At 43.1% G+C, this 115,343-nt stretch carries 76 protein-coding genes, 1 tRNA gene, 1 pseudogene and 1 other annotated feature (1 of these 79 running past the window's edge); of the genes and pseudogenes, 32 read left to right on the forward strand and 46 right to left on the reverse strand.

All coding sequences use genetic code 11. From position 1 onward, the window contains the following. From Xenpb_RS12335 to Xenpb_RS12355, 5 genes are all read right to left on the reverse strand, one after another. On the reverse strand, nucleotides 1–4,231 hold a 4,231-nt coding region (locus Xenpb_RS12335), incomplete at its 3' end, for an RHS repeat-associated core domain-containing protein (RefSeq protein WP_187654601.1). A 10-nt stretch (nucleotides 4,232–4,241) separates the two neighbouring features. Further along, nucleotides 4,242–4,598: a DUF4150 domain-containing protein gene (locus Xenpb_RS12340; RefSeq protein WP_187654602.1), complete on the reverse strand. Its 357-nt coding sequence runs from the start codon at nucleotides 4,596–4,598 to the stop codon at nucleotides 4,242–4,244. After that, the gene (locus tag Xenpb_RS12345; protein ID WP_187654603.1) at nucleotides 4,588–5,808 is read right to left on the reverse strand and encodes a DUF2169 domain-containing protein; all 1,221 of its coding nucleotides are present in this window, start codon (nucleotides 5,806–5,808) and stop codon (nucleotides 4,588–4,590) included. The genes Xenpb_RS12340 and Xenpb_RS12345 overlap by 11 nt, the downstream gene beginning before the upstream one ends. A gap of 12 nt (nucleotides 5,809–5,820) precedes the next feature. Next, nucleotides 5,821–7,710 (reverse strand): type VI secretion system tip protein TssI/VgrG, encoded by a 1,890-nt coding sequence (tssI, locus tag Xenpb_RS12350; RefSeq protein ID WP_187654604.1) that lies wholly within the window; start codon nucleotides 7,708–7,710, stop codon nucleotides 5,821–5,823. Nucleotides 7,711–7,720: 10 nt separating this feature from the next. Then, on the reverse strand, nucleotides 7,721–9,457 hold the full coding sequence (locus Xenpb_RS12355) for a type VI secretion system baseplate subunit TssF (RefSeq protein WP_187654605.1): 1,737 nt from the start codon (nucleotides 9,455–9,457) through the stop codon (nucleotides 7,721–7,723). Between the two features lie 822 nt (nucleotides 9,458–10,279). On the opposite strand from Xenpb_RS12355, the gene Xenpb_RS12360 reads away from it, so the two are divergent. After that, nucleotides 10,280–12,220, forward strand: coding sequence for an exoribonuclease II (locus Xenpb_RS12360; protein WP_187654606.1), 1,941 nt, complete (start codon nucleotides 10,280–10,282; stop codon nucleotides 12,218–12,220). Nucleotides 12,221–12,487: 267 nt separating this feature from the next. Here Xenpb_RS12360 and yciH read toward each other — a convergent pair whose 3' ends face one another. The 4 genes from yciH to Xenpb_RS12380 form a co-directional block, all read right to left on the reverse strand. Further along, on the reverse strand, nucleotides 12,488–12,811 hold the full coding sequence (gene yciH, locus Xenpb_RS12365; RefSeq protein WP_187654607.1) for a stress response translation initiation inhibitor YciH: 324 nt from the start codon (nucleotides 12,809–12,811) through the stop codon (nucleotides 12,488–12,490). Then, nucleotides 12,804–13,544, reverse strand: coding sequence for an orotidine-5'-phosphate decarboxylase (gene pyrF / locus Xenpb_RS12370; RefSeq protein WP_187654608.1), 741 nt, complete (start codon nucleotides 13,542–13,544; stop codon nucleotides 12,804–12,806). The genes yciH and pyrF overlap by 8 nt, the downstream gene beginning before the upstream one ends. Before the next feature lie 80 nt (nucleotides 13,545–13,624). Beyond that, on the reverse strand, nucleotides 13,625–14,794 hold the full coding sequence (lapB, locus tag Xenpb_RS12375) for a lipopolysaccharide assembly protein LapB (RefSeq protein WP_187654609.1): 1,170 nt from the start codon (nucleotides 14,792–14,794) through the stop codon (nucleotides 13,625–13,627). A gap of 6 nt (nucleotides 14,795–14,800) precedes the next feature. Then, the gene (locus Xenpb_RS12380; protein WP_187654610.1) at nucleotides 14,801–15,115 is read right to left on the reverse strand and encodes a LapA family protein; all 315 of its coding nucleotides are present in this window, start codon (nucleotides 15,113–15,115) and stop codon (nucleotides 14,801–14,803) included. A gap of 408 nt (nucleotides 15,116–15,523) precedes the next feature. Between Xenpb_RS12380 and ribA the strand changes: the two genes are divergently transcribed. Next, complete coding sequence (gene ribA, locus Xenpb_RS12385) at nucleotides 15,524–16,126, forward strand: GTP cyclohydrolase II (protein WP_187654665.1); 603 nt, start codon at nucleotides 15,524–15,526, stop codon at nucleotides 16,124–16,126. Between the two features lie 144 nt (nucleotides 16,127–16,270). Here the strand turns inward: ribA and Xenpb_RS12390 are convergent, their stop codons facing one another. From Xenpb_RS12390 to acnA, 3 genes are all read right to left on the reverse strand, one after another. Beyond that, nucleotides 16,271–18,820 carry an Ig-like domain-containing protein gene (locus tag Xenpb_RS12390; RefSeq protein WP_187654611.1) on the reverse strand — a complete coding sequence of 850 codons (2,550 nt, stop codon included), beginning with the start codon at nucleotides 18,818–18,820 and terminating at the stop codon, nucleotides 16,271–16,273. 224 nt (nucleotides 18,821–19,044) lie between these two features. Next, a complete protein-coding gene (locus tag Xenpb_RS12395) occupies nucleotides 19,045–21,564 on the reverse strand; it encodes an Ig-like domain-containing protein (RefSeq protein ID WP_187654612.1) in 2,520 nt (839 codons plus the stop codon). Nucleotides 21,565–21,978: 414 nt separating this feature from the next. After that, on the reverse strand, nucleotides 21,979–24,684 hold the full coding sequence (acnA, locus tag Xenpb_RS12400; protein WP_255523131.1) for an aconitate hydratase AcnA: 2,706 nt from the start codon (nucleotides 24,682–24,684) through the stop codon (nucleotides 21,979–21,981). Nucleotides 24,685–24,976: 292 nt separating this feature from the next. On the opposite strand from acnA, the gene Xenpb_RS12405 reads away from it, so the two are divergent. Continuing rightward, nucleotides 24,977–25,798 (forward strand): hypothetical protein, encoded by an 822-nt coding sequence (locus Xenpb_RS12405; protein ID WP_187654613.1) that lies wholly within the window; start codon nucleotides 24,977–24,979, stop codon nucleotides 25,796–25,798. A 1,167-nt stretch (nucleotides 25,799–26,965) separates the two neighbouring features. On the opposite strand, the gene cysB is transcribed toward Xenpb_RS12405, so the two are convergent. Together cysB and topA are read right to left on the reverse strand one after the other, a co-directional pair. Next, on the reverse strand, nucleotides 26,966–27,940 hold the full coding sequence (gene cysB, locus Xenpb_RS12410; protein ID WP_187654614.1) for an HTH-type transcriptional regulator CysB: 975 nt from the start codon (nucleotides 27,938–27,940) through the stop codon (nucleotides 26,966–26,968). Between the two features lie 360 nt (nucleotides 27,941–28,300). Further along, nucleotides 28,301–30,898: a type I DNA topoisomerase gene (gene topA / locus Xenpb_RS12415; RefSeq protein ID WP_187654615.1), complete on the reverse strand. Its 2,598-nt coding sequence runs from the start codon at nucleotides 30,896–30,898 to the stop codon at nucleotides 28,301–28,303. Nucleotides 30,899–31,205: 307 nt separating this feature from the next. On the opposite strand from topA, the gene Xenpb_RS12420 reads away from it, so the two are divergent. After that, nucleotides 31,206–31,457 carry a YciN family protein gene (locus tag Xenpb_RS12420; RefSeq protein WP_187654616.1) on the forward strand — a complete coding sequence of 84 codons (252 nt, stop codon included), beginning with the start codon at nucleotides 31,206–31,208 and terminating at the stop codon, nucleotides 31,455–31,457. Nucleotides 31,458–31,606: 149 nt separating this feature from the next. Here the strand turns inward: Xenpb_RS12420 and sohB are convergent, their stop codons facing one another. Next, complete coding sequence (gene sohB, locus Xenpb_RS12425; protein ID WP_187654617.1) at nucleotides 31,607–32,653, reverse strand: protease SohB; 1,047 nt, start codon at nucleotides 32,651–32,653, stop codon at nucleotides 31,607–31,609. Nucleotides 32,654–32,891: 238 nt separating this feature from the next. Here sohB and Xenpb_RS12430 point away from each other — a divergent pair, with 238 nt between their 5' ends. Next, nucleotides 32,892–33,656, forward strand: coding sequence for a YciK family oxidoreductase (locus Xenpb_RS12430; RefSeq protein ID WP_187654618.1), 765 nt, complete (start codon nucleotides 32,892–32,894; stop codon nucleotides 33,654–33,656). Further along, nucleotides 33,656–34,252 carry a cob(I)yrinic acid a,c-diamide adenosyltransferase gene (gene cobO / locus Xenpb_RS12435; protein ID WP_187654619.1) on the forward strand — a complete coding sequence of 199 codons (597 nt, stop codon included), beginning with the start codon at nucleotides 33,656–33,658 and terminating at the stop codon, nucleotides 34,250–34,252. Before Xenpb_RS12430 ends, cobO begins: the two co-directional genes overlap by 1 nt. A gap of 68 nt (nucleotides 34,253–34,320) precedes the next feature. Here cobO and rluB read toward each other — a convergent pair whose 3' ends face one another. From rluB to Xenpb_RS12450, 3 genes are read right to left on the reverse strand one after another with little or no spacing between them, the layout of a single operon-like run. After that, nucleotides 34,321–35,244: a 23S rRNA pseudouridine(2605) synthase RluB gene (gene rluB, locus Xenpb_RS12440; protein WP_187654620.1), complete on the reverse strand. Its 924-nt coding sequence runs from the start codon at nucleotides 35,242–35,244 to the stop codon at nucleotides 34,321–34,323. Between the two features lie 56 nt (nucleotides 35,245–35,300). Beyond that, nucleotides 35,301–35,921, reverse strand: coding sequence for an L-threonylcarbamoyladenylate synthase (locus tag Xenpb_RS12445; RefSeq protein WP_187654621.1), 621 nt, complete (start codon nucleotides 35,919–35,921; stop codon nucleotides 35,301–35,303). A 17-nt stretch (nucleotides 35,922–35,938) separates the two neighbouring features. Continuing rightward, nucleotides 35,939–36,811 carry a PHP domain-containing protein gene (locus tag Xenpb_RS12450; protein WP_187654622.1) on the reverse strand — a complete coding sequence of 291 codons (873 nt, stop codon included), beginning with the start codon at nucleotides 36,809–36,811 and terminating at the stop codon, nucleotides 35,939–35,941. Nucleotides 36,812–37,118: 307 nt separating this feature from the next. After that, nucleotides 37,119–37,218: a sequence feature (Trp leader region), on the forward strand. 43 nt (nucleotides 37,219–37,261) lie between these two features. Here Xenpb_RS12450 and Xenpb_RS12455 point away from each other — a divergent pair. From Xenpb_RS12455 to trpA, 6 genes are read left to right on the forward strand one after another with little or no spacing between them, the layout of a single operon-like run. Beyond that, nucleotides 37,262–38,821 (forward strand): anthranilate synthase component 1, encoded by a 1,560-nt coding sequence (locus Xenpb_RS12455; protein ID WP_187654623.1) that lies wholly within the window; start codon nucleotides 37,262–37,264, stop codon nucleotides 38,819–38,821. Beyond that, nucleotides 38,821–39,399, forward strand: a complete 579-nt coding sequence (locus tag Xenpb_RS12460; protein ID WP_187654624.1) for a gamma-glutamyl-gamma-aminobutyrate hydrolase family protein — start codon at nucleotides 38,821–38,823, stop codon at nucleotides 39,397–39,399. Before Xenpb_RS12455 ends, Xenpb_RS12460 begins: the two co-directional genes overlap by 1 nt. 56 nt (nucleotides 39,400–39,455) lie before the next feature. Then, complete coding sequence (gene trpD / locus Xenpb_RS12465; protein WP_187654625.1) at nucleotides 39,456–40,454, forward strand: anthranilate phosphoribosyltransferase; 999 nt, start codon at nucleotides 39,456–39,458, stop codon at nucleotides 40,452–40,454. 2 nt (nucleotides 40,455–40,456) lie between these two features. Then, on the forward strand, nucleotides 40,457–41,821 hold the full coding sequence (gene trpCF, locus Xenpb_RS12470; RefSeq protein ID WP_187654626.1) for a bifunctional indole-3-glycerol-phosphate synthase TrpC/phosphoribosylanthranilate isomerase TrpF: 1,365 nt from the start codon (nucleotides 40,457–40,459) through the stop codon (nucleotides 41,819–41,821). Nucleotides 41,822–41,851: 30 nt separating this feature from the next. After that, a complete protein-coding gene (trpB, locus tag Xenpb_RS12475) occupies nucleotides 41,852–43,042 on the forward strand; it encodes a tryptophan synthase subunit beta (protein ID WP_187654627.1) in 1,191 nt (396 codons plus the stop codon). Next, nucleotides 43,042–43,848, forward strand: coding sequence for a tryptophan synthase subunit alpha (trpA, locus tag Xenpb_RS12480; RefSeq protein ID WP_187654628.1), 807 nt, complete (start codon nucleotides 43,042–43,044; stop codon nucleotides 43,846–43,848). Before trpB ends, trpA begins: the two co-directional genes overlap by 1 nt. A gap of 164 nt (nucleotides 43,849–44,012) precedes the next feature. Here trpA and hrpA read toward each other — a convergent pair whose 3' ends face one another. Further along, nucleotides 44,013–47,918, reverse strand: coding sequence for an ATP-dependent RNA helicase HrpA (hrpA, locus tag Xenpb_RS12485; protein WP_368666824.1), 3,906 nt, complete (start codon nucleotides 47,916–47,918; stop codon nucleotides 44,013–44,015). Nucleotides 47,919–48,308: 390 nt separating this feature from the next. Here hrpA and Xenpb_RS12490 point away from each other — a divergent pair, with 390 nt between their 5' ends. After that, the gene (locus Xenpb_RS12490; RefSeq protein WP_187654629.1) at nucleotides 48,309–48,947 is read left to right on the forward strand and encodes an FMN-dependent NADH-azoreductase; all 639 of its coding nucleotides are present in this window, start codon (nucleotides 48,309–48,311) and stop codon (nucleotides 48,945–48,947) included. 43 nt (nucleotides 48,948–48,990) lie between these two features. Here Xenpb_RS12490 and Xenpb_RS12495 read toward each other — a convergent pair whose 3' ends face one another. From Xenpb_RS12495 to Xenpb_RS12505, 3 genes are all read right to left on the reverse strand, one after another. Next, a complete protein-coding gene (locus Xenpb_RS12495; RefSeq protein ID WP_187654630.1) occupies nucleotides 48,991–49,311 on the reverse strand; it encodes a YdbL family protein in 321 nt (106 codons plus the stop codon). 10 nt (nucleotides 49,312–49,321) lie between these two features. Next, nucleotides 49,322–49,507: a YnbE family lipoprotein gene (locus Xenpb_RS12500; protein WP_255523132.1), complete on the reverse strand. Its 186-nt coding sequence runs from the start codon at nucleotides 49,505–49,507 to the stop codon at nucleotides 49,322–49,324. A gap of 146 nt (nucleotides 49,508–49,653) precedes the next feature. Next, a complete protein-coding gene (locus Xenpb_RS12505; protein WP_187654632.1) occupies nucleotides 49,654–52,263 on the reverse strand; it encodes a YdbH family protein in 2,610 nt (869 codons plus the stop codon). A gap of 259 nt (nucleotides 52,264–52,522) precedes the next feature. On the opposite strand from Xenpb_RS12505, the gene cls reads away from it, so the two are divergent. Then, nucleotides 52,523–53,983, forward strand: a complete 1,461-nt coding sequence (cls, locus tag Xenpb_RS12510) for a cardiolipin synthase (protein WP_187654633.1) — start codon at nucleotides 52,523–52,525, stop codon at nucleotides 53,981–53,983. Nucleotides 53,984–54,085: 102 nt separating this feature from the next. Beyond that, on the forward strand, nucleotides 54,086–54,415 hold the full coding sequence (locus Xenpb_RS12515) for an HI1450 family dsDNA-mimic protein (RefSeq protein WP_187654668.1): 330 nt from the start codon (nucleotides 54,086–54,088) through the stop codon (nucleotides 54,413–54,415). A gap of 120 nt (nucleotides 54,416–54,535) precedes the next feature. Here Xenpb_RS12515 and oppF read toward each other — a convergent pair whose 3' ends face one another. From oppF to Xenpb_RS12550, 7 genes are all read right to left on the reverse strand, one after another. Beyond that, the gene (oppF, locus tag Xenpb_RS12520) at nucleotides 54,536–55,537 is read right to left on the reverse strand and encodes a murein tripeptide/oligopeptide ABC transporter ATP binding protein OppF (RefSeq protein WP_099114818.1); all 1,002 of its coding nucleotides are present in this window, start codon (nucleotides 55,535–55,537) and stop codon (nucleotides 54,536–54,538) included. Beyond that, complete coding sequence (locus Xenpb_RS12525) at nucleotides 55,534–56,532, reverse strand: ABC transporter ATP-binding protein (RefSeq protein ID WP_187654634.1); 999 nt, start codon at nucleotides 56,530–56,532, stop codon at nucleotides 55,534–55,536. The genes oppF and Xenpb_RS12525 overlap by 4 nt, the downstream gene beginning before the upstream one ends. 9 nt (nucleotides 56,533–56,541) lie before the next feature. Further along, a complete protein-coding gene (oppC, locus tag Xenpb_RS12530; RefSeq protein ID WP_187654635.1) occupies nucleotides 56,542–57,450 on the reverse strand; it encodes an oligopeptide ABC transporter permease OppC in 909 nt (302 codons plus the stop codon). Nucleotides 57,451–57,464: 14 nt separating this feature from the next. Continuing rightward, entirely contained in the window at nucleotides 57,465–58,385 is a 921-nt protein-coding gene (gene oppB, locus Xenpb_RS12535; RefSeq protein WP_187654636.1) for an oligopeptide ABC transporter permease OppB, read from the reverse strand. Nucleotides 58,386–58,470: 85 nt separating this feature from the next. Further along, nucleotides 58,471–60,117: an oligopeptide ABC transporter substrate-binding protein OppA gene (gene oppA / locus Xenpb_RS12540; protein ID WP_187654637.1), complete on the reverse strand. Its 1,647-nt coding sequence runs from the start codon at nucleotides 60,115–60,117 to the stop codon at nucleotides 58,471–58,473. Nucleotides 60,118–60,241: 124 nt separating this feature from the next. After that, nucleotides 60,242–61,882, reverse strand: a complete 1,641-nt coding sequence (locus Xenpb_RS12545; RefSeq protein ID WP_187654638.1) for an ABC transporter substrate-binding protein — start codon at nucleotides 61,880–61,882, stop codon at nucleotides 60,242–60,244. Between the two features lie 603 nt (nucleotides 61,883–62,485). After that, on the reverse strand, nucleotides 62,486–63,130 hold the full coding sequence (locus Xenpb_RS12550) for a YchE family NAAT transporter (protein ID WP_187654639.1): 645 nt from the start codon (nucleotides 63,128–63,130) through the stop codon (nucleotides 62,486–62,488). Between the two features lie 489 nt (nucleotides 63,131–63,619). On the opposite strand from Xenpb_RS12550, the gene adhE reads away from it, so the two are divergent. After that, a complete protein-coding gene (gene adhE / locus Xenpb_RS12555; protein ID WP_187654640.1) occupies nucleotides 63,620–66,283 on the forward strand; it encodes a bifunctional acetaldehyde-CoA/alcohol dehydrogenase in 2,664 nt (887 codons plus the stop codon). A gap of 119 nt (nucleotides 66,284–66,402) precedes the next feature. Here the strand turns inward: adhE and Xenpb_RS12560 are convergent, their stop codons facing one another. Continuing rightward, the gene (locus Xenpb_RS12560; RefSeq protein WP_099114826.1) at nucleotides 66,403–66,999 is read right to left on the reverse strand and encodes a thymidine kinase; all 597 of its coding nucleotides are present in this window, start codon (nucleotides 66,997–66,999) and stop codon (nucleotides 66,403–66,405) included. Between the two features lie 647 nt (nucleotides 67,000–67,646). Between Xenpb_RS12560 and hns the strand changes: the two genes are divergently transcribed. After that, on the forward strand, nucleotides 67,647–68,048 hold the full coding sequence (gene hns, locus Xenpb_RS12565; protein WP_187654641.1) for a histone-like nucleoid-structuring protein H-NS: 402 nt from the start codon (nucleotides 67,647–67,649) through the stop codon (nucleotides 68,046–68,048). A gap of 235 nt (nucleotides 68,049–68,283) precedes the next feature. Here the strand turns inward: hns and Xenpb_RS12570 are convergent, their stop codons facing one another. The 3 genes from Xenpb_RS12570 to galU are packed head-to-tail and all read right to left on the reverse strand — an operon-like array spanning nucleotide 68,284 to nucleotide 71,588. Further along, nucleotides 68,284–69,294, reverse strand: coding sequence for an NAD-dependent epimerase (locus Xenpb_RS12570; protein WP_187654642.1), 1,011 nt, complete (start codon nucleotides 69,292–69,294; stop codon nucleotides 68,284–68,286). 8 nt (nucleotides 69,295–69,302) lie between these two features. Further along, nucleotides 69,303–70,646, reverse strand: coding sequence for a UDP-glucose/GDP-mannose dehydrogenase family protein (locus Xenpb_RS12575; RefSeq protein ID WP_187654643.1), 1,344 nt, complete (start codon nucleotides 70,644–70,646; stop codon nucleotides 69,303–69,305). A 24-nt stretch (nucleotides 70,647–70,670) separates the two neighbouring features. Further along, nucleotides 70,671–71,588 carry a UTP--glucose-1-phosphate uridylyltransferase GalU gene (gene galU / locus Xenpb_RS12580; protein ID WP_187654644.1) on the reverse strand — a complete coding sequence of 306 codons (918 nt, stop codon included), beginning with the start codon at nucleotides 71,586–71,588 and terminating at the stop codon, nucleotides 70,671–70,673. A 589-nt stretch (nucleotides 71,589–72,177) separates the two neighbouring features. On the opposite strand from galU, the gene Xenpb_RS12585 reads away from it, so the two are divergent. The 3 genes from Xenpb_RS12585 to Xenpb_RS12595 all read left to right on the forward strand — a co-directional run bounded on the left by Xenpb_RS12585 (nucleotide 72,178) and on the right by Xenpb_RS12595 (nucleotide 73,782). After that, complete coding sequence (locus Xenpb_RS12585) at nucleotides 72,178–72,630, forward strand: YchJ family protein (RefSeq protein ID WP_187654669.1); 453 nt, start codon at nucleotides 72,178–72,180, stop codon at nucleotides 72,628–72,630. Between the two features lie 65 nt (nucleotides 72,631–72,695). After that, nucleotides 72,696–73,544: a formyltetrahydrofolate deformylase gene (gene purU / locus Xenpb_RS12590; RefSeq protein WP_187654645.1), complete on the forward strand. Its 849-nt coding sequence runs from the start codon at nucleotides 72,696–72,698 to the stop codon at nucleotides 73,542–73,544. Between the two features lie 153 nt (nucleotides 73,545–73,697). Next, a tRNA-Tyr gene (locus Xenpb_RS12595) sits at nucleotides 73,698–73,782 on the forward strand. 324 nt (nucleotides 73,783–74,106) lie between these two features. On the opposite strand, the gene Xenpb_RS12600 is transcribed toward Xenpb_RS12595, so the two are convergent. After that, on the reverse strand, nucleotides 74,107–74,970 hold the full coding sequence (locus Xenpb_RS12600; RefSeq protein WP_099114832.1) for a LysR family transcriptional regulator: 864 nt from the start codon (nucleotides 74,968–74,970) through the stop codon (nucleotides 74,107–74,109). 650 nt (nucleotides 74,971–75,620) lie between these two features. On the opposite strand from Xenpb_RS12600, the gene xthA reads away from it, so the two are divergent. Then, on the forward strand, nucleotides 75,621–76,427 hold the full coding sequence (xthA, locus tag Xenpb_RS12605) for an exodeoxyribonuclease III (RefSeq protein WP_187654646.1): 807 nt from the start codon (nucleotides 75,621–75,623) through the stop codon (nucleotides 76,425–76,427). 55 nt (nucleotides 76,428–76,482) lie between these two features. On the opposite strand, the gene Xenpb_RS12610 is transcribed toward xthA, so the two are convergent. The 3 genes from Xenpb_RS12610 to Xenpb_RS12620 form a co-directional block, all read right to left on the reverse strand. Further along, entirely contained in the window at nucleotides 76,483–78,423 is a 1,941-nt protein-coding gene (locus tag Xenpb_RS12610) for a DNA topoisomerase III (protein WP_187654647.1), read from the reverse strand. 118 nt (nucleotides 78,424–78,541) lie between these two features. Beyond that, nucleotides 78,542–79,585, reverse strand: coding sequence for a selenide, water dikinase SelD (gene selD / locus Xenpb_RS12615; RefSeq protein ID WP_187654648.1), 1,044 nt, complete (start codon nucleotides 79,583–79,585; stop codon nucleotides 78,542–78,544). A 14-nt stretch (nucleotides 79,586–79,599) separates the two neighbouring features. Then, on the reverse strand, nucleotides 79,600–80,151 hold the full coding sequence (locus Xenpb_RS12620; RefSeq protein ID WP_187654649.1) for an NAD(P)H nitroreductase: 552 nt from the start codon (nucleotides 80,149–80,151) through the stop codon (nucleotides 79,600–79,602). A 167-nt stretch (nucleotides 80,152–80,318) separates the two neighbouring features. On the opposite strand from Xenpb_RS12620, the gene sppA reads away from it, so the two are divergent. The 3 genes from sppA (at nucleotide 80,319) to pncA (ending at nucleotide 84,049) form a co-directional block, all read left to right on the forward strand. Next, nucleotides 80,319–82,211, forward strand: coding sequence for a signal peptide peptidase SppA (sppA, locus tag Xenpb_RS12625; RefSeq protein WP_187654650.1), 1,893 nt, complete (start codon nucleotides 80,319–80,321; stop codon nucleotides 82,209–82,211). A 143-nt stretch (nucleotides 82,212–82,354) separates the two neighbouring features. Beyond that, on the forward strand, nucleotides 82,355–83,374 hold the full coding sequence (gene ansA, locus Xenpb_RS12630; protein ID WP_187654651.1) for an asparaginase: 1,020 nt from the start codon (nucleotides 82,355–82,357) through the stop codon (nucleotides 83,372–83,374). A gap of 24 nt (nucleotides 83,375–83,398) precedes the next feature. After that, nucleotides 83,399–84,049 (forward strand): bifunctional nicotinamidase/pyrazinamidase, encoded by a 651-nt coding sequence (gene pncA / locus Xenpb_RS12635; RefSeq protein WP_187654670.1) that lies wholly within the window; start codon nucleotides 83,399–83,401, stop codon nucleotides 84,047–84,049. 76 nt (nucleotides 84,050–84,125) lie between these two features. Here the strand turns inward: pncA and Xenpb_RS12640 are convergent, their stop codons facing one another. After that, a complete protein-coding gene (locus Xenpb_RS12640; protein WP_187654652.1) occupies nucleotides 84,126–84,407 on the reverse strand; it encodes a YeaC family protein in 282 nt (93 codons plus the stop codon). Between the two features lie 194 nt (nucleotides 84,408–84,601). Beyond that, nucleotides 84,602–85,015 (reverse strand): peptide-methionine (R)-S-oxide reductase MsrB, encoded by a 414-nt coding sequence (gene msrB / locus Xenpb_RS12645; protein ID WP_187654653.1) that lies wholly within the window; start codon nucleotides 85,013–85,015, stop codon nucleotides 84,602–84,604. Between the two features lie 342 nt (nucleotides 85,016–85,357). On the opposite strand from msrB, the gene gapA reads away from it, so the two are divergent. Then, nucleotides 85,358–86,353 carry a glyceraldehyde-3-phosphate dehydrogenase gene (gene gapA / locus Xenpb_RS12650; RefSeq protein ID WP_099114842.1) on the forward strand — a complete coding sequence of 332 codons (996 nt, stop codon included), beginning with the start codon at nucleotides 85,358–85,360 and terminating at the stop codon, nucleotides 86,351–86,353. A 152-nt stretch (nucleotides 86,354–86,505) separates the two neighbouring features. After that, nucleotides 86,506–87,387: a D-hexose-6-phosphate mutarotase gene (locus Xenpb_RS12655; protein ID WP_187654654.1), complete on the forward strand. Its 882-nt coding sequence runs from the start codon at nucleotides 86,506–86,508 to the stop codon at nucleotides 87,385–87,387. Between the two features lie 76 nt (nucleotides 87,388–87,463). Here the strand turns inward: Xenpb_RS12655 and Xenpb_RS12660 are convergent, their stop codons facing one another. The 3 genes from Xenpb_RS12660 to Xenpb_RS12670 all read right to left on the reverse strand — a co-directional run bounded on the left by Xenpb_RS12660 (nucleotide 87,464) and on the right by Xenpb_RS12670 (nucleotide 91,011). Then, a complete protein-coding gene (locus Xenpb_RS12660) occupies nucleotides 87,464–88,213 on the reverse strand; it encodes a MipA/OmpV family protein (RefSeq protein WP_187654655.1) in 750 nt (249 codons plus the stop codon). 408 nt (nucleotides 88,214–88,621) lie between these two features. Then, nucleotides 88,622–89,689 (reverse strand): catabolic alanine racemase DadX, encoded by a 1,068-nt coding sequence (dadX, locus tag Xenpb_RS12665; protein ID WP_187654656.1) that lies wholly within the window; start codon nucleotides 89,687–89,689, stop codon nucleotides 88,622–88,624. A gap of 20 nt (nucleotides 89,690–89,709) precedes the next feature. After that, nucleotides 89,710–91,011, reverse strand: coding sequence for a D-amino acid dehydrogenase (locus tag Xenpb_RS12670; RefSeq protein ID WP_187654657.1), 1,302 nt, complete (start codon nucleotides 91,009–91,011; stop codon nucleotides 89,710–89,712). Between the two features lie 940 nt (nucleotides 91,012–91,951). Between Xenpb_RS12670 and Xenpb_RS12675 the strand changes: the two genes are divergently transcribed. From Xenpb_RS12675 to Xenpb_RS12685, 3 genes and pseudogenes are all read left to right on the forward strand, one after another. Next, nucleotides 91,952–92,323 (forward strand): hypothetical protein, encoded by a 372-nt coding sequence (locus tag Xenpb_RS12675; protein ID WP_222942963.1) that lies wholly within the window; start codon nucleotides 91,952–91,954, stop codon nucleotides 92,321–92,323. A gap of 189 nt (nucleotides 92,324–92,512) precedes the next feature. Continuing rightward, nucleotides 92,513–93,466, forward strand: a complete 954-nt coding sequence (locus Xenpb_RS12680) for an Rpn family recombination-promoting nuclease/putative transposase (protein WP_187654671.1) — start codon at nucleotides 92,513–92,515, stop codon at nucleotides 93,464–93,466. Nucleotides 93,467–93,678: 212 nt separating this feature from the next. After that, nucleotides 93,679–94,597: pseudogene (locus Xenpb_RS12685) on the forward strand (Rpn family recombination-promoting nuclease/putative transposase). Between the two features lie 128 nt (nucleotides 94,598–94,725). On the opposite strand, the gene fadR reads toward Xenpb_RS12685, so the two are convergent. Continuing rightward, the gene (gene fadR / locus Xenpb_RS12690) at nucleotides 94,726–95,448 is read right to left on the reverse strand and encodes a fatty acid metabolism transcriptional regulator FadR (protein ID WP_099114850.1); all 723 of its coding nucleotides are present in this window, start codon (nucleotides 95,446–95,448) and stop codon (nucleotides 94,726–94,728) included. A gap of 264 nt (nucleotides 95,449–95,712) precedes the next feature. Between fadR and nhaB the strand changes: the two genes are divergently transcribed. Both nhaB and dsbB read left to right on the forward strand, forming a co-directional pair. Next, complete coding sequence (nhaB, locus tag Xenpb_RS12695; RefSeq protein WP_187654659.1) at nucleotides 95,713–97,257, forward strand: sodium/proton antiporter NhaB; 1,545 nt, start codon at nucleotides 95,713–95,715, stop codon at nucleotides 97,255–97,257. A 178-nt stretch (nucleotides 97,258–97,435) separates the two neighbouring features. After that, nucleotides 97,436–97,954, forward strand: coding sequence for a disulfide bond formation protein DsbB (gene dsbB, locus Xenpb_RS12700; protein WP_187654660.1), 519 nt, complete (start codon nucleotides 97,436–97,438; stop codon nucleotides 97,952–97,954). Between the two features lie 151 nt (nucleotides 97,955–98,105). Here the strand turns inward: dsbB and Xenpb_RS12705 are convergent, their stop codons facing one another. The 3 genes from Xenpb_RS12705 to Xenpb_RS12715 all read right to left on the reverse strand — a co-directional run bounded on the left by Xenpb_RS12705 (nucleotide 98,106) and on the right by Xenpb_RS12715 (nucleotide 105,327). After that, nucleotides 98,106–103,679 carry an inverse autotransporter beta domain-containing protein gene (locus tag Xenpb_RS12705; RefSeq protein WP_187654661.1) on the reverse strand — a complete coding sequence of 1,858 codons (5,574 nt, stop codon included), beginning with the start codon at nucleotides 103,677–103,679 and terminating at the stop codon, nucleotides 98,106–98,108. 302 nt (nucleotides 103,680–103,981) lie between these two features. Further along, on the reverse strand, nucleotides 103,982–104,701 hold the full coding sequence (locus Xenpb_RS12710) for a tyrosine-type DNA invertase (RefSeq protein WP_187654662.1): 720 nt from the start codon (nucleotides 104,699–104,701) through the stop codon (nucleotides 103,982–103,984). Nucleotides 104,702–105,036: 335 nt separating this feature from the next. After that, complete coding sequence (locus Xenpb_RS12715; RefSeq protein WP_187654663.1) at nucleotides 105,037–105,327, reverse strand: DUF333 domain-containing protein; 291 nt, start codon at nucleotides 105,325–105,327, stop codon at nucleotides 105,037–105,039. A 986-nt stretch (nucleotides 105,328–106,313) separates the two neighbouring features. On the opposite strand from Xenpb_RS12715, the gene Xenpb_RS12720 reads away from it, so the two are divergent. After that, on the forward strand, nucleotides 106,314–115,343 hold part of the coding region annotated (locus tag Xenpb_RS12720) for a non-ribosomal peptide synthetase (RefSeq protein ID WP_187654664.1) (this coding region is incomplete at its 3' end). Its footprint extends 5,537 nt past the window's final position; 9,030 of 14,567 annotated nt are visible.

Here is a 115,343-nt window from a genome sequence, read left to right on the forward strand (position 1 = left end):
CTGTGACGGTATCCCCATTATCTCCTTTATTGCCAAATCCACCTGCCAACCCATAGGGGTCGATCCAATTAGAGGGGTTATGCACATAGCCATAAGGATTAAGGCCGCCTTTCAGCCCGATGGGGTCCGACGACAAATACTGCGACGTATCACAATCATAATACCGAAACCGATTATAATATAAACCGCTTTCCTCATCTTCATACTGTCCGGCAAAGCGTAAATTACAGCTAATATAATAATCTTCATCATTCGCTGCCAACAGTGGCATTCGTTCCGCTTTACCCCAAGTTGTTAGCCGACTTGCCCATACCAACTTACCAGATTCGCTCAGTATTTCCCGCGGTGTTCTCTGATGGTCGCTGACAATATAATGTAGCTTGCCTTTTTCATAACGGGCGGAAGGGGTTAATGCTCTGGGCTTATATAACCAACAAATACTGCGATCGTAAGCAGGTGTACCATCTGCATAGATCGGAGTTTCTTCAACTAACTGGTCGCCGCTCCACAGGTAGTCATACCCCATAATAGTATCGGGTTTTGCCGTTAAATCCGGTTTTCCATCCAGCCATCGTTGCAAGTTAGCCGCAGCCAGTTTGCCATCATGCACCTTCAGTTTGCGGATACGCCGTCCAAAGGGATCATAACGATAGTGCCAACGTGAACCATCCGGTGTTTCACAGTGGGTTAACTGGTTCTGCGTATCCCAACGATAACGCCATACCTGTGGCCGAAAGCCATCACGATGCTCGGTTTTTTCTATTTGCCGACCGTTATCATCGTAACGGTAAGTGACATTGCCACGCTTAACGGCCCGTCCTGCCTGCTGATGCTGTTCAAATTGCTTAATTGCTCCTTGTGCATCCACCAGCACATGTTGATTCAGATTACCATTGGCATCATAACGAAACTGTTCTTCATAGGGTAACCGGCCATTAAATGTAGCACTAATAATTTGGTCATTCTGGTTATAACTGTAACGAGTCTGTCCCCAAATATCATCATCAATCCTTCTGACGCTGTACGCACGATCATATTGCCAGCTACGGTTAACCGCGGTGGCCTGTGGTGGGAAATGGGGATCATTTTGTGCCAAAGTTTCACGAAACAGCGCTGTGGCTCGCCCGGCGGATTGATGCGCCAGCAACCCTGTCGAGGTATATCGGCTGGCAAGAATAAAACCTTCTGCACTTTCCCGAACAATTTCCCGCCCCAAGGCATCATGGCTCAAAGTCAGCGGCGTATGTTGGTTAAACTGAAAATGGTTAACAGAACCCATCATGTTATAACCAAAGCGCAGGGTATGCTCACCGATAGTTTCCGCGGTTATTTGTTCAAAATCGTTCCACTCACGCGTAACTTCCCGTCCATTGATGCGTTCACATATAGGCAAGCCAAACTCATTATATTCATATTCCACCACCGCATCGTCATTCGCTGCCCTGATAATCTGGCGACAGGCGTTATATTCATAAGTGGTAACCGATTTCAGTTCTTCCTTATCTCCCGCCTGATACCAAGTTTCCTGTCGGGTCAATAAACCTGCCGAAGAGTAATGCCAGCGCAGTGAGTGATTATCAGGGTAACTGGCCTGAATGCGACGCCCCAACGCATCATACTGATAATCAATGGTACGGCCGGTAAAATCGACTTCACGGATAATCTGACCGGCAGCATCCCGCTCATAGCGATAGGTTTCCCCTGTTGATGCCGTAACAGAGCAAAAACGGGTGAGTCGGTCATAACTAAAGTGTAATGTCGTACCATCCGGGCGAGTAATATGAGTCAGCAGGTCAAAAGCACCATAACCATATCGAGTAGTGCGGCCTTCTCCATCAGTAACCGCAATAACACGCCGCTCACTGTCATATTCCATATGCTGGGTAACGCCATCCGGCAATTCAATTTCTGTCAGGCTGCCATTATCGAGGCTGGCATGAACAGGGCTATAGCGGTAACGGGTTTCGTGCTTAAGTGCATCGGTAGTACGGCGCAATCGTCCCAGTTCATCCAGTTCCAATCCGGTTGTTTGGCCATCTGGCGTCATAATTGCAGCAAGCCGTTGGTGTTCGTCATAGGCATAGTGCCATTGCCGACCATCCGGTAACAGATGCTGCCGTAATTCGCCGTGAAGACCGTATTGATATTCTTCTTTATGTCCTTGTGGATTGGTGACAGTGGTTAGATTGCCCTGCTTATCATGATGAAATTGCCAGATATCGCCTGTGGGTAAAGTAGCCTCAATAAGCTGGCCGTGTTCATCATAGTCATAGTAAAGAGCTTCACCAGTTGGCAGAATAATTTCGGTTAATGCACCGTCATTGTTATAGTCAAAAGTGGTGTAGCCTCCCAGTGGATCAATTTCCCAAACCTTCTGGTTGTAACGCCACTGCGTGCGTGTTTCACGCCCTAACGGATCAATCTCACGGATTACCTGATTATTCTGGTTGTAATAGGAAAGGGTTTTTCCCCCTTCTGCATCAAGATAAGTGGTAACACGAGCCTCATCATCATAGATAAAACGATCGTCCCAATAACCCACGGAAGAATGGGTAGAAATAACTCGCCCGCGCTCATCGTAATGAATATAAAAATCTGTTTTATCTGTATCATGCCAGCGGGTCATATAGCCCTGTGCGGTGTATTCATGCCACAGATGGTTTTGCTGAAAGGCATCACATTCTGCCAGATAGCCGTGTTGGTCATAATGGCAAGTGACCAGACGCTGCTGTATCTGTTGAAAGTGGTAATCCACCGTTCGCAGTTGATGATTCTGGTAGTGAAGTGTTAATCGGAAACCGTCATTGCGTATAACTTCAATCAACTGATGCTGGTCGTTATAGATAAACTGAATATGATTCTGATGGCGATCTGTGATAGCAGACAGCCGACGCCGATTGCCGTCAATATGGTTAAAATGGAAAGTTTGCTGGTTCTGTTTGTTGAGCAAACAGAGTTCACCATCAAGCTCTCCGGTCAACAAACAATGCAAAAGATGGCGGTTGCGAACCAAAACTTGATTTTCCGGCACAGAAAAATCATAAATCTGCCCGTCGGCATCGGTAAAATGGACTGTTTCGCCGTTTACCACTAATTGACGTGACCAGTCATCGGCCCATTTTCGCCCGAATAATCCGCTCAGACAGGCGGTAGAACGATAGGTCCGGGTTAAGGTAATCGGCAACAGGCCGGGAATTGCAATGACTGAAAACGTTTGTAAATAATCGCCAGAGGTGATATCGACAGGTTCGCCTTTTCCACAACTACCACCTTCACATTTAGAAGGATGATTTTGATCAAATGGGTTGTCTGGATCTTTTTCACTTTTTTTGTTTTTTTTGGACTTAGTCGATTCACTTTTCTCATCCTTTCCCTTAACTTGAACTCCTTTTCGCCCTTCGCTTGTCACTTCAGTTTCGGTTGATAATTTTTCCGCATCAGTTAGCGGCTTGGCTTCATTCAATACTTTCTCTGTTGCAAGAACTTCAGTTATCGCCTTTTCTCCTTTAACTGCTTTTGACAAAAAAGTAACTGACTCCGCACCTACTTTAATTACTGTCTTTACTTCACCCGGGCCAATAAAAAAAGAGGTAACCTCACCTATCAAAGCTCCGCCTTTCTGAGCAGGGTTACTTAATTCCATATGTAAAGACTTTAAAAAACCTTGGGTTGTATCACCATACCACTGACCCATTTTAAAAATTGCTGAACCTGCTCCTTCTAATCCAGCAAATGAGAGCCCCTTCCCTAGTGCTTTCATTTCCATTTCAGGAATTTTCTCTATAATTTGCGAGAGATCGACTACAGTATTAAAAAGTTCCTTTCCAAATCCTTTTATTGCTTCTCCAGGGTGCTTTACTGCCTCAGCAAGGTTATGTCCTTGTTCCTGCCCCCATTTAATAATTTCAGGAAATTGTTCCTTACCCCATTGCATATATTGGGGAAATCTATCCCTAATAATATCAATAGGACTTTTCCCTTCAAGCAATTGAGGAGCTACATTAGTAAAAAAATCGTTACCAATTTTATAACTAGGCGTTACCTGAATAAGACCCCAAAGATCTCTTTTACTCCTTATATGATTTTCGGCTTGTAATTCTTGGGGTTTTTCCAGCTTAACAGGAGGATTCGCTTCCCTCGGATTCTTTTTTACCCCCTTTGGCTGACCAACAATAGTCCCCAGCGTATTTCCCGTACCGGTCGGAGTATCATCTTTTTCGCCTTTTGCCATATTTCCTTCCTTATGCCCCATTCATCCAGAATTTATCCCCGTGGCGTAACGTCAGTTTGCCACCAGCCCGCACAGTTTGAGTATGCTCTTCCGGGTGACATTTCCCCCCCACCGTGCCACTTTTCACTCCCATCGCCGTACCCGCTTCATCCCCCAATGTCTGCGGCACAAAACTTTGTCCGAATACCACCACTGGCTGCCCATTCGCCCGTACCGATGTGACCGGCGCAGAGGAATCCTCCAGTTTCGCGATAACCGGATAAGGAATCGGTGGTGTAGCGGGCCCCATCGGGGTTTTACATACATCGGGAACCAGACTGATAATCAGCCATTGGGTATCTTTACGGGCAATATAGTTATCCGCCATGATTCTGCTCCTGTTCAGGTGCAAATGTGATTAAGGGAGATTTGGGATTTATTTCAAACCGTGCTTCGGTCACTCTGACAGGTAGATCAATGCTGAAATGCAGACGAAAAGTCAGCTCCAGTGTCATCGCATCGGTATCAATGATTAGCGTGTCAAGGTTCATCAATATGGGGAAAAGAGCGCCGTCTTCCATGCGGAACAGGATAAAAGGACGATGCCCCGGCAGTTGGGTTTGTAAGGAACCATCAGGCGTCAGGTTAGTCAATTGCAGTGAAATATCGGTCGAGGGCCAGTCAACTTGCTGATCCTGCGAGGCACCATTCCAGTAACCGAAATCAAAATCTTGTGGCAGATAGGGATGGCGTTGTTCCAGCCATGTTTGATCATACGTTCCGGCCAGTGTTCGCCGTGGTAACCACGCCCGCCCAATAACGCCCATACCCTGCGGTTGACAGGCTGGCTCGGTGGCTGAGAAACGGCCTGCCAGCATATCAGTAAAATGGTGTGCGGTTATCGGTGCATTCGGATGGATAATGCGCGGTGCCGGATAACGAGGCAGATCTTTCGCCTTCGCATACCACGGCAAAACAAACCCTGTACCAATGGGATTGTATTCATAAACTGCATGAGCTATGGGAGCCTTTTCGCCATCGGGGTGTTGACTGCGTTGTTCAGGAGAGAGCTTATCTTCCTCTGTTAATTCTTTCGCCGCTTTATCATCCTCGGCTTCAATCCGGCATTCCCCGCCAAAGGCATAACGATAATCAAGCGGTAAACGGTTAAATGGTTTAGGATCAGAAAGCTGCCATTGTCCGTTATCGGGGCGGAAAAATTCCCGTTCACCTGTAATATTCAGTGTCTTATCCAGTAAAATGTCGCCATTAGCATCCATGACTGACAAACGAACAGGGAAAGATGAGCAGGGCTTACCTTCCGGCGCATAGGCGGTGCCATTGACAATTACGTCACACTTGGGCTTAAACGGTGCCAGATCATTTTCCTGCAATACCTGCGAGATGTTCAGCCCTCCCCGATATTGATCCTGCACACACAAATCCATCACCGGCAGCAGTTCAGCCAGATATTCACCCTTCCCTGCGGGCAATAGCTGATAACCCACTTTCATGGCAATAACATCGTATTCCTGATCTTCTGTATCCAACATCCGGTAGTTCATCACCGAAAAAGGGGTGAGATTTTTGAATTCCACCGTCCTATCTCCTTAGTTCAAATCAATGTCTTTGCCGTGGATTTGCACAGGGCCGCTGGCATCAAACAGAAACGTTTTCCCTTTGATGGTAATTTTACCGCTGCTGTCCATGCTCAATGTGCTGTTACCGCATTTCAGTTCGATCACCTTACCGGCCGAGATAGTCAGTTTTTGCCCCACGGAAATACTTTTTTGCATACCGACCGTTTCGTTTTGGCTCATGGAGACAGAGGTCTTCATATTGGCACCTACGGTAATGGTATAAGCCATACCCACCGTCAGGGTTTTGGCCTGCCCAACGGTTTCAGTGCTGCTCAGTTGCACCATTTCCTGTTTGTTCTTTTTCACAACGACGGTTTTATTGCCGTCAATCGTTTCAGTATGATTACCCTGCACCTGCGTGGTACGGTTATTTAACACTTTGGTATTCATATCCTTCTGGGCATGAATAAACACTTCTTCACTGCCTTTCGCATCTTCAAACCGCAGTTCGTTAAATCCTTCACCTTTATGGGTATGGGTTTTAAAGGTGGTACGGGTTTTCTCGGCAGGTAAATTAAGGGGCGGTCGGTTGCGGCCATTGTAGTTACAGCCTGTCACGATTGGGCGATCGATATCCCCATTAAGGTAAGAGACAATCACTTCCTGACCGATACGGGGAATGGCCATAAAGCCAAAACCATTACCGTTCCAGCCTTGTGCGACACGTACCCAACAAGAAGATCCATCCCCCGCTTCATCATGGCGATTCCAGTGGAAATGCACCTTAATGGCGCCATGCTCATTAACAAAAATTTCTTCCCCCGGCGGCCCGACAACCGTCGCCAATTCATCACCATCAGCCAAGGGTTTATAACGATACGGTGGCCGCCAATCCTCTTTCCCCGGAATAAAAGTGACACTATTGGTCAATGTTGTGCCTTCACCAGCAATACCCGCCGCTTGTGGCTGTGAACCATAGTGATTAACGGTCACCACCTGCCAACGATCATTCATGGCCGCAATGGGGTGTGATTTCAGGATGAAGATTTTACCGGGGCGCAACTGGATACAATTGGTGTGAGCCGAACCCAATTTACTTTCGCTGTTGAGTTGATTAAGGCGTACTTCACCTAATGGTTTGCCTTCTTTACTCCACGGGAAACGCCCATAACTTTCAAATACCGCATGGCGTCCACCTTGCGGCAAAGTGGCCTGAGTCTGCAAAGGTTGTGAAGGACGCAGATAGTTATAATCCTTGTGGATATACTCATCCGGATAGAGATATTCCCCGTATTCCCATTGCCAAGCAGTCGTATCTTTATCATCAGTATTGGGCTGAACGTTGTAAGTCAGGTTAAGATCTGCGGTCATGCCCAAATGGGAATCACTGAAAAAGAGTTGTTCTTCCTCAAACCAGAAAGCAATCCCCTCTTCCGCTGCCAGCCGACACCAAAAATCATAGGCAGATTCACGCTTTTGGGTGGTGTATTCCCGTACCGGATGGAGATCACTGTTTTCATAAAATTTGCTATCTGACTTAACGCGATGCTCTTTCAGCAATTGTTTAAGAATATCCGGCACAGACTGGCGCTGAAACAGGCGGCTGTCCTGATGCAGAGTCATCCGCCACATTTCCGGTCGGACAGTAAAGGTATAGTAAGTTTGTCGTCCGTCGCTATTGCCCTGCGCAGCCCCTGCCACGATACCTTTGACAGTACGTTCAACCTTGCCATTGCGGGTCACTGTGAGGGAGGCATAGGTTCCCAATTGATCATTGAGTACCACATTGTTAAGGGGACTGACTACATTCAATGACAGATGATAAAGCTGTGACAGCCCTTCCTGTAAACTAAAATTCACTACCTGAAAGGTCGTGCCCGGTAAGGCGCCTATCTGACAGGTAAACACTAGCCCATCCATTTTTATCTCCTTACATAATTGGACGATATCCTTGCAGCGGACAAGGTGATAAAAGCCACCGGAGATTGGAAACCTGCCCGATGACGGTCATGCGTATGCGCATATCTTCGGTAAGGCAGAACGGTAAAAACTGGTACAAAGCATTGGCGAACCGGAATAGTTCCCCCTGATTGGTGTAAGCGGGTTCATCCAGTGTCAGCTCAACATGCACACAACGGTAAGGGATACCACGGATAAGCCAGTCACCGGGTGTGGATTGAATTTCTACAATACCTGCCGTCATTCGCTGGATATTGCGGTGGGTATTACGATCAAAATCAGCGTAAAAATCGTAATCCAGCAGCAGTTGTTTAAGCGCAGATACTGAATTCAGCCAGAAACCATTAGCGGCATGGTGTGACAAGACTCTCCAGTATCGTGAACTCTCTGTCACGGGAGGATAGCTGGAAGCGGTGGGTGTCAAGTTTTTGATTTGCAAACCATCAGGAATATCCTCATCCGCCAAACAAATATCACCCACTGCCAGTTCAGGTAAGTCAGTATTGAATGTCACAAAATGACAGGTGAACTCTTGTTCTGGCGGCTGTTCCATCGGCCGGGCATGGCTGTCATAAAACGTCAACGCATATTCCAACTTTCCCAAAGCATCACGGGTAATATCCAATTCATAGAACCAGGTTTCTTCATCAGCGCCGCGAAAAAAATGCGTAAATTGGTTCATAGGGTAAAACTGGCAACGTTTGCCGCGTTCTTTACCCGGCTCATCTTTTAGCTGGAGGTCAATCAGATGCAGAATCCCTTGCCCTGATGGCAGAGGCAGTGGGTAACGGGCGGTGTCTAGTGCAAAAGAAAGTGTTATCTTCGATTCACGTTCAAGATTTACCACGGGTACACAATGGAGATGGAAAGCGTCAGCCAATTGCGCTTCGGATAAGAGTAATACTTCATTGAGCTTCAATGTCACGCTGAATTGTCGGTTTTCCGTCATGGATAACCGATCACACATGGCTGTCGGCAAGGATAAGGTCAGAAAGTGGTGAACATGAGGCAGGTAAAGCGATTCCATCAGCATTTGCGGAGCCCAATTGCCTGCCACTGAAATGGGGGGTGACAAAATCAAGCGAGAAGCCCCGGACAAAGGTTCAAACCAAAGTGGTTCGGCTGGATATTTCAATTCGTTGTGATGCAGTTCTGCGCTCTGTAAGCTGCGACACAGAGCGAGCATCAACGTATCTGCCACTGTTTCATCAGGGCTGAGGAATAAACTAATCGGGCAAATAGGCCAATAATCATCCTTGCCTGTATACTGGAAAGTGAGCGTAATATTGCTGCTTTCTGCCTGATAAGTGATTTTCCGTGCCACCAATATCAAAGGTTCAATGTGACATTCCCTGCTTGTGACAAACGTTACATCGGTATTGGATGAAATTTCTGATCCCCGTGGCAATATACAAGTGAGATCAAATCCTTCCATACTATTAAATTGCACGACACTCGTTGCTGGAATACCCTTGATAGGCAGAGCTTTTAACCGCTGTAGTAAAGGTAGCGTAATTTCAGGAAAAGCATCATCGACTTTCTGATGCAGGCGAGCTATTAAAACAGCAAAACCTTGATTTAGTCTTTCAATATCAGGATCGTATCCATTAAGACTTTCTGCTAAATGAGGTTTTTCTTCGGCAGTTAGTTTTTCAAGTTGCCGCAGATAATCCAATTCCCACTGGTAATAAAATTGAAATGGATCCATGTCTGCTTCCTTAGAAATATGCTGAGTGCAATTTCATTTAAATTTCAAGAATGGAATTATTTAATAGAATTTATTATATTTAAGATGCTATTAAGACCTTCCTTTAACAAATTCGCCAGTTAAATTAACTTATAAAGGAAAACAAAATAACAAATAGTAATGAAATATAATATATTTTCCAAAACCTTATCCTATCACCATAAAAATAAAAAAATACATTGCAATCACTGACTAACCTGAAAACTACATGAAAACCTCACCCCGAAAAACAATATCTATTAACACAGCACCAATAATTTTTAACAAAAAATTTACACCATTAAATTTATCGTATTTCCAGAAATAAATCTAAAATACTCTTTTATTGATTAGCTATTTAGAATGCCTTGACAATAAAACCCAACCTGTCTTCCAATATTATTCTCCCCGCTGGATGATAAAAGCAATTAATAATCAGGCATTATTAAATTATGAAATAAAAAAATAATGTTCCCAAATCGCCTTTTAGTTTTTAAACAAGAAAACAGATCCTATAGCCTATAATTAAAAACTTATTCCAGTAGGCATTTATTATTACAGGAAATTTGAATACAGGCTGTATACAGAAACGAAACCGTACAAGAGTATATGTAGAAAAACCACTAACGACTAACCGTCCTCCTAAAAAATCCTCTTTCTTTTCTACTGTTATAAACTGTATAATTATTGACCTTTTCCCGCAGTTTTTCGTGTTTTCATAAGATGTTACTTGCTCCATACCGTCGATTCGCGTAAAACTGTTGTCTAAAATTATCGATAATAACTCCATACTCTCCAGATATTATGTTTCAAAATAATCCGCTGCTTGCGCAGCTAAAACAGCAACTTCACGCTCAAACTACACGTGTAGAGGGTTTAGTCAAAGGAACTGAGAAAGGCTTTGGATTTTTAGAAGTCGATGGCCAAAAAAGCTATTTTATTCCGCCTCCCCACATGAAAAAAGTCATGCACGGAGACCGAATTACCGCTGCTATCCACACCGATAAAGAAAAAGAGATTGCCGAACCAGAAACTTTGGTTGAACCATTTCTGACCCGTTTTGTAGGAAGGATCCAAAAGAAAGAAAATGACAACCGACTCTGGATTATTCCTGACCACCCATTATTGAAAGATTCCATCCCTTGCCGCCCGACAAACCAAGTTACCCATAATTTTGAAAATGGCGATTGGGCTGTTGCTGAAATGCGCCGGCATCCACTGAAAGGCGATCGTGGGTTTCATGCCGAAGTCACTGGCTATATCACTCAAGGCGACGACCATTACGCTCCTTGGTGGGTAACACTGACACGCCATAGTCTGGAGCGTGAAGCACCAACCATGACAGATTGTCAGTTAGATGATGAATCTATTGAACGCCTCGACCTTACCGCCCTTGATTTTGTCACTATCGACAGCGCAACAACCGAAGATATGGATGATGCCCTGCACATTACCCAAAATGATGATGGTAGCCTGAAACTGTCTATTGCTATTGCTGATCCGACCGCTTATATCAAAGCTGACAGCGAACTGGATAAGATTGCCTATCAGCGTAGCTTCACCAACTATCTGCCGGGCTTCAATATCCCCATGCTCCCTCGTGAGCTGTCAGATGATTTATGTTCCCTGCGCCCGAATGTCCGTCGCCCTGCTCTGGTTTGTCAGGTTTCTATTCTGGAAGATGGTCAATTGGGCGATGACATTCAATTCTTCGCTGCATGGGTTGAATCAAAATTCAAGCTGGTTTACGACGAAGTTTCAGACTGGTTAGAAGGCCAGGATGGTTGGGTTCCAGAATCAGATGCAGTCAAAACACAAATCACGCTTTTAAAAGAGATGTGCGACCGCCGCAATAACTGGCGTCATCAACACGCGTTAGTTTTCAAAGAGCGCCCGGATTATCGGTTTATTCTTGATGAAGGTGGCAATGTTGTTGATATCGTTATTGAGCAACGGCGCTTAGCCAACCGTATTGTTGAAGAAGCCATGATCACAGCAAACTTATGTGCTGCCAAGGTGATGCGCGATAAATTAAGCTTTGGTATTTATAATGTCCATACAGGATTTGACTCTTCTCATATTGAACAGGTTGTTGAAGTCCTGAAAGAACATGGCATTGATGTGAATGCTGAAGCGTTATTGGAATTAGACGGATTCTGTGAATTACGCCGGGAATTGGATAAACAACCAACACAATTCCTGGATAGCCGCATCCGCCGTTTCCAAACTTTTGCAGAAATCAAAACTGAGCCAGGTCCGCATTTTGGATTAGGTTTTGATGCTTACGCGACTTGGACATCCCCTATCCGTAAATACAGCGATATTATCAACCATCGTTTGTTGAAAGCGATTATCCAGCAAACTGACGCTGAAAAACCGACTGAAGAAATTTGTCTGCAATTAACCGATCGCCGTCGGGCAAATCGCCTGGCAGAACGCGATGTTGGTGATTGGCTCTATGCTCGTTTCCTTCACCCTCATGCAGGCACAGACAAAACATTCCCGGCAGAAATTATCGATATTACCCGTGGCGGCATGCGTGTCCGTCTGGTTGATAATGGTGCCGTCGCATTTGTTCCCGGGCCATTTTTGCATGCTGTTCGTGATGAACTGCAATGTAGCCAGGAAACAGGCTCGGTATTGATTAAAGGTGAAACAGCTTACCGTTTGAATGACATCATCAATGTCCGTATTGAAGAGGTCAGAATAGAGACACGTAACATCGTTGCCCGCCCTATCGGCTAACCTTACAGGTTATTTCTATTAACACAAACTGCCGCCCTCTGTAATGATGGGCGGCAGTTTTGTAATAGCAAATTTATGGCGGTATCAGCACTCAGCCGAATCACCTAAATGCTAAAGCAGCACGTATTGTGATTCAAAACAGAGACGCCAAATGCGCAAAGCCGAAAAAAAGTGGAATAGCCAACAAATAAGATGAATCTGGCAAGTCACAGGCTATACAGTTTATTTGCTGCATAGCCTGTAATACTGTAGTGTAAGAAACCGGGTTTAACCTCCCGCCAGTTTTACCTTCATCCCTTTCGCTTCCAGCAATTGTTTCAGCAAGTCACGTTTATCGCCCTGTATTTCTATTTCACCGTCTTTAACGGAACCACCGCAACCACATTTTTTCTTCAATTCGGCTGCCAGCTTAGCTAGTGTTTGGTCATCCGCATCAATGCCCGTGATAATACAAACACCTTTGCCTTTGCGACCACTCGTTTGGCGCTGAATACGCACAATGCCATCACCTTTCGGACGAACAGGTTTAATTTCCTCCTCTTGGATACGGCCGCCATCCGTTGAGTAAACTAAGCGAGAGTTATTATTCATGAACAATTCCAATAGATTGATTAATCTGCTGTAGTGCCAATGCCGGGTTTTCTGCACGAGTAATCGGGCGTCCGATCACCATATAATCAACCCCCGCCTGAACTGCCTGAGGTGGTGTCATGATACGACGCTGATCGCCAACTTCCGTACCTTCAGGACGAATGCCCGGTGTAACAAGCTGGAATTTCTGCCCACAGACGGTTTTCAATTGTTGTGCTTCATGGGCAGAACAAACCACCCCATCTAAGCCACATTCTTTTGTCAATAATGCCAGGCGTTCAGCGTGCTGTGCCGGAGTTACATCAATACCAATGCCCAACAGATCAGATTGTTCCATGCTGGTCAACACCGTGACCGCAATCAGCAACGGTGCATCCTTACCATAAGACAATAAAGCTTCTTTAGCTGCGGTCATCATTCTCGCGCCACCACTTGCGTGAACATTAACCATCCATACTCCCAATTCAGCCGCCGCTGCGACCGCTCTTGCGGTTGTATTGGGGATATCATGAAATTTAAGATCCAAAAATACATCAAAACCACGCTGATGCAACGCCTGAACAAATTGTGGGCCATACAGCGTAAACATTTCTTTGCCCACTTTCAGACGGCAGGATTGTGGGTCAATCTTATCGACAAACGCCAGTGCTGCGTCCTGATTGTCATAATCCAATGCAACGATAACAGGCGAGTCAATCTGTTTATCTAAAGTTTGAGCTGTGTAGGAGGTCATTTTTAGGCCCTTTCATTTAATAATGAACTTGAATAACTAATTGAATTACTACTAGTGAAGAGAAACATATCGTGACAGTGTCACTGACCATCTAATCCTCTGATCGGTTTAATGGAATCCCATGAGCGACATGATGGACAGTGCCAATATAACGAGCGGGAAGTAAAACCACATTTATGGCATCGATAATCAGGTTTAGTGCGGATTTGTTCACCGACCATATTACGCAGAAGAATCAAACTTTCTTTGGCTCGCCCTTCTTCTGCATCCGCCAAATGGTAATCCATCAAGCGATAAAAACCTCTCATCGTCGGATGGCGTTCCAATTGACGGTTAATATAATTTTGCGCCACATCGCGCCCTTCTTTCTTCTCAATAAGATCAGCCATATGAAGCTCTGCAATTGCACCACACTTTTCATCTACACAGCGTTGTATAAAAGCTTCCCACTCTTCCGGTTGAGATAGATGCTGATAACACTCTTCCAACATCGGCAGAGATTCACTGATGACCTGTTTATCTTGTTCGAGAACACGTTTCAGGGCATCAGTCGCTTTAGCGTACTCCCCTTGAGCCATATAAATACGACCAAGCATGATTGAAACACGAGCACAATTTTTGTCTGCCTGAGCCGCTTTATTCAGATACCCGATGGCATCGTTAAAATCATCACTGCCCATACATTGCAGCGCCAGCTCACAGTAAAAATGGGCGATTTCTTCCCGAAAGTGGTGTTTACCCAGTTTTACCAGCTTCTCAGCGATCTCAATCGCTTTATTCCAATCACTGGTTGACTGATAGATGGTTAACAAAGAATTGAGGGCGTTTTCACGGAAGTCAGTTTCATCAACTAACTGAATGAACATGTTTTCGGCTCGGTCATATACGCCGGCGGCCATATAATCCCGGCCAAGTTGCTGAATAGCGAGCAAACGTTGTTCGAACGTCAGAGAGGCACTTTCCATCAGGGATTGGTGAATACGGATAGCTCTTTCAACTTCACCACGGGAACGAAACAGATTTCCCAGTGTTAAATGCGCTTCAAATGTAGAGCTATCCTCTTTCAGCATATCAAGAAATAAATCGACCGCCTTATCCTGCTGATTAGAGAGTAAGAAGTTAACACCATCAACATATTCGCGAGAAAGACGGTCAGCAACTTGCTGTTTATCTTGTTGAGCACTTCTGCGCCCCATATACCAGCCATAGGCGGCAGCAATAGGAAGCAACAGAAACAACAGCTCTAACATGGAGAATTATTCCTTGTTTAATGCTACGGTTGATGCGTTTTTTGCGGATGACTCAGATGGTTGTTCCAACTGGGTTTCCAACCGTTTGATTTTACGTTTCGCACGTCGGAGAGAAACACAGGCGCGCAAGTAAAATGCCCCACAAATCCCCCAACCAAGGACAAAACCGACGGCAAACAACACTGCCAGTAATGAGGATACAGAATAATCACCTTTAGCGATCAAATAATTAAATGTCACGATATGATTATTATTTGACCCCAGAGTCACTGAGATAACAAACACAACCAGTGCCAGTAATAAAATCAGAAAATATTTCACATTTCTTCCTGCTATCTATTGTTGCTGATTAATTATGCCAAATAACAGACATACTGGCGTGTTAAGTTAGCATTTCTCGTCTACGCAAAGGAAGCAATTTATTGCACTAGACGCTGATTTCCTTCTTTTTGTGATATTATTCTACTTGTTTGTGCTCAATCCTACCTTTTTTTCCAAACAAGCTGATAAGCCACATATGCAAAAATCAGCTTATAGTTTAGCATGTTAATATACTCATTATTAAGGAACCTGACGCTTTGTATTCATGGGCATTAACAAATTCTGTTATAATGCCCCCGCGTGCATGTGTTGTAATCAGAAAAAATTCTTTTGCGTGGTTTTAGCTGATTTCTCAACCGGGATTGTTCTGGGTGTTGCAATATTTATAACGAGCCAAATCAACATATGATGAATACTAAAATACAGCTAAAACGAGTAGCTGAAGCGAAATTACCTACGCCGTGGGGCGAATTCCTGATGATTGGATTTGAGGAGATCAAAACAGGTCATGACCATGTTGCCCTTGTTTTCGGTGATATCTCTGGTGATGAGCCTGTATTATCCCGGATCCATTCAGAATGCCTGACGGGGGATGCTTTGTTTAGTCTGAGATGCGATTGTGGGTTTCAATTAGAATCCGCCCTATCGCAAATTAGCAAGGAAGGCCGTGGCGTACTGTTGTATCATCGTCAGGAAGGCCGCAATATCGGCCTGCTGAATAAAATCCGCGCTTATGCTTTGCAAGATCAGGGCATTGACACCGTTGAAGCCAACCACCAGTTAGGCTTTGCTGCTGATGAGAGAGATTTCACCCTTTGCTCAGATATGTATAAACTGTTGGGTATCCATGCCATCCGCCTCCTGACCAATAACCCTAAAAAAGTTGAAATCATGATAGAAGCAGGCATTAATATCGTCGAACGTGTCCCTCTGATTGTAGGACGTAACCCGAAAAACGCTTATTATTTGGATACCAAGGCCAGCCGAATGGGGCACTTGTTACTCAAGTAAGCTTGTTTTTATCAAGTTTAGCAAAACTAAGATATTGTATGCATATTGACTAACCAAATATGCATACATGTAATTTAACTTAGATTAGCCTCATTCTATTTGAAGTATTGGTGAAGTTTTTCTGTCCACGACTTCACCCCGGCACTATCCTATTGGTGCAGTTTTTCTGTCCACTATTTCACCCCGATAATCTTTAAAAGCGATTTCCCATATACCGTGAGGTGCGCCATCAGGTATATAATAACTGTCTTCATTGATCCACATTCCACTTGTATCAGAAATCATCATAGGGCGCCCATCCCATGAAAAAGAGGGCCACGAATAAGCTAAAATTCCTGTAGGTGAGCACCCTTCCTGTGAAAAATTACCTTGACCTGCAATTGGAAAAATCCTACAAGGAGTATTTGTAAAGGAATAATTTGCCTCACCGTAATCCTTACCATTCATAATAGGAAGGCTTTTATCCAAATCAGCGCCGATAACCTTATTGCTATATCTGATAATTGAACCGATTTGTTGGGGATCCGTTAACGTTGTATTAATCTGGATTTCGATTCCCAATATATTGTTTTGTGGATCTTTAACAAAGACACGACTGTTTTCAATACGAGTCTTGGCTGGCTTAACGCCTGTTAAAAAATCAACCGCCTCAAAACCCAGCCGTGTTTGATCTAATGCGTTAACAGGGATTAGCTGGCCTGAGGCATTATAAAATTGCACATAAAATCTTAAACGAAACCCATATTCCTGAGTGTCTTTATTATATGTATTAAATGCACGAAGTTTATTGAAAAATGAATTGTCAAGTGTATTGTCTGTAGTTAGTGTTCCAGAACCAACAAGAGACAGCTTAACACTCTCAGGCGTATTCGATGTCCCATAGACAGTAAAAGGGTAAAACTGATGCAGGGAATTTCCTTCCTGGGTACTTTGCCCAAAAACACCCCCCTTATAGCGGGCAATAATCCCGAGTTTATAATCCTCATTTTCAGATGAATGCGGCACACTGATCAGCAGCTTAACGGCAATCCCACTGGGAAAATGGTTATCAGGTTGTATAAGCAGTTGCTTGGCACTGAGCTGAGGGACCGGTTTACCCGTGCTCCAGTCAACCACCGATAAATCTAATTGATGCAGATTCATGTGGCCCGGATTAATTATTTGGCCACTTTCATCGCCAATTTGTAAATTAACGGTTAAATCAAACTCATATGTGTTACTTTGCCAGGTTCCCTTGCCGGCAAAGAATGCAAGATCTAACAGGCGCTTAGGTAAGACAGGAGCAAAAATCAGCGCATCAGCGGCCCTGACAGTTTTATCACTCTCCAGGGCACCGGTGAGCATGACGGTTTCACCTTCCGTGTTTGTGTCATAGATATCAACCGTCGCATGACCTGATCCATCCGTGTGAACGGTACAGGCCTGGAGCTGGCTGCCTTTCCGAAAAGAGGCCGCGCCTGTCACATTCAACACCAGTTTCTGACCGGCAATATTTGCCCCTACACCACTTCCCGTCAGAACAGCCTGAACGGTGTTGGCCTGCGTACCGTCGGCTATGGCGTGATTTTTTATGATATCAAAAGTGAGCGTATAGTCCGGTTTGGGGTGCTGAAACGCCCACGAACTGGTTTTATAAACAATCCCGTTAATCAGAAGATCCCAAGTGCCTGTTTCTGTTTTGAGTGCTTTGTTATAGAAATAAATGACAACCTGACCATTCCTGTCCAGACAATCGCCTTTATAATCCGTATAGGTGTGTAACGGGTTGCCATTGAGCACAAAGAATGCGGTCTGTGGGCCGGCCTTTATTTCAAAAGCGCCGGTATAAGGCTGGCCTTTATCCTCTATGGTCAGCACCAACTGGAAATGCCCTTTTCCATCGGCTAAAACAGGGCCGGAATCCAGGCGCTGAACCGTCACCTTATAAAATTTTACGAAATTGAGCGGCGTTGATACATTAACGTCTTTATCGCTGTCCAGAGCACCACTAAGGGTAACCGCTTCACCTTCCGTATTGGTGTCATAGATATCAACCACCGCATGGCCTGATCCATCCGTGTGAACGGTACAGGCCTGGAGCTGGCTGCCTTTCTGAAAGGAAGCCGCGCCTGTCACCGTCAGGTTTAATTTCAGATTAGCCACACTCGCAGTGGGATCCAGCGCGGTGAGTGTGGCGTTGACTTGATTGGCCTGTTCACCATCGGCAAATGCGTTATCCCGGGCTGCCAGAAACACCAGTTTATAGCGGGCAGGTGATTTAAAGGCATAAGACTGGTGTAAGGAGTCCCCGCCCTTTGTACTTTGCCCAAAAAAGTTACCGTTATAAATGGCGATAATACCGAGCTGATAATTTTCACCGGGTTTTAAGGTTATAATATGAAACCTGACCGCGACACCGGGAAAGTCATCATCGGGCTGCACTTGTACCTGTGTCGCTGAAAGGTTGGAAGGAGCACTGCTGGTCTCCCAGTCTACAATGTCTAAAAATAATTGATTTAAATCAAGCTGATGGGGATCAATAATACGGTTATCTTCATGACCCAATTGCAGATAAATAGTGAGATCAAAATGATAGTTACCTTCTTGATAATGGCCTTCCTCTGCCGAAAATTTAATATCCAGAAGGCGTTTTGGTTGAATACCATTATCAGATCCATTGGGTTTCACGTCTTTATCAAAGTGATTTACAGTCATTTTATGCCCTTATTTTTAATGAAATTAAATTACCTCTCAAATAACAATTCATTCAAGATATCTGTCTCCAATAATAATTATCAAACATACAGGATTGTCATTTTAATTACTATAAAATAATCATAGTCATGTAAACTTTTATATTTGGTACCTGTATTTTTTGTAATAATTCAACAAAAAAATATTGTATACATATTTGATTAGTCAATATACATACATGTAATTTAACGACCTGGCAGGGGCACAGATTTTTTATCCACTACATTGCCCCGATAATCTTTAAAAGCTACTTCAAGTCGAGTCGCACCTTCAGGTATATAATCCAACTTAAAGCCCCATCCTTCCGTATCAGAGATTAAATTTCCTTTCGTATCAGAGACTAAAATGGGGCGCTTATCCCATGAATAAGAGGGCCACAGATAAGCTAAAATTCCCGTAGGTGCATACCCATATACCCACCCCTCATCCAAATAGATATCACAATGTTTATTCGTAAAGGAATAATTTGCCACACCGTAATCCTTACTATTCATAATAGGAAGATTTCTATACAAATCAGCGCCAATAACCTTGTTATCATATCTGACAATTGGACCGATTTGTTGGAAATCCGTTAACGTTGTATTAATCTGGATTTCGACTCCCAATGCATTGTTTTGTGGATCTTTAACAAAGACACGACTGTTTTCAATATGAGTTTTGGCTAGCTTAACGCCTGTTAAAAAATCAACCGCATCAAAACCCAGCCGTGTTTGATCTAATGCGTTAACAGAAATTAGCTGGCCTGAGGCATTATAAAATTGCACATAAAAGCTTAAACGAAACCCATATTCCTGAGTGTCTTTATTATATGTATTAAATGCTTGGTAGGGTTGTCCAGGTAAACTAACAAGAGACAGCTCAACACTTTCAGGCGTATTCGATGCCCCATAGACAATAAAAGGGTAAAACTGATGCAGGGAATTTCCTTCCTGGGTACTTTGCCCAAAACCCCCCCCCTTATAGCGGGCAATAATCCCGAGTTTATAATCCTCATTTTCAGATGAATGCGGCACACTGATCAGCAGCTTAACGGCAATCCCACTGGAAAAATGGTTATCAGGTTGTATAAGCAGTTGCTTGGCACTGAGCTGAGGGACCGGTTTACCCGTGCTCCAGTCAACCACCGATAAATATAATTGATGCAGATTAATGTGGCCCGGGTTAATTATTTGGCCATTTTCATCGCCAATTTGTAAATTAACGGTTAAATCAAACTCATATGTGTTACTTTGCCAGGTTCCCTTGCCGGCAAAGAATGCAAGATCTAACAGGCGCTTAGGTAAGACAGGGGCAAAAATCAGCGCATCAGCGGCCCTGACAGTTTTATCACTCTCCAGGGCACCGGTGAGCGTAACGGTTTCACCTTCCGTGTTTGTGTCATAGATATCAATCGTTGCATGACCTGATCCATCCGTGTGAACGGTACTGGTCTGGAGCTGGCTGCCTTTCCGAAAAGAGGCCGCGCCTGTCACATTCAACACCAGTTTCTGACCGGCAATATTTGCCCCCGCACCACTTCCCGTCAGAACAGCCTGAACGGTGTTGGCTTGCGTACCGTCGGCTATGGCGTGGTTTTTCATGATATCAAAAGTGAGCGTATAGTCCGGTTTGGGGTGCTGAAACGCCCACGAACTGGTTTTATAAACAACCCCGTTAATCAGAAGATCCCAAGTGCCTGTTTCTGTTTTAAGTGCTTTGTTATAGAAATAAATGACAACCTGACCATTCCTGTCCAGACAATCGCCTTTATAATCCGTATAGGTGTGTAACGGGTTGCCATTGAGCACAAAGAATGCGGTCTGTGGGCCGGCCTTTATTTCAAAAGCGCCGGTATAAGGCTGGCCTTTATCCTCTATGGTCAGCACCAACTGGAAATGCCCTTTTCCATCGGCTAAAACAGGGCCGGAATCCAGGCGCTGAACCGTCACCTTATAAAATTTTACGAAATTGAGCGGCGTTGATACATTAACGTCTTTATCGCTGTCCAGAGCACCACTAAGGGTAACCGCTTCACCTTCCGTATTGGTGTCATAGATATCAACCACCGCATGGCCTGATCCATCCGTGTGAACGGTACAGGCCTGGAGCTGGCTGCCTTTCTGAAAGGAAGCCGCGCCTGTCACCGTCAGGTTTAATTTCAGATTATCTACACTCGCAGTGGGATCCAGCGCGGTGAGTGTGGCGTTGACCTGATTGGCCTGTTCACCATCGGCAAATGCGTTATCCCGGGCTGCCAGAAACGCCAGTTTATAGCGGGCAGGTGATTTAAAGGCATAAGACTGGTGTAAGGAGTCCCCGCCCTTTGTACTTTGCCCAAAAAAGTTACCGTTATAAATGGCGATAATACCGAGCTGATAATTTTCACCGGGTTTTAAGGTTATAATATGAAACTTGACCGCGACACCGGGAAAGTCATCATCGGGCTGCACTTGTACCTGTGTCGCTGAAAGGTTGGAAGGAGCACTGCTGGTCTCCCAGTCTACAATGTCTAAAAATAATTGATTTAAATCAAGCTGATGGGGATCAATAATACGGTTATCTTCATGACCCAATTGCAGGTAAATAGTGAGATCAAAATGATAGTTACCTTCTTGATAATGGCCTTCCTCTGCCGAAAATTTAATATCCAGAAGGCGTTTTGGTTGAATACCATTATCAGATCCATTGGGTTTCACGTCTTTATCAAAGTGATTTACAGTCATTTTATGCCCTTATTTTTAATGAAATTAAATTACCTCTCAAATAACAATTCATTCAAGATATCTGTCTCCAACAATAATTATCAAACATACAGGATCGTCATTTTAATTACTATAAAATAATCTTAATCATGCAAACTTTGATATTTTATACCTGTATTTTTTATTTATTATAGATATATATAAGAATGACTCGTCAACGAAGTGTTGAGCGGATAAAAATGCTTGAATATTGTTTTTAACAGCAACAAACCACTTGAAAGAAGAACGGCACACGTTTATTTTTTCAGACAGTTCAAACACGGGCCACGTGTAAAAACCAGAGCGTACATGAAAAATAAAAACTGCGTCTATGTCGGCGCAGTTTTTATTTTTTAGTATCGTTTATCTGATCGCAGCTATTTTACATCAAAGGTATTATTTCAACATATTACGGATCACATAATGTAAGATGCCATCATTATAGAAATAAGCCAGTTCTGTACCAGTATCAATGCGGCAACGAGTATCTATCACAGTTTCCTGCCCATTGGCATAAGTGATCTTCACTGCAATTGTCTCTCCGGGATTAATGTTTCCCAATCCAGCCACATCAATTCTCTCATTACCTGTTAGATTTAATGTCTTGCGGCTGATCCCCTGAGGAAATTCCAGAGGCAATACGCCCATACCGATAAGGTTAGAACGATGAATACGTTCGAAAGATTCAGCAATCACCACTCTGACTCCCAACAGCCTTGTGCCCTTCGCAGCCCAGTCACGACTTGAACCTGAACCATACTCTTTACCTGCAATAATGGCCAATGGTAACTTTTCTTCCTGATAACGCATGGCAGCATCATAGATGGTCAGTTGAGACTGTGATGGGATATGGCGAGTGTACCCCCCTTCAATACCAGCAACCATTTCATTGCGAATACGGATATTGGCAAATGTTCCCCGCATCATCACTTCATGGTTACCGCGTCTTGAGCCATAAGAGTTAAAATCTTTTGGTGCAACCCCGTGTTCTTGCAAATAACGCCCGGCTGGACTGTCAGCCTTAATATTCCCCGCAGGTGAAATGTGATCAGTCGTGACCGAGTCCCCCAAGATTGCCAAGATGTGAGCCTGGTGAATATCCGCTACCGGTTTAGGCTCAGCCTTCATATCACTAAAAAAAGGCGGATGGCGAATATACGTAGAATCCGGCTGCCAGGAATAAGTTGCTGAACTGGCAACACCCAAAGATTGCCAGCTCTCGTCACCATCAAACACAGCGTTATACTCTTTATGAAACATTTCCGTTCTGACTTGTGCCACCGCTGCCGCGACTTCGCTGCTATCAGGCCAAATATCTTTCAAATAAACATCATTGCCATCCTGATCTCTCCCGATGGGTTCTTGAGTCAGATTTTTTTTCATATTGCCGGAAAGCGCATAGGCCACCACCAGCGGCGGTGATGCCAGCCAGTTTGTTTTCACCAACGGATGAATGCGTCCTTCAAAATTCCGGTTGCCGGAAAGTACAGCGCCTACCGTTAAATCAGATTGTTTGATTGCCGCCTCAATCGGATCGGGTAACGGGCCAGAGTTACCTATACAGGTGGTGCAACCATATCCCACTAAATTGAAACCGAGTTTCTCCAGATATGGCATAAAACCTGCCAATTCCAGATAATTGGTAACGACTTTAGAACCCGGAGCCAGTGAAGTCTTAACCCATGGCTGACGCTGCAAGCCTTTCTCAATTGCTTTTTTGGCAAGTAAACCCGCAGTCATCAGCACACTGGGGTTAGACGTATTTGTACAAGATGTAATAGCAGCAATTACCACTGCACCATCTTGCAGTGAAAAGGTTTGATCCTCCAAAGTTACGGATACCAAAGATGAATGGGCCTGGTTTTTTTGGATCTCCAATTCCATGGCAGATTGGAAAGCTTGTGGTACATTTCCCAAAGCCACTCTGTCCTGAGGACGTTTTGGCCCGGCCAGACTTGCCTCAACTGTCGACATGTTCAACTCAAGAGTGCTGGTAAAAATGGGTTCATCCCCTGCGTTACGCCATAACCCCTGAGCCTTACAATAGGCTTCAACCAAGGCAATCTCCTCTTCATTACGCCCGGTTAACCGCATATAGTCTAATGTAATGTTATCAACAGGGAAGAAACCGCAGGTTGCGCCATATTCAGGCGACATGTTGGCAATGGTTGCTCTGTCTGCTAATGGTAAATCGGACAATCCATCACCATAGAATTCAACAAATTTTCCGACAACACCATGCTTACGCAACATTTGAGTGACTGTCAGTACCAGATCGGTTGCCGTAATCCCTTCCTGCAATTTTCCGGTCAATTTAAAACCAACGACATCCGGGATTAGCATTGAAATCGGTTGTCCCAACATGGCGGCTTCAGCTTCAATTCCGCCAACCCCCCATCCCAGAACCCCTAATCCATTAATCATAGTTGTATGAGAATCCGTTCCAACTAGCGTATCTGGATAAGCAAAACTTTTACCATTTTGTTCTTCATACCAAATCGCTTTCCCTAGATATTCAAGGTTAACCTGATGGCAAATCCCCGTTCCGGGCGGCACAACGCGGAAGCGATTGAAAGCCTTCTGTCCCCAGCGCAAAAACAGATAACGTTCGTAGTTACGCTCCATTTCAATCTGGACGTTTTCAGTAAACGCCTGCTCTGTGCCAAATTTATCCACCATCACCGAGTGGTCAATAACCAGATCAACAGGAGACAATGGGTTAACTTGCTCCACATTTCCGCCGAGTCTCAACACCGCTTCTCGCATGGCAGCAAGATCCACCACAGCCGGGACGCCGGTAAAATCCTGCATTAACACACGGGCTGGACGATAGGCAATCTCTCTATCTGCATGGGCGTTTCTCTGCCATTCCACCAGCGCTTCCAGATCACCTTCCACCACGGACTCACCATCAAGATTACGCAGAAGATTTTCAAGCAGAACTTTCAGAGATTTTGGTAGGCGGGATATTTCACCCAATCGCTCAGATAATAAAGGTAAGCTGTAATAGTGATAGATCTTACTGCCAGTAGATCCACCCTCAATCAATTTACTACTGATAGAGAGCGTTGAAGCACAGTCCGTTTTTAATTTAAACGACATAACTCCTCCATTCTTATTATGGTCAGTACACTATCTAACCATAACATATATGCGGATATTTGTTATTCAGTGACCACACATTTTGCTAATCCTCTGTAAATCCTCATTTATTGATAAATTTTGGTGATGCATCTCCAAAACAGATATGTTTTATTTATAACATAAGAGATTGATGGGATTGAAGTTGACGTGGCTGGAATACTACTGGCTAATAGATTTCAAATTACACCTCAATATATGAAGTGTATATTCAAAGTATTCAATTGGTTCAATAGAGATTGGAGAATATATTATGAATATGAAAACGAATGAAAAACGTCAAAATTATTTAAGTTATATACAACAGGCTGATCAATTCTTTTCTGTCGAAGTTAATAATAAGTTTTCCCTGTCAGATTATCGATTTAGCGATACGGATGGCCTTGTACAATTTGTTATCACCTCGCAAGCTGCCAATAAAACAGGTGTTATGCACCAACTAAATGAAATAAAGAAAACACAAATAGCCCTTTCCTCAATAGTCGCTGACTATATAACCAAATATTCTGATAACAATGGTTCAAAATATAAAACAGATATTCAATTTTGGGGTGATATCATGGCAAAATTGCCATTGATAAACATTAGAAGTATAGAGAGTCAGACTTATCATCATGAAATGAAAGGCCTCTCTATTGCAACAAATTTACTCCAACTTATTATGGATATTATTTTGAATACATATTCTCCAGATCTGAAAAACTTTGCCAATTTTCTGCAAAAACAGGGAGATGCCATACGAATGGGGTTAAAACGAAATAATGATCATTACTCCACTCTCACATTGGCCAGTGTCATTGAAGTCATGGAGGTCGGTGATCAAGTTGTGTATGTTCCTAAAATCAAATTATATAAAGTAGATTTTGATAGAACCAACTCTGAAATAACATCAAACTGTGCTTCCAATGAAAATATTAATGTCGAATTTACTTATTCTACCTGTATTGCATTATTTGATTATCAAGCCCTGGAAGATCCCGAGATAAGAATAGCTTTTGAAAATTTTATTCTTAAGAACAAAAAATCCTCAATAGAAGATTCTGATAGTTTTTTCAGCGGTGAGTTTAAAGCGTAATCAAAAACCGTCATTCAGTAATGCTAATCTTTTTAAGAAAAATGATTAAATTCATGCCAGCAATCTTAATCTATACAGTTAAACTTAATTTATATAGAGCGACAAAGCTATGTTACACCTCGTAAGATAAAAACGGCAGGTAAAGACAATATCTCTGAATTTATTTCTACATATGACCATATGGCTTTGGATTGCTGGCTTCTTTTTCTTTGGTTAGCACTCATCTTCCATCCTGTATGCTGAAATTGTGCTACCGCCCTTTGTTACGGTGTCACTGAAAATAACTCTTTAGTAGGTAATAGGCAGAAAGTAGATTATTAAGAATTATTCGCTTGTTTTTTGGCAAAAATAGGAGGATAAAAAGTTATTCATTTTTTGCAGGAGCAAGCATATGGATAATTTATCAAGTGCCCAACTGAGCTTATTAGATTATTTCACTTTTCTGTGCAAACATAGGCTTGTCAGTGCCTATCCCAAAAATAATGAGGGTCAATCTATACAAATAATATTCAATAATTTCAACCAACTAAGGCACCCCTCTCTGCCACAAGAACCAGATAACTGTATTCGTATCAGACTAACAAGTATGGGATTCATACCAAGTGGCAATAATACATATATACTACGGTATAGCGGTTCCTGTAGCATATCCATATATACATATCAGAACCAAATTCTCCCTAGCCTATCATATGACACTGATGAAGCTAGAGCGATAAAATGTTTTGAGCTTGCTACCAGCTTACTAGAGCCAGAGTATGTACAACAACCCCGAACCTCAGAATACTATGAAGCGGCAATGAGTGGTCTTGTACCTTGCTCATCTAATTCACTGCCTCCAATCTCACCTCCGCATGCTCCAAGCAGAAATGCCAGGGGGCAACCGGCCAGACGACATTTCCCCTCACATAATATTCCTTCTCATGGATCTGCTCCTCCTTCTTATGGCTCACCACCTCCTTACGGCTCCCCACCTCCTTATGAAGCGCCACCATCCTATGAATCAATTACCCAAAACCCAATGGGAAGCAGAGGCGGTATGCCGGGGCCATCTAATCTACCATCGACTAGTGGCAGAGGTTCTGCAAGACTACCTCGTGGCCGAAACAGAGGAAGAAGATAAAAACCAACCACCTCCTTATTGCCTGGGAGGTGGTTTAATCTTATTTACACTATCGGCAACTCAATATCTTTGAACATTTCTTCGATTTCTTCATTGGAACGCAATGCAATGGCTTTATCCACAACATCACGTGTCAAATGAGGAGCGAAACGCCATATAAAATCATACATATAACTGCGCAGGAAACTACTACGCCGGAATCCAATCTTGGTTGTGCTGTAACTGAATCTATCACGCATATCAATACGTACCAGATCACTATCCTGAACGGGTTCAACAGCCATACTCGCAATCACACCAACACCTAACCCTAAGCGCACATAGGTTTTAATTACATCGGCATCAGTTGCTGTAAACACAATTTTAGGTTTCAGGCCGGCTCGGTCAAAAGCAACATCCAGCTCAGAACGCCCGGTAAAACCAAAGGTGTAAGTAACTATTGGATATTCTGCCAATTCTTCAATTGTCACATTCTGTCTGTTAGCGAGAGGATGGTCTTTCGTCACGACAACAGAACGATTCCAGTGGTAGCAAGGCAGCATAATCAGATCGCTATAAAGGTGAAGCGCTTCAGTTGCTATCGCAAAATCGCTATTTCCTTTGCACACCTCTTCCGCAATCTGGGTTGGTGAACCTTGATGCATGTGTAATGATACGTTGGGGTAGCGCTCAATAAAGCCTTTAATAACAGGAGGCAAAGCATACCTTGCCTGAGTATGGGTTGTAGCGATATAGAGAGAGCCACGATCGGGATAAGTGTGTTCACTAGCGACAGAACGAATTGAATCAATTTTTGACAGAACTTCACGTGAAATACGGACAATCTCTTCACCAGCCGGAGTCACGTGTGTCAGATGTTTACCACTGCGAGCAAATATTTGTATTCCCAACTCATCTTCAAGCATCCTGACTTGTTTGCTGATCCCTGGTTGAGAGGTATACAATCCTTCTGCTGTAGAAGATACATTCAGGTTGTGATTAACCACCTCTACAATGTAACGCAATTGCTGTAGTTTCATATCAGCACTGTCCCTAATAATCAAATGTACGAATATTTTGTAGTTTAATCGATTTCTATATTGCTAATCGTTATTCACTTATAACCATATAGAATATTTATCTTTAGGCATATAACCACTATAACACCTGTTGTATATTTATATAACAAATAATTAGGTTGCGTAACTATAATCAAGCATTCATTGCAGATATATTGTGTTTAAATTTTCTTTAAATACAAAAAAAGCCAGTCTTTATGACTGGCTTTTTAGAAAGAAAAGTTACGTTTTTGGTAAAAAAAGAAATATCTATCTGAATAGATCTCAATGAATTACATCTAATAAATAAAGATATAATGCACTAATTAATAACTGAAGTTATTATTTCTCTTTCATTACCCAAGCACCTTCAACAAAAAATGCAGCCCATCCGGTAGCCTTACCATTTTTTTCCGAAGAGACATATTGTTGCTTAGTTTTACGACTAAAACGCACAACCGTTTTATTCCCGTCCGGGTCAGCAACAGGTGCTTCGGCCAAATAACGCAACTTCTCCGGCAGCCGATCTTTGAATCGAACAAGTTCCTCAACCAATGGCGCACGTGTTTCACGTGATTTAGGGAAGGTATTGGCGGCTAAGAATATTCCCGCAGCGCCATCACGGAGCACAAAATAGGCTTCCGATTTCTCACATGCCAGCTCAGGCAATGGAACCGGATCTTCTTTAGGCGGTGCCACTTCGCCATTACGCAAAATTTTACGCGTGTTTTTACACTCTTCGTTTGTACAACCCATGTACTTACCAAAACGCCCCATTTTCAGGTGCATTTCTGAGCCACACTTTTCACACTCAACGATAGGGCCATCATAACCCTTAATGCGGAATTCGCCCTCTTCAACCGCATAACCATCACACGCAGGATTATTACCACATACATGCAACTTACGCTGGTTATCAATCAAATAGCTGTCCATCGCTGTACCACATTTCTGACAACGGCGACGGGCGCGCAGGGCATTAGTTTCAGCATCATCCCCTTCCAGAATATTCAAAATTTCATTTTCTGGAATCAGGTTAATCGTCTGCTTACATCTCTCTTTAGGTGACAGTGCATAACCAGAGCAGCCGAGGAACACGCCGGTTGTCGCGGTACGGATCCCCATTGGGCGACTACAGGTCGGGCACTCAATCGAAGTGATCACCATTGGATTCGGACGCATCCCACCTTCATCAGGATCTTTGTTGGCAACATCAAGTTGCTCACTGAAATTGGAGAAAAATTCGTTCAGAACTCCTTTCCAATTCGCCTCGTTGTTAGCAACGTGATCAAGCTGATCTTCCATTCTCGCTGTAAAGTCATAATTCATCAATTCGTTGAAATTCTCTTCCAAACGATCATTGACGATTTCACCCATTTTCTCCGCATAGAATCGCCGATTTTCAACCCGGACATAGCCACGATCCTGAATGGTTGAGATAATCGATGCGTAAGTTGACGGACGACCAATACCCCGTTTTTCCAGTTCCCTAACCAGTGACGCTTCGCTGAAACGTGCTGGCGGTTTCGTAAAGTGCTGGCTTGGGATCAACTCCTGCAAATCAAGTTCGGTTCCCACTGCAATTGTTGGCAAGGTGTTATCTTCATCCCCTTTACGCAAAGCAGGCATTACTTTTGTCCAGCCATCAAAACGTAAAGTACGCCCTTTAGCACGCAGCTCAAAATCACCCGCTTGAACAGTCAGTGTCGTAGAGTCATATTTTGCCGGCATCATTTGGCAGGCAATGAATTGACGCCAGATAAGCTGATACAATTTCTGCGCATCAGCTTCCATATCTTTCAATTCTTCAGCCATAACATCAACATTAGAAGGCCGGATAGCTTCATGCGCTTCCTGAGAATTCTCCTTACTACTGTAGATATTGGCACTTTGTGGCAAATATTTGTCCCCAAAATGGTTACTGATGTAACCTCGAACCATATCCAGAGCATCCTGACTCAGATTAGTTGAATCAGTACGCATGTAAGTGATGTGGCCCGCTTCATAGAGGCGCTGCGCCATCATCATGGTTTTCTTGACACCAAACCCAAGCCGTGTGCTTGCAGCCTGTTGCAATGTTGAGGTAATAAATGGCGCACTTGGCTTACTGGAAGTCGGGCGATCTTCACGATCGATCACCTTGTATCTCGCTTTTTCAAGCAAAGATACTGCTGCCTGCGTTTGTTGAGAATTTACTGGCTTAAATGCTTTTCCCTTTTCGTGGGTTACTTCCATATGGAGGGAAATGTCGCCTTTAGCCACTAAATCTGCGTGTAATTGCCAGTATTCTTCCGGCACAAATGCCTTAATTTCACGCTCTCGCTCGACCACGAGACGAACCGCAACGGATTGAACCCGTCCAGCGGACAACCCTCTGGCAACTTTTTTCCACAACAACGGTGAAACCATATAACCCACAACACGATCCATGAAACGGCGTGCTTGCTGGGCGTTAACTCGATCAATATTCAATTCACCCGGTTTATCAAAAGCCTGAGTGATTGCATTTTTAGTGATTTCGTTGAACACAACCCGACTGAAGCGGGCATTATCCCCACCAATCACTTCCCGCAAGTGCCATGCAATGGCTTCTCCTTCGCGGTCAAGGTCAGTTGCGAGATAGATATGCTCGGCTTTTTCAGCCAGCGTTTTCAGTTCTGCGACAACTTTTTCTTTGCCCGGCAGAATTTGATAATCCGCTTCCCAATCATGGTAGGGATCAACACCCATGCGATTTATCAGCGCGGTTTTCTCATCTTTTTTTGCTTTCTTTTTATTCTTATCGGTAGATGAGCTTGAACTCTTTTGACTCGCTGCACCACTCGTCGGCAAATCACGGATATGACCTACACTGGACTTAACAACGTAGTCATTCCCCAGATATTTATTGATTGTTTTGGCTTTTGCCGGGGACTCCACTATAACAAGAGCTTTGGCCATAGTTACCTTTACCTAATTATCTTCTGTTCAGATGGCGAAAATCACGGCGTTATGTTGCGATATATAAAATAAAATCTCTTTTTATATTGCGATAGATTTGCAAGATATCAACTAATTTTTATCTTGTACTTTTGTTTAAGCGCAAAACCCTTTGAAATATTTAAGGTATTTTATATACCAACACAGACCATGCAATAGTATGATTTAACCGTTGTAAACAAAATCTTCCATCTGCATGACGAAAAGTCCACACTCTACCTGATAAAAAACGATGCGCAACAACTTATTTTTTGAAGGAGCATAATAGATGCAAACTGAAACAATGCCTATTAAGCGGAAACAGTTACTGAAAAAAGCAAATGAAATCATTAAGAACCACGAAGATTTTATACAAGGGATGTATGCCGAAAGTGTAGAGCAAAAAGGCGGGGTATTAGTATTTAAAGGTGAATACTTTCTGGATGAATCCGGGTTACCTACAGCAAAAAGTACCGCTGTATTTAATATGTTTAAACATTTAGCACATATACTGTCCGAAAAGTATTCTCTAATCGATTAAAAAACGAATCGCGTTATTCCTAACCAGTTATCAATAATTATGCGGGTAATAAAGGACATAATCATAATTCCCCCTATTTACCCGCATGATCACATGATATTCACAACGCCTGTCTTAAGACGGAATGGTTGCTATAACGATTCACGCTATTATAACAGTGGTTTTTCTCCCCTTTGCCACCAGCGCATCAATAACTTATCAACATTCTCCATCGCACTGCCCATGAAACGTTCAACCACACGTTTACGACGGGAATAACTGACTCCGATAACTTCACAATGCTTGATTTTTTCGATCAGGAAATCATCACTGACACCCACTTCATCGATCAGCCCATTTTCTTTTGCTTGTGTGCCATACCAATATTCACCCGTAGCCACTTTCTCTACATCCAATGATGGACGATGCTGGTAGATAAACGACTTAAATAATTTATGCGTTTCATTCAGATCTTCCTGAAACTTCTTCCGCCCCAGCTCGGTGTTTTCCCCCAAAACAGTCAGGGTACGTTTATATTCTCCGGCAGTATGCAGTTCTACATCGATATCATTTTTCTTTAAGAGCCGATGAATATTGGGTAATTGTGCAACAACACCAATAGAACCAATAATGGAAAACGGGGCTGCAATGATGCGGTCAGCCACACAAGCCATCATATAACCCCCACTCGCAGCCACTTTATCCACAGCAATCGTCAGGCGTATCCCTTTCTGCCGTAAACGAGCCAATTGAGATGCAGCCAGCCCATAGCCATGAACGACGCCCCCCGGGCTTTCCAGACGCAATAGAACTTCATCTTCTTTATCTGCGACGGCGAGTACTGCGCTGATCTCTTCACGAAGGGAATCAACTTCATGAGCATCCATACTGCCTTTAAAATCCAAGACATAAAGATTCGGCTTCTGTAAACCTTTCAGCCCCGCTTTAGCCTCTGCTTTTTTCTGCTTGGCATCATTTTTTTGCTGTTTCTTCAACGCCTTTTGCCAGGTTTTTTTCTCTTCTTCACTCATTCGAGCCTGTTGCATCTGACGCTGTTTTTCCTTATATGACTTACCAAGATTAGTCAGTTTCAATTCCCCTTTGTGAATTGTTTTACGTACACCTAATCCAATACAAACTACCACCAAAACAACGATGGCTAAAACAACCGTGAGCACTTTGGCTAAGAACAATCCGTATAGAGACAAATATTCCACAGATCCACCTTTATTAACTTATGATGAACAATATGTTTCATTCTAACCAAAAACTGAAAGCCACGCTCTAACAGTTTACTTAACCTTATCTCAATTAGCGTGCTACTCTTTCGCCAATTCCGGTAAATTTGACGGAAACTTTAAGTTTTGTTCTGATGAAAGACGCCTATGCCATCTTGAGATGGCAATCTATATGTAGAAATAAGTAGATTGACAAGTAACACAGGAAAATTGCCCGATGTTTGATTACCACCCCAATAGTGACCTGCTGCAACAAAAAATCATTTTAGTAACCGGTGCTGGTGATGGCATTGGGCGCGAAGCCGCACTGACTTATGCCCGTCATGGTGCCCAGGTTATTTTGCTCGGGCGCACTACCGCAAAACTGAAAGCCGTCAAACAGCAGATTGAAAACGATGGCGGTTTACCGGCTGATGTTTATACGATGGATTTGCTGACTGTGACCGCAGAAGAATGTCAGGCTTTTGCTCGTGAATTGGCACAGCGTTATTCCCGTTTAGATGGCGTTTTGCACAACGCAGGGCTGCTTGGTGTTGTCGCGCCAATCATAGAGCAGCCTGCCCAGCTTTGGCACGAAGTCATGCAAGTGAATGTCAATGCTACTTTTATGCTGACTCAGGCATTAATTCCTCTTTTATTGAAATCCACCTGTGGTTCTTTAGTCTTTACCAGCTCCAGTGTCGGTCGGGAAGGCAGAAGCGGTTGGGGAGCCTATTCTGTTTCCAAATTTGCCACGGAAGGTCTGATGCAAGTTTTGGCACAGGAATATCAACATACTCCCCTGCGCATTAACTGTATCAACCCGGGAGGCACCCGCACCAATATGCGAGCCAGTGCTTTTCCTGATGAAAACTCAGCCAAATTAAAAACACCGGCGGATATCATGCCTGTCTACCTTTATGTCATGGGCGATGACAGTCGCAATGATTCAGGTATCAGTTTTGATGCCCAACCCGGTCGCAAAGCAGGACCTGCCGAATAATGACCAGAGATAATAGCCAGTACCAAAAAAGGCAACAACGCCAGAAAGAGAAAGTCGATGCCCGTATTGAAGCAGCGCAACAAGAACGAGGAATAATCATCGTGTTTACCGGAAACGGTAAAGGAAAAACCACTGCTGCATTTGGCACTGTCACTCGTGCGATTGGGCATGGACAGCGTGCTGGCATTATCCAATTCATCAAAGGAACATGGGAAAGCGGGGAAAGGAACTTACTGGCACAACAGGGGGTTGAATTTCATGTGATGGCAACAGGTTTTACATGGGAGACACAAAACCGTGAAACAGATACCGCAGCCTGCCAGTCGGCATGGAAACATGCCTTGAGGATGTTATCTGATCCTTTATTGCACCTTGTCGTACTAGATGAATTGACTTATATGGTCAGTTACGGCTATCTGGAACTGACCGATGTCCTGACAGCCCTAAAACAACGGCCTTCGCATCAGAGTGTGATTATCACCGGACGGGGATGCCATCGGGAATTGTTGGAATATGCTGATACGATTACAGAAATGCGTCCGGTAAAACATGCTTTTGATGCTGGAATCAAAGCGCAAAAAGGTGTTGATTGGTAAACAAACCCGCTGTTTCAAATAGAATCAGCATCAATGCTGACGTCAACTGAAACAGCGGCTTGAGAAAATTAACGGCCTTTAGGCGTTGTTTTTCTTCCTGCATTCTGACGAGAACTGCTTGCAGGGCGTTTCCCCGCTGGACGGGATGCAACCTGCGCATGTCGTTTTACTGCACGGCGGATTTGGTTAGCCTTGATGCGACGTTGATCGCGTTCAACGGCGACTTTGGTCACAACCTCTTCGCCTAAACCGACCAGTTGACGTAAATAGTTAGTCTGCTCCAGCCCCAACTCAGTCCAACCGCCACGCGGCAAACCTTTCGGCAGATTGATATCACCATAACGCACCCGTATCAGGCGGCTAACCTGCACACCAACAGCTTCCCACAAACGTCTGACTTCGCGGTTGCGGCCTTCTGTCAAGGTAACGTTGTACCATTGGTTGATACCTTCTCCGCCTTTGAACGCGATAGTTTTGAATGAAGCTGGCCCATCTTCCAACTGCACGCCTTGTGTCAATTGACGAAGTTTTGCATTATCCACTTCACCAAAAACACGAACTGCATATTCACGCTCAACTTCGCAGCGTGGATGCATCAGGCGATTTGCCAATTCCCCATCAGTGGTAAACAGCAACAATCCGCAAGTGTTGATATCCAGACGCCCTACTGCGATCCAACGCGCACCCTGCATTTTTGGCAGGCGGTCAAAGACAGTCGGACGGCCTTCAGGATCATGGCGGGTACACAATTCACCTTCCGGCTTGTAATAAGCCAGAACACGGCAAACAGTTTTCTGTGGTTCTTTGATATTTAAAATCCGCCCATCCAGACGAATTTTTACTGAGGGTTTAACTTCGATTCGATCACCCAACGTTGCGGTCTTGCCATCAATGCTAATGCGCCCTTGTTGGATATACCCTTCAATTTCGCGACGGGAACCATGACCAGAACGCGCGAGAACTTTTTGTAACTTTTCTGTTTTATCGCTCATTGAGCAACCTCTGCTGTCGCCTTCACAGGCGTCGTATTTAAAATAAAAAAATCACCTTATAAAAAAGGTGTTACATCACCTTCGCCTTCGCGAAGAATTACTGGTGAATCACCAGTTAAATCCACTACTGTCGTCGGTTGCTGCCCAAGATAACCACCGTGAATGATTAAATCAACCTGTTTACCTAATGTATCCTGAATCTCTTCCGGATCGGATTCGGCAAAGTCATTTCCCGGTAAAATTAAGCTACATGACATCAGTGGTTCCCTCATTTCTTCCAGCAACGCCAACGCGATAGGATTAGAAGGAACCCGCAAGCCGATGGTTTTACGTTTTTCATTCATTAAACGGCGAGGAACTTCTTTTGTCGCCTGTAAGATAAACGTGTAATTGCCCGGCGTGTTATTTTTGATCAACCTGAACGCCTGATTATCCACATGAGCATAAGTGGCAATTTCGGAGAGATCACGACACATTAACGTAAAATTGTGACGCCCTTCCAATTGACGAATACGGCATATACGCGTCATCGCATCCTTATTTTCAAGGCAACAACCCATGGCGTAACCTGAATCAGTCGGATAAATGACAACGCCTCCCTTTTTCAATACATCCACACTCTGGTCAATAAGACGTTTTTGTGGATTATCAGGGTGGATATAAAAAAACTGGCCCATAACGATAACCTCTACTTCTATGCAGTCCCAAGCCGCGTCCAGTCGTCCCATATCGGTACAACATCACCGGGTAACCACAAATTGCGCCCAAGCTCTATCCATGAACAAGGCTGGTGAAAATCCGATCCTAATGACACTTTCAACCCATATTCTCTTGCCAGTTGACCAAGTTGTTGCCTTTCATTAGGGGCTTGCTGGCACTGTGCAACTTCCATTGCATCACCACCATGTTGTTTAAACCAAGCTATTAACCGTTTTAGCCATTTCATTGATAAATCGTACCTGCCGGGATGGGCAATCACCGCCTGCCCGCCAGCCTGGTGAATGGTTTCAATTGCTTGCTCAATTGTACACCATTGCGGAGGAACATAACCGATTTTCCCCTTCGCCAGATACTTTTTGAATACTTTAGGGATAGTGGGTTCAATGCCAGCTTCTATGAGATAACGGGCAAAGTGACCGCGAGTAACCTGCCCACCATTAGCCAGCCGGGATGCCCCTTCCCACGCATCAGGGATACCTGCTTTAGACAATCGCCGCCCAATTTCAATGCCACGCTGTTGCCTTAAATCAACCTGATTAACCAGAAATTTTCTTAAAGAAAGAGAGTGAATATCGACATTTAAGCCAACAATATGAATTTCAAAATTCTCCCATAATGTCGAAATTTCAACACCGGATACCAATGTCAAAGGCAAATCATTTTGCTGAATATGAGTTAAGGCCAATGGAATACCTTCCGTCGTATCATGGTCAGTGATTGCCAGTACATCAATGCCCATAGAAATAGCTCTGTCCACGAGCTGTTCAGGTGATAAAACCCCATCTGAAGCAGTCGTATGGCTATGCAGATCATAGCGCCTTGTCATTTCACTGGCGGCTTCAGCCATTGTTTTTTTACCTGCTTTGTCGGGTGGGAAACAAGAACACCATCGATCAAGTGATTCCTATCAAATGATATCAAGTACGAAGTAGGGATGATAACACAGAGGGTGGGATTAAAGGGGCGAATTTACTGATTAACAGGTTTGACTATAGACAGCAAAAAAATCATTGACAAGCCAGCAATGAACCAGTTTACTAGTACGCAGGTAATCTTGGACATTTTAATCAAAAAATACCATTCAGCAGATGAGACACTTAACAATGATCGTACTTATGCAAATCATATTTATGCAAAAAGCAGCGATGCAAATCAGTGATTGGTGGCACAACTTCCCATTCAGGGCGGTTGGCTCACGCACATAAGTACAGATATGCAAGTGCCAAAACCCGCCTAAGAAGCGGGTTTTTTTATAACTTGAGTTTTTGTGAACGAAAGTAATGACAAGGGGGTAAATATGACTGGCAAAGAATTTAATATTTCTGTAAATCAGATAGATACGGTTTATAAAACAGATCCAACACTGCTTTTCCATCAACTTTGTGGTAATCGTTCCGCTACGTTATTGTTAGAGTCTGCTGAAATCCACAGTAAAAAGAGTCTCAAAAGTATGTTGATCATTGATAGTGCCATGCGCATTACCGCCAACAAACGACAAGTTACTTTTGAGGCGCTCACCAAAAACGGTCAAAATCTACTTCCTATTCTCGCTGATTTACTGTCAGAAAAAGCCCGGTTGAGTGTGGAATCACAGACTATTCGAGCACAGTTTCCTGCTACAGAACAAAATTTGGACGAGGATAGTCGGCTAAAATCGGATTCAGTTTTCGACGCATTACGTGCTCTTGCAGCACTGGCATCCTTCTCAGAATCCCCTGAGGCTATTTTCGTTGGCGGGTTGTTTGCTTACGATTTAGTGGCTGGATTTGAATCATTACCTACCGTAAAAAACCACCAGCATTGCCCTGATTTCTGTTTTTATCTCGCAGAAACACTATTGATGATTGACCATCGATATGAGCACTCATCGTTACAAACTGTACTGTTTGGAGGATCCGGTACGGAAAGGCAACGCCTTAACGAACGTATGGCAACATTGGCTTCTGCCATTTCAGGACCGCTTCAGCCACTCTTGCCTGTCAAACTGTCTGACATAACCATTGATTGCAATCGGAGTGATGAGCAATACGCGGATATCGTGCGGCAGTTGCAGCAATCAGTTCGTCAAGGGGATGTCTTTCAGGTTGTTCCGTCACGGCGTTTTACTTTGCCATGCCCTTCTCCATTAAATGCTTACCAAGCACTGAAAAAACAAAACCCAAGCCCCTATATGTTTTTTATGCAAGATCAGGATTTTTGCCTGTTTGGTGCCTCACCAGAAAGCGCCCTTAAATATGATGCCAACAACCGCCAGATAGAAATTTATCCGATAGCCGGTACACGCCCCCGCGGGCGCAATGCCAACGGAGAATTAAATGCTGACCTTGATAGCCGGATTGAGCTGGAAATGCGTACTGACGCGAAAGAAATGTCTGAGCATGTGATGCTGGTTGATTTGGCCCGTAACGATCTGGCTCGCATTTGTGAGCCGGGAAGTCGATATGTCGCCGATTTAACCAAAGTCGATCGTTATTCGTTTGTTATGCACCTGGTTTCCCGTGTTGTCGGTACGCTTCGCCATGATTTAGATATTTTCCATGCCTATCAGGCCTGCATGAATATGGGCACGTTGACAGGAGCACCTAAGATTCGGGCCATGCAGCTCATTGCAGAACATGAAGGCGAACGGCGCGGTAGCTATGGTGGCGCAGTCGGCTATTTTACTGGCAAAGGGGATTTTGATACCTGCATTGTCATTCGTTCTGCTTATGTGGAAAACGGACAAGCTGCTGTGCAAGTCGGAGCCGGTATCGTTTTGGATTCCATCCCCCAATCAGAAGTAGATGAAACGCACAATAAATCCAGAGCCGTCATTCGCGCTATTGCCCAAGCCCATCAAGTAGAGGTGACATTCTAATGGCGAATATTCTTCTGCTCGATAATGTTGATTCCTTCACCTATAACCTCGTGGACCAACTGAGAAGCCATAGTCATCAAGTCATTATTTATCGCAATACTGTGGCTACAGACACTATTATTGCCAAACTCCACGAAATGGACTCTCCCCTTTTGATGCTGTCACCCGGCCCGGGGAAACCATCAGAAGCAGGCTGTATGCCTGAATTAGTCAAGCAAGTGATTGGCAAAATTCCGGTGATTGGCATTTGTCTCGGACATCAGGCAATTATTGAAGCCTATGGAGGGAAAGTCTCTGCTGCCCAAGAAATTTTGCATGGTAAAGCAACATCAGCCACTCATGATGGACAAGCTATGTTTTCCGGTCTGCCAAATCCCTTACCTGTTGCTCGTTATCATTCTCTTGCCGCTGTGCATGTTCCTGCGATGCTGACAGTCTCGGCATCATGCGGTGATACCGTCATGGCAGTGCGTCATGATGAACACAAGGTTTGTGGGCTCCAATTTCATCCCGAATCTATCTTAACCACCCAAGGCGCTAAATTGCTTGAACAAACTCTGGCGTGGGCACTGAATTAAAAATGTTGGGTTTGAAGGTATCGAATTAAAGGCACTAAACTTGAAGGAATGGGAAAATGCAATTGATTTTTGAAAAATTATTCAGTGCCCAAACACTGACACAGCAAGAAAGCCAGCAACTATTCACTGCCATTATTCATGGTGAGTTGAGTGATGCACAATTGGCTGCTGTATTAATTAGTCTGAAACTACATGGTGAACAACCACAAGAAATTGCAGGTGCGGCCCAGGCATTCCTGGAAAATGCAGTTCCCTTTCCTCGTCCTGATTACACGTTTTGTGATATCGTCGGCACAGGCGGAGACGGTACAAACAGCATCAATATTTCAACGGCCAGCGCCTTTATTGCCGCGGCTTGTGGGCTTAAAGTGGCAAAACATGGGAACCGCAGTATTTCCAGCCGTTCTGGATCATCCGATTTACTGGCGGCATTCGGCATTGCATTGGATACTTGTGCCAAAGATTCACGCCGTGCTCTGGATGATATTGGCGTCTGTTTCCTATTCGCCCCGCAATATCACAGTGGCTTTCGTCATGCGGCACAAGTTCGCCAGCAATTAAAAACCCGGACATTATTCAATGTACTTGGCCCGTTGATTAATCCTGCTCGTCCTCCCCTATCACTCATTGGAGTTTACAGTTCTGAATTAGTAGAACCCATAGCTCGTACCCTACAGGTTTTGGGTTATCAACGCGCTGCCGTTGTACATAGTGGCGGTATGGATGAAGTCGCTTTACATGCCCCAACCTATGTTGCAGAACTCAATCATGGCGAGATTCAACAGTACCGGTTAACGGCCGCAGATTTTGGCTTACCGTGTCATTCTATATCTTCACTGAGAGGCGGAACCCCGGAAGAGAATCGCGATATGTTGGCACTATTACTGCAAGGCCGGGGGCAAAAAGCCCATGCCGATGCTGTAGCAGCGAATGTTGCTCTCTTGATGAAAATTCATGGGTACGAAGATCTACGAGAAAATACACAATTGGCACTCAATACCATTTATAGCGGTCATGCTTATGAAAAAGTGACAGCATTGGCGGCAAGGATTTAATCATGAAAACCAGCATATTACAGAAAATTGTTGATGATAAAGCAGCATACCTGATGACTCGTAAAGCAGAACAGCCACTGGAAAGTTTTATTGATGCCATTGTACCGAGTCATCGTCGGTTCTATCAGGCTTTATCCCATAATCAGACGGTTTTTATTTTAGAATGTAAGAAGGCCTCCCCTTCAAAAGGATTAATTCGTGAAGATTTCGATCCTGTTCGCATTGCTAAAACTTATCAGCCTTATGCTGCTGCAATCTCTGTTTTGACTGATGAAAAATACTTTCAAGGCAATTATGATTTTCTCAAAATGGTCAGTTCTGCCGTACACCAACCGGTTCTATGCAAAGATTTTATTATTGATGCCTATCAGGTTTACCTCGCCCGTTATTATCAGGCCGACGCTATTTTACTGATGCTTTCCGTCCTTGATGACGATACGTATCGTGATTTATCCGCACTGGCACACAGTCTTGATATGGGTGTACTGACCGAAGTCAGTAATGAAAATGAGCAGCAACGGGCAATTGAATTAGGCGCAAAAGTTATTGGTATCAATAATCGGGATCTGCGCGATTTGTCCATTGATTTGGAACGCACCCGCAAACTGGCGGCTGGTTTACCCAAAGATACTATCATTATCAGTGAATCTGGCATCCATCAGCATCGTCAAGTGCGCGAATTAAGCCAATTTGCCCACGGTTTTCTCATTGGCAGCTCTTTAATGGCACAGCAAAATTTAGATCTCGCTTTACGCCGCCTGATTTTAGGTAATAACAAGATTTGCGGCTTAACCCGCCCACAAGATGCCAAAACAGCATTGCAGATGGGCGCAGTCTACGGTGGCCTTATTTTTGCAGAAAAATCACCGCGTAAAGTGAGCCTGCAAAAAGCCCAACAGATCATCAATGAAGCGTCTTTACAATATGTCGGGGTATTTCAAAATCAACCCGTTGATGTTGTCAGTGATATCGCCCGTACACTTTCGCTTACCGCCGTTCAACTACATGGGCATGAAAACGAAGATTACATCAATACATTACGTACTGTATTACCTGAACACTGTGAAATTTGGAAAGCTATTGATATGTCCAAAACTGCGGAATTTTCCGAAATACCTAATGTGGATCATTTATTGCTGGATAATGGGCCAGGAGGCACAGGGAAATCATTTGACTGGCAGTTAATTAATCCACAACTTCAACATAACAATATGTTGGCTGGCGGCCTGAATGCAGAAAATTGCCAACAGGCAGCAACTCTTGGTTGTTATGGGTTGGATTTTAACTCTGGGATCGAAGTTTCCCCAGGCATCAAAAGCAGTCAAAAGATCAAACAGGTATTTCAACAATTACGCTGTTATCACTAATTTTTCAGACAAAAATGGATGAGTAGAATAATGAGTAAATTGAATCCTTATTTTGGCGACTTTGGCGGACAATTTGTCCCTCAAATTTTGATCCCTGCACTTAATCAATTAGAAGAAGCTTTTATTGATGCACAAAGAGATCCTGAATTTCAGCAGGCATTTCAAGATCTATTGAAAAACTACGCAGGCAGGCCTACAGCCTTAACTCTGTGTCATAACTTGACTAAAGGTACGAAAACGCGTCTTTACCTAAAACGTGAAGACTTACTCCACGGCGGCGCACACAAAACCAATCAGGTTCTGGGACAAGCATTGTTAGCTAAGCGGATGGGAAAAAACGAAATCATTGCTGAAACAGGCGCAGGTCAGCATGGAGTCGCAACCGCGTTGGCTTGTGCATTATTGGGGTTGAAATGCCGTATTTATATGGGTGCAAAAGATATTGAACGTCAATCCCCCAATGTTTTTCGCATGCGTTTGATGGGAGCTGAGGTGATCCCTGTGCATAGCGGTTCAGCAACTTTGAAAGATGCCTGCAACGAAGCAATGCGTGACTGGTCTGGCTGCTATGAAAAAGCCCATTACTTATTGGGAACAGCAGCAGGCCCTCATCCGTACCCGACGATGGTACGAGAATTTCAACGCATGATTGGTGAAGAAGCCAAGGCGCAAATTTTAGAAAAAGAAGGACGCCTGCCCGATGCAGTTATTGCCTGTATCGGTGGTGGCTCGAATGCTATCGGCCTGTTTGCTGAGTTTATTCCAGAAAATACCGTTCGCCTGATCGGTGTGGAACCTGCCGGACATGGTATCGAGACTGGTGAACATGGCGCTCCATTGAAACACGGAAAATTAGGCATTTACTTTGGCATGAAAGCCCCGATTATGCAGACGGAAGATGGGCAGATTGAAGAGTCTTACTCTATCTCGGCCGGGTTAGATTTTCCTTCAGTCGGTCCGCAGCATGCCTATTTAAACAGCATCGGCAGAGCTGATTATGTCTCAATCACTGACGACGAAGCACTGGCTGCTTTTCAGGAACTATCACGCAATGAAGGCATTATTCCTGCCTTGGAGTCATCTCATGCGCTGGCTTATGCTCTGAAAATGATCCGTCAGGAACCCGATAAAGAGCAGTTGTTAATTGTCAACTTATCTGGCCGTGGCGACAAAGACATCTTCACCGTTTACGATATTCTAAAATCCAGAGGGGAAATCTGATGGAACGTTATCAACAACTTTTCAAGAAGCAGGAAAATCAAAATCAAGGCGCTTTTGTTCCTTTTGTCACCCTAGGCGATCCTAATCCTGAATTATCATTGGAAATCATTGATACATTAATCGCTGGTGGCGCTGATGCGCTTGAATTAGGTATTCCATTTTCAGATCCCCTTGCTGACGGCCCAACCATCCAGAATGCCAATTTACGTGCGTTATCATCCAAGGTCACGCCTACATTGTGCTTCAGCCTGCTGGCAAAAATTCGCGCTAAACATCCCGATATCCCGATTGGTTTGTTAGTCTATGCGAATTTAGTATTCCACAATGGGATTGATGAGTTTTACCGTTGCTGCAAAGAGGCTGGCGTTGATTCCGTTTTGGTGGCTGATGTACCGGTATCTGAATCGTTACCTTTCCGCTCAGCCGCCATGAAATATGATATTGCCCCGATCTTTATCTGCCCCCCGAATGCAGATGATGATTTACTGCGTGAAATTGCTTCATTTGGACGTGGATATACTTACCTGCTATCAAGGGCGGGAGTGACTGGTAGTGAAAATCGCGCCAAGCAGCCATTGAGCCATCTTGTCGATAAGCTTAAAGAATATCATGCAGCCCCTGGCCTACAAGGTTTTGGTATTTCCGAACCTTCACAGGTGACAATTGCACTCAATAATGGTGCTACAGGTGCAATTTCAGGTTCTGCCATTGTAAAAATCATCGAAGAAAACCTTCACCAACCTCAGGCGATGCTGGAAAAGTTAATGACTTTTGTTCGTGCCATGAAAGCCGCCACACAATTATAATTCTATAATTCCCTTATAAGATATTTATGAGGGAATGTATAAATATGGGATTTAGTGTTTATGTATACAAGTATGTTGTAACTATAAATGTATTGATAGCGCTTCCCAATCAAAAACAAATTTATGGGCTGCCATAAAATAAAAGCAGCCCATAAACTTCAAGATCACAATGTGATATTTTCCATTGCCTGCAAAATACGCTTATCTGATATTGGATACGCAGTTCCCAATTGTTGGGCAAATAAACTAATCCGAAGCTCTTCAATCATCCAACGAACTTCTTTCACTTCCGGCAATTGTTTCTGCTGGCTAGACAATTTTGCCTGCCATTGTTGCCATTGGCGCTGAATATGCTCAATCCGGCTCATGTGCGCCCTATCTTTGTTGGGATCAACCGCTAGTTTTTCCAAACGACGATCAATGCCATTCAAATAACGCAGAACATCTGCCAAACGCTTCCAACCATGGGAAGTCACGAATCCATTAAAGACCAGACCGGAAATTTGCTCTTTAATATCCGATAACGCCAGTGCGAGGGCAATATCTACCCGCCCTTTCAGGCGCTTGTTGATATTAAAGACCGCTGTCAGGATCTGCTCCACTTGCTTGGCAATATCAACGACTGCATCATTCAAATCGGCACGGACTTTATCCTGCAAACAGGAAAACGCCTGCTCATTCCACGCTGGCCCATTATTTTCTGCGATCAATCTATCCACACCACAAGAGATACAATCATCAATCAAATCCAATACTTTTCCATATGGGTTAAAGTACAGCCCTAATTTGGATTTGTTCGGTAATTTCTCATGCAGGTATTTGATCGGTGATGGAATGTTCAGCAATAATAAACGACGAGTTCCTTCCCACATCGCATTTTGTTGTTCAGATTCAGTCTCAAACAATTTGATGCCAATACTGTCTTTTTCATCCACTAATGCCGGAAATGCTTTAACAGAATAGCCACCACGTTTCTGCTCATAGCGTTCAGGCAATTCACCAAAACTCCAAATATGCAGCCCACTTTGTTCAATACCATCATCAGCTACTGCTGAAAGTGTTTCCTGAACTTTCCCTTTTAATTTTAGTTTCAGCTCCGACAAATCCTTGCCTTCCGCTAACAGTTTATTTTTCTCGCCCAGAACACGGAATGTGATTTTAAGATGGTCAGAAACTTGTTCCAATTGCCAATCTTCACGTGACACCGTCACACCTGTCATGCGACGTAATTCTTTCTCAAGGCTATCCAGTAAGGTAGCCTGAGGTTGGGTGACTCGCTCCAAAAATGCCTGCGCATAGTTAGGTGCAGGTACAAAATTACGGCGTATTGGCTTTGGCAATGACTTAATCAATGCAACAACTAGTTCATGACGAATGCCCGGAATTTGCCAGTCGAATCCTTCATCCCTAACCTGATTCAATACCGGCAACGGAATATGCACAGTCACGCCATCGGCATCGGTTCCTGGCTCAAACTGATAACTCAGACGGAATTTCAAATTATCCTGATGCCAATAATTCGGATAATCCAACGCACTGACTTTATTGGCGTCGCCTTTGATCAACATACTCTTTTCAAAATTGAGCAATTCTGGTTGATCTTTACTTGTTATTTTCCACCAGCGATCAAAATGGCGGGATGAAATAACATCTTTGCCAATTCGCTGATCATAGAAACTGAACAATGTTTCATCATCTACCAGAATATCCCGTCGGCGGGATTTATGTTCTAGTTCTTCAACTTCTTCTCGCAGTTTCAGGTTAGCGCGGAAAAATGAGTGACGAGTCTGCCAATCTCCTTCCACCAATGCGTGACGGATAAACAATTCACGACATAACAGGGGATCAATCTGGCTATAATTCACCAAACGCCCCGCCACAATGGGCAAACCATACAGGGTGACTTTTTCCGTTGCCATTACTGCGCCCTGCGATTTTTGCCAATGAGGTTCACTGTAATGGTGCTTAATTAAATGTGCGGCCAGCGGCTCTACCCATTCAGGTTCGATACGTGCAGCAATACGCCCCCACAATCTGCTGGTTTCCACTAATTCGGCTACCATTCCCCATTTAGGTGGCTTTTTAAATAAACCGGAGCCAGGAAAAATAGAAAAACGGGCATTACGCGCACCTGTATACTCCTGTTTATCCGTGTCTTTTTGCCCGATATGGGATAATAACCCTGTCAGCAAAGCAATATGAATACTTTTATAATCCGCTTCCTGACTGTTGATCGGTAAACCAATTTCTTTAACAACTTGGCGTAACTGGGTGTAAATATCCTGCCATTCTCTAACGCGAAGATAATTCAGATAATCCTGACGGCAAAGCTTGCGGAATTGGGAACTGGAAAGCGCTTTCTGCTGTTCCATCAGAAAATCCCACAATTTCAGGAACGCAATGAAATCTGAATCTTTGTCCGCAAAACGACGATGTTTTTCATCGGAAGCTTGCTGCTTTTCCAGTGGCCTTTCTCGTGGGTCTTGAATCGACAATGCTGAAGTAATCACCATGACTTCACGAACACAACCATGTGCTTTGGCTTCCAAAACCATACGAGCCAAACGTGGATCGATAGGTAACTGTGCCAATTGCTGCCCCATCGCAGTCAGCCGGTAATTTCCTTCTGACAGGGATTCAGGATCAATAGCTCCCAGTTCTTCCAAGAGACGGACACCATCCTGAATATTGCGTTTATCCGGCGCCTCAACAAATGGAAATGCACTGACATCGCCCAAACCAATAGAGGTCATTTGCAGAATAACAGAAGCCAGGTTAGTGCGCAGAATTTCAGGATCAGTAAATTCCGGGCGTGATAAAAAGTCATCTTCCGAATAGAGACGGATACAAATTCCGTTTGAAACACGACCACAGCGCCCTTTTCGCTGATTGGCAGATGCCTGAGAAATAGGTTCTATCGGTAAGCGCTGGACTTTAGTCCGATAACTGTATCGGCTAATGCGCGCAAAGCCGGTATCGATTACATATTTGATTCCGGGAACTGTCAGCGATGTTTCCGCTACGTTAGTTGCCAAGATAATCCGGCGACCAACATGGGACTGGAATATCCGGTTCTGTTCGCTGTTAGACAACCGTGCGAAAAGTGGCAGGATTTCAGTATGAGGGAAATTTTGCTTACTGAGTGCATCCGCTGTATCCCGAATTTCACGTTCACCGCTCATGAAAACCAATATGTCTCCAGAGCTTTCTCGTCCCAACTCATCCACGGCATCAATGATGGCTTCAAGCTGATCCCTATCACTGTCATTATCATCACCTGCCACGGGCCGATAACGCACTTCCACCGGATAAGTCCGCCCTGATACTTCAATAATCGGTGCATTGTTGAAATGGCGGGAAAAACGTTCAGGATCAATGGTTGCAGAAGTAATAATGACTTTCAGATCCGGGCGTTTTGGTAATAATTGACGCAAATAGCCAAGAATAAAATCAATATTCAAACTGCGTTCATGAGCTTCGTCGATAATTAACGTATCATATTGCAATAACAAACGATCTTGTTGCAATTCCGCCAGCAAAATACCGTCTGTCATTAACTTGACCAACGTATTGTCACTGACCTGATCATTAAAACGCACTTTATAACCGACCGTTGAGCCAAGCGGGGTTTCTAATTCATCCGCAATGCGGTTAGCAACTGAACGGGCAGCCAAACGACGGGGTTGGGTATGCCCGATTAACCCTTTGATACCCCTGCCCAACTCAAGGCAAATTTTCGGGATCTGAGTTGTTTTACCCGAACCCGTTTCCCCGGCAATGATAACAACCTGATTATCCCGAATGGCTTTATAGATATCCTCTTTCTTCTGGCTAACAGGTAGGTTTTCAGGGTATTGGATCGAAGGACATGATGCCTGACGGTTAATCACTTTCTGTTTTGCTGTCGCAATATCCGCAGAAATAGATTGTGCCACAGCCTGCAAGGAAGCTTGATTTTTGATTTTTGCTGCTCCATGCAGGCGTTTTCTCAAACGGAACTGATCGCGCAGCGGGGTGTGATCAAGTTCAGCGAATAATTCAGCAAGTGGTGCTGTCAAAGGTGATTCCACGTGATAAATCCTTGTGACGTTTTTAACTGAGTAGCGCTGTCTTTGCAGGCTCAGAGGATAATTTCTTATGATTTAACTATCAGAGAAGTGTAACATATCTTATGCAACTCTATGTATTTTATATACACTCTCAATTTAGTCAATTTACCGTTTTATTGGCGATAAACTTAATGGGGCAATCACCCGCTATTCAATGAATTTGAACCCCAATCTCTATATATTTAATGGGGTACAATTTTTACTCACTCAAACCCTTTTCAATCATTCAATGAATTTGAATTCTTACCTCAAAATATTGAGCTATTGACTGAACAATTCTCTATATAAAATAGAACACAGTCGATGTCATAAATAAAGTTATAGTTCTTAAGATAACTAAGGAAGTAAAGAATGAATAAAGTACTGCTTCTGAAATCCAGCATTCTGGCGCAATATTCTCAAAGTAATAAAATGGCTGACTATTTTGCTGAAAAATGGCTGGCTAATCACTCAGAGAGCAACATTACCACACGCGATCTCGCTGAAAATCCGGTTCCAGTACTGGATGGAGAATTGGTCAGTGCCTTGCGTCCAAGCGATGCAGAATTGACAGAACGCCAAAAATCAGCATTAGCACTGTCAGATGAGTTGATTGCAGAATTAAAAACACACGATGTTATTGTCATCACTGCACCAATGTATAACTTCACGATCCCTACTCAGCTCAAAACCTATTTTGATTTGGTTGCCCGTGCTGGTCTGACTTTTCAATACACCGAGAAAGGCCCTGAAGGTTTGCTAAAAGGCAAACGCGCTATTATCTTGAGTAGCCGTGGTGGCATTCATAAAGATAGTCCTACAGATTTGATGACACCATACCTGCGTGTTTTTCTCGGATTTATTGGCATTACCGATGTGGAATTTGTGTTTGCTGAAGGTTTGGCATTCGGCGCAGAACCTGCCAACCAAGCACATCAGAATGCCCATGATGCGATAGATGATGTCATAGAAAAAATGGGACAGGCGCAACTCGAAAAAGCCGTAGCCTAATAAAAGGTCGCTTGATAAAGATTGAGTGCGCCGAACGGCGCGCTTATTTCTTCACCCAATTGCCATTGATACCAAGAACATACTCGCCTGAAGCCGCCCGACTGACCAATTTTTCACCCGCAATTTTCGCGACCTGATCTGTTGTCATATTGTTTTGAACCGCAATTTCAGCATATTTCTTTTCCCGCTCTTCGTTAATTTTTTTAACTACAGACTGAGCGTCTTTGGTATTTTTTACGGGTGCCAGATAGCCACTGAATGTTTCCCCCACCAGCCCTTGTTGTTTTGCTTCGTTCAATGTCATTCCCGCAGCAAAAGAGCTGAATAGCAGACTCAAAATAAAGACCATTCCTGCTTTTTTCATATTCTAGCCCTTAGAATAAGTTAGAGTTGTTTTTGAGCATGTCTTCAATTTGCCGATCGACCTTAATATGAATTTCATGTTCAATTTTCACATTCATATTGATATTGATAGGCTTATCAGGTGTCGCGACTTCCAGCCTGACACAACCCACCAAGACTATGTTGATCAACATTACACTTACCAACGCCACGCCCATTCTGACGGATGGTATTCTGCATCCAACTTTTGTTATCATTTATCACTCCCAGTTGACAGGAATAGCCCAAAACAAATAAGTATCTTTAATCCATTGCCATATTACTGACAACCCTACTTGCCATTTTATTTCCATCTGATTAATCCCTACATCACCGATATATTTTTCTGTAACCATTCTTCCAGATTACTGCCAAACCGTAAGCTGCGCCATAACTGAAAAATATTCTCTTCATGACGGTAGTTGAGCCTGACCTCCCGCTTTTTATCGACCACAGGGTTAACCCCACTGATCTCAGCATGTAATGCCAAAATTCCCAAATTATCGAGGGTCACATAGGCCTTTGAACGGCTGATTTCTAAATAACGTAACCAATCCATTGCCATACCGGCTGAGAAGTCATTTTTTCCTATAGAATCAACCGCATCCTTATCCAACCTCAAGGTCAGATATCCTTCATTAGATACCCAGCCTCGCTGAATAATCCACTTTTCGTCATTTAATAAGATTGGCAATTCACCACTGATTTTTCCTGACATTGCTATTTGCTTCACTTTTAATACGCCAAACAATTTGCTTAGGTTCAGTTTGTTAAATCGCAATACCGCAGCTTCTTTTTGGGGAAGCTGCAATTTGTTCATTTTCAACTGACCATCCAGCATATCAACATTCACATTAGTCAATGCCAACGGTTGTACATGGGTTGGTGGATAAAAACCCAGTAAATCGGCTGTTACATTCTGCATATCAAACAACCCCTTAATGGCTTTGATGCGAAGCTGGACTGGTGATGTTAATCCCAACTGCCAAGTATGTTCCTGCAAACGCCATGGCAGCACAAACTCCAAACCATCAACTTCCCCGTTTTTCAGCCACATATTCGCTTCTTTTACTACCCAGTGACCACCAGCGCGCAGTCCTTGCCCTTTCGCGGCTGAAAAAGCAGCCTGAGCATAAATTTTACCGCCACGCACTGTAATTCCCAGATCGGGTGGGATCAGGGATTGAAATGCCAATAAAGACTGCTGAGGCCAACGCGCTTCTCCCCTTAATCGTTCCCCATCCCAACGTCCATAAAATGGGATCGGACCAATACCTTTAGAATGTAATTTGCCATTCAGCATAAAATTATCTGGTGATTGCCCAGTCAATGTGGCCTTAAAATCAAATGGCGGTAAAAAACCACCAGATCGAAATTCGGTTTTTTGAGAAGATAATTGCAAATCCCCCGTAAATGCCGGACGACTTGCCGAACGTTCCCAAACTAATGGCTTAGTCAGTCTTAAACGGGGTGATTTCATTTGCACAAGACCATATTGAATGCGATTAAACCCTGTATTTAATCCATCCACTGTTATCTGTGATTGCTTCCAGCTTCCTGTACCTGCAAGGTCCCATTTAGCTTGTAGAGGGGGTAAATTTCCATTCCCCCAAGAACGCCATTTCCAGTTTCCCTGATCGGGCATAAAATCTTCTGCATACCCATCCAGATGTAATTTGAATGTTCCCCAATAGCTATCCTGCGCCCGTAAAATGGCCTGTAGACGGCCAGTAAAACCCTCACGAGTCAGGTACGTGCCTGCTAAAGGCAAACGAGCTTCTTTGACAGTAAAAGTCTCACTCACCTTTCCCCATGCACGAAACAATGCTCCTGACTGAAAAGTGATCTTGGGCGCCACCCAAGGCCCAGTGACAATAGCGGGTAATGACATGGTCATGATCATTTCCCCGCTATTGACTTGCCCGGTTAACTGGAATGGAATACGTACATTGATCACATTGATTGGTGTTGATGGTACTGACAAAACGACATTGCCTTTACCCCTCTCATTTTGAGTCACCAGATTTACCCGCCCACTGACAGACATGCCTGCTAACCCTTTTTTCCATTGTTCAAGCCTGATATTAATCCCTCCAGACAACGGTTGGTTTGCTGCCAGCCATTGCCATTTACCATTACTGATCAAGAATTGAGATGCATCGAATGACCAAGGTAACTCCGCGAGTAATTGTTGTCTCTTTTCCTCAATAACAGTAAACAATCCACTCTTCCCCTTCCATTTCAATGCCAGCAACAATGGTTCCGGGTATTGGCTCACAGATAAATGAGCTGTTATTTGCCCTTGTTCAGGGAGTGATTTAGTCTCTAAAGGTAAGGCAATATCTCCGTTCAGGCTAATTTCCTGTTCAGGCAATTTCATTAAAAATTGATTAATAATGAGCGTCTTTTTATCTGTAATATTTGCGTTTAACGTTAATTTCTCACCCTGATAAGAGAGCATTTGGCTCTGGGATGAGGAATCAAATTGGAGTCTGCCGGAGAATTTTTGCCATGGCATAACAGAAAGATGGTCAACAACAAGGTTAATTGCAGGGATATAGGATAATATCTCTTGTACAGATAATGGTGCTGACTGTTTTTCAGTCATAGGCAAGTGAACCAGACATTGGCTTTGAGTATCCATATTGGCAACATGAATATTCCAATGACGACCTTCGGTATTTTCTCGACGTGAATAGCCTATGGATAATCCAGATACATTTATCCATTCACATGTCTTTGCCTTCAATGATAGCCTATCCAACCATAGCGCATTCTTTTTCCATGTTGGTTGGCTCAAAGAAAGAGTTACTCCCTGTGGCAGCCAATGACCGGCAATCGATGGTAGCCAGCGTGGAAGTGTATACCACCCCGCCAACACCAATAACACCAGCACAATCACTATCACTGCAAACACTTTTAATAGTCTTGTCATATAAAACGTCTAATACATAGGTGTATTAACTGATCTTACACCATCACTATAGAAGGAATTAGAATCAGTCCTAAGATGAAAGATAGATTAAGAAATCATAAAAAGCTCGGCGTATCAATAATACACTGTAACTTCTAGAATTATCTTTGATGACTACCTGTTAAATTAATGATATTAGGTTGATCGTTTGCTCAAATTTCTAGAAACTTGTGGTAATGACAGTATGAAATACTTAAATAAACAGGATTGATTGCCACGTATGACAACCTTTTATTCTGTACTTAACTGGCTGGCGATTTTCTTATACTGGTTGATTATTGCTGGTATCACCATTCGTGTTTTGATGAAACGCCGTCCAGTGACATCAGCAATGACTTGGGTACTGATTATTTACATTCTTCCTTTAGTAGGAATTGTTGCTTATCTATCATTTGGTGAATTACACCTTGGTAAACGCAGAGTTGAGCAAGCCAAACAAATGCGTTCATCTGTCGCCAAGTGGCTTGCGGAGTTAAGAAAATCCTCCCATATTTTTACCGATGAAAATAGTGAGGTGGCTACGCCGCTATTTCAATTGTGCGAACGTCGCCAAAAAATCAAAGGTGTCAGGGGCAATAAAATGCAATTAATGACATCTTATGATAACTCCCTGAAAGCCATTATTCATGATATTGAAAATGCCAAATATAATATTGAGATGGTCTTTTATATATGGCAATACGGCGGGTTGGTCGATCAGGTTACCGATGCCCTGATGCGTGCGGCCAAACGCGGCGTTAAATGTCGTATCATGGTGGATTCGGCCGGCAGCTGGCAATTTTTTCGCAGCCCATATCCTGATATTATGCGCAAGGTCGGCATTGAATTTGTCGAGTCGCTAAAAGTGAATATCTTTCGCTTGTTCTTGCGGCGCATGGACTTACGTCAACATAGAAAAATTATTCTGATCGATAATCATATTTCATACACTGGCAGTATGAATATGGTTGATCCTCGTTTTTTCAAACAAGATGCAGGGGTCGGGCAATGGGTTGATATCATGGTAAGAATGGAAGGCCCGGTCACGACAACTCTCGGAATTGTCTATGCGTTTGACTGGGAAATGGAAACCGGACAGCGTCATCTGCCGTCGCCGCCTGACAGCACCATCATGCCTTTTGAGCAAGCCAGCGGGCATACGGCTCAAGTTATTGCTTCCGGGCCGGGATTTCCTGATGAATTAATCCAACAATCCTTGATGACTGCTATTTTTTCTGCCCGTGAGCAACTTATTCTTACCACCCCTTATTTCGTTCCCAGTGATGATTTAATGCATGCGATTTGTACCGCGGCCCTGCGTGGTGTTGATGTAAGTATCATTGTGCCTAGCCAAAACAATTCCTTTCTTGTGCGCTGGGCCAGCCGGGCATTTTTTACTGAATTACTGGAAGCCGGGGTAAAAATTTATCAATTTGAGGATGGGCTATTACATACCAAGAGTGTCTTGGTCGACGGACAGCTTAGCATGGTCGGTTCAGTCAATTTGGATATGCGTAGTTTGTGGTTGAACTTTGAAATCACGGTTGTGATTGACGATGAACACTTTGGAAGTGATTTAACGCTGGTTCAACAAGACTATATTATGCGTTCAACGCTGCTTGCCAGCAATCAATGGGAAAAGCGCCCAGTTTGGAGTCGTATTCTTGAACGTGTATGCTACTTTTTCAGTCCTCTCTTATAATTCGTGACAGAAAAAGTATTCATTCAATACAGAACATGTTTTAATTTCACTCTGTTATTAATCTCGGATACTGCCATCATGGAAAATCAACCGACACATTCTATGCAGTTGAATATTAACAACCGGATGACTGAGGATGAGGCGCTTGAAAAAGCCTACGATATCTTTCTGGAAGAAGCGCTCTCTAATCTCGATCCGGCTGACAGTCTATTGTTTAATTTGCAATTTGAAGAACGGGGTGGAGCAGAATTACTGGAACCTTCTGATATTTGGTTTGAGCATGTTGATTTCAAATTGGATCCAGATTTTTTCTCAGAAGTCATTATTGGCTTGGCAGAATCAGAAGATGCCGAAATTGATGATGTTTTTGCCCGCATTTTGATTTGCCGGGAAAAGTCTCACCCTGTCTATCATATCTTGTGGAAAAAATAACAATTCACCTCCTCCTCAGAATATTACTAACAGATAAATGCCCTCACGATGAGGGCATTTTATTTATGTCAGTTTAAATCAGTGACAGCGTCACATAATGTATGTTTTCCGCATCACTCACTATAGCGGATCAACTTTGAGACAAGACACTGCATGCTTAAAGCTACCTTCAAGCAATGGACGGGTCTTAGCGCATTCTGCATCTGCCATTGGACAGCGGGTGCGGAATACACATCCGGATGGGGGATCAATCGGTGAAGGTAATTCCCCTTCCAGCAATTCAATATGTTTATTACGTTCTTTATCTGGATCAGGAATCGGTACTGCCGACATCAGCGCCCGGGTATAAGGATGTAACGGATTATGATAAACCTCATCATACGTTCCCAACTCTACCGCATTCCCCAAGTACATCACCAATACCCGATCTGATATGTGTTTCACTATCGATAGGTCATGCGCAATAAATATCAGGGAAAGCCCCATTTCCCGCTGCAATTCCTGCAATAGGTTAACAACTTGCGCCTGAATGGAAACATCCAGTGCAGAAACGGGTTCATCACAGATAACTAATTTAGGCTCCAGGATTAACGCACGGGCAATCCCAATACGTTGGCACTGCCCGCCTGAAAATTCATGAGGATAACGGTTAATCAGATTAGGTAATAACCCTACCCGCATCATCATCTGTTTCACTTTTTCTTTTATTTCCCCGTCCTTCATTTTGGGGTAATAAGTTTTCAATGGCTCAGCAATAATGTCACCAATGGTCATACGCGGGTTCAGCGATGCCAAAGGATCTTGGAAAATCATCTGAATATCGTTGCGAATATCCCGCCATTGCTTGTCACCCATCTCCAACAGGTTCTGCCCAAGCCACGTCACTGCCCCGCCAGAGGCTTTTACCAACCCAATAACGGCCCTGGCAAGCGTTGACTTTCCACAACCAGATTCACCGACGACGCCCAGTGTTTCACCTTCGTATAATCTCAAGGTCACACCATCTACGGCTTTTAAGGTTTTAGCCGGCTGCCAGAACCATTGCTTTCCATCTTTGATATCAAAATAAACTTTGAGATCATCGACTTCCAATAGGACACGTTTTTCAGCTATTGTGCTCATACTAATTCCTCCTGGGGTTTAAAGCAGGCACGCAAACGCCCAAGGTTAAATTTTTCCAACTGTGGTTCTTCGTGAGCACAACGCTCAGTGGCAAACTGACAACGTGGCTGGAATGGACACCCTTTCGGTAAACGCAACAAGTTGGGGGGATTACCCTGAATGGTCGCCAGTGATTCTTCATCACCATCCAAACGAGGAACGGCGTTCAATAGCCCGATGGAGTACGGATGTGTGGGATGATAAAATATGTCACGCGCCGTGCCATATTCCATCGTTCTCCCTGCATACATCACCAATACTTTGTCACAGATACCTGCCACTACCCCCAAATCGTGGGTAATCATAATAATGGCGGTATTGAATTCTTTTTTCAGTTCATTAAGTAATGTCATGATCTGCGCCTGAACTGTCACATCCAGTGCAGTTGTCGGTTCATCTGCAATCAATAACTTAGGCTGGCACAGTAATGCCATGGCAATCATGACGCGCTGACGCATACCACCAGAGAATTCATGCGGATACATTTTCATTCGCTTACGCGCCTCTGGCATTTTAACTGCATCCAGCATACGAATAGATTCTTCGAAGGCTTCGCTTTTACTCATATTCTTATGCAGCATCAGCACTTCCGTTAATTGCTCACCAACTCGCATATAAGGATTGAGGGAAGTCATGGGATCCTGAAATATCATCGAGATCTCTTCTGCCCGCATTCTGTTTAACTCTTTTTCCTGCAAATTGAGAATTTCTCGCCCATTAAAGTGAGCAGAGCCACTGACAGAACCATTACTGGCCAATAATCCCATTAATGCAAATGCCGTCTGAGATTTACCAGAGCCAGATTCTCCCACGATCCCCAGTGTTTCCCCTGCCTGTAAGTCAAAATTCAGTTTATTCACAGCCGTCACGTTGCCATCAGGAGTGCTGAATGTCACATTCAGGTCTTTCACCGACAAGAGTGACTCAGTATTTTTTGCAGTTTCTACGCTATTCATAGGCTCTCCTTAACGGTCTTTCGGATCGAGGGCATCTCGCAGGCCGTCACCAATAAAGTTGAAACAAAACAGGGTCATTACCAGAAAGCCTGCCGGAAATAACAACAACCATGGAGCGACTTCCATAGAATTAGCGCCATCGCTTAACAACGCGCCCCAACTACTGAGCGGCTCCTGAGTTCCCAAACCAAGGAAGCTCAAAAAGGATTCAAACAGGATCATACTGGGTACGAGCAATGAGGCATAAACCACCACAACACCTAATACGTTTGGTACGATGTGACGTAAAACAATATGGCGGGTAGAAACACCACAAACCAAAGCGGCTTCAATGAATTCCTTGCGCTTTAAGCTCAATGTCTGACCACGGACGATACGTGCCATATCCAGCCATGACACCATTCCTATCGCAACGAAAATTAACAGGATGTTCTGACCAAAAAAAGTGACCAGAAGGATAACGAAAAACATGAATGGAAAAGAGTTGAGGATTTCTAATAAGCGCATCATGACCATATCAATTTTACCGCCAAGATAGCCTGACATTGCACCATACAGAGTGCCGAATAACACGGCAATCAAGGCTGCGGCAATTCCCACCATCAACGAAATTCGTCCGCCAATGGCAACACGCACCAATAAATCACGCCCTGATGAGTCGGTGCCAAAATAGTGACTGGATTCAAAATCCGGTGGCATCGTCATCATGTTCCAATCTGTATCATCGTAGGCAAATTGAGACAGCATTGGCGCTAAGATCACAAATAATGTAATCAGAAACAAAATACATAAGCTCGTAATCGCTGCTTTGTTATGCATAAAACGACGACGGGCATCCTGCCACAAACTGCGGCCTTCAATTTCGAGCTGCTCAGAAAAACTTTCCAGAGCCTCGCTATTTTTTTTGTTCAGTAACATTGCGTGCTCCAGTCTCAGTAACGAATTTTCGGATCAATGACGGCATACAGCACATCAACGATAGCATTAAACATGATGGTTAAGCCTCCCACCAGAATCGTCAAACTGAGTACCAGTGAGTAGTCACGATTTAATGCGCCATTAACAAACAATTGACCCAGGCCCGGTAAACCGAAAATAGTTTCAATGACCATTGAACCTGTAATAATACCTACGAATGCAGGTCCCATATAAGAAATGACGGGTAACAGAGCGGGTTTTAACGCATGACGGAAAATAATTTTTCGTAATGGCAAACCCTTGGCTCGTGCTGTGCGAATAAAGTTGGAATGCAGAACTTCTATCATAGAACCGCGGGTAATACGGGATATGCTGGCAATATAAGCAAGGGAAAGTGCAACCATCGGCAGAAGCATATATTTAGGTGCCCCGCCATTCCAACCTCCCCCCGGCAACCATTTTAAGGTAATGGCAAATATAAGCACTAATAAGGGGGCAACCACGAAGCTAGGGATAACAACCCCCGTCATGGCAAACCCCATCACCGTATAGTCCCATTTTGTATTCTGATTTAATGCTGCAATAACCCCCGCACTGACACCAAATATGACTGCCATAATAAAAGCAGCAAATCCCAATTTGGCCGAAACTGGCAGTGCTTCTGCAACCAAGTCATTGACACTGTAGTCTTTATATTTAAATGAAGGGCCAAAATCCCCTTTGGAAAGTTGGATTAAATAATTGAAGTATTGTTTATAGATAGGGTCATTCAAATGGTATTTCGCTTCAATATTTGCCATAACTTCCGGCGGTAGCTTCCTTTCCCCTGTAAATGGGCTACCCGGTGCAAGCCGCATCATAAAAAACGAAATAGTAATAAGAATAAAAAGTGTCGGGATCGCCTCTAAACAGCGGCGTAAAATAAACTTTAGCATTGCCCGTTCCTATTGTTTAGCCAAACCATGGCTTTTAATTATCTGACAAGCAGGCGACCCAATAGATTGAGCCACCTACTGATTCCTAGTGTTTTATTATGTACATATCCTTCGCATGGAAGTTATCCAATGGATCTTTGCCGGTATAGCCACCAACATAAGGCTTCACTAAACGAGAATTGGTGTAGTAGTAGATTGGAACAATTGCAGAATCTTTATCCAATTGAGCATTGGCTTTGGCGTAAATTTCCGCACGTTCTTCATCGGTTTTTGCTTGAAGTGATTGTTTCAATAACGCATCAAATTCTTTGCTCTTGTAGTGAGCGGTATTATTACTGCTATTGGATAACATTGAATTCAAGAAAGTAGAGGCTTCGTTATAGTCAGCACACCATCCGGCACGGGCAATGTCATAGTTGCCTTGATGGCGGGAATCAAGGAAGGTTTTCCATTCCTGGTTTTCGAGAGAAACATCAACACCGATATTTTTTTTCCAGATGGAAGCGGCAGCAATGGCTAATTTTTTATGCAGATCGGAAGTGTTGTACAGTAACTTAATTTTCAGGGGATTATCTTTGGTAAACCCGGCTTCCGCCAAAAGTTTTTTCGCTTCGTCATTACGCTGTTGCTGATTTAGTTTGGTATACCAGTCTGGTTTTTCATCTTTAAAATCGGCGATATAAGGTGGTGTATAACCATAAGCAGGTATATCACCCTGATTTTTCACTTTATTAGTCATAATATCGCGGTCCATGCCCAGCTTCAGTGCGGTACGTACACGTGGATCATTAAATGGCGGCCTCTCGTTATTAATTTCGTAGTAATAAGTGCACAATTTCGGATTAACACGCAACTGTTCAGGAATTTCTTTTTTCAGCTTTTGGAATAATTCAATCGGTAAATTGTCATAGCTCATCTCAATCTCGCCAGCACGGTAGCGGTTAACATCCGTGACTTCAGAAGAAATAGGCAAAACAGTGACTTGGTTAATGACCGTATTTTTATCATCCCAATAAGTCGGACTACGCTCGAAAACAAGACGTTCATTGATCACCCAGTCTTTTAGTTTATAAGCGCCATTACCAACAAAATTCTGTGGTTGTGTCCATCTCTCACCATATTTTTCTACGGTTCCACGATGGACTGGTGATGTACTTGTATGAACAAGCAATCTAAATAAATAAGGGACAGGTTCGCTGAGTGTCAATTCCAATGTATGATCATCCAATGCCTTGATACCCAACATTTCCGGTTTTTGCTTCCCTCTGATGATATCATCAACATTCAGAAGATGGAGATATTGCATGAAACTTGCATAAGGAGATGCAGTATTTGGATCTACCAAACGACGCCAACTATAAACAAAGTCCTGCGCAGTAACAGGGTCTCCATTGGACCATTTTGCATCTTTACGCAGATGAAATTTCCAAACGTTGAAGTCCTGATTATGTTCCCAGCTAACTGCAACACCTGGTATGATTTTTCCATTAGGGTCATTAATTATCAAAGTTTCAAACAAATCACGGGCAATGTTAGATTCAGGTACACCTTCTATTTTATGAGGATCCAATGATTGAGGTTCAGATCCATTGTTACGGACCATCACCTGTTTTGCAGCATCTGCCAGTTGCACGCCAGCAGGCACTTGCGCTGCAAAAGCCTGCCCCCCTATCATTATCCCTAGCGCTATTGTAATGCCAGTAGCGAGTCTTTTCTTGGTTGTGTTTACCATCTTATTCTTACTCCTATTAATACCATCTGATCCATGAATGCGATATCCACGCATTAGAATGGTTGTTATTCGTACCCTAAAGGAACTATTTTGTTTACAGCAAGATAATATTTTGTGATAACGATCAGTTAATCGCTTTTTTAATATACAAATTCTTTAAATCGATATAATCAAGGGGGTCTTTTCCTGTCATTCCCCCAACCGTCGGACGAATAAGGCGCACACTGACACGGTAATAAACCGGTATCAGTCCAGAGTCTTTATCGAGTTGAGCTTCAGCTTCCTGATAAAGTTTCTTACGCGCTGCTTCGTCTTTAGCGACAAGTGCCTGACTCAGATAATTATCAAAAACCTCACTTTGATAGAAAGTGGTATTGTTACTGCTCGTTGACAACAATATGTTCAGGAAAGAAGAAGGTTCGTTATAGTCGCCACACCATGTCGCTCTTGCGACATCAAAATTTCCCTGATGGCGATTCTGGAGAGAGGTTTTCCACTCCTGATTTTGCAGAGTGACTTTTGCACCAATATTTTTCTGCCACATAGAAGCCGCAGCAATGGCTTGTTGTTTGTTTTGTTCTGATGTGTTGTATAGCAAGGTAAATTTCAGGGGATTACGGGCATTAAAACCCGCTTCTTTCAATAATTCCTTTGCCCGCTGATTGCGTTGCTCTTGTGTCCAGTTTGCCCATTCGGGATTAATCGTCAGGCCGCCACCAATATAAGTCGGGCTGAAACCATACGCAGGAATTTGTCCCTGCCCCATAATCCTTTCAACAATAATATCCCGGTCAAGACTCAGTTTTATGGCTTCCCGTACCCGTTTATCTTTAAACAGCGGTTTTTGGTTATTGATTTCATAATAAAATGTGCACAGGTAAGGTGAAATTTGCAGTTGGTCGGGAATATCCCGTTTCATTTTTTTATACAGATCAGGTGGAATAGCGTTGTTAGTAATATCTACTTCTCCGCTGCGATAGCGGTTAACATCACTGATTTCTGAAACAATCGGCAGGAAAGTACCTTTTTCAATAATGGTTTCTTTATTATTCCAATACTGAGGGTTACGCGTTAACACAATCCGCTCATTAACTACCCAGTCTTTCAAAATATAAGCCCCATTACCAATATAGTTTTCTGGTAACGTCCACTTATTATCCCATTTTTCGACCACATCCTGCCTGACGGGTTTTACTGCCGTATGGCTTAACATATCAACAAAATAGGGAACCGGGTGACTGAGAATAACTTGAAGACGATGATCATCTAACGCCTTAACACCCAATTGTTCCGGGGATTTTGTTCCTTTTAAAATCTCATCGGCATTCTGAATATAGGCATATTGCAAGTAACTGGTATAAGGTGATCCTGTGCTTGGATCAGCCAAACGACGCCAACTATAGACAAAATCCTGCGCAGTAACAGGCTGACCATCGCGCCATTTGGCATCTTTACGTAAATAGAATGTCCATACCTTATAATCCTCATTTTCCCACCGTTCTGCCACCCCCGGAATTGTCTCGCCATTTGGGCCTGTCGTTACCAACCCTTCCAACAAATTACGGATAATGGTCGTTTCTGGACCACCTTCAACTTTATGTGGGTCCAGTGAAGTGACTTCAACACCATTGTTAACGGTTACTTCTTGTTTTTCGGCTAGCGTGATCCCTGCTGGAACAGTCGCAGCAATTCCTTGTACGGCAGGAACCGATAATAAAACGATACTCGAAATCAACTGACTCAACTTTGATGGTTTTTTTCTCATTTTTTCCTCCAAGTGATAAACAGCAAATGAATCGTTTTTAATCTACTAACCCCAATAATTTACTTATCGCGTTAACAAGTGGTAATTAATCTACTAAAAAGCTATGCTCACATAATAATTGTTATATAGTTTTTATAATAAATTTATTAAAGGATTAAGGTTATTCATTGCCCTTGTATACAATTCATTCACGATATCAATGTAACACATTAATAATATTAGGTTTTATTTTGTTACCCCAAGGCAATGATCATAAAATGCGATTACAAGAGAAAATAAACATTATTTTAACAAAATGCAATCACCACAGAGTAAAAGCCCACCTTCATCACAAAATAGCCAAGCAAGCTACCAATTAGATAAGATTATAAAAAGTAAAATAGTGTAGAAAATTACAGTATTATTTTGAGGTAATCAGGCTAAAAAAGAATAAAATATGAGCAAAGATGTTTAAGAAACTATTCGAAATGGTGTTATTGACCAATTGTATTTTAATTGGTCACCTATTGATTGAATTTTGGCTGATTTACTCTCTTTTTGAGTAAAAAGTTTCACCTTATTACATTAATGATTTAAATAAATACATAAGTGATCTTGACTGTATCATAATAATCCTGGAAACAGCGCTTTTACTCCCGTGACAATAAATTCAACACCTAACGACATTAACAATAATCCCATAATTCGGGTAATTACATTAATGCCGGTCTGCCCCAAAAATTTCACCAACAAAGATGCTGAACGGAATAACAGCCAGCAACAAAAAGCAAACAGCACACTGGTTAATGCCAATCCAAAATAATTTTGCCATCCTTGATAACGTGCGCTCCATACCATACAAGAACTCATCGCCCCCGGGCCTGCCATAAGGGGTAACGCCAATGGCACAACAGCAACACTACTCCTCACTTCTGCCTCCGATTTTTCCAACTTATTTTGTTTATCTTCTCCCAATTTGCCATTAATCATCGCTACTGCAATTGTAACTATCAACATCCCACCCGCTATACGAAACGAGTCTATTGAAATACCAAACACATAGAGGATAGAATCACCAACCAATAATGAAATACATAAGATAATGACAACAGATAAGTTTGCTATGAAATTGGTTTTATTACGTCCCGCAGGTGTCTGATAATTAGTCATACTGATGAAAACAGGTAAAACGCCAATCGGGTTGACTAATGCAAACAATCCCATAAAAAATTTAATATATCCAGAAAGTCCCAGTAATGACTCACCCACAATTAGCCCCTTCTCATACAACTAAATAAAACTTATAGCAATATCTAAACAATACCGTAAATCGAAACTAATTCGTTACGTTAAATCAACTAATTCGGTAATTTTTATCAGTAAGTTCAGCCTATCAATAAGAAATACAATAAAAATAAAGTTAATAAATTGTATTAAATCGGTTAATTGAAAACTTAAATTTATACCAATATATCAACGGGTGATTGCCCTTCAAAGCAAAAGCTGAATTGTGTCAGCTTAATGTTTTCATGATCTAAATCACAATATAAAAGCCTATAAATGGTAAGCTGTATTCAACGTAAAATTTCAAGACAAGGAATTATTCCTATATCGATCATTTCATTAAGCAATTTCTTAAGGCAATTAGCCGTATTTTTGATTAAATCCAAAAAATTAATCTCATTACACTATTTGATAATTTAATAATCTCGCAGCTAATTGCCTTAAAAAATTTAACATTTATCAGGAGTAATTTTTATGGCTGTAACTCAACTTGCTGAACTCAATGAATTAGTTGCTCGCGTAAAAAAAGCCCAACATGAATTTGCTAACTTTTCTCAGGAACAAGTTGACCGAATTTTTCGTGCTGCTGCCCTTGCTGCCGCAGATGCTCGTATTCCACTGGCAAAATTAGCGGTGTCTGAATCTGGAATGGGAATAGTGGAAGACAAAGTGATCAAAAATCATTTTGCCTCTGAGTATATTTATAACGCCTATAAAGATGATAAAACCTGCGGCATCTTATCTGAGGATAATACTTTCGGTACCATTACTATTGCGGAGCCTATTGGCCTAATTTGCGGTATCGTTCCAACAACAAACCCGACATCTACAGCCATTTTCAAGGCACTTATCAGCCTGAAAACCCGAAATGGCATTATTTTCTCTCCTCATCCACGAGCTAAAAAGGCAACCAATAAAGCAGCCGAAATCGTCTTAAAGGCAGCAGTTGAAGCAGGAGCGCCAAAAGACATCATTGGCTGGATAGATGAACCTTCTGTCGAGCTTTCAAATGCCTTAATGCACCACCCTGATATTAATTTGATTTTAGCAACCGGTGGCCCTGGCATGGTGAAAGCAGCCTATAGTTCCGGCAAACCTGCAATTGGTGTCGGTGCCGGTAATACCCCGGTGGTCATTGATGAATCAGCAGATATCAAACGTGCCGTCGCCTCAATTCTGATGTCCAAAACCTTCGATAATGGTGTGATTTGTGCCTCGGAACAATCAGTGATTGTTATTGATGCCGTTTATGAGCAAGTTCGTGAACGTTTTTCCACTCACGGTGGATATGTTCTGCAAGGAAAAGAACTGAAGGCGGTTCAAGATATTATCTTAAAAAATGGTAACTTAAATGCTGCAATTGTTGGTCAGCCAGCAACAAACATTGCTGAAATGGCTGGTGTTAATGTACCTGAAAATACTAAAATTCTTATCGGTGAAGTCACGCTGGTCGATGAGACTGAACCTTTCGCGCATGAAAAATTATCGCCGCTACTTGCTATGTACCGTGGTAAAGACTTTGAAGATGCCGTTGAAAAAGCTGAGAGATTAGTTGAAATGGGCGGTATTGGGCATACTTCATGCCTCTATACTGAACAAGATAATCAGGCTGAGCGCATTAAATATTTCGGCGATAAAATGAAGACTGCCCGTATCTTGATTAACACACCAGCATCCCAAGGTGGAATCGGCGATTTGTATAACTTCAAGTTATCCCCTTCTCTTACGCTGGGTTGTGGATCTTGGGGCGGTAACTCCATTTCCGAAAACGTGGGGCCAAAACATCTGATCAATACGAAAACCGTCGCTAAAAGAGCCGAAAATATGTTGTGGCATAAACTTCCAAAATCAATCTATTTCCGACGCGGTTCTTTGCCGATTGCGTTGGAAGAAGTCGCTACAGACGGCGCAAAACGTGCTTTTATTGTTACAGACCGCTTCTTATTCAATAACGGTTATGCCGATCAGGTTATCAATGTATTGAAATCTTACGGTATAGAAACTGAAGTCTTTTTCGAAGTTGAAGCAGACCCTACTTTGAGTATCGTCCGTAAAGGCGCTGAGCAAATGCATCTGTTCAAACCTGATGTCATTATTGCTCTTGGTGGCGGTTCCCCCATGGATGCGGCCAAAATTATGTGGGTGATGTATGAGCATCCAGAAACACATTTTGAAGAACTGGCCCTGCGCTTTATGGATATCCGTAAACGCATCTATAAGTTTCCGAAAATGGGTGTAAAAGCCAAAATGGTTGCTATTACCACGACATCAGGAACAGGTTCAGAAGTAACGCCTTTTGCGGTTGTCACTGATGACATAACCGGGCAAAAATACCCATTGGCAGACTACGCACTGACTCCTGATATGGCGATTGTCGATGCCAATTTAGTTATGGACATGCCAAAATCCCTGTGTGCTTTTGGTGGCCTGGATGCAGTAACACACGCACTGGAAGCCTATGTTTCTGTTCTGGCTAATGAATATTCTGATGGACAAGCCCTGCAAGCGCTGAAGCTATTGAAAGATTTTCTGCCTGCCAGTTACCACGAAGGGGCAAAAAATCCCGTTGCCCGCGAACGTGTTCATAACGCAGCGACCATTGCCGGCATTGCTTTTGCCAATGCTTTTTTAGGTGTATGCCACTCTATGGCCCATAAACTTGGCTCCGAATTCCATATTCCACACGGTTTAGCCAATGCGCTGTTAATCTGCAATGTGATTCGCTACAACGCGAATGACAACCCAACAAAACAAACCGCATTCAGTCAATACGACCGTCCACAGGCGCGACGTCGCTACGCAGAAATCGCAGATCATTTAGGATTAACCGCATCAGGTGATCGTACTGCTGCAAAAATTGAAAAACTGTTGGCCTGGCTAGAAGAGATAAAATCCCAGTTAGGCATTCCCGCTTCTATCCGCGAAACAGGTGTTCAAGAAGCTGATTTTCTGGCAAAAATTGACAAACTCGCAGAAGATTCATTTGATGACCAATGCACTGGGGCCAATCCACGTTATCCATTAATTTCTGAATTGAAGCAATTGCTATTGGATTCTTTCTATGGTCGTGAATTCGTAGAACAAAGCGGACCTCAGGAGGCAATAAGACCAAATAGAAAAAATAATAAGAAACAATAATAAATGATAGGCTGATGTAACTTACAAAGGCGCTAGGTTACCCTAACGCCTTTTTCTATTATTATATTTACCTGGCTTAATAACTTTATGTCCATGATTAGATCACAACGTTTGTCGTATTAAGCTTTTTTTGCCTTAGCCTCACGAATAACGTCACTATAGTGCTTACGGCACACTGAGACGTACTTTTCATTACCACCAATATCAACCTGAGCCCCATCGTAAACAACGTTCCCATCGCTGCCAAAGCGCAATACACGGCTGGCCTTTCTCCCACAATGGCAAATCGTTTTCAACTCCACCAATTTATCTGACCATGCGAGAAGATATTCGCTTCCACTGAATAACTCCCCTTGAAAATCGGTTCTCAGGCCATAACAAAGAACAGGGATATCATCATAATCTACAATTTCACATAGCTGTTCGACATGTTCTTTCGTCAAGAATTGGCATTCATCAATCAAAACACAATGAACTTTTTCCGCCTCATTTTCACTTCTGATAAGCTCGGCAATATTTTTTTCTGGTGAAAACAGCAAAGCTTCAGCGGATAAACCAATACGGGAACTTACCTTTCCTTTACCGAACCGAGTATCGATTTCCGCTGTAAAAATCAGCGTCCTCATTCCTCTTTCGTTATAGTTATAGGATGATTGCAATAAGGAAGTTGATTTCCCTGCATTCATGGCAGAATAATAAAAATAAAGCTGAGCCATTGGCCCGTCCATCCTCTTGTCAAATTTAATCAGTCAGTATATCGCGGTAAGTTTACCACAAACTCTGATTGAGATTACTCCCTGTTATTGCTAAATGTGGAGTAGCAGAAACAAATTAGAACAAACTAAGAAAATATTATTTTCATGATAATCATCACATTTGAGCATATAAAATCAGCACACAAGCACATTCTGCATGACAAATGAACGAAATTAACATCAAAAAGAAATAGTTATTTATCTTTCCACTCTTTGCATATTAATAATCATAGCGGTTTACTTTTGTTCAATTCGGTCACTATAATCATAACCAATAGATTACCCATAAAAAACTTTCAGTTCCCACTAAACTCTTCAACTTATTTCCAGAAGAACAGTTAACATTTCTTACGGATTGACTATAAATTAGTTTTATACGTCTCAGTTTATCCCTTACTCAACTTTACAGTAATCCGTCCTCAATGCTTATTGAAAAATGGCAATCTGAATAGCGTGATTAAAACACAATATATCGATTATCAAAAAAATTGCATTTTAAAATGACATGTTTTAGCCTGAGAAAGTAAATTCACTATTGCAGAAAATAAAATAGCATTCTATTATTATCCCTACATCAGCCATCATCATTATAATTTGAGACCAGGACAATGAGCGAAAATTTAAAATCCTTAAATAACATCCGTACCTTGCGCGCACAAGCAAGAGAATGTGAGCTTACTACTTTAGAAGAAATGCTGGAAAAACTTACGACTGTTGTTGAAGAACGTCGCGATGAAGAAAGCCATGCTCGTGCACAAATAGAAGAGCGTACACGTAAACTTCAAGAATACCGTGAAATGCTGGAAAAAGACGGTATTGAATTAAGCGATTTAGTAGACGCTTTAAGCGGTAAATCTACTGGTAAATCTAAACGTGCTGCACGTCCAGCTAAATATTCATACGTTGACGAAGGTGAAACTAAAACCTGGACCGGTCAAGGCCGTACGCCAGCGGTAATCAAGAAAGCAATTGATGAAGAAGGCAAAAAACTGGAAGATTTCCTGATCTAATCAGTTGTTTTGTAGACTCAATAACAAAAATACCCCTTATCGGGTATTTTTGTTTTTATGCTTAATACAACTAACTAAGTTAATTACTGGCTGATGTAAAAAAACACAGAGATTTATATTAACGACTAAGTCGCTTTCATATTCTCATGTGCTAAAGAAGAATTTAACACTGACTTAGTTTTTTATTAACATAAACTGATAAAAAGGAGCTAATCGCTCCTTTTTTATTTCACCATTACGCTGCCTGATAAAAGTCTAAGTACCAATCGACAAAGCGTTTTACCCCTTCCTTCACCGGAGTATCGGGTAAAAAGCCAATTCTATCGTAAAGCTCACTAGAATCTGCGCATGTTGATAACACATCGCCATCCTGAATTTCCATAAAGTTTTTCTTTGCTTCAATTCCTAATGAATCTTCAATCGCTTCAATAAAATCCCCTAGCTTTGTCGGTTGGCCGTTACCAATATTGTAAACACAGTATGGCGCAGAGCTGGCAGATATCTGACCATCTTCGACTAACCAGTTTTTATTGGAAACAGGAATGACAGCTTGTAATCTGATTATAGATTCAACAATATCATCAATATATGTGAAATCCCTCACCATATTACCATGGTTATAAATATCGATTGGTTTGCCTTCTAACATAGCTTTAGTAAATTTAAATAAAGCCATGTCAGGGCGTCCCCATGGCCCATATACGGTAAAAAATCTCAATCCGGTAGTAGGCAGGTGATAAAGATGCGAATAACTGTGAGACATTAGCTCATCAGCTTTTTTCGTTGCTGCATATAAAGAAACAGGGTGATCAACAGAATCATCAGTAGAGAATGGCTGCTTTCTATTTAAACCATATACTGAACTTGAAGACGCATATAATAAATGTTCCACATGATTATGGCGGCATCCTTCAAGAATATTGATATGACCGATGATATTGGCATCAATATATGCCATTGGGTTTTGTATAGAATAACGCACGCCAGGTTGCGCACCCAAATGGATAACTCGCTGAAATTGATGCTTAGCAAACAATTCCGGGATGGCAACTCTATCGGCCAAATCTAATTTTTCAAATTTGAAATTCGAATAAGGGAGTAATAAATTTAATCTCGCCTGTTTTAAATTAACATCATAATAATCATTGAGGTTATCGATACCGACAACCTCATACCCCATATTCAATAATCGCTGGCTAACATGAAAACCAATAAAACCAGCGGAACCTGTAACTAAAAATTTCATATAATAACTCAAATAACCGGATTGATTGAGGCCCCGCGCCCAATTCCATAGTATGTAAATCCACGCGATTGCAGGCGCTCAGGATCATAAAGATTACGTCCATCAAAAATCACTGGCGTTTTCAATGAATCCTTAATCACATCAAAATCAGGCGCTCTGAAGTTTTGCCATTCTGTGCATATAATCAAAGCATCAGCACCTTTTAATGCTGCCTCTTTGGTACCCATTAAAGAAAGATCGTCACGCTGTCCATAAATACGTTGGGCTTCCTGCATGGCCTCTGGATCATATGCCTGTATTTTAGCGCCACATTCCCATAATGTTTCCATCAAGACACGACTTGATGCTTCACGCATATCATCCGTATTAGGTTTAAACGATAACCCCCAAATAGCGAATGTTTTGCCAGATAAATCATTACCAAAATGACGTCTTACAAAAGTAGGCAATTTTGTTTTCTGTTTTTCGTTAACCTGCTCAACGGCCTGAAGAATTTTCGGCGTATATCCAATTTGTTCAGAAGTACGAATCAATGCCTGAACATCTTTCGGGAAACATGAACCACCATATCCACATCCAGGGTAAATAAAGTGATATCCGATGCGTGAATCAGAACCAATTCCCTGACGTACATTCTCAATATCCGCTCCCAATATCTCTGCCAGGTTAGCAATTTCATTCATAAAACTAATTTTGGTTGCCAACATACAGTTAGCTGCATATTTAGTCAGCTCAGCACTGCGAATATCCATGACTATCATGCGATCGTGGTTACGATTAAAGGGTTCATAGAGTTCACGCATTACATCAACGACATTATCGTTATCACAACCAATGATTATGCGTTCAGGTCGCATGCAATCGGCAACTGCTGCACCTTCTTTCAAAAATTCAGGGTTAGAGACAACATCGAACGGAAGTTCTACATTGCGTTCTGCTAATGTTGCTCGCATCACTGCCCTGACTTTATCAGCCGTGCCCACTGGTACTGTTGATTTGTCAACAACGACTTTATAGCCATCCATATTTTCCGCGATGGTTCTGGCTACCGCAGTGACATATTGAAGATCGGCTGATCCATCTTCATCAGGAGGTGTTCCTACTGCAATAAACTGTAATTTGCCATGAGCAATACCGGCTTTGGCATCCGTTGTAAAATTTAAACGCCCTTCTGCATGATTTTTCTTTACCAAAGGCGTCAAACCCGGTTCAAAAATAGGGATCTGACCATTTTTCAGGTTCTCAACTTTTTTTGCATCAACGTCAACACAAAGTACATCATGCCCGACTTCTGCAAACACGGTTGCCTGAACTAAGCCCACATAGCCAATACCAAATACAGTAACTTTCATATCACACCTTAAATCACCAGTAGATTATTTTTCAATCCGATTTTGCAAAGTCATGACCCAATCCGTGAATAATTTACCCAGTTCCTTATGTTTCATGCCATATTCAACAAATGCCTGCATATAACCTAATTTATTACCACAATCGTGGCTACGCCCCTGCAAGTGATAAGCCTCAACAGGTTCTTTTTCCATCAGCATGGCAATTGCATCTGTCAATTGTATTTCATCTCCTGCACCTGGTGCAGTTTTTGCCAATAACGGCCAAATATTTTCAGATAATACATAGCGCCCAACGATAGAAAGATTTGATGGTGCTTCTTCTGGTTTTGGCTTTTCAACAACACGAACAATAGGTTTGCTATCACCCGGTTTTAGTTCTTCACCTAAACAATCGACGATACCATAATCCGAAACACTCTCTACAGGAACTGGTTCAACCAGAATTTGGCTTGCGCCACTATTATTAAAGCGTGATAACATTTCGCTCAAATTATATTTTGACAAATCAGTACTATATTCATCCAAAATAACATCTGGCAAAATCACCGCAAATGGCTCATTACCAATAAGCGGCTTGGCGCATAGCACGGCATGTCCCAACCCTTTTGCAATCCCTTGGCGGGTCTGCATGATGGTCACATGCTTTGGGCAAATAGACTGTATTTCATCTAATAACTGGCGTTTCACTCTTTTCTCAAGAATCGCCTCTAGTTCAAAGCTGGTATCAAAATGGTTTTCTATCGAGTTTTTGGATGAATGTGTAACCAGAATAATTTCATTAATGCCCGCTTTGATACATTCATTGACGACATACTGAATAAGTGGTTTATCCACAAGAGGGAGCATTTCTTTAGGAATGGCCTTCGTGGCTGGTAACATCCGAGTTCCCAACCCGGCAACGGGTATAACAGCCTTTTTTACCTTTTTATTTATTACTGACATTACATTGTCTCCTACTGCTCTGTTGTCACTGAAAAAATCCTTTACAGCTTAAACAATAGCATTAACTCTCTAAAAAAATTGGATGTGTGAAGAAAATCGTACTTGCAAAAATAACGCGCATGAGTATACCAGTTAATTCAACTAGATATACAGCACGAAAACATTTAATCGCACTTCAGTGATTCAATATTTAGTATCACGATAAAATGATACATAAATGTTATAAATCAACTGATAAAGAGATGAAAAAAACAGCAGATTTATTTCTATTATGCTATTAATTACGGAACTTAATATATGTATTTAATCTGGTTGACAACAACAAAATGTTTTCTCTGTAAAGAGTGATATAACTCATAATTTCAAAATCATTTATGATAATCATATTCAAACCCTATTCCACCATGGCGGGCACCTAGCAAGCGTTGCGACGGTTGCCCATATTCGAGTATCATCAGCCAATAATAGCCCGATAGACCTGTACTATTTATTTATTATGCTCTTGCATTTATTATACTTTTACATATCTTTGCAATATTGCTCATATTGACAGCAACCACTTTGAATAATTGGAGTTATTTTGACAAACATGTGTTCCTGCGGCAGTGGTTCACCTTTCACTCATTGTTGTAGCCCCTATCTCGAAAATCATCGCCCTGCTCCAAATGCCGAATCTTTGATGCGTTCCAGATATAGTGCTTATGTTACGCAAAATGCAGACTATCTCATCACTACTTGGCATCCTGATTGTCAGGCTGAAAATTGGCGTACAGAAATAGAGAAAAGTTTCGCGGGCGTACAATGGCTGGGACTAAACGTCCTCGAAACAAGCGAAGGTGAACATAATGACGAGGCCTATGTTGAATTTTCAGCTTGCTTTATTGAACAAGGAAAGCAAGATAGACAATTGATTCATGAGCGTTCGCGTTTTTTGCGCATTGAACAACGTTGGTTTTATATCGATGGCGTTCGCCCTCAGACAGGCCGTAATAGCCCTTGTCCGTGTGGTTCAGGCAAAAAATACAAGAAGTGCTGTGGATAAATCAGTATTTGTATTAAACATGACAATTCACAAGTAGTGAAGAATATTCGGGGATCTCGTAATCCATGCAAAACACAAACATACAAAAAAAAATCTTGCGTACAATCTGTCCTGACGCTAAAGGATTAATCGCAAAAATCACAAATATTTGTTACAAACATCAATTAAATATCGTTCAAAACAATGAATTTGTAGATCATCGTACTGGACGTTTTTTTATGCGCACAGAACTAGAGGGTATTTTCAACGATGAAACACTTCTGGCAGATTTAGATGATGCCCTGCCAGTCGGTTCAAACCGCGAATTAAATACAGCCGGCCGCCGCCGTATCGTTATCTTGGTAACAAAAGAAGCGCATTGTATTGGCGATATCTTAGTAAAAAGTGCTTATGGTGGATTGGATGTTGAAATTGCTGCTGTTATCGGCAATCACACAACCCTGCAACATTTGGTTGAACAGTTCGGTATTCCATTCCATTACATTAGCCATGAAGGTTTAACTCGTGAGCAACATGATGAAGCTCTAATGGCTCAAATTGATCAATATGAACCTGATTATGTTGTGCTCGCTAAATACATGCGTGTTTTAACACCAGCATTTGTTCAGCATTATCCGAACCAAATCATCAACATCCATCATTCATTCTTACCGGCATTCATTGGTGCACGCCCTTATCATCAGGCTTATGAACGTGGTGTAAAAATCATTGGCGCTACTGCTCATTACGTAAACGATAGCTTAGACGAAGGCCCAATTATTACTCAGGATGTAATTAATGTGGATCACACCTATACTGCGGAAGAGATGATGCGTGCAGGGCGAGATGTTGAAAAAAATGTTTTGAGCCAGGCATTGCACTCTGTTTTTTCTCAACGCGTCTTTGTATATGGTAACCGCACTATTATCCTTTAAAAAGTAAGAAGTTATTGGACGTTAGAGCATAATCTGCTCATAAGGTTTAAAAAAACATCGTTCGATACTTTATTTTCAATAAACTACTTTACAGCGGCGGCTTATTTGATATTATGCCGTCCGCTGCTAACGACAGCGAACAATTCAAAATCTGGTGGGGTTCCCGAGCGGCCAAAGGGAGCAGACTGTAAATCTGCCGTCACAGACTTCGAAGGTTCGAATCCTTCCCCCACCACCATCAAAGAATCACCCTTACTTTCACATCACCCAATAATTAAATATATCCTGCTTTAGAGAAGCCCCAAAACCCTTTGAGATTCGAATTGAATACAGCGTAATGATAATCCTATAGCGTATAGAATCACACGAAATGAGATAATGAAATGTATAGTGTGGCGTGCGTGATGTGCTAATCCGAAGGTGAGGAACAAAATGACGAATCACCCTTCCTCACCACCATCAAAAATCTACCCCAAGCCCTGACAAAAGCAATAAATGTGTTTGGGTAAGTACCAATAGCGGAGCTAGGAAATCAGGATGTTCGCTCCGCTTATGTAATCGGCTACTCCATATCGCTAACAGAGTCGATGAAACGATTTAACACGCTTGAATGAGACTTTGATTTGTAGACATAACACTGATTCACTGCATCAGGTCGTGATATTGGAATGAAGCCTAAGCTTTCTCCCTCTTCCAATGCGCCGGAGTGGGAATCTGTAATACAAATATAATCGGTTGACTGAATAAAATTAAGACAGCATTCTATATTGTCCATCTGTCGAATATTGACTTTTTCTCCATTTTTTATCATTTCCTCTTCTAAATTCTTTATCAAATTACCTTTGTAGAGTACGGGATCACATAACCATGTTCTCTTTTTCAGTAATTGAGTAAAGTCCCCATTCACTTCATTCAATAACTCTTTACGGCAGCAGATCCCTAAATTCGGCCCATCAATTTTCCGTACAAGACTGAATCTATCACTAAGTACTTTTTCTGAACTTAAAATTATCGTATTACCCTCATAGTCAACTATTTCATCAATGTTATCATAACTGAAGCGTAATATATTTACTTGAGCATTATTTCTGTCCGCTGCTTTATAAAGCGAAATCAGATGCTTTTTCTTACCCCAATCATGGTATATATTTACCACATTACAAATACTCCCGCTGATGTGTTTCTTTGTAATTTCTTTCTCTTTCAAATAGAGCTCTTTTAGGTCATTATATAACTCCACTCCGTCTTTGGTCAGAATCATCCCAAACTTCTCCCTTTTAAATAAGCGCTTTCCTAACGTCGCTTCAAAGTCTTTAATTGATTTAGCGACTGGGGGAGTAGTACGGTTCATCACTCTTGCCGCCTTGCTTAAAGAACCCATTTCCACCACCGCCATGAATGCTTCTAATTTACGAGAAAAAAACATAATTCACCGTTCCTATGTAACTTGTGGCTAAAATAATTTCCTTGAAATGGCCTTCTCATCAGGTAACCGCTAAATCAAACTTGATATTATGAAGGTACAATTTTGTACAATAAAAATAGATATTTTTCAAATGACATTTATATAAAATGCCAGCCCCTGATGCAATAATGCGGTTTAGATGAACTATATAATTCACCTATATCATGATGAATATTCCACCGTGATTGTAAGCCATTAATAAATATAACCATGACCTACAAGTCCAAATTTCTATCAGAGATTGATTAACTCTTCTACTTTTTCATTAATTAATTTTTGTAACACACAACATAAAATAAATTCAAAGCATAAAAAACCTAACAGAAATTATAATGTCACGTGTTTAATATAACATATTAAAACTAGTGAGGTATCATATATCCATTAATTTATTACTTGTTATTTTTGTGTTTTTTATTATTTATAAAACGATTCAACACTCTAAATTTTGGGTAGCGAGAGTATTATACTCATAATAGTATTACATATAGGAGTAAAATAGCGAAATATCAAGTTAGTTAGGTAAAATTTATTATTTAATAAATAGTTACATCTTTATTTATATCTGTTAACATTAAAAACCAGTATATTCTCAAGGTGATTATAACGATATGAAATTTATCTCATTCAATATTAATGGATTGCGAGCACGCCCCCATCAACTTGCTGCCATTGTTGAACAACACCAACCAGATGTGATCGGATTACAGGAAATAAAAGTTCACGATGAAATGTTTCCCTTAGAAGAAGTGAGCAAACTGGGCTATCACGTCTTCTATCACGGTCAAAAATCACACTATGGTGTTGCCTTGCTTACCCGCCAACAACCCGTAGAAGTTCGCAAGGGTTTCCCTACAGATAATGAAGATGCGCAACGTCGTATCATTATGGCTGATATCGAAACACCTCTCGGTTTATTAACTGTAATCAACGGCTATTTTCCTCAAGGAGAAAGTCGTGATCATCCAGTCAAATTTCCGGCAAAAGAAAATTTTTATCAGGATCTGCAATCCTACTTAGTAAATCACCACACTCCAGAAGCACACATTCTGATCATGGGAGATATGAATATCAGCCCAACTGATCTCGATATAGGAATCGGAGAAAACAATCAAAAACGCTGGTTAAAAACGGGGAAATGCTCTTTCTTACCAGAAGAAAGAGAGTGGATGGAACGCCTTAAAAATTGGGGATTAATCGATACATTCCGGGCTAAACATCCCGAAATCAATGACCAATTCTCTTGGTTTGATTATCGCTCAAAAGGGTTTGATGATAATCGCGGATTACGCATTGATTTGTTGCTTGCCAGCCAGTCCTTAGCAGAACGGTGTATCTCTTCAGGCATTGATTATGCTATTCGCAGCATGGAAAAGCCGTCTGATCACGCTCCTGTCTGGACAGAATTTGAGATATAATTACCAAATTATGAAGCACAGCACCATAATTAATGGTGCTGTGCTATCACGTTTATTACGTCTGATTAGCTTTATCTGCCTTTGTCTTATTCTGACGGGATTTTGTCTGTTTCCCTTTTTTACTTTTTGCAGGAGCAGGAGGTAAGTCCCTGAACGCCTTTAAATTTCGGTATTGTTTTGCCTGCCAAATTAATTGTTGCAACGTCTCCTGAAGAGGCAACATAAAATCCTGATAGCGGAATTGCTTTTCGCTGATTTGCGTCAATCGGGATTCCCAATGTGCTGTCATATCGGGTAATACAGCCATATCCGGTAATACATGGATCAACGCTCGCCCGGCAGGTGTGGCATGAATATAACGTCCTTTTTTATATAAAAACTCCCGCTTAAATAGCAGCTCAATAATCCCTGCCCGGGTTGCTTCCGTACCTAAACCGTCGGTTGCCCTCAGAACCTTTTTCAATGCCTTATCCTGAACAAATCGGGCGATGCCTGTCATTGCAGACAATAATGTTGCATCAGTAAAAGGTCGTGGTGGTTGTGTCTGCCTTTCCACCACTTCCCCCTTCTCACACAAAAGCTCATCGCCCTTAGCAACAATTGGTAATGGAGTACCTTCGTTCTCTTCATCCCGCTCCTTGTTACCAAGCAAAGTTCTCCAGCCCGCTTCTGCTAAAAAACGTGCTTTAGCGATAAATTTTCCACCTGCAATATCAAGTTCAATCGTACATTTACGGAATACTGCATCAGGGAAAAATTGCATCAGATATTGCCGAGCAATTAAGCCATAAATGTGACTTTCATTATCTGTCAAATTAACTTGGCTACTGCGGGCAGTAGGAACAATGGCGTGATGCGCATCAACTTTCTTATCATCCCAACAACGGTTCTTTTTATCCACATCCAAAGCATCTTGAGGAAGCAAATGTGCAGCATGCACTGAAATAGCATTCAGGACCGCATGACGCCCTGCAAAATGTTCTTCTGGTAAATAGCGACAGTCTGAGCGTGGATAAGTAATCAATTTATGGGTTTCATAGAGCCGCTGACAAATATCAAGTACTTCTTGAGCACTCAAACCAAAACGCTTGGCTGCTTCAATCTGCAAGGAAGAAAGCGAAAATGGCAATGGTGCAGTTTCTGATTCCCGTTTATCCTGATAGGCTGTGACACAGGCAGGTTGCCCTGTAATACGCGCTACAACATGCTCTGCTAATGGACGGTGAATTATCCTTCCTTCCTCGTCCTGAAAATCAACGCATGACTCACTTGGCTGCCATAATGCCGTAAACCGCTCTTCATTTGGCGTGACGATATGTGCTTTAACCTCAAAAAAATCTTTCGGTACAAAATGCTCTATTTCTTCATCACGACGAACAACTAACCCTAAAACGGGTGTTTGAACACGCCCAACAGATAACACTCCCTGATAACCTGCATTCTGGCCCAATAACGTATAAGCACGGGTCATATTGATGCCATAAAGCCAATCTGCTCTCGCTCTGGCAAGCGCAGAAACACACAAGGGAACAAATTCCCTGTTGCTTCTCAGACGTTCAATAGCTTTTGTGACTGCCTGAGGATTCAAGTCATTAATCAGGCAACGTTGGACATTTTGCTTTTTTTCCGTATCCAGCGCTAAAAAATCCAGCACTTCATCCACCAGCAATTGCCCTTCACGATCCGGGTCACCTGCATGGACAATTTCGTTCGCCCTTTCCAGTAGGGATTTAATGGTATTGAGCTGCTTAGCCACGTCAGCCCGTGGCTTTAACTGCCATTTTTCAGGAATGATCGGTAAATCAGCCAATACCCAGCGGGCATAACGGGGATCGTAAGCATCTGGCTCAGCCTGCTCCAATAGATGACCAACACACCAGGTAACAAACTGATTATTACCGCACTCTATAAACCCATCCCCACGCCGATGAGGTTTCGGTAACACATCCGCTATGGCTCTCGCTAGGCTGGGTTTTTCTGCAATAAAAAGACGCATGGAATTATTCAATATTTACCTGTAAAAAAATATACTTTAAATACACCATATTATTTCAACAAATTTTCTAAACTTCCCTTACTCGGATAATAGCTTTTAAATGAGCAATTATGGTTATTTATTCAACAATTTCAATTAATGCCCTGTCTGAGCTTGGTTCAGACAATTCACCAATCGCAGTCAAATCAATGTCGTGGTTGCGTGCAATGGCTTTCGCCTCTTTCACGGCATCCGGCAAAATAGCCAGCAATAAACCGCCCGACGTTTGTGGATCACACAGGAGATGGCGTTGACGAACAGTCATCTCTCCTATTAAGTGCCCATAACTGTCAAAGTTGCGCCCCGTGCCACCAGGTACGCAACCTTTTTCAATATAAGCATCAACATCCGGCAATCTTGGTATCTGCGAAAACTTGATCGTTGCCTGAACGCCCGAACCTTCACAAATTTCACTTAAATGCCCTAACAGGCCAAAACCTGTTACATCCGTCATCGCCGTAACACCTTCAATTCCTGCAAAATCTGCGCCTGCTTTATTCAGCTTGCACATGGTTTCTTTCGCAACACCTTGGTGTTCAGGCTGAAGCAAACCTTTCTTTTCAGCCGTAGTCAATACGCCAATACCTAGAGGTTTAGTCAAAAACAGGTGGCTACCTGCCTTTGCCTGATTATTACGCTTCACACGCTCAATATTGATGATACCGGTCACTGCCAAACCAAAAATGGGCTCAGGAGCGTCAATCGAATGCCCGCCAGCAAGGGAAATACCTGCCGCCTGACAAACAGCCCGACCACCCTCAATGACTTTTTGAGCAATTTCCGGGGGTAATTTAGCAATTGGCCACCCCAGAATTGCGATCGCCATTATCGGCTTTCCTCCCATCGCGTAAATATCACTGATGGCATTAGTCGCCGCAATACGGCCAAAATCAAATGGATCATCAACAATTGGCATAAAGAAATCCGTAGTGCTAATGATGCCTGTGCCATTGCCAATATCATACACAGCAGCATCATCACGGGTTTCATTACCCACCAGCAAATTAGGATCGAAAAATTTTGCTTGCTCACTATGCAAGATAGTTTCCAATACCTTAGGAGAAATTTTGCAGCCACATCCGGCGCCATGGCTATATTGAGTCAGACGGATTTCTGTTGACATTGTTGTTCACTCCGTTAGAAGTAACTGACAAATTGTGTTAAGTCTGGCGTTGCTACCTTTACTGGGGCCTTGAGTTCCGGCGTTCCTAAATAGAGGAATCCCACAATTTTGTCATTCTCATTACATCCCAAGCCCGCTTTGACAATGGGATCTTCTGTCCATGAGCCTGAGCGCCATATGCCGCCAAAACCCTGGGCAACAGCCGCCATCTGCATAGCGTGAACAGCACAGCCCGCAGCAACAACTTGTTCCCATGCAGGTACTTTTGCATGTTCAACCACTTTAGCAATAACCGTGATGATCATTGGAGCACGATAAGGTGCATTTTTGGCTTTTTCTTCAACCTCCTTGCCTAATTCTCCCTCAATGGCCGCTTTTTCAAGGAGCGCGCTAAATTTATCAATGCCTTCTCCCTGCATCACAACAAAATGCCAAGGACGCAATGCCCCATGGTCAGGTGCTCTCATCCCTGCGGCCAAAATATGTTGTAATTCATTTCCTTCTGGGGCGGGTGTTGTTAAGCGGGCAATTGAACGACGATTCAACAAAAGTTCCAAAGCATTCATGATTTCCTCCTGAATAAGATAATCTGTCACAAACCAACATTCTCTGTTTATTTGTTAATGAATGAAAGCACAGAAATCGTTTTTTCAACCACTCACGTGATTTCTGGCTGACATTTGCAAATAAGCTGATTAGGATAACCCCATTTGATACCATAACGGGAGACGATATGCGTACTTTATGGAAGTTTATAGCGTCATTATTTAAATGGAGTTGGAAGCTGCTAAATTTCGTTCGCCAACTTATTTCTAATTTTATCTTTATCCTGCTGATTGTTGTCGTTGCCGTTGGCATAATCGCTTACCAGCACCAATCTAATTCTAACGATAACTACCAAGGCGCATTATATGTAGATCTATCTGGTATAGTTCTTGACCGAGTATCCGCTCGCAGCCCGCTTGATCTGTTGGGAAAAAGTCTTTTCGACTCCTCCGGTAAAAGTTCACAGGAAACTTCTGTATTTGACATTGTTGACAGCATTCGTCGTGCCAAAAATGATCCCAAAATTACTGGAATGGTATTAAAGCTGAATAACTTTATCGGTGCAGATCAGCCTTCCATGAGATATATCGGCAAAGCCATCAGCGAATTTAAAGCGGCGGGCAAACCTGTTTTTGCAATGGGTGATGCTTACAGTCAATCACAATATTATTTAGCCAGTTATGCAGATGAAATATACCTGTCCCCACAAGGTACAGTTGATATCCATGGTTTCTCGACTAATCATTTGTACTACAAATCATTATTGGACACGCTGAAAGTTTCTACCCATATTTTTCGTGTAGGAACCTATAAATCGGCAGTGGAACCCTTTTTACGGGATGATATGTCAGAAGAAGCACGTCAAGCTGACAGCCTGTGGCTCAATGAGCTTTGGAATAATTACTTAAATACCATTGCCGCTAACAGGAAGACTTCTGCCGAACAAATATCCCCTGCTGCAACTAACTTCCTTGAAAAATTTCGTAAAGCAGGTGGTGATGCCGCACTGTATGCGTATCAAAACAAGCTGGTCAATTATATTGAGCCACGCAGTACTGTTGAAAATAAAATGAAGGAAATCTTTGGTTGGGATGCGGAACGAAAGCATTTCAACTACATCAGCATCTATGATTATATTGCCCTGAAACCAGTACAAACTCTGGGCAATAATCAAGGTAATATTGCTGTTATTATTGCTGAAGGCGCGATTCTAGATGGTAAAGAAGAGCCAGGCGTAGTAGGAAGTGACACAATTGTGGAGCAGCTACGTGAAGCACGCAATAATCCTGACATAAAAGCGATCGTATTGCGGGTAAACAGCCCTGGTGGCAGTGTCGGTGCATCAGAGGTTATTCGTAGTGAAATTGCAGCCATCCGCTATGGCAATGGAAAAAATAATGGTGAAGGCGCTAAACCTGTTGTGGTTTCAATGGGAGGTTTAGCGGCATCAGGCGGCTACTGGATATCCACCCCGGCCAACTACATCATTGCAGATCCAAATACATTAACAGGCTCTATCGGTGTTTTTGGTATGTTTCAAACATTTGAAAAAAGCCTGAATTATATCGGTGTGAATACTGATGGTGTTTCAACAACGCCACTGGCAGATATCTCCACAACCAAAGGCATTAACCAAATAGCCTCCGATGTAATACAGTTGTCTATCGAAAATGGCTACAGTAAGTTTATCAAACTGGTTGCACATTCACGCAATAAGTCGCTGGATGAAACCGATAAAATTGCTCAGGGACGTGTTTGGAGCGGCTTTGATGCCAAAAAATTTGGTTTAGTCGATCAGTTGGGTGATTTTGATGATGCTGTCAAAAAAGCCTCTGAACTGGCAGGAGTTAAAAACGTATCACTGAACTGGATGCAGCCTGAACTTTCATTCTCTGAAAGAATGATGTTAGGTTTCACTTCATCAGCACAAGCCCTGCTGCCAAATACATTGCAATCAATGTTGCCAGCGCCGTTTTCTCAGGTTGCTCAAGACATGAAAAAACAGGCCGTGTTTTATAACAATATGAATGATCCGCAGCATATTTATACATTCTGTCTGAACTGTGTCGATATCCGTTAAAAAACGACTCATCTATGCCCAATAGATTTCAAGTTGCGTCGCGACGGGTATACATCAAATTTGAAGCCTGATTTCACGATCAGGCTTTTTTTATTCCCCATACTCCCTATAATCCGGCTAAATATTTTTATTGAGACGTGATCATGCAGAAGAAATCTATCTATGTTGTTTACACTGGCGGCACAATCGGGATGCAGCATTCTCCTAATGGGTACATTCCTGTCTCCGGCCATTTGCAACAGCAACTCGCAAAAATGCCTGAATTCCACCGCCCAGAAATGCCAACATTTACGATCCGTGAACATCAACCTCTGATTGACTCTTCTGATATGAGCCCTGATGACTGGGGCATTATCGCAAATGATATCCACCAAAATTATCATGACTATGACGGCTTTGTTATTCTGCATGGCACCGACACCATGGCTTTCACTGCCTCAGCGCTTTCTTTCATGCTTGAGAACCTCAACAAGCCGGTTATTGTGACAGGGTCACAAATTCCTTTAGAAGCACTACGTTCTGATGGTCAGACAAACTTACTTAACGCCTTGTACCTTGCAGCAAACTACCCTATCAACGAAGTCAGCCTGTTTTTCAACAATAAATTGTTTCGTGGAAACAGAACAGTTAAAGCCCACGCTGATGGCTTTGATGCCTTTTCATCCCCTAACTGTTCACCATTAATGGAAGCAGGCATTAATATTCGCACCTTCAAAACAAGCCCCATACCTGTCAAGCACAGCGAATTTGTCGTCAATTCGATCACATCGCAACCGATTGGTGTTGTAACCATCTATCCAGGTTTATCCAGCCAAGTGGTAGAAAACATCCTGATGCAACCGGTTAAGGCATTGATTTTAAGATCATATGGAGTTGGCAATGCCCCGCAATGTACCTCTTTGCTAAAAACATTAAGAGAAGCGACCGAGCGAGGAATTATCGTGGTTAATTTGACTCAATGTATTTCTGGCCGGGTCAATATGGAGGGATATGCTACCGGTCACTCACTGGCTGCATCAGGTGTTATCAGCGGTTATGACATGACTTTCGAGGCCGCCTTGACGAAATTGCACTACTTATTGAGCCAATCTTACACACCCGAAGAAATTCGCTACCTGATGCAGCAGAATTTGCGCGGTGAATTGAGCTATTCAGATGATTAATCAAAAGATAAATCGAGAAATATGATGAAAACAGCATTATTACTTATCGATCTGCAAAATGATTTCTGTACCGGGGGCGCACTGGCGGTTAAAGAGAGCGAGACTGTCATTAAAGTAGCGAATGAAGTTATCGCCCTCTGTCAGGAAAATAATAGCCAGAAGAATCATATTGCTATTATTGCCAGTCAGGATTGGCACCCAACAAACCACATGAGTTTTGCCGTAAATTCCGGGCAAAAAATGGGGGAATTAGGTGAGCTTAATGGCATTCCCCAAATATGGTGGCCGGTTCACTGTGTACAGGGGCAATTTGGAGCAGAATTTCATCCTTTATTGAACCAATCTGCTATCCGGGAAGTTTTCCAAAAAGGCGAGAATCCCCAGATAGATAGTTATAGTGCATTTTTCGACAATGACCATAAAAGCGAAACTCAACTACATGAATGGCTGGCTGAACATAATATACAACGCTTACTTGTATTGGGCATTGCTACTGATTACTGCGTTAAATTTACTGTACTTGATGCTCTGGCTCTCGGCTACGAGACCTATGTGATTACAGATGGTTGTCGTGGTGTCAATATTCAGCCTGATGACAGCCAGCATGCCTTTGAGGAAATGGCATCCAAGGGTGCTAAATTAATCTCACAAAGCGAAATAGTATCGATTTTGTAAACACCAAAAGTCGCCTCGTCCTTGGCTAAAAATAATTTTAGCCAAGGACGAGGTTTTTATTTCGATTCAATTCATATCAGTCTTCTGATTGTGGTTTTAATTTTGCAACCATTTCAGACTGGAATGTCGCTTTTAGCTCTTGTTTACTTTTGACAGTAATTTGGCCATCTGTGCCAATCGTCATATGTTCAGGATCATGATTATACCTGGCTTGCCAAAGCATCACCGCCTGTAAACTATGTTCTTTCTGTTCTGGCGTAAGCGGTACGCCATCCTGCCATTTTCCTAATTCGACAGCCTGAACCAATCGCTGATAAATTTCGGGTGTCATGGCAGAGATTAAATCATCCAACTTCATTAATATTCCTTAACGGCTACATGGCTACTTTATATTATTTACACGATGACACTGAGCATTACTATAAGCCGACACTATTTCAATTAATATAATTGCAAATTAACAACATAATTTTAACACTAAAGCTGAATCGTTTCTTTTGCACTATTAACCCAGTAGTTTCACCTGAGTTCAAAAAGCAGCCTTAAATGACATTAACCTGCTGTTTCTTCGCCTGTTTCTTTATCGATAAAACGCAATGCTGCTGAATTAATGCAGAAACGTTCCCCTGTCGGTTTGGGGCCATCGGGAAAAACATGCCCTAAATGGGCCTGACAATGGCTACAACGCACCTCTATCCGGTGCATATTATGTGAATAATCATCAAGGTAAGTGATAGAATCATCATTGATTGGCTGGTAAAAACTCGGCCATCCGCATCCGGAATCAAATTTAGTCTCTGAAACAAATAATGGCTGGCGACAACACAGGCAATGGTAAATACCACTTTTTTTGTTGTGCAGTAGTTTTCCTGAAAACGGCGGCTCAGTGCCAGCTTCTTGTGTAACATGGCGCTGCATTGTACTAAGCTGTTCTATAGAAAGGGAAATATTTTGACTTTTAGCCATGATGACCACCTTTTAAGGCCAATATTTTCAATAAAAAATCATCGAAAACAACAAAAAATCAACATAAACATGTTAAAACGCATTCTAACCCATTCAACACAGCAATTTACCTTACTAATTGTGATAAGTCTCACATATCTAACCGATGGTAACTTTAAATATCTCCCTATACCCCGATAATGGTGTGCGTAGAGCTTGTCCCGGCCGTATAACAATCGTTCAAGTAGTGATTATTAAATTGATCTTTTTCAATTGTTGACACGATTCCGCTTGACGGCTGGCAAGATTTTGGTAACTTTAGAAACAACTTTTAATTCACTAAAAAATAGCTGGTGGAATACTATGACTATCAAAGTAGGTATTAACGGTTTTGGTCGTATCGGCCGTATTGTTTTCCGTGCTGCACAAGAGCGTTCAGATATTGAAATCGTTGCTATCAATGATCTGTTAGATGCAGAGTACATGGCTTACATGCTGAAATACGATTCAACCCATGGCCGCTTCAACGGTACTGTTGAAGTTAAAGAAGGTCAGCTGGTTGTTAACGGCAAAACCATCCGCGTTACATCTGAAAGAGACCCAGCTAACCTGAAATGGAACGAAGTGGGTGTTGACGTTGTTGCAGAAGCAACAGGTATCTTCCTGACTGACGAAACTGCACGTAAACACATCGCTGCGGGCGCGAAAAAAGTTGTGCTGACTGGCCCATCCAAAGACAACACGCCAATGTTCGTAATGGGTGTCAACCACAGCGCTTATGCAGGTCAGGATATTGTTTCTAACGCATCGTGCACCACTAACTGTTTGGCTCCACTGGCTAAAGTTATCAATGACAAATTTGGCATCGTTGAAGGTTTGATGACAACTGTTCACGCAACAACTGCAACTCAGAAAACTGTTGACGGTCCTTCTGCGAAAGACTGGCGCGGTGGCCGTGGTGCAGCTCAGAACATCATCCCATCTTCTACTGGTGCAGCAAAAGCAGTAGGTAAAGTTATCCCAGAACTGAACGGTAAACTGACGGGTATGTCTTTCCGTGTTCCTACTCCTAACGTTTCTGTTGTTGACCTGACTGCTCGTCTGGAAAAACCAGCAACTTACGCAGAAATCTGTGACGCAATCAAAGAAGCAGCAGAAGGCGAGTTAAAAGGCATCCTGGGTTATACTGAAGACGACGTTGTTTCTACCGATTTCAACGGTGAAAAACTGACTTCTGTATTTGATGCAAAAGCAGGTATTGCCCTGAACGACAACTTTGTAAAACTGGTTTCTTGGTATGACAACGAAACAGGTTACTCAAACAAAGTTCTGGATCTGATCGCTCATATTTCTAAGTAATCGAGCTTTCTCCATATTCAAAAGCCACCTGTTTACGGGTGGTTTTTTATATTCCCAAATTTATATTTTCAGAACATTGAGCTATTCTTGAGCCTTAGCACCACTACTCATTCAAGATGTTACCTATTCAGGTTTACATAAGGTTATGGCAAATGCTTGATAAAATTTTTTCATTACCGATTGTAGAACAGATATCCCCTTATATCAGTCAACGAAACATCGACGGCTTTCCCTTGATTGTTGTTTCCCATCCTAAAGTACGCGGTGCGATTAGCATTCAAGGGGCACATTTGCTCACATGGCAGCCTGGTGGTGAAAAACCCGTATTATGGTTAAGTGATCAAACTGCCTTTAGAGCAGGTACAGCAATTCGTGGTGGGATTCCCATCTGTTGGCCCTGGTTCGGTCCAGTTTCGGCTCCCAGCCACGGATTTGCCCGAATACTGCCCTGGGAGCTCAAAGCACACCATGAAAACGAAAATGGCGTTATTTTGACATTCACTCTCCAGAGTAGCGCTTATACTCATAAATTATGGCCACATGAATTCACGCTAATTGCCCGCTTTAAATTAGGGGAAACCTGCGAAATAGAGCTGGAATGTCACGGTGAATATCAAGCTACTGGCGCCCTTCACTCTTATTTCAATGTCAGTGACATCAATCAAATTCGAGTCAGTGGGCTTGGTGCTCATTTTATTGATACTATTACAGACAGAGAAATGTACGCCCATGAAGATTTAATTTTTAAGGGACGAACAGACCGCATTTATACAGAGCCAGACGATTTCAGTTTATTGAGAGACTCCCTGTGGAAGCGAACGATTGAAATACACCATTACCACCATAGCGATGTAGTATGCTGGAACCCTGGCGCTGAACTTTCCAATAATATGAAAGATATGAGTCGGGAAGGTTATAAAAATATGGCCTGTATCGAAACTGCACGTATCAATAACCCATTGCATCCCAGAAATAGCGATCCAGATAGGTTGTCTGTTATTATTCGCTGCCGAAAAATTCCTGATGGTTATTAAATAAAAGTAATGAAAAGCTGAACTTTGCAATTGTTATGGCAAAGTTCAGCTTTTCAGTAGCTATCTGGAAGGAAAATCAAAACGTATAAGTAATACCGGACCAAATAATACCGGAGTATGAACGATTGATCATCGGACTATCTTTAATTTGATGAGGTAAGTATTCGACACGCCCTGCCATGAAGGCTGTCCAACTTTCATTAAGAGAATAATAACCAGATAATTCAAAATAAGGACTCCAGCTATCTCCTGGTGTGTATTCAGCTAACCCACTACGTGCCGACTCTCTTTTTGTTATGCCATAGCTATAGCGGTTCTGTTTTTTACTATCCCAAATTACACCAATGCCAGGCTTCAATACCCAATCACCTTGCTCAATACTATATAAATAGGAAAAGTCCGCTCGGATCCCCTTACTCTCTCCTAACATATCAGCAGCAACAGAAGCACGCAGTGTTCCCCAGTCTTCATGATGCTGATAAGTAAAGCCACCCATCATCGTGTCACGACGGCGATCCAACTTCTTCATTTGTTCATTTTTACTATCTTTGGGATGAAAGGCTTGCGGAGAATAAAAGACATCAACAGAGAGTTCATCTTTGGGTTGATTCCAGAGGTAATAACCAGCGGTCAACGTATGAAAATAAAAGTTTTCACTTTCATAAGAAACCATAGGAACGGGCAGAAAATTATCCTGCGCTTTCGCGCCCTTGTAAGGTTTAGCCTCATACACTGCCGACAAACCAACAGACCATTCACCAGCATATGTCACAGAAGAAAATAAGCACAGACCAGCTACAGCAACAAATACCTTATTTTTATTCATATTAAGTTATTTCCACTTTAATGAGTCTTTGTTAATTTAGTTTCCTGTAAAACAAATAGCTAAAAAACATTCGTATTAAAAACAAACACCAATATGCAAGGGTTGAAAAAGATCCCGCTGCATCTCAGTTTAACGATTAATCATACAGTATTAGATATATTTTGTGCTGCCCGCCACTCTGAAAAAATCACATCAAATATTGTGATCAGCACAGTTACTCAAAAATAAAAACTATCCAACGAGACAATTTATTAGGCATAAAATAATTAGGAATAGAATAATTTGACATAGAATAATCCAGAGAAAGCAAAATCCTCTGGATTATTTCAGCGATATAAGACTATTCAAAATACTTTAACCGAACAACATTACTTCCTCAGAAGATGGTATTCCGTTAAGAATAAGAAATTAAGTAACAGTGACAGGGACTCTTTTCGCTAAAGCACACAGGAGTTCATATCCAATAGTGCCTGCCGACTCGGCAACTTCATCCACTGGTAGTTTTGTTCCCCACAATTCGACAGTACTGCCTATGTTTGCCTGTGGGCATGGAGTCAGATCAACGGTCATCATGTCCATTGATATAGCGCCCAATAATTGAGTACGGATACCATCAACTATGACAGGGGTTCCCGTTGGAGCATGTCTCGGATATCCATCCGCATAGCCACATGCTACTGTGCCTACACGCATGGGTTTCTGAGTTGTATAGCGGCTGCCGTAGCCAATTTTTTCCCCTTTGGGAAGCTCGTGGACCGCAATGATTTCACTTTGCAACGTCATAGCTGGTTTCAATCCAATATCCGCAATATCACGCCACTTTCCGCTTGGAGATGCACCATAGAGAATAATGCCCGGACGAACCCAATCGCCATGTGTCTTCGGATACCACAAGACAGCGCCAGAGTTCGCCAAACAATGAGGAAGTGAGTTCATTTGCAAGCGTTCAACAACCGCAAATTGTTCATTAACACCAACCCCATTATCAGAATTGGCAAAATGAGTCATTAAAGTCACTGAATTGACGTTTTTAATCCCTCTCGCTTTTGAAACTACCTGCGGAAATTCTTCTGGTGTGAATCCTAACCGATTCATACCACTATTAAGTTTCAAATAGATATCAATGGGATTGTCCAACCTGGTTTTTTCTATCGCCTCAAGATGCCAATGACTATGTACTGCGGTTGTCAGACGATACTCATTAATAATGTCTAAATCCGATGGTTTGAAAAAACCTTCCAATAATAGGATTGGTCCCTGCCATCCTTGTTCTCTTAAATAAATAGCTTCATTCATATCGAGCAGTGCAAACCCATCTGTCTGTATGAGTGATTGCCATATTCTGTCCAATCCATGCCCATACGCATTCGCTTTCACTACCGACCAGACTTTACTGTTACCCACCCTTTGGCGAATAACCGATAAATTATGGTGGAATGCTTCGAGATGGATCGTTGCCAAAATAGGACGTGGCATAACGACCCCTTTTCTATGATTTATGCAGTATGTAAGTGAGGCTTCATTGGAAGCACTTTTATATTGAACCCATTAATATATCTAAATACAGAGAGATCATCTGCCGCAATATCAGGTTTCTTGCCTGAAATTAAATCAGCCAATAATTTTCCTGAACCACAAGCCATTGTCCAGCCTAGTGTTCCATGCCCGGTATTTAAATATAGATTCGAATATTTGGTTGGGCCAACGATAGGCGTCCCATCTGGCGTCATCGGACGTAAACCCGTCCAGAATGAAGCTTCTTCAATCTTGCCACCATTGTAGTAAAGATCTTGCACAACCATCTTCAGGGTTTCACAGCGATTTTGAAGAACGTCCAAATTAAAACCGACAACTTCTGCCATACCACCGACGCGAATACGATCATCAAAACGGGTAATGGCAATTTTGTACGTTTCATCAAGCGCCGTTGATACAGGTGCCCTTGATTCATCCATAATCGGCATCGTTAATGAATAGCCTTTCATTGGATAAACCGGAATTTTGACGAGATTTTTCAATATTTCAGTGGAATAAGAACCCATCGCCACCACATAATGATCAGCAGTCATCATGCCATCATCACATTGAATACCCGATACTTTATGCCCATCCACCAAAATCTGCTTAACGTGCTTATTAAAAATAAATTTCACGCCTGCATCTTCTGCCATTTTTGCCAATCGCTTGGTAAAAATCTGGCAATCACCCGTTTCATCATTTGGTAATTGCAACCCGCCGGTCAGTTTATGGAAAGTATGGGCAAGAGCGGGTTCCACAGTTGCTAATTGTTCGGCAGTCAATAACCGATAAGGCACCCCTTCTTGCTCTAACACAGCAATATCATTGGCAGCATTATCAAATTGCTTAGCTGTTCTGAACAGTTGCAGCGTTCCTCCCTGACGCCCTTCATATTGGATACCGGTATCTGCCCTTAATTGCTTAATACAGTCCCGGCTATATTCTGCCAAACGTACCATTCTGCTTTTATTCATAGCGTAATGGCTTGCATCACAATTACGCAGCATTTCCCACATCCAGCGTAATTGAAACAATGAACCATCAGGACGAATAGCCAAAGGTGCATGTCGTTGAAATATCCACTTTATTGCTTTAAGTGGGATCCCAGGAGCTCCCCAAGGTGTCGCGTACCCTGGTGATATTTGACCAGCGTTACCGGCACTCGTCTCTTCAGCGGCACTATTCTGGCGGTCAATGACAATAACTTCATGACCTTCCTGCGCAAGATACCACGCACTGGTTACGCCAATAACGCCACTGCCTAAAATAAGAACCTTCATTTTGCACTCCGTTGGTGAATCATTCTCACAAGCATAATATGCTAAAGATAAAAATCCAATACAGAATAATAGGCTGAAACATAATTAATCAACTTTTAGGATTCAAGTCACAACTTCATTACAAACTCAAGATAAGGCATTTATTTGCAATGAATGCAGAAATTCATAAATTTTAAATTAAATCAATAAAATAATATGGAATTAAATTCTACCAACCCCCTCTAACCTTCATCTTTCAAAGTGATTTTTGCGGCAAAAAAGAAACATTAAATTCACAATGCAAAATTACATTAAAAACCAACAAAAACAAAAAATACAAAATAAAATCTCGATCAAATATTCATTGGGTAGAATAATAATTTAAAAAATTGAATTATACAGTTGGATGAATTTTCAGCGTTAATTAAGGAGCCAAAAACATAAAGGTGTAAATAAGTTCAGAAAGAACTGGCAAGAAAATACAGAGCATTAGCTAAAACAGTATGTCTTGGGATAATGACCTTATTCATGCGATAAGCGCCAACTTTTTAATCTATTGATTTATAATAGCTTTCATCTATGTATCAAACACGGTCATTTTCGGCACGTCTAATAAAATATATGAACTCAGGCATCTATTGGCAGTTTTTTACTCTAAAACTCATCTCAAAATCAAAGTGACAAAAATTTTATAGCTACAAAAGTAAAAGGTTGTACGCTCGTATTAAAGGCATACTCAATGAGCATTAATTAAATACTTATCGAATATCTATTAAATATCAATAAAGTATCAAATGGATAACCCGCCAGCTTTGCTGCTTCAGCGACCGGAACTAGAAGCTGTGGTAGTTAAGATGGTTTATGGGAATTTGGTGGCTACAATCATAGTTATGAGGAGGGTTCTGATCCTGATGATGAATTGACCAAGGATGGTGTTTATATATATCCAGCATTATACCCATTGAGCAAGACAAAGCAAGCTGTCGCCTTGGTTTCGAAATGGGGAACGGCATATGCTGGCGGTGGTCGTGAAAAAGAATATGCTGATTTTATGATGATTAATAATGATGGTTCATATGAAGCGGCATTTAAAAATATTCATTTTTCATCAAGGGAAATGATAATGGCTTGCTTTTCTGAAGATGATTATGCAAAAAACTTGCATTGTCATGATGAAGGATGGAGCATCTTGAATCTGAAGTTCATTGATGATGGTAAAGAGTACTACTCATATAAATTTATAACAAAGTCATATGGTTGGCCTTCATTTACAGACGAGTCATCAATTAATGTTGAGACAAATGAAAACATTGCGTACCCATTCCAGCCATAATCTACTGAATAACCATGGATCTATATATGACGATAATTTGAAGAATATTTGAAACTGTTATCAAAATAGCATGTGAGTGGTTCTGTCACATTAAGCCCTGTTTGGATAATATAGCTTTTCAAGTAATTGTGTAATTGATTGTTTTTGGTATGTTTGATTTACCAACTAAAACAGGTGGTAAAATGGATGATGAAGAATAAAAAAACAACCCCTACCCCTCATGATGCCACGTTCAAAGGGTTTATGGCTCGGATCGAGAATGCCCGTGATTTTTTTGACATTCATCTGCCGGATAAAATCAAAAAGCTGTGTGATTTTAATACCTTAAGGCTGACTAATTCTTCATTTATTGACAGCCAGTTACGTTCAAGAATGTCCGATGTGCTCTATTCGGTGAAAACCCAACAGGGCGACGGTTATATTTATGTGCTGGTTGAACATCAGTCCACGCCCGATAAGATGATGGCATGGCGAATGATACATTATGCTTTTATGGCGATGAATCAGCATTTGCAGCAGGGAAATAAGGAATTGCCGCTGGTTGTACCCGTTTTGTTTTATCATGGCGATACCAGCCCTTATCCGTTCCAACAGGTCTGGACGCAATGCTTCTCATTGCCTAAACTGGCGGAGGAAATGTACTTCAACCCGTTTCCGCTGGTTGATGTGACCGTTATTGATGATAATGAACTGGTCAGTCACCGCAAAATCGCCGTGATGGAGCTGGCGATGAAGCACAAGAATTTGCGTGAGGGTTTTAAAACGGTGACTACTCTGTTAGCTCATGCCCTCAAACATAACTATAATAGTGATAACGATGTTGTGACTATTCTGAACTACCTGTTTGTGACGATGGATTCGCCACATTTTGAACAGGTGATCCAGCAACTAATAGAACAGGCAGAGAGTCATCAGGAGGTCATCATGAGTATTGCACAACGATTGCAGGAAAAAGGGCGGGAAGAAGGTATTCAACAGGGGATGTTGCAAGGTATGCAACAAGGTATGCAACAAGGTATACGGCAAGGTGAAAAACAGGCCTCAGTTAATATTGCCCGTACCCTCTTAAAAAATGGCGTCAGTATTGAACTGGTTATGGAAAGTACCGGCCTGAGCCGTGATGAACTGCTTTCCCTGCAATAATACTTCTTTTCTTCTTGTTGTCTTTTTACCCGCTTTTCAGGGCGGGTAAGTGCAGACGGCCTGCAAACGAAAACCGTTCTACCTGCAATCAATAGCGGTTCGGGACCCAAATTAGCTGAGACTGACGATGGTAGTTCTCGAAAAAACAACAGAGGCTATTTATTGAAGCGTTAAGTCATGTAACCAAGGCAGAACAATCCTGATAAGAAAAAATGAAGAATAAAAAAACAACCCCTACCCCTCATGATGCCACGTTCAAAGGGTTTATGGCTCGGATCGAGAATGCCCGCGATTTTTTTGACATTCATCTGCCGGATAAAATCAAGAAGCTGTGTGATTTTAATACCTTAAGATTGACTAATTCTTCATTTATTGACAGCCAGTTACGTTCAAGGATGTCCGATGTGCTCTATTCGGTGAAAACCCAACAAGGTGACGGTTATATTTATGTGCTGGTTGAACATCAGTCCACACCGGATAAAATGATGGCATGGCGAATGATACATTATGCTTTTATGGCGATGAATCAACATTTGCAGCAGGGAAATAAGGAATTGCCGCTGGTTGTACCCGTTTTATTTTATCATGGCGATACCAGCCCTTATCCGTTCCAACAGGTCTGGACGCAATGCTTCTCATTGCCTAAACTGGCGGAGGAAATGTACTTCAACCCGTTTCCGCTGGTTGATGTGACCGTTATTGATGATAATGAACTGGTCAGTCACCGCAAAATCGCCGTGATGGAGCTGGCGATGAAGCACAAGAATTTGCGTGAGGGTTTTAAAACGGTGACTACACTGTTGGCTCATGCCCTCAAACATAACTATAATAGTGACAACGATGTTGTGACTATTCTGAACTACCTGTTTGTGACGATGGATTCGCCACATTTTGAACAGGTGATCCAGCAATTAATAGAACAGGCAGGGAGTCATCATGAGTATTGCACAACGATTGCAGGAAAAAGGTCGGGAAGAAGGTATTCAACAGGGAATGTTGCAAGGTATACGGCAAGGTGAAAAACAGGCCTCAGTTAATATTGCCCGTACCCTCTTAAAACGTGGTGACAGTATTGAACTGGTTATGGAAATTACCGGCCTGAGCCGTGAAGAACTGCTTTTCCTGCAATAACACTTCTTTTCTTGTTGTTGTCTCCTTACCCGCTTTTCAGGGCGGGTATATAGAACATGACTATGTAACCGGGGAGAACAAGCGTCATCAACAACGCATCAAGTCAAAGAATAATATAAAAAGTATAATCAGCCGAAATGTGCTTCTGTTAATTCATTGATCATGGCACTTTGCATACCATGCCAGATAATCCCACTGTCTTTACCATAATTACGCACACAATCCATGATTTTGTCATACGATTGTTCCTGACACAGTAAACCCAACTGTTGGTAGAAATTCATTGCCAGCTTACGTGCTTCAGGGCTGGAGAAATAATAACGACCAACACGGGTATATAACCCTTTCAGTCCATTAATAATCAAACCATAGATCGGGTTGCCTGATGCGAAGGCCAAGCCACGGAAAATATTATAATCCACAGAACTGAAAGACTCGGCGGTATCTTCCACATTTTCTTTTTCTGCCAGAACTTCCAGTGATTTTTCAGGATTATGTCTGAACGCAGTACGAATAAAGATAGCGGCGATATTCGTTCTCACCGCCAATAAATTGTCGATTAACTGGGGAACGCGATCATGATCAAGACGCGCCAAGGTTTCCAGAATATTAAGACCGGATGTTTCCCAGAAGTTATTGACCTTTGTTGGTTTTCCATGCTGAATAGTCAACCAGCCATCACGGGCAAGGCGCTGCAACACTTCACGCAAAGTCGTACGGGTGACACCGATCAATTCAGATAATTCACGCTCTGCTGGCAGTATGGAACCGGGTGGAAAGCGATTATTCCAAATACTTTCAATGATATACTCTTCCGCAAAACTCGCAGGACTTTGAGCCTTAATTACCATAATTTTAATTATTCCAAAGCAGTTTTCTTGGCTAATAATAGCTGTTGATCATACCAGAATGTGTTTGTCCGACATAGTTACCTGGTAAATAAACCGTGAAAGAGTGAAAGGGTTCATAAAAAACTCAGTCATTCACGGATTAATTATGCGCTGATACCCTTAAATTGCTATCGTGTTGAGCGTACTATGGCTTAGTTTTGGATTGTCCAGATTTGGCGATTTAGATTTATTCCACGTATCTACTAAAGAGGAATGTTAACAATAATGGAAATCAGTATACGACGTGCAGTGGTGAAAAACTTTCTCGGCAATTCGCCGGATTGGTACAAACTGGCTATCATTGTCTTTCTTATCATCAATCCACTGGTTTATTTTTTTGTCAGCCCTTTTATTGCTGGCTGGATGCTCGTTGTTGAGTTTATCTTCACTCTGGCAATGGCATTGAAGTGTTATCCTTTGCAACCCGGCGGGTTACTTGCCATTGAAGCCGTCATCATCGGAATGACTTCGCCAAAACAGATAGGCCATGAAATCAGCAACAATCTGGAAGTCATTTTACTCTTGATTTTCATGGTTGCGGGTATTTATTTCATGAAACAGCTCTTGCTGTTTGTTTTCACGAAGCTGTTATTAAGCATCCGCTCCAAGAAAATGCTGGCACTGGCGTTTTGCCTGGCAAGTGCTTTTTTATCTGCCTTTCTTGATGCCCTGACCGTCATTGCTGTTGTGATCAGTGTTTCAGTCGGATTTTATGCCATCTACCACCAATTCCTTTCCCAAAATGGCAGTTCTGAACTCAATGACGATAAATTCATTGATAGCGAAGATAAAAAGCAGACACTGGAACAGTTTCGTGCCTTTCTGCGCAGCCTGATGATGCACGCAGGTATTGGTACTGCTCTGGGTGGCGTAATGACCATGGTCGGTGAGCCACAAAACCTGATTATTGCCAAGCACGTTGGCTGGGATTTTGTCACCTTCTTTATTCGTATGTCACCAGTCACCGTTCCGGTGTTTGTTTGTGGCCTGCTGGTTTGTTTGCTGGTTGAACACTTTAAACTGTTTGGTTACGGCGCTGAATTACCGGAACGTGTTCGCTCAGTGTTAGAAGACTATGACCAGAAAGCCAGTGAAAAGCGTACCCGTCAGGAAAAAGTTCAGCTCGCCGTGCAGGCGTTAATTGGCATTTGGCTGATTGTGGCACTGGCTTTCCATTTAGCCGAAGTGGGCTTGATTGGCCTGTCAGTGATTATTCTCACGACTGCACTCTGTGGTATCACTGAAGAACACGCCTTGGGTAAAGCATTCGAAGAAGCCCTGCCGTTTACTGCATTGCTAACGGTATTCTTCTCTGTGGTTGCCGTGATTGTTGACCAACAACTGTTTACGCCATTCATTCAATTTGTCTTGCAGTCTTCGCCGGCTTCGCAGCTTTCCTTATTCTATCTGTTCAACGGCTTGCTTTCTGCTGTTTCTGATAACGTCTTCGTTGGTACGGTGTATATTAATGAAGCTCTGACCGCCCTGAAAAACGGTCTGATTTCACAACAACAGTATGAATATTTGGCAGTTGCCATCAATACAGGAACTAACTTGCCTTCTGTCGCAACACCCAATGGGCAAGCCGCTTTCCTGTTCTTACTGACTTCTGCCCTGTCTCCGTTGATTCGTCTCTCTTATGGCCGCATGGTGATGATGGCACTGCCTTATACTATTGTGATGACATTAGTCGGTTTGCTGAGCGTTGAGTTTTGGTTGGTTCCTGCCACTGAATATCTCACCAAACTGGGTTTGATTGCACCGCTATAACTGTTAACAGAATTGACTGTTGTATCCTGCCGGATAATGTGTAAGACCACACTATCCGGTTTTTTGTTAACGTTCTTCCTGAAAAAATAGCGCAGTTGACTTTAATTTTATTTTTTTATGGCGGATGAAAAGGCACAATAAGCCAATTATTTATCTTTAATAAATGGGAAGAACAAAAATGTTCCAGTTTTTAAAACAGCGTTCCCAAGGGCGAGGTGCATGGCTATTAATGGCGCTGACAGCTCTTATCTTAGAAGCCACCGCACTCTATTTTCAGCATGTTATGCAGTTACAACCTTGTGTTATGTGTATTTATGAGCGTGTTGCCCTGTTTGGTATTTTGGGAGCGGCATTGCTTGGCACCATTGCCCCTAAAACCCCTTTGCGCTGGCTGGCAATATTGTTATGGATTTACAGCGCATGGCAAGGATTGCAACTGGCATGGGATCACACCATGATGCAGTTACACCCTTCTCCCTTTAATACCTGCGATTTCTTTGTCAGTTTCCCGTCCTGGTTGCCGTTGCATGAGTGGCTGCCTTCGGTATTTCAGGCCTATGGGGATTGTTCGGTGAAACAGTGGGAATTGTTAACACTGGATATGCCGCAATGGCTGATTGGTATTTTTGCGGCTTATTTAGTGGTGGGTGTGTTGGTGTTAGTGAGTCAGGTTTTTCGGATTAAGAGTAGGTACTGAGAATAAAAACTGCCCCTTGGTTTTGGCAGGGATAACGTTAGGGGCAGTTTTAAATTGAACAACTACACTTAAAAGTTCCTGAAATTGGGCGTCTTAATCATAACCATCCACCAAATCTCAAGTAATTCACTTCTCCTCAGATAAACTCCAACTAATTAGAATCACGACATGCAACGAACCGATTACTAGCATCATTACCATTAATTACTGAACCATCCCAAAGACTAACTAAGGTTCGATTTCCATCAGAACCAATAGTGGATGAGTAATATTGCCAATCTGTAGGCCAGCCATATCTCTTATATATCTCATCATTTGGATGGTTGTTATATAAATCAACTAATAGTTTTTGACTTGGCAAAATTTTATTTTTTCTAGTACAGGGGGTGTTAGCTATACTAGCTTTAAAATATGCCCAATCCTCATTATCCAAAGTTCCATCCTCGTCTTTACTTCCAGGATATTCCTTATGTAATGGAGTCCGATAAAATTTTATTCCATTAAGTTCGATATATTCAGCCATATGCCCCCAATAATTAGCCACCGATACATCAGGGCTGGTAATCACCGTAAAGGTAACATCCTGTGATTTCTCACTTGTAACCCCCTGCGCTGTCACTTTCAACGTTGTCTTCACCCCTTTCCCATTAGAATCAGTCATCTTGATTACAAGCTCACCATGCTCATCCGTATGACCAGAATATGTATTCCCTTGTCCTTTAGATAAAACCCCCTTCTGCACTTCCAGTTCTGCGGTAGGTGTTTCTTTGGCTTTCTGATAACGACTGACCGCAGACAGATTAATGGTCACCGGTACACCACCAATCGGTTTTTTATCCTTTTGGGTTTTGATCGTTAACTCAATCGGCTCAGCGATATTATCAACCAGATCGATTTTGGCTTTGGCGGTGGTTTTATCCGCATCGACGCTAAAGTCATCTGCAATGCCTTTCATCGTTCCATCCGAATTCACCCCCGATAGGTCGGAGAATTTCGCGGTATCCGTTGATACTGTATTACCTATTCCTTTATCATCATTTGGATTGATCTCACTGTAACCATTGCGGCCCTGAATACTCAGTCCAATCAACTTACCTGCGTACTCTGGTTTCAATGGAAAATCAGGGACACGATGAGGTTGCTGGTGAGGATCTTGATTTTTCTCCACATGTTGGGCGTTGGCTATTTCAATATCTGTTTGGTTTTCTTCTCCCAGTAAAAATGTGCCCCATTGATAATGGGATCTGTCTTCCGTATTCCCATTGTTAGGATCAAATTTATAAGTGGCTGTAAGTACAGTGCCATCGCCTGACAGGTTTAACTTCAAATCACTTATCTGCGGCCCATTATCAGGGTTAATAATCCGACCTTCACCATTGCCCGCTCCCGACATGTCTTTATTGCCATTCCCTGCATCTTCACCCTGACTTGAGTTTACGGTAAGGATTTGGTCAGTAAGCAGGTTCCCATTGTGTCTTGCCTGTACCTTAATTTCGATAAACTTGCCAACATCTTCCAAAGAAACTTTATGGGGTGGCACCTTACCATTGCCAATCACTGTTCCCCCCGTTATTTTATGGGGTGTTTCTGTAATGGGTTTACCATCTACCGTGCTGTCTAAGCGGCTCCATGTGTACTCGGAGGTATCTTTCGGATCGCCAGTATTGGCATCAAAGGAATAAGTGGCGGTCAACTCTTTGCCGATATCAAGATACCCTCCCAATATCAGTTCCTTGATAATTGGCTTCGCATCCGGATTCACAATAGTTCCGGTAGGATTGCCATCCTTATCCTGACCACCACTGGTGGTTTTGTTCAAAGGGTCTTTCGGGTCTGTGGTTACCGTCGCAATGCCTTCCTGATTATCCTGCCCTGCTCCGTTAACTGGCAGAATAGAAATGACGATCACCTTACCGGCAATCTTCGTGGCATCCGTTTTTTCCAGTGTGACAACAGCCTGCCCGTTCTGTCTCCCCTGACTGGTGTTGGTAATATCTTTCCAGTCAGTTACGGTTTCGCCTTTCACTGTCCAGGCAGTGCGTGATTTATCTTTTGCATCCCCGCCGTTGGGTTCAAATTGGTAACTGGCCGTTAAGGTCGTCGGTAATGTCAGATTACCAGTCAACTCAACAATGTTCACCAGCGGTTTGGCCTCCGGATCAGCCACGCCACCGTTGCCATTGCTCCCGGTAATGCCTTGGTTAAATTTCGGATCATTCACATCGGCAGTCAGCGGTGCCTTAGCCCGTAAATTCGCCTCATTCGCTGCCAGTATCGACACTTCCAGTACCTTGCCGATATCGCTGCTTTCAATGGTGTATTTCACCTTGTCCTTATCCGCCGCACCGGTGGCAACCCGCCCTTCGCCGTTTTTCTGCGCCAATTCTATCGGCTCTTTTACCCCCGCTTCATCGGCTAACTTCATCACCCGTTTCGCTGTCGTGCCTTTCTCTCCCCAGACATAAAACGAGCGGTCAGTGGTGTTGCCGTCTTTGGCCTCAAACTGATAAAGGGCATGCAGGACGCCGTTGACATGCAAAACCCCTTCCAGTTGCAGGCCACTGATGCCGGGCGCTTTGTTTTCATCAAACTCAATTACCGTCTCCTGTTTTCTGTCCGTGCCGTCCACGGCCGTGGTCAATGTCCAGTTACCGGTTTTCCGCCCGGCGGTCACGACGACTTCATAGATCCCGTCTGACACCTCTTTAACGTCACTTATCTGTGGATCTTTACCTTCCCCCTGCAATTGCCCTGATGCAGAGACACTGATGCTGTCTTTTGCCCCCGTTACCGGTTTGCCCTGTTTATCTTTCAATACAACCCGTAAAGTTTTGGTGGAAACGCCATCCGCCGCCAGTGCATTACTGCCGTCTGTCGGCTCAACGGCGGGGCTGTTGCTATCCAATATATCCGCCAGCGTTTGACCGAAGTTAATGGTGGCAGCGCGTTTCAGCCGCTTACCGAACACTTCGGGGGTCAGCGTCCATTTGCCTTTTTTCGCTCCGGCGGTGACAGGCACTTCATACAGGCCACTGCCCGGCGGGACTTCTCTGGCTTTGCCGTAAACCGGCAGGGTTTCACCTTTGCCATACAACTCATGGTTGTCCGGTATCAGGTTAATACTGTTTTCTGCCCCGGTAATCGGGTGACCATTGATGTCTTTCAGGTTCAGCCTGATGACGGTGGTATCCCCCTCATTGGGCAGATCACCTTTTTCCGCTACAAATTCGGATTTATCCGGGTCAACCAGCTCCGCTTTTGACGCACCAAAGGTGATTTCCGTCGGCGTTTCCAGTGGCTTGCCCTCTACTTTGGTCGTGATTTTCCACGGGCCGGTTTTATCGCCGGCTTTGACTTTCACCTTATAAATGCCGCTGCCCGCCGGCTCTTCCCAAACTTTATCAATAGTGGGTTTATTTTTGCCGTCACCTGTCAGCGTATCGCCGTTGTCTTCAAACGTGATACTGTCTTTAGCATTCGGGATAGGATTGCCGGATTTGTCCTTAAGATGGAGGGTCAGGACGGTGCTGTCCTCGTTATTGGCCGCCAATACGTTGGTTTCCGGCGTAAACTGTGAACCTTTAGTATCCACAATGTCCGTCAGAGACTGACCAAAGGTGATGGTGGCGGGTTTCAGCGCCTTGCCATCCACGCTCGGCGTAATTTTCCAGGTGCCTTTTTTCTTGCCGGCAGTCACCTTGGCTTTATAGATACCGCTGCCAGTCGGATCTTCTCTCACCTCACCCAATGAAGGATAAGGTGGTTCACCGTACAGTTCGCTGTTATCCTTATCCAGTGTGATTTTATCGGCCGCCCCCGTAATGGGGTTACCGTCCTTGTCTTTCAGGTTCAAGATGATGTCGGTTGTGTCACCTTCCTTGTTCAGGGTGCCCGCTTCCGGCTTAAATTCAGTGCGATCGGCATCTATCATGTTTGCCAGTGAATCACCGAAATCAATGACCGTGGGTGTCAGGGCATGGCCGTCAACGTTAGGCGTGATAGTCCATTTACCGTGTTTAGTCCCGGCGGTGGCGGTCACTTCATAAATCCCGCTGCCTTCCGGCACTTCTTTCACTTCTGTTCCCAGTGCCGGGTCTTTGCCGTCACCGGTCAGTTTGGTCTTATCATCAGTCAGTTTGATATTGCCCGCAGCCCCGGTCACCGGCTTGCCGTCTTTGTCGGTCAGTTTCAGGCGGATAACCGTCTGGGTTTTTCCGTCAGCCACCATCGATTTATTGGCGGGTTCGAATCCCGAATCGGCCGGATTGACCGCGGAAGAGAGCACCTGTATCTGGGTTTCCATCCGGTCAGAGGCATTACCCTGTGTATCATAGGCGATACCGGATAAGGTATAAGTATTGTTGCCTTTCTCATGGAACGGTGGCAGGGTCAGCAGGTAATGGGTGCCGCCGCGAACGGGTTCAGCGGCGAAACTGGCTGATCGCGCCGAAGCATTCGCACTTTCCAGCTTGCCACCGCCTGCCACCAGACCGGCGGTATCCCAGATAATCTCTTTCAGGCCATGTTTGGCACTGACATTGATATTCAGCGGGATGACCGCACCGCCACGCCCGCTAATCCGGTTTTCCATCATCAGGCGTATCAGGTTTTTCTTGCGGTACTCCAGTACGATTTGGTTATTACGCTCGACCAAATCATAACGCCCGCCTTGCAGGCTGCGCTTGAAGGCCACGACAGACGGGTCAACCTGTCTTGACCACGGTGTGCCAATTTCATAATTCAGGCCAAGGTTAAACAGCGTTTCCCCACCGCCAGAGGTGCTTTGTTTGCGGTCAAGCCCCAGTGTCACCAGCGGAATGGGGGTATAGTTCATCCCCAGTGTAAAGGCCGCCGGGTTTTTCTGCCGGCGTGTTTCGCTCAGTAACCCGACTTCATCCCCAAAATACTGCTCATAGATTAGCTTTCCCCCCAGTTGCGGGTAGGCAGGAATATACCCTTCGCCGCGCAGGTCAAACCCGTTGGCGGGGCGCTCATCGTAATCTTTCAGTTTCTTGCCATCTTTCCAGCCGCTGGCACGGAAATAACCGTTCGCTCCGAATTTCATAAAGTCACGGGCATATTCGGCCCCCACCCCGAAGCGGGTATGGTCACGGGTGATGTCGTGGTCAAGAAAGGCGTTATAACCAAACATACCGCCATCAAGGAAATGGCGCTGCCCTAGCCCCCAGTTGGCGGTGGTGCGGCTGTCAATATGGCGCAGGCCGAACTGGGTAAAAGCCATCCGTTTTTCGGTGTCATACAGCGGCAGCAGCATATCAAACTGGCTGCCATCCAGTCGCCCGCGGTCATCCACATTGGCCTGTAATTTAACAGTGCCGTACCGTCGCAGCCAGTTCTGCACCGCCTGATTGGCCTCACTGACCGCCATACCGCGTAACTGGCTCTTGGTGCTGTCCACCAGATTGCCGCTTTTCAGCATTCCCGCGGCACGGGAGGCGACACCCGCCAGCCAACGCTCGGTATTGTCTCCGGCATCGGCGGGGGGTACGTCATGGCTGGCGGCTTGTTTCAGGCTGTCCGCCAGTATCCGACGGGATTGGGATGGAGGCACATCAATTTCATCGCCGATTCTGGCGGCTGCCACGGCAGGGGTAAACGCCCCCGCCACGGGAAATAAAATCTGGGCAACGATATTCACCCATGCCACCTGTTTCAGCCGATGGCGTTGTTTTTTTGTCCACTGCCTGTCGTGTTTCTTTAGCATATTTATCAACCTTCCGAATCAACATTATTCCCACCAGACACCATTAAGCGTCGGTGCTATTGACTCATCCCGGAGCGGTGTGACTATCCCCTCGGCGAATTGACAATTAGTACCAAACTGTTAACTAAGGACTTTTCATCCGAAAAATAAAAAAAATCGGCCGAATAAACCAACTTAAACAGACAATTAAGCAAATGAGTCTTTCGAATTTGAGTGACGCACAAGATTGGGAAATTGTATAGAAAAAGAGGAAAAAAAATTTCAGGCTATAGAAATGGGATTAATCAAAAATCAATAACTTATTAATATTTTAATATCAATACGTTATTTGGAGTTTTGCAGATAATAAGAAAATGAACTACGTTTAAAAATAGCTGTTTTAGGTGACTTGACAGTTTGGTACTAATTGTTAACTTTTTTCGTTTTCCTTTAGCATCCCATATTGTCTCAAATCTTCCCGCATTACTCGCGGTGTAGCGGACTGTATGGCGAATATTCCGGTGGCCTAAATAGTCTTGAATCAAGCGTGTATCTACCCCATTGTCTGCCAACGCATAACCACAAGCATGCCTCAACATGTGCGGATTCGCGCAAATCGACAATTTTGCCTTTTGGCTGGTTTGCCGAAGAATTTTATAAACCTGCTGGCGTGACATACGTTGACCACTACGAGATAAAAATAACCAATCGGGTTCTTTACTATCAATTACCTGACCATCTAATAATGCGGATTTCTTCGGCAAATATTTCGGACGCTCAGCTAACCAGCGACGTATCAATTGAACTTCACGGGATACCATTGGGTGAATAGTAGAAAAACCATTTTTTAATCGTTGTACTCGTAAACTTTTTCCTTCCAAATCAACATCAGAAATTCGCAAATTCAATAATTCAGATACCCGGAAGCCATGAATAAACCCCATAAATATCATGCAAATATTACGTGCTGCGTGAGGATATTTATCCAACGCAGTGAGCAATACATCAATTTCAGACTGGGTCAGATATTTGCGCTTTAGCATATTTTTTATCTCCAGATAATTAATTGAAAAAAAGCCATAAGGAATACCTTAATTATTCTTGCTCATTATTTTCAGACTGCAATGTCAACCACAGAATAATCTGATGATTTTTCTGTAAATAAGGTTTGTGTGGGTGAAAAATAATTGTCATTTAACCCAATAAGTTCTGTGGCTGTATCGTGTCAGTTATCAAGAGAAAAAATAAATATTTTTATAGGCTGGATAATGCCGTTCCTTTTTACTAAGGAAAAACATTATAAGGATGAATATCATGCGGATTAAAAGTTGACAGAAATATGTTTATATTGGCAGTGATATATTTCTGTCATAAAAAATTAAATTGACGCACATCCGCCATCCAGCAAAGCCTGCTCATTACAGCGACGGCCATTAGCCAGTTGGCAAACAGGTACTTTCTGACCATTCAATTGATTAGTCAGTGTCTGAATCCCTCCTGCGTCATTGCAGGTTTCACTTGCATCTTTACTCAAGTGAATCCCCAGATCAGAGTAGTGATAATGTTTGTATCGATTTAATGAAGCACTTGTTTGATGCCCACTGCAACCAGCCAATATGCCGCCAATCAACAACAAATTACACAAAATAATTCTCCGCCTTAAAAGCATATTTTCTCCCGTGAATCATCGAGTTAATCTATAGATCAATATAAATCAGTGTACTACACTTTTAGAAAACAAATTAATAACTAAAAATAAGCTAGACCACATTCCCAAAAAGCGGGTTAATCTACCACAATTCGGCATGTAACGCTTTAACGAAAAACAACATTTTATCCGTCATTATTGGTGTAAAATCATGCAGTTATCCGGCCGGGTTTCATGAATTTATTTTATTAAGTTATCCACATGTATCAACTTCACCTCCCTTATCACAAATAATACCACCTTCACAACAAGTTTAATCAAAATACTTCCCATGATTGATAAAAAATATATTTAAAAGGAATTAATAATCCAATGGTAAAATTACTTATGCTAGTCATTCATTCCAATATAAAAAAGAATGGGAGGCCATTTACTTTAATAAAAACAAAATGATGCAAACTCAAATGTAAATCCGAAACCATAAACAATATAAATTATATCGCCTTGCGATTTACAAGCCATTAAAAAAAATTAACCATATTAAATAAAAAATAATATAGACTTCAATCCAAATGACAATCACTATTACAGCACAAAGAATTATTACCACGCAATAATGATGAGTGAAAAACAATGATTGTCATTGAAAATGAAAATAATTTTGGCAGAACAGGATGGGTGACAAGGATGTATACTTAAAAGAATCAGAAATAAAACCTTAACTATTAGCTAACTATTGACTGAAAATAAATATCAACTATTTTGCATAAGGAAGAATGCTGAAAGATTGCGAGATTGGCTGTAATGATACCATGGTGAATAATGCTAACACTTATTGAATGAAAATAACAAATTAATATTTAAACCATCAGGAACAAAATATAGTTTGCTAAATTATGTTAATGCTAAAACATAAATAAATTAAGGTTATGCAATCGCTGAAATTTACCCATTTGTATCATAGGTTACAAATAACTTGCAAGCGGAATGCGTTCGTATAATTTATTATGAAAACAACTGAAGGTTCGCTAAATTCGAACTTATATAACCTTCATCCTGCTCAAGAAGATGTGTTTTACGAGCAAACCCTTCATGAAAATACTCCATTACACAATATAGGCTGGTATACCTTGATGGAAGGTGAGATTGATATCATCATCTTGCAACAAGCCTGGCAATTACTGCACCAACATATTGATACCCTAAGATTACGTTTCTCGATTAATTCGGATAATGAAGCAATGCAATATCTTGAAAATCAGAGTAATCCAGAGTCAATCTTATTCCATGATTTTTCAACGCAGCCTGATCCTGAAGAAAAAGCCCGGCATTGGATGCAACAACAGGTAGGCCAGTTCATAAACTTCCCAAATGAGATCTTGTATCAGATTTCATTAATTCGCATTGCTAGTGAAAAGTATTATTTTTTCAATAAATTCCACCACATTATAATTGATGGAGCCAGTTTATTGCGGCTTCATGAATATGTTTTTAAGTTGTATTCATGTCTGAAAAATGGAACATCAACAGCTTGGTTATCAGAAATTCCACAATATTTAGATGTAATAGAGAAAGCGAAAGAATACCTGAATTCTTCCCGTTACGAAGAAGATAAAAGCTACTGGTATGATTTTTTGGCAAAAAATGACATCCATCAATTAACACCTTATTATCAAAATAAGGGTTCTGGTAGCGATGAGTTAGTATTGCCACTGTCAACTAAAGCAGATTTGCGCGCTTTTTGTGAAGAAAATAAAACGAATCTTCTCGCCGTCTTCTCTAGTCTGGTCATTATTATGATGTCAGAACTAACAGGACAACAAGAGCTAACATTTAACACCATCACTCATGGAAGAAAGACAAAATCAGAGAAAAATATCGTGGGAATGCTGACAAATATATATCCCGTACATTGCCATGTTTCTGACGAAGTCAGTGTGATTGAGCAGATTAAACTAACAGAATCAGCGCTAAAAGAGAGTTATCACCATTGTCAATTTCCTCGTTCTCATTTGGTCAGAATGGCTAATCATCATGGAATTGCTTTACCCAATATATTTATATTCTATGAAAAGCTTGCAGGGTCAACACCTGAAACCAGACAGGCACAACATCATGTTATCGACGGATTCTCTAATATTGATCCTATCGCTTTTCGATTAAAAGAATTTGGACATAATCAGGAAATAACAATAACGATAGATTACTTGCAGGAATATTTTAGTGCTCAAGATATAAAAAAAATATTTGAACGATTACAAAACTTATTGACTGCTCTGCTTAACTCTTCTTCTTTATTAGTCAGTGAATTACCTGTTTTATTAGAACAAGAGCGCCATACCCTATTGCACTGCTGGAACCAGACCAACGTCCCCTACCCGCAAGAGATGATTCTGCAACAACAGTTTGAGGTTCAGGCAGCAGCAACACCCGATAATGTGGCGTTGATATTCGAAGAGGAAACTCTGACCTACCGTCAGCTCAACGAACAGGCAAATCAACTCGCTGTTGTGATACGCGAATGTTACCAACAGCAACATAATGCACCAATGCAGGCAGATACACCAATAGCCCTCTACCTCGATCGCAGTCTGGAGATGGTGATCAGTATTCTGGCGGTGCTGAAAGCCGGCGGTGCCTATGTGCCGATTTCTCCCGAATATCCACCGGAGCGAGTCCAGTTTATTCTGGAAGATACCGGAAGCCCGTGTGTGATAACCCAACAACAATACCTGACGACACTGGAAAAATGTGCACATGCCTTATCCATTCAACCCGCACTGATAGCCGCAGATGACAGTACAATCACCAAAGACCAACCAGCGGAAAACTTAGTGCCGGTAAACAAAAGTACGGATCTGGCATACATTATCTACACCTCCGGGACGACCGGGCAGCCGAAAGGTGTTGAGCTGACTCACCAGAATGTCATCAATCACCTGTGTTGGATGCAGGCTCAATATCCCTTAAGTGCATCGGATAAAGTCCTGCAACAAATCCCTTATACCTTTGATGCCTCAGTCTGGGAGCTGATTGCAGCTAACTGGTTTGGTGCCAGTATTGTGATGCCCTCACCGGATGTTCATAAACAGCCCGAAGTCCTGCATCAACTGATACAGAAAACCGGCGTAACGGTTGTGCAGTTTGTCCCATCCATGTTAGGTGCTTTCTGCCAGACAATACGGGATTTAGGCCAGCAATTGCCTGACACTATCCGTTATGTGCTATGTGGCGGAGAGGCGTTGACGATGTCCCATGTCAGCGCATTCAGAGCCATAAATAGGGGTTCAAGTACCTTAATCAACCTCTATGGCCCGACTGAAACGACAAATGATATCACTCACTTTGATGTCACTGATGAATTTAGTGGTCATGTCCCCATTGGCAAGGCACACCATAACACCCATCTGTATGTCCTTAATCGTAATGGCAAACTGTCTCCTATTGGTGCACCCGGAGAGTTGTATATCGGCGGTGCCGGACTGGCACGGGGATATCGGAACCGCCCGGAACTGACTGCCGAGCGTTTTGTCGAAAACCCGTTTGCCAGTGCAGAAGATAAGGCTAACGGTTATACCCGTCTGTACAAAACCGGCGATTTGGTGCGCTGGCTGCCGGATGGCAACCTCGAATATCTGGGGCGTAATGATTTTCAGGTCAAAATCCGCGGTTACCGCATTGAACTGGGTGAAATTGAAACGGCTTTATCTTCCCACCCACAGGTGAAACAGGCCGTGGTGATTGATCAGGAGCATGCGGGCCATAAAGCACTGGCCGCTTATCTGGTGACAGACGAAACGCTGACCAATGACACTTTGCTGGAGTATCTTTCAGCCCTTCTGCCGGAATATATGATACCCGCCAGCTTTACCCGCATTGACGCCATCCCTCTGACCACCAATGGCAAACTCGACCGTCATTCTTTGCCAGCGCCGGTATGGGAAAACCGGGATCGTTATATAGCACCGCGTACAGAGTTGGAAACTCAATTGTGCGTACTCTGGCAAGATGTTTTGGGATTAGAGCGGATTGGTATTGAAGATAACTTCTTCCGTATCGGTGGCGATTCGATTATCAGTATCCGGCTGGTTTCCAAACTGCGGCAGGTAGGTTTCTCTCTTCAGGTTAAATCGATTTTTGAAGCACCAACAGTATCACGTCTGGCGCAACTCCTGACACAAACAACATCCGCAGTCTCCGTGGTTGCTGAACAGGGATTATTAAGCGGGGAATTTGATTTATTACCTATCCAGCAAGATTTCTTCAATCAAAATCTGCCATATCCGCACCATTGGAATCAGGCATTTATGTTCCAGCTTCCCGGGAATATCCAGCACAAACATATTGCACAGGCCCTGATAGCGCTGGCCGGGCGACATGATATGTTACGTGCCCATTTTATCAATACAGCACAGGGCTATCGTCAGTGCTACCCCGCAGGAATGCCGTCCTGGTTGCCTGAATTACTGCATTGTGATGTGAGAGAGCTGGATGAAGCTGAGCGATACCAGCAACTGACCCAATGGCAGAGTAGTTTTGATTATTGTGAGGGGCCTTTATGGCAAGCCGCTCACCTGACCGGATATGCCGACGGCAGTGCCCGGTTATTTTTCGCCTTTCATCACCTGATTATTGATGCCGTATCGTGGCGAATTATCGTTGAAGATATGCGCCTGCTACTACAAGGCACAATGCTGCCATCGAAAACCAGTAGTTACCGGCAATGGGTCACCGCTGTCCAACGTTATGCAGTACAGCATCAAGACGAAGTGCCCTACTGGCAGCGCGTCATGACAGGGAAAAAAAGCTATCCGGTGATGGGAGAAATCAACTCGCAACAGTTGAGCTTATCATCCGACCTGACCAGCACCCTATTGCGTGAAGCCAACTCAGGTTATCACACTGAAATCAACGACCTATTGCTCAGCGCCCTCACATTGGCATTGCAGACAATCTTCTCCCAACCGACGAACACCATCATTCTTGAAGGGCATGGACGGGAAACCATCGACAATACACTGGATATCTCCGAAACCGTCGGTTGGTTTACGACTGTGTATCCTGTTTGCCTGACCGTGCAGGATGATATTGCAGAAACCATTATTCACACCAAAGAGATGTTGCGTGCTATTCCCAATAGGGGCATTGGCTACGGTGCCTTACATCAGGCGGGATATCTGACCGGAGATTTACCAGCCATCAGCTTTAACTATCTTGGCCAATTCGGCGGTGAAACCGGACAAGCCAGCCATCAGGATTGGGCGCTGACCAATGATAACTGTGGTTCAGTGATCGCCAATGAGAACGGCAGTCATTTACTGCTGGATATCAATGGTGCTGTTCAGGCGGGAAAACTGCAATTCAGCGTAATGTCCCGTTTGCCATCAGACCAGACGCAAATGTTTATCACAGCTTTTGAGCAAGCCCTCAATCATGTCATCACTGTCGGTCAGAAACAGGCGCAATCGGGCGGAATAAAAACACCCAGTGATTATGAATTTAAAGCCGTTTCAATTGAACGTTTAAAACGTTTGCAACAAAGCTATCAGGTGGAAACCCTGTACCCTGCCACCAGTTTGCAGCAAGGGCTTATTTATCACCATCTGGCTCAACCACGGGATGATGCCTATCGTGTGCAACTCTTGTTGGATTATCACACCAATATCGATCTTGCCGCCTATCAACAAGCCTGGGCGCTGACTTCACTGCGCTTCCCTATCCTCAGAACTGCATTTGATTGGGAAGGAGAAATTTTACAGATTGTGACTGAGAGTCCAAGTCTTGGTCCGGCTAACTTTACCATCAAGGATATCAGCCAATTACCAGAAGAAGAGAAGGATCGAGCGATTGAAGCGATCCAACAACATGACCGTACCCGGCCTTTTGATTTAAGTCAGCCCGGTTTAACCCGCTTTACGTTCATCAGGCAACATGAACAGTTGGTGACAATCCTGATCACGCAACACCACGCGATTATCGACGGCTGGAGTGGCCCTGTTTTATTACAAACGGTACATGAGTATTACAACGCGCTGGTGCAAGGACAAAAGCCTCAGGTCGTCGTGGAACAGGCTTATCTGGCAACCCAGCAATACTATCTGGAGCATCAGGCTGAATCTGAAGCTTATTGGGCTGAGCGTAAAACGCATTTCCGGGAAGCTAATGATTTATCAGCTCTGTTAAGTCATCACGTTGATTTGACACAGATTAAAACCGTCGAAAAACCCGCCGAACAGATGCTCACTGTACAGGGAGATTTTTATGAGCAACTGAAGAACATGTGCCGGATGCAAGGCGTTACGCTCAATGTGGTCCTGCAATTTGCCTGGCATAAATTACTGCACAGTTACACCGGGGATGAACAAACTATTGTCGGCACGACTGTATCCGGGCGTGATGTTCCAGTGGATGGAGTCGAGTCCAGTGTTGGTTTGTACATTAATACCTTGCCGTTGATGGTGCAGTGGACTCAGGTGGACAGTATCTCTGCGGTTTTACAAAACATACAGAAGGATATCGCCGCACTCAACAGTCACAGTGCCGTATCACTCGCCAGCTTGCAGCCAGATGGGGAACGGTTATTCCATAGCCTGTTCGTCTTTGAAAACTACCCGATTCCTGTGGTGAGCGAAAACGAGAAAGGGATTGAAAATACCCAGAAGCTCCGTCAAGCCATCGAAAAAGTAGATTATCCGTTGTCATTGATGGCCTACGAGCAGGATGACGGTTTAATCATAAAATTGAGCTATGACGAAGACTGGCTGACAGATAAACAAGTGCTACGTTTGCTTGGTCAGCTTGAACGTATTCTGCATACCGTAGCCTGTGACCCACACCAGCCACACACCTCCATAATGTTTCTCAGTCAGGAGGAACGCCATACCTTGCTGCACACCTGGAACCAGACCGATGTTCCCTACCCGCAGGACAAAACCCTGCAACAGTTGTTTGAGGCACAGGTGGAAATCACGCCGGATAACGTGGCACTGGTGTTTGAGGGCGAAACGCTGACCTACCGCCAGCTCAACGAACGGGCAAATCAGTTGGCACACGCTATCCGCGGGCATTATCAACAGCAATACGATCAACAACAACGTAATGCACCGCTGCAAGCCGACACGCCAATCGCCCTTTATCTTGACCGCTGTCCGGAAATGGTGATCAGTATGTTGGCCGTGCTGAAAGCCGGCGGCGCTTATGTGCCTGTTTCGCCGGAATACCCTGCGGAACGCGTTAATTTTATTCTGCAAGATATCCAGACCTCGTGTGTGTTGACTCAGCAACATCATTTGGTGGCACTGGCGGCATATACCCAACCATTCGCTGAACCGCCGGCACTGATAGCAGTGGATGACCCGATAACCACCGCAGGCCAGTCCGTGGAAAATCCGGCTCCAGTCAACAAATCCACCGATTTGGCCTATATCATCTACACCTCCGGCACCACCGGCCAGCCAAAAGGCGTCATGATTGAACATAACAGCATCAATAACTTAGCCCGGTTTATTGCCAGAACACATTTACTGTGTCCGCAAACCAAAGCGCTGTTTTTCTCCAATTACGTCTTTGATGCCGCTGTCTTCGAGATTTTCCCTGTCCTGATAACGGGAGCCGCCCTGTTTATTGCCCCCGCTCCGGTGACCAAAGACAGTGAACAACTGTTGGCATTCATCAATGCCCATGACATTACCAAGGCGTTTATTCCAACGGCCCTGATGAACCATTTCTCCGCTGAATTATTCCAGTCCACCTTACAGGTTATCCATACGGGCGGGGAGGCCCTGAATGCCCTGAATTTACGCTCAGGGATTACCCTGTTTAATCAGTACGGTCCCACTGAAATCACCGTCTGTGCGACCCAGCACTTATTACAGGATGGGGACAGAGCCATCGGCAAGGGCATCGACAATACCCGTCTCTATGTTCTTGATGATGGCGGCCATCCGGCTCCTGTCGGCGCACCGGGAGAACTGTACATTGGCGGTGCGGGACTGGCGAGGGGTTACTGGAACCGGTCTGAACTGACTGCTGAGCGTTTTGTCGAAAACCCGTTTGCCAGTGCTGAAGATAAGGCCAAAGGTTATACCCGCCTGTACAAAACGGGCGATTTGGTGCGCTGGCGGCCGGACGGCAATCTGGAATATCTGGGGCGTAATGACTTTCAGGTCAAAATCCGCGGTTACCGCATTGAACTGGGCGAAATTGAAAACGCCCTCGCTTCTCATCCGCAGGTGAAACAGGCCGTGGTGATTGACCGCGAGCACAACGGGAATAAAGTGCTGGCCGCCTATCTGGTGGCAGAAGAAGCACTGTCCGATGAAGCCCTGATTAAACACCTCTCTGCCCGCCTGCCGGATTATATGCTGCCTGCCAGCTTTACCCTCATTGAATCCGTGCCGCTGACGCTGAACGGCAAGCTGGATCGCCGCGCCCTGCCGGAGCCGGTATGGGGAACGCAGGACAGTTATGCCGCTCCCCGCAATACACTGGAAACCCAACTGTGTGCCATCTGGCAGGCGGTATTGGGCTTAGAACGCGTTGGTATCGAAGATAACTTCTTCCGCATTGGTGGTAACTCCCTTATGGCGATTAAGCTCACGGCAGCGATTCGCCGGGCCTTGGCAATGGAAGTATCACTGGCGCAATTGTTTGAGCTGAAAACCATTGCTGGCTTAGCCACTCATATAGGACAGCAGGCTCATACGATCATCCCTCACCTTGCATTAGAACATTACCCTTTATCGTTTGCTCAGGAGCGGATGTTATTTATCGAGCAGTTTGAACAAGGCACTAGCGCCTACCACATCCCTTATCTGGTTGAGCTGGATAACGACGCCTGTCTGCCCTTGTTAGAAACCGCCATTAACCGGCTGGTTGAACGCCATTCCATGATGAAGATGGTCTATCCCAATAATGATAAGGGACAGATTCACCAACAAATGTTGGGCGATAATTTAATTATCAAGTCACAATCCTGTGGAGATATTGGCACGCTTCTGAGCCTGGTTCACGCTGAAATAGCCACACCCTTTGATCTGGCTACCGAACCGAGCCTGCGTTTGTGTCATTATCAATTGTTCGATAACCAATTGATCAATAAGCAAGTGATCGATAAACATTACCTGCTAATGTTGTGGCATCACATCGCCATTGATGGCTGGTCCATCGAAATTTTTATGGATGAACTAGCAGAGATTTATCATTCCTTGTCAGAAGGCCGTGACAGCCAACTGGCACCTCTGGATATCACCTATGGCGACTATGCCGCATGGCAACGGGAATATTTACAGGGTGAAGTGCGTGAACGCCAGCTTGCCTACTGGCAGAAAACCTTGGCCGGCTACGAACCACTGGCTTTACCAACAGACCACCCCAGACCTGCTCAGGTCAATTATCAAGGGCGGGATTTCAATTTTACGCTGGATACAGCGCTGTCTGCGCAGCTAAGAACATTGGCTAAAGCTCAGGAAACTACCTTATATACTGTGCTGCTCAGTGGCTTTTATATCACGCTGGCAAAATTATCCGGACAGGATGATATCGTACTGGGGACGCCTACCGATAACCGACATCATGCGCAAACTCAGTCCCTGATTGGTATGTTCGTCAACTCACTGGTCTTAAGAACACAGCTTCAACAAACTGCCAGTGTGGAAAGCCTGATTAAACAGACCCATAAGCTGGTGGCCGAAGCCAAGAACTATCAGGATATGCCGTTTGAACATCTGGTTGAAACACTGGGAATTGAACGTGATACCTCCCGCCACCCGATTTTTCAGGTGATGTTCAGCTTACAAAGTTTTGGTGAGAGCCTGCCAAACGGAATCCCCCTGCCATTTAAGCCGGTTGCACTGGACGACTCTCCGGATAGTCCCGCCAAGTTTGATCTGAGCCTGTTTTTGTCCGACAGGCAGGCCAATATTACGGGTTGTCTGAATTACGCGGTCAGCCTGTTTGGCGAGGAAACTATCGTGCGGTTGGCGGATATCTACCAACGGGTATTGGCTGCATTAGTGGCAAACCAGAAACAATCCCTG

The sequence above is a fragment of the Xenorhabdus sp. PB62.4 genome (assembly GCF_014467285.1).
Taxonomy (GTDB): Bacteria; Pseudomonadota; Gammaproteobacteria; order Enterobacterales; family Enterobacteriaceae; genus Xenorhabdus.

Excerpts from the sequence above, each read along its gene's own strand:
- Xenpb_RS12525 (WP_187654634.1), bottom strand. The coding sequence starts at position 56,532 with ATGAATAGCGTAGAAACTGCAAAAAATACTGAGTCACTCTTGTCGGTG.
- Xenpb_RS12430 (WP_187654618.1), top strand. The coding sequence starts at position 32,892 with ATGTTTGATTACCACCCCAATAGTGACCTGCTGCAACAAAAAATCATT.
- trpA (WP_187654628.1), top strand. The coding sequence starts at position 43,042 with ATGGAACGTTATCAACAACTTTTCAAGAAGCAGGAAAATCAAAATCAA.
- cls (WP_187654633.1), top strand. The coding sequence starts at position 52,523 with ATGACAACCTTTTATTCTGTACTTAACTGGCTGGCGATTTTCTTATAC.
- oppB (WP_187654636.1), bottom strand. The coding sequence starts at position 58,385 with ATGCTAAAGTTTATTTTACGCCGCTGTTTAGAGGCGATCCCGACACTT.
- Xenpb_RS12490 (WP_187654629.1), top strand. The coding sequence starts at position 48,309 with ATGAATAAAGTACTGCTTCTGAAATCCAGCATTCTGGCGCAATATTCT.
- Xenpb_RS12610 (WP_187654647.1), bottom strand. The coding sequence starts at position 78,423 with ATGCGTCTTTTTATTGCAGAAAAACCCAGCCTAGCGAGAGCCATAGCG.
- Xenpb_RS12660 (WP_187654655.1), bottom strand. The coding sequence starts at position 88,213 with ATGAATAAAAATAAGGTATTTGTTGCTGTAGCTGGTCTGTGCTTATTT.
- msrB (WP_187654653.1), bottom strand. The coding sequence starts at position 85,015 with ATGGCTAAAAGTCAAAATATTTCCCTTTCTATAGAACAGCTTAGTACA.
- Xenpb_RS12500 (WP_255523132.1), bottom strand. The coding sequence starts at position 49,507 with ATGGGCGTGGCGTTGGTAAGTGTAATGTTGATCAACATAGTCTTGGTG.
- topA (WP_187654615.1), bottom strand. The coding sequence starts at position 30,898 with ATGGCCAAAGCTCTTGTTATAGTGGAGTCCCCGGCAAAAGCCAAAACA.
- pyrF (WP_187654608.1), bottom strand. The coding sequence starts at position 13,544 with ATGACCTCCTACACAGCTCAAACTTTAGATAAACAGATTGACTCGCCT.
- Xenpb_RS12585 (WP_187654669.1), top strand. The coding sequence starts at position 72,178 with ATGTGTTCCTGCGGCAGTGGTTCACCTTTCACTCATTGTTGTAGCCCC.
- Xenpb_RS12570 (WP_187654642.1), bottom strand. The coding sequence starts at position 69,294 with ATGAAATTTTTAGTTACAGGTTCCGCTGGTTTTATTGGTTTTCATGTT.
- Xenpb_RS12445 (WP_187654621.1), bottom strand. The coding sequence starts at position 35,921 with ATGGGCCAGTTTTTTTATATCCACCCTGATAATCCACAAAAACGTCTT.
- tssI (WP_187654604.1), bottom strand. The coding sequence starts at position 7,710 with ATGGATGGGCTAGTGTTTACCTGTCAGATAGGCGCCTTACCGGGCACG.
- Xenpb_RS12505 (WP_187654632.1), bottom strand. The coding sequence starts at position 52,263 with ATGACAAGACTATTAAAAGTGTTTGCAGTGATAGTGATTGTGCTGGTG.
- Xenpb_RS12420 (WP_187654616.1), top strand. The coding sequence starts at position 31,206 with ATGCAAACTGAAACAATGCCTATTAAGCGGAAACAGTTACTGAAAAAA.
- cobO (WP_187654619.1), top strand. The coding sequence starts at position 33,656 with ATGACCAGAGATAATAGCCAGTACCAAAAAAGGCAACAACGCCAGAAA.
- Xenpb_RS12680 (WP_187654671.1), top strand. The coding sequence starts at position 92,513 with ATGAAGAATAAAAAAACAACCCCTACCCCTCATGATGCCACGTTCAAA.
- ansA (WP_187654651.1), top strand. The coding sequence starts at position 82,355 with ATGCAGAAGAAATCTATCTATGTTGTTTACACTGGCGGCACAATCGGG.
- xthA (WP_187654646.1), top strand. The coding sequence starts at position 75,621 with ATGAAATTTATCTCATTCAATATTAATGGATTGCGAGCACGCCCCCAT.
- Xenpb_RS12455 (WP_187654623.1), top strand. The coding sequence starts at position 37,262 with ATGACTGGCAAAGAATTTAATATTTCTGTAAATCAGATAGATACGGTT.
- dadX (WP_187654656.1), bottom strand. The coding sequence starts at position 89,689 with ATGCCACGTCCTATTTTGGCAACGATCCATCTCGAAGCATTCCACCAT.
- Xenpb_RS12715 (WP_187654663.1), bottom strand. The coding sequence starts at position 105,327 with ATGCTTTTAAGGCGGAGAATTATTTTGTGTAATTTGTTGTTGATTGGC.
- Xenpb_RS12450 (WP_187654622.1), bottom strand. The coding sequence starts at position 36,811 with ATGGCTGAAGCCGCCAGTGAAATGACAAGGCGCTATGATCTGCATAGC.
- Xenpb_RS12600 (WP_099114832.1), bottom strand. The coding sequence starts at position 74,970 with ATGTTTTTTTCTCGTAAATTAGAAGCATTCATGGCGGTGGTGGAAATG.
- purU (WP_187654645.1), top strand. The coding sequence starts at position 72,696 with ATGCAAAACACAAACATACAAAAAAAAATCTTGCGTACAATCTGTCCT.
- trpB (WP_187654627.1), top strand. The coding sequence starts at position 41,852 with ATGAGTAAATTGAATCCTTATTTTGGCGACTTTGGCGGACAATTTGTC.
- Xenpb_RS12360 (WP_187654606.1), top strand. The coding sequence starts at position 10,280 with ATGTTTCAAAATAATCCGCTGCTTGCGCAGCTAAAACAGCAACTTCAC.
- Xenpb_RS12575 (WP_187654643.1), bottom strand. The coding sequence starts at position 70,646 with ATGAAAGTTACTGTATTTGGTATTGGCTATGTGGGCTTAGTTCAGGCA.
- Xenpb_RS12670 (WP_187654657.1), bottom strand. The coding sequence starts at position 91,011 with ATGAAGGTTCTTATTTTAGGCAGTGGCGTTATTGGCGTAACCAGTGCG.
- Xenpb_RS12340 (WP_187654602.1), bottom strand. The coding sequence starts at position 4,598 with ATGGCGGATAACTATATTGCCCGTAAAGATACCCAATGGCTGATTATC.
- pncA (WP_187654670.1), top strand. The coding sequence starts at position 83,399 with ATGAAAACAGCATTATTACTTATCGATCTGCAAAATGATTTCTGTACC.
- sppA (WP_187654650.1), top strand. The coding sequence starts at position 80,319 with ATGCGTACTTTATGGAAGTTTATAGCGTCATTATTTAAATGGAGTTGG.
- ribA (WP_187654665.1), top strand. The coding sequence starts at position 15,524 with ATGAATACTAAAATACAGCTAAAACGAGTAGCTGAAGCGAAATTACCT.
- Xenpb_RS12515 (WP_187654668.1), top strand. The coding sequence starts at position 54,086 with ATGCAGTTGAATATTAACAACCGGATGACTGAGGATGAGGCGCTTGAA.
- Xenpb_RS12390 (WP_187654611.1), bottom strand. The coding sequence starts at position 18,820 with ATGACTGTAAATCACTTTGATAAAGACGTGAAACCCAATGGATCTGAT.
- oppC (WP_187654635.1), bottom strand. The coding sequence starts at position 57,450 with ATGTTACTGAACAAAAAAAATAGCGAGGCTCTGGAAAGTTTTTCTGAG.
- Xenpb_RS12460 (WP_187654624.1), top strand. The coding sequence starts at position 38,821 with ATGGCGAATATTCTTCTGCTCGATAATGTTGATTCCTTCACCTATAAC.
- Xenpb_RS12560 (WP_099114826.1), bottom strand. The coding sequence starts at position 66,999 with ATGGCTCAGCTTTATTTTTATTATTCTGCCATGAATGCAGGGAAATCA.
- galU (WP_187654644.1), bottom strand. The coding sequence starts at position 71,588 with ATGTCAGTAATAAATAAAAAGGTAAAAAAGGCTGTTATACCCGTTGCC.
- Xenpb_RS12620 (WP_187654649.1), bottom strand. The coding sequence starts at position 80,151 with ATGAATGCTTTGGAACTTTTGTTGAATCGTCGTTCAATTGCCCGCTTA.
- trpD (WP_187654625.1), top strand. The coding sequence starts at position 39,456 with ATGCAATTGATTTTTGAAAAATTATTCAGTGCCCAAACACTGACACAG.
- selD (WP_187654648.1), bottom strand. The coding sequence starts at position 79,585 with ATGTCAACAGAAATCCGTCTGACTCAATATAGCCATGGCGCCGGATGT.
- Xenpb_RS12355 (WP_187654605.1), bottom strand. The coding sequence starts at position 9,457 with ATGGATCCATTTCAATTTTATTACCAGTGGGAATTGGATTATCTGCGG.
- fadR (WP_099114850.1), bottom strand. The coding sequence starts at position 95,448 with ATGGTAATTAAGGCTCAAAGTCCTGCGAGTTTTGCGGAAGAGTATATC.
- dsbB (WP_187654660.1), top strand. The coding sequence starts at position 97,436 with ATGTTCCAGTTTTTAAAACAGCGTTCCCAAGGGCGAGGTGCATGGCTA.
- cysB (WP_187654614.1), bottom strand. The coding sequence starts at position 27,940 with ATGAAACTACAGCAATTGCGTTACATTGTAGAGGTGGTTAATCACAAC.
- Xenpb_RS12545 (WP_187654638.1), bottom strand. The coding sequence starts at position 61,882 with ATGAGAAAAAAACCATCAAAGTTGAGTCAGTTGATTTCGAGTATCGTT.
- acnA (WP_255523131.1), bottom strand. The coding sequence starts at position 24,684 with ATGTCGTTTAAATTAAAAACGGACTGTGCTTCAACGCTCTCTATCAGT.
- gapA (WP_099114842.1), top strand. The coding sequence starts at position 85,358 with ATGACTATCAAAGTAGGTATTAACGGTTTTGGTCGTATCGGCCGTATT.
- yciH (WP_187654607.1), bottom strand. The coding sequence starts at position 12,811 with ATGAATAATAACTCTCGCTTAGTTTACTCAACGGATGGCGGCCGTATC.
- Xenpb_RS12640 (WP_187654652.1), bottom strand. The coding sequence starts at position 84,407 with ATGAAGTTGGATGATTTAATCTCTGCCATGACACCCGAAATTTATCAG.
- Xenpb_RS12495 (WP_187654630.1), bottom strand. The coding sequence starts at position 49,311 with ATGAAAAAAGCAGGAATGGTCTTTATTTTGAGTCTGCTATTCAGCTCT.
- Xenpb_RS12705 (WP_187654661.1), bottom strand. The coding sequence starts at position 103,679 with ATGCTAAAGAAACACGACAGGCAGTGGACAAAAAAACAACGCCATCGG.
- trpCF (WP_187654626.1), top strand. The coding sequence starts at position 40,457 with ATGAAAACCAGCATATTACAGAAAATTGTTGATGATAAAGCAGCATAC.
- Xenpb_RS12405 (WP_187654613.1), top strand. The coding sequence starts at position 24,977 with ATGAATATGAAAACGAATGAAAAACGTCAAAATTATTTAAGTTATATA.
- oppA (WP_187654637.1), bottom strand. The coding sequence starts at position 60,117 with ATGGTAAACACAACCAAGAAAAGACTCGCTACTGGCATTACAATAGCG.
- hns (WP_187654641.1), top strand. The coding sequence starts at position 67,647 with ATGAGCGAAAATTTAAAATCCTTAAATAACATCCGTACCTTGCGCGCA.
- oppF (WP_099114818.1), bottom strand. The coding sequence starts at position 55,537 with ATGAGCACAATAGCTGAAAAACGTGTCCTATTGGAAGTCGATGATCTC.
- rluB (WP_187654620.1), bottom strand. The coding sequence starts at position 35,244 with ATGAGCGATAAAACAGAAAAGTTACAAAAAGTTCTCGCGCGTTCTGGT.
- Xenpb_RS12710 (WP_187654662.1), bottom strand. The coding sequence starts at position 104,701 with ATGCTAAAGCGCAAATATCTGACCCAGTCTGAAATTGATGTATTGCTC.
- lapB (WP_187654609.1), bottom strand. The coding sequence starts at position 14,794 with ATGTTAGAGCTGTTGTTTCTGTTGCTTCCTATTGCTGCCGCCTATGGC.
- adhE (WP_187654640.1), top strand. The coding sequence starts at position 63,620 with ATGGCTGTAACTCAACTTGCTGAACTCAATGAATTAGTTGCTCGCGTA.
- Xenpb_RS12655 (WP_187654654.1), top strand. The coding sequence starts at position 86,506 with ATGCTTGATAAAATTTTTTCATTACCGATTGTAGAACAGATATCCCCT.
- Xenpb_RS12395 (WP_187654612.1), bottom strand. The coding sequence starts at position 21,564 with ATGACTGTAAATCACTTTGATAAAGACGTGAAACCCAATGGATCTGAT.
- nhaB (WP_187654659.1), top strand. The coding sequence starts at position 95,713 with ATGGAAATCAGTATACGACGTGCAGTGGTGAAAAACTTTCTCGGCAAT.